106 protein-coding genes and 1 tRNA gene (2 of these 107 cut by a window edge) are annotated in these 113,420 nt (G+C 62.8%); 53 read left to right on the forward strand and 54 right to left on the reverse strand.

Annotated elements, in window-relative coordinates:
* The 9 genes from NKI22_RS12415 to NKI22_RS12455 form a co-directional block, all read left to right on the forward strand.
* On the forward strand, window positions 1-311 hold the 3' portion of the coding sequence (locus NKI22_RS12415) for an AbrB/MazE/SpoVT family DNA-binding domain-containing protein (protein WP_023718356.1). The gene continues 82 nt to the left of window position 1, outside the view; 311 of the gene's 393 nt are visible here — the last part of the coding sequence; its start codon lies off the left edge, out of view; it ends in the stop codon at window positions 309-311.
* Window positions 308-691 (forward strand): type II toxin-antitoxin system VapC family toxin, encoded by a 384-nt coding sequence (locus NKI22_RS12420; protein WP_352814788.1) that lies wholly within the window; start codon window positions 308-310, stop codon window positions 689-691. The genes NKI22_RS12415 and NKI22_RS12420 overlap by 4 nt, the downstream gene beginning before the upstream one ends.
* Before the next feature lie 4 nt (window positions 692-695).
* Window positions 696-2,303, forward strand: a complete 1,608-nt coding sequence (locus NKI22_RS12425; RefSeq protein WP_352814786.1) for a carboxyl transferase domain-containing protein — start codon at window positions 696-698, stop codon at window positions 2,301-2,303.
* A 1-nt stretch (window position 2,304) separates the two neighbouring features.
* Entirely contained in the window at window positions 2,305-2,835 is a 531-nt protein-coding gene (locus NKI22_RS12430; RefSeq protein ID WP_352814784.1) for an O-acetyl-ADP-ribose deacetylase, read from the forward strand.
* A gap of 81 nt (window positions 2,836-2,916) precedes the next feature.
* Window positions 2,917-3,327, forward strand: coding sequence for a hypothetical protein (locus tag NKI22_RS12435; protein WP_352814782.1), 411 nt, complete (start codon window positions 2,917-2,919; stop codon window positions 3,325-3,327).
* Window positions 3,328-3,372: 45 nt separating this feature from the next.
* The gene (locus NKI22_RS12440; protein ID WP_023718361.1) at window positions 3,373-3,741 is read left to right on the forward strand and encodes a hypothetical protein; all 369 of its coding nucleotides are present in this window, start codon (window positions 3,373-3,375) and stop codon (window positions 3,739-3,741) included.
* A 36-nt stretch (window positions 3,742-3,777) separates the two neighbouring features.
* Complete coding sequence (locus NKI22_RS12445; RefSeq protein WP_023718362.1) at window positions 3,778-4,152, forward strand: hypothetical protein; 375 nt, start codon at window positions 3,778-3,780, stop codon at window positions 4,150-4,152.
* Between the two features lie 42 nt (window positions 4,153-4,194).
* Window positions 4,195-4,566, forward strand: coding sequence for a hypothetical protein (locus NKI22_RS12450; RefSeq protein ID WP_023718363.1), 372 nt, complete (start codon window positions 4,195-4,197; stop codon window positions 4,564-4,566).
* 112 nt (window positions 4,567-4,678) lie between these two features.
* Window positions 4,679-6,667 carry an acetyl/propionyl/methylcrotonyl-CoA carboxylase subunit alpha gene (locus NKI22_RS12455; protein ID WP_352814780.1) on the forward strand — a complete coding sequence of 663 codons (1,989 nt, stop codon included), beginning with the start codon at window positions 4,679-4,681 and terminating at the stop codon, window positions 6,665-6,667.
* Window positions 6,668-6,765: 98 nt separating this feature from the next.
* Here the strand turns inward: NKI22_RS12455 and NKI22_RS12460 are convergent, their stop codons facing one another.
* The gene (locus tag NKI22_RS12460; protein ID WP_352814779.1) at window positions 6,766-7,887 is read right to left on the reverse strand and encodes a branched-chain amino acid ABC transporter substrate-binding protein; all 1,122 of its coding nucleotides are present in this window, start codon (window positions 7,885-7,887) and stop codon (window positions 6,766-6,768) included.
* A gap of 377 nt (window positions 7,888-8,264) precedes the next feature.
* Window positions 8,265-8,531 (reverse strand): SEL1-like repeat protein, encoded by a 267-nt coding sequence (locus NKI22_RS12465; protein ID WP_010915070.1) that lies wholly within the window; start codon window positions 8,529-8,531, stop codon window positions 8,265-8,267.
* Between the two features lie 457 nt (window positions 8,532-8,988).
* Between NKI22_RS12465 and NKI22_RS12470 the strand changes: the two genes are divergently transcribed.
* The 5 genes from NKI22_RS12470 to NKI22_RS12490 all read left to right on the forward strand — a co-directional run bounded on the left by NKI22_RS12470 (window position 8,989) and on the right by NKI22_RS12490 (window position 12,623).
* Window positions 8,989-9,333, forward strand: coding sequence for a DUF2147 domain-containing protein (locus NKI22_RS12470; protein WP_352814777.1), 345 nt, complete (start codon window positions 8,989-8,991; stop codon window positions 9,331-9,333).
* A gap of 208 nt (window positions 9,334-9,541) precedes the next feature.
* A complete protein-coding gene (locus NKI22_RS12475) occupies window positions 9,542-9,694 on the forward strand; it encodes a hypothetical protein (RefSeq protein WP_023718367.1) in 153 nt (50 codons plus the stop codon).
* 31 nt (window positions 9,695-9,725) lie between these two features.
* Window positions 9,726-9,920, forward strand: a complete 195-nt coding sequence (locus NKI22_RS12480; protein ID WP_352814776.1) for a hypothetical protein — start codon at window positions 9,726-9,728, stop codon at window positions 9,918-9,920.
* Window positions 9,921-10,003: 83 nt separating this feature from the next.
* Entirely contained in the window at window positions 10,004-11,506 is a 1,503-nt protein-coding gene (locus NKI22_RS12485) for an AMP nucleosidase (RefSeq protein ID WP_352494832.1), read from the forward strand.
* A gap of 79 nt (window positions 11,507-11,585) precedes the next feature.
* Window positions 11,586-12,623 carry an endonuclease/exonuclease/phosphatase family protein gene (locus tag NKI22_RS12490; RefSeq protein ID WP_352814774.1) on the forward strand — a complete coding sequence of 346 codons (1,038 nt, stop codon included), beginning with the start codon at window positions 11,586-11,588 and terminating at the stop codon, window positions 12,621-12,623.
* Window positions 12,624-12,654: 31 nt separating this feature from the next.
* Here the strand turns inward: NKI22_RS12490 and NKI22_RS12495 are convergent, their stop codons facing one another.
* Window positions 12,655-13,251 carry a DUF922 domain-containing protein gene (locus tag NKI22_RS12495; protein WP_352588719.1) on the reverse strand — a complete coding sequence of 199 codons (597 nt, stop codon included), beginning with the start codon at window positions 13,249-13,251 and terminating at the stop codon, window positions 12,655-12,657.
* A 110-nt stretch (window positions 13,252-13,361) separates the two neighbouring features.
* The gene (locus NKI22_RS12500; protein ID WP_352958470.1) at window positions 13,362-15,041 is read right to left on the reverse strand and encodes an electron transfer flavoprotein-ubiquinone oxidoreductase; all 1,680 of its coding nucleotides are present in this window, start codon (window positions 15,039-15,041) and stop codon (window positions 13,362-13,364) included.
* A gap of 239 nt (window positions 15,042-15,280) precedes the next feature.
* Between NKI22_RS12500 and NKI22_RS12505 the strand changes: the two genes are divergently transcribed.
* The 3 genes from NKI22_RS12505 to NKI22_RS12515 all read left to right on the forward strand — a co-directional run bounded on the left by NKI22_RS12505 (window position 15,281) and on the right by NKI22_RS12515 (window position 17,768).
* On the forward strand, window positions 15,281-15,925 hold the full coding sequence (locus NKI22_RS12505) for a hypothetical protein (protein WP_023718372.1): 645 nt from the start codon (window positions 15,281-15,283) through the stop codon (window positions 15,923-15,925).
* 37 nt (window positions 15,926-15,962) lie between these two features.
* Entirely contained in the window at window positions 15,963-16,844 is an 882-nt protein-coding gene (locus NKI22_RS12510; protein ID WP_352850251.1) for a uracil-DNA glycosylase, read from the forward strand.
* A 105-nt stretch (window positions 16,845-16,949) separates the two neighbouring features.
* The gene (locus NKI22_RS12515; RefSeq protein ID WP_352481886.1) at window positions 16,950-17,768 is read left to right on the forward strand and encodes a helix-turn-helix domain-containing protein; all 819 of its coding nucleotides are present in this window, start codon (window positions 16,950-16,952) and stop codon (window positions 17,766-17,768) included.
* On the opposite strand, the gene NKI22_RS12520 is transcribed toward NKI22_RS12515, so the two are convergent.
* Both NKI22_RS12520 and NKI22_RS12525 read right to left on the reverse strand, forming a co-directional pair.
* Window positions 17,769-18,746, reverse strand: coding sequence for a DMT family transporter (locus tag NKI22_RS12520; RefSeq protein WP_502897693.1), 978 nt, complete (start codon window positions 18,744-18,746; stop codon window positions 17,769-17,771).
* Window positions 18,743-18,958, reverse strand: coding sequence for a hypothetical protein (locus tag NKI22_RS12525; RefSeq protein ID WP_352848267.1), 216 nt, complete (start codon window positions 18,956-18,958; stop codon window positions 18,743-18,745). The genes NKI22_RS12520 and NKI22_RS12525 overlap by 4 nt, the downstream gene beginning before the upstream one ends.
* 154 nt (window positions 18,959-19,112) lie before the next feature.
* On the opposite strand from NKI22_RS12525, the gene pepN reads away from it, so the two are divergent.
* Both pepN and NKI22_RS12535 read left to right on the forward strand, forming a co-directional pair.
* Complete coding sequence (gene pepN / locus NKI22_RS12530) at window positions 19,113-21,758, forward strand: aminopeptidase N (RefSeq protein ID WP_352850248.1); 2,646 nt, start codon at window positions 19,113-19,115, stop codon at window positions 21,756-21,758.
* A 181-nt stretch (window positions 21,759-21,939) separates the two neighbouring features.
* The gene (locus NKI22_RS12535) at window positions 21,940-24,267 is read left to right on the forward strand and encodes a PAS domain-containing sensor histidine kinase (RefSeq protein ID WP_352850246.1); all 2,328 of its coding nucleotides are present in this window, start codon (window positions 21,940-21,942) and stop codon (window positions 24,265-24,267) included.
* 52 nt (window positions 24,268-24,319) lie between these two features.
* Here the strand turns inward: NKI22_RS12535 and NKI22_RS12540 are convergent, their stop codons facing one another.
* The 14 genes from NKI22_RS12540 to NKI22_RS12605 form a co-directional block, all read right to left on the reverse strand.
* On the reverse strand, window positions 24,320-24,790 hold the full coding sequence (locus tag NKI22_RS12540) for an EF-hand domain-containing protein (RefSeq protein WP_352481890.1): 471 nt from the start codon (window positions 24,788-24,790) through the stop codon (window positions 24,320-24,322).
* 151 nt (window positions 24,791-24,941) lie between these two features.
* Window positions 24,942-27,902, reverse strand: a complete 2,961-nt coding sequence (locus NKI22_RS12545) for a bifunctional [glutamine synthetase] adenylyltransferase/[glutamine synthetase]-adenylyl-L-tyrosine phosphorylase (protein ID WP_352937513.1) — start codon at window positions 27,900-27,902, stop codon at window positions 24,942-24,944.
* Window positions 27,902-29,371 (reverse strand): sensor histidine kinase, encoded by a 1,470-nt coding sequence (locus NKI22_RS12550; protein ID WP_352788993.1) that lies wholly within the window; start codon window positions 29,369-29,371, stop codon window positions 27,902-27,904. Before NKI22_RS12550 ends, NKI22_RS12545 begins: the two co-directional genes overlap by 1 nt.
* Before the next feature lie 6 nt (window positions 29,372-29,377).
* Window positions 29,378-30,052 (reverse strand): response regulator transcription factor, encoded by a 675-nt coding sequence (locus NKI22_RS12555; RefSeq protein ID WP_254819962.1) that lies wholly within the window; start codon window positions 30,050-30,052, stop codon window positions 29,378-29,380.
* Window positions 30,053-30,351: 299 nt separating this feature from the next.
* Window positions 30,352-31,908: a Do family serine endopeptidase gene (locus NKI22_RS12560; protein WP_352481893.1), complete on the reverse strand. Its 1,557-nt coding sequence runs from the start codon at window positions 31,906-31,908 to the stop codon at window positions 30,352-30,354.
* A 116-nt stretch (window positions 31,909-32,024) separates the two neighbouring features.
* Window positions 32,025-32,492 carry a cytochrome c-type biogenesis protein gene (locus NKI22_RS12565; RefSeq protein WP_352588740.1) on the reverse strand — a complete coding sequence of 156 codons (468 nt, stop codon included), beginning with the start codon at window positions 32,490-32,492 and terminating at the stop codon, window positions 32,025-32,027.
* The gene (locus NKI22_RS12570; RefSeq protein WP_352937508.1) at window positions 32,489-34,477 is read right to left on the reverse strand and encodes a heme lyase CcmF/NrfE family subunit; all 1,989 of its coding nucleotides are present in this window, start codon (window positions 34,475-34,477) and stop codon (window positions 32,489-32,491) included. Before NKI22_RS12570 ends, NKI22_RS12565 begins: the two co-directional genes overlap by 4 nt.
* A 71-nt stretch (window positions 34,478-34,548) precedes the next feature.
* Window positions 34,549-34,992 carry a cytochrome c maturation protein CcmE gene (gene ccmE, locus NKI22_RS12575; protein WP_023718386.1) on the reverse strand — a complete coding sequence of 148 codons (444 nt, stop codon included), beginning with the start codon at window positions 34,990-34,992 and terminating at the stop codon, window positions 34,549-34,551.
* A gap of 3 nt (window positions 34,993-34,995) precedes the next feature.
* Window positions 34,996-36,126, reverse strand: coding sequence for a c-type cytochrome biogenesis protein CcmI (ccmI, locus tag NKI22_RS12580; protein WP_023718387.1), 1,131 nt, complete (start codon window positions 36,124-36,126; stop codon window positions 34,996-34,998).
* 117 nt (window positions 36,127-36,243) lie between these two features.
* A complete protein-coding gene (locus tag NKI22_RS12585) occupies window positions 36,244-36,678 on the reverse strand; it encodes an RT0821/Lpp0805 family surface protein (protein ID WP_023718388.1) in 435 nt (144 codons plus the stop codon).
* Window positions 36,679-36,787: 109 nt separating this feature from the next.
* Complete coding sequence (locus tag NKI22_RS12590) at window positions 36,788-38,200, reverse strand: ATP-binding protein (RefSeq protein ID WP_352814927.1); 1,413 nt, start codon at window positions 38,198-38,200, stop codon at window positions 36,788-36,790.
* Window positions 38,201-38,210: 10 nt separating this feature from the next.
* A complete protein-coding gene (locus tag NKI22_RS12595) occupies window positions 38,211-38,876 on the reverse strand; it encodes a response regulator transcription factor (protein ID WP_352814768.1) in 666 nt (221 codons plus the stop codon).
* Window positions 38,877-38,940: 64 nt separating this feature from the next.
* Entirely contained in the window at window positions 38,941-39,240 is a 300-nt protein-coding gene (locus tag NKI22_RS12600) for a hypothetical protein (RefSeq protein ID WP_023718391.1), read from the reverse strand.
* A gap of 399 nt (window positions 39,241-39,639) precedes the next feature.
* A complete protein-coding gene (locus NKI22_RS12605) occupies window positions 39,640-40,050 on the reverse strand; it encodes a DUF3168 domain-containing protein (RefSeq protein ID WP_023718393.1) in 411 nt (136 codons plus the stop codon).
* A gap of 266 nt (window positions 40,051-40,316) precedes the next feature.
* Here NKI22_RS12605 and NKI22_RS12610 point away from each other — a divergent pair, with 266 nt between their 5' ends.
* Together NKI22_RS12610 and NKI22_RS12615 are read left to right on the forward strand one after the other, a co-directional pair.
* Complete coding sequence (locus tag NKI22_RS12610) at window positions 40,317-40,532, forward strand: hypothetical protein (protein ID WP_352588751.1); 216 nt, start codon at window positions 40,317-40,319, stop codon at window positions 40,530-40,532.
* Window positions 40,533-40,576: 44 nt separating this feature from the next.
* The gene (locus NKI22_RS12615; RefSeq protein ID WP_031193831.1) at window positions 40,577-40,801 is read left to right on the forward strand and encodes a hypothetical protein; all 225 of its coding nucleotides are present in this window, start codon (window positions 40,577-40,579) and stop codon (window positions 40,799-40,801) included.
* Here NKI22_RS12615 and NKI22_RS12620 read toward each other — a convergent pair.
* Window positions 40,798-41,064, reverse strand: coding sequence for a DUF1488 family protein (locus tag NKI22_RS12620; RefSeq protein WP_023718394.1), 267 nt, complete (start codon window positions 41,062-41,064; stop codon window positions 40,798-40,800). The genes NKI22_RS12615 and NKI22_RS12620 overlap by 4 nt on opposite strands.
* A complete protein-coding gene (locus NKI22_RS12625; protein WP_023718395.1) occupies window positions 41,061-41,333 on the reverse strand; it encodes a hypothetical protein in 273 nt (90 codons plus the stop codon). Before NKI22_RS12625 ends, NKI22_RS12620 begins: the two co-directional genes overlap by 4 nt.
* A gap of 268 nt (window positions 41,334-41,601) precedes the next feature.
* Here NKI22_RS12625 and NKI22_RS12630 point away from each other — a divergent pair, with 268 nt between their 5' ends.
* From NKI22_RS12630 to NKI22_RS12655, 6 genes are all read left to right on the forward strand, one after another.
* The gene (locus tag NKI22_RS12630) at window positions 41,602-41,940 is read left to right on the forward strand and encodes a co-chaperone GroES (protein ID WP_352588754.1); all 339 of its coding nucleotides are present in this window, start codon (window positions 41,602-41,604) and stop codon (window positions 41,938-41,940) included.
* Window positions 41,941-42,042: 102 nt separating this feature from the next.
* Window positions 42,043-43,662 (forward strand): chaperonin GroEL, encoded by a 1,620-nt coding sequence (gene groL, locus NKI22_RS12635; protein ID WP_352788997.1) that lies wholly within the window; start codon window positions 42,043-42,045, stop codon window positions 43,660-43,662.
* A gap of 247 nt (window positions 43,663-43,909) precedes the next feature.
* On the forward strand, window positions 43,910-44,206 hold the full coding sequence (locus NKI22_RS12640; RefSeq protein WP_352814766.1) for a hypothetical protein: 297 nt from the start codon (window positions 43,910-43,912) through the stop codon (window positions 44,204-44,206).
* 323 nt (window positions 44,207-44,529) lie between these two features.
* Window positions 44,530-46,689: a transglycosylase domain-containing protein gene (locus NKI22_RS12645; protein WP_352814764.1), complete on the forward strand. Its 2,160-nt coding sequence runs from the start codon at window positions 44,530-44,532 to the stop codon at window positions 46,687-46,689.
* Window positions 46,690-46,786: 97 nt separating this feature from the next.
* Complete coding sequence (locus tag NKI22_RS12650; RefSeq protein WP_023718400.1) at window positions 46,787-47,371, forward strand: DUF1214 domain-containing protein; 585 nt, start codon at window positions 46,787-46,789, stop codon at window positions 47,369-47,371.
* Entirely contained in the window at window positions 47,364-47,912 is a 549-nt protein-coding gene (locus NKI22_RS12655) for a DUF1254 domain-containing protein (RefSeq protein WP_352814763.1), read from the forward strand. Before NKI22_RS12650 ends, NKI22_RS12655 begins: the two co-directional genes overlap by 8 nt.
* A 14-nt stretch (window positions 47,913-47,926) precedes the next feature.
* On the opposite strand, the gene NKI22_RS12660 is transcribed toward NKI22_RS12655, so the two are convergent.
* Entirely contained in the window at window positions 47,927-48,118 is a 192-nt protein-coding gene (locus NKI22_RS12660; RefSeq protein ID WP_031193791.1) for a hypothetical protein, read from the reverse strand.
* Window positions 48,119-48,305: 187 nt separating this feature from the next.
* On the opposite strand from NKI22_RS12660, the gene NKI22_RS12665 reads away from it, so the two are divergent.
* Window positions 48,306-49,316, forward strand: a complete 1,011-nt coding sequence (locus NKI22_RS12665; protein WP_023718402.1) for a DUF2336 domain-containing protein — start codon at window positions 48,306-48,308, stop codon at window positions 49,314-49,316.
* A gap of 4 nt (window positions 49,317-49,320) precedes the next feature.
* Here the strand turns inward: NKI22_RS12665 and NKI22_RS12670 are convergent, their stop codons facing one another.
* The 3 genes from NKI22_RS12670 to NKI22_RS12680 all read right to left on the reverse strand — a co-directional run bounded on the left by NKI22_RS12670 (window position 49,321) and on the right by NKI22_RS12680 (window position 52,250).
* On the reverse strand, window positions 49,321-49,668 hold the full coding sequence (locus NKI22_RS12670; RefSeq protein WP_023718403.1) for a DUF1491 family protein: 348 nt from the start codon (window positions 49,666-49,668) through the stop codon (window positions 49,321-49,323).
* Window positions 49,669-49,762: 94 nt separating this feature from the next.
* Window positions 49,763-50,530: a peptidoglycan-binding domain-containing protein gene (locus NKI22_RS12675; protein WP_023718404.1), complete on the reverse strand. Its 768-nt coding sequence runs from the start codon at window positions 50,528-50,530 to the stop codon at window positions 49,763-49,765.
* Complete coding sequence (locus tag NKI22_RS12680; RefSeq protein ID WP_023718405.1) at window positions 50,505-52,250, reverse strand: ATP-binding protein; 1,746 nt, start codon at window positions 52,248-52,250, stop codon at window positions 50,505-50,507. The genes NKI22_RS12675 and NKI22_RS12680 overlap by 26 nt, the downstream gene beginning before the upstream one ends.
* Window positions 52,251-52,770: 520 nt before the next feature.
* Between NKI22_RS12680 and NKI22_RS12685 the strand changes: the two genes are divergently transcribed.
* Window positions 52,771-53,139: a DUF5330 domain-containing protein gene (locus NKI22_RS12685; protein ID WP_023718406.1), complete on the forward strand. Its 369-nt coding sequence runs from the start codon at window positions 52,771-52,773 to the stop codon at window positions 53,137-53,139.
* Between the two features lie 113 nt (window positions 53,140-53,252).
* On the forward strand, window positions 53,253-53,681 hold the full coding sequence (locus NKI22_RS12690; protein ID WP_023718407.1) for a SufE family protein: 429 nt from the start codon (window positions 53,253-53,255) through the stop codon (window positions 53,679-53,681).
* A 113-nt stretch (window positions 53,682-53,794) separates the two neighbouring features.
* On the opposite strand, the gene NKI22_RS12695 is transcribed toward NKI22_RS12690, so the two are convergent.
* Together NKI22_RS12695 and NKI22_RS12700 are read right to left on the reverse strand one after the other, a co-directional pair.
* Entirely contained in the window at window positions 53,795-54,220 is a 426-nt protein-coding gene (locus NKI22_RS12695; protein ID WP_023677844.1) for a Ros/MucR family transcriptional regulator, read from the reverse strand.
* 413 nt (window positions 54,221-54,633) lie between these two features.
* Window positions 54,634-55,005 (reverse strand): SH3 domain-containing protein, encoded by a 372-nt coding sequence (locus NKI22_RS12700; protein ID WP_023718408.1) that lies wholly within the window; start codon window positions 55,003-55,005, stop codon window positions 54,634-54,636.
* Window positions 55,006-55,120: 115 nt separating this feature from the next.
* Here NKI22_RS12700 and NKI22_RS12705 point away from each other — a divergent pair, with 115 nt between their 5' ends.
* The 3 genes from NKI22_RS12705 (at window position 55,121) to NKI22_RS12715 (ending at window position 58,464) form a co-directional block, all read left to right on the forward strand.
* A complete protein-coding gene (locus NKI22_RS12705; protein ID WP_352483643.1) occupies window positions 55,121-57,232 on the forward strand; it encodes a S9 family peptidase in 2,112 nt (703 codons plus the stop codon).
* 79 nt (window positions 57,233-57,311) lie between these two features.
* Complete coding sequence (locus NKI22_RS12710) at window positions 57,312-57,938, forward strand: LysE family translocator (protein WP_352483644.1); 627 nt, start codon at window positions 57,312-57,314, stop codon at window positions 57,936-57,938.
* Between the two features lie 142 nt (window positions 57,939-58,080).
* Window positions 58,081-58,464: an SET domain-containing protein gene (locus tag NKI22_RS12715; protein WP_023718410.1), complete on the forward strand. Its 384-nt coding sequence runs from the start codon at window positions 58,081-58,083 to the stop codon at window positions 58,462-58,464.
* Between the two features lie 12 nt (window positions 58,465-58,476).
* On the opposite strand, the gene NKI22_RS12720 is transcribed toward NKI22_RS12715, so the two are convergent.
* The 4 genes from NKI22_RS12720 to NKI22_RS12735 form a co-directional block, all read right to left on the reverse strand.
* A complete protein-coding gene (locus NKI22_RS12720) occupies window positions 58,477-59,427 on the reverse strand; it encodes a cytochrome c (RefSeq protein WP_023718411.1) in 951 nt (316 codons plus the stop codon).
* Window positions 59,428-59,436: 9 nt separating this feature from the next.
* Window positions 59,437-59,880, reverse strand: a complete 444-nt coding sequence (locus tag NKI22_RS12725) for a c-type cytochrome (RefSeq protein WP_023718412.1) — start codon at window positions 59,878-59,880, stop codon at window positions 59,437-59,439.
* A gap of 174 nt (window positions 59,881-60,054) precedes the next feature.
* On the reverse strand, window positions 60,055-60,651 hold the full coding sequence (locus NKI22_RS12730; RefSeq protein ID WP_023718413.1) for a superoxide dismutase: 597 nt from the start codon (window positions 60,649-60,651) through the stop codon (window positions 60,055-60,057).
* A gap of 107 nt (window positions 60,652-60,758) precedes the next feature.
* Window positions 60,759-61,637 carry a branched-chain amino acid aminotransferase gene (locus tag NKI22_RS12735; RefSeq protein WP_352850239.1) on the reverse strand — a complete coding sequence of 293 codons (879 nt, stop codon included), beginning with the start codon at window positions 61,635-61,637 and terminating at the stop codon, window positions 60,759-60,761.
* 151 nt (window positions 61,638-61,788) lie between these two features.
* Between NKI22_RS12735 and NKI22_RS12740 the strand changes: the two genes are divergently transcribed.
* Together NKI22_RS12740 and NKI22_RS12745 are read left to right on the forward strand one after the other, a co-directional pair.
* Entirely contained in the window at window positions 61,789-62,451 is a 663-nt protein-coding gene (locus NKI22_RS12740; RefSeq protein WP_352588766.1) for a haloacid dehalogenase type II, read from the forward strand.
* Between the two features lie 175 nt (window positions 62,452-62,626).
* A complete protein-coding gene (locus NKI22_RS12745; protein WP_352483646.1) occupies window positions 62,627-63,451 on the forward strand; it encodes a L,D-transpeptidase in 825 nt (274 codons plus the stop codon).
* Between the two features lie 342 nt (window positions 63,452-63,793).
* On the opposite strand, the gene NKI22_RS12750 is transcribed toward NKI22_RS12745, so the two are convergent.
* From NKI22_RS12750 to NKI22_RS12760, 3 genes are all read right to left on the reverse strand, one after another.
* Window positions 63,794-64,276, reverse strand: a complete 483-nt coding sequence (locus NKI22_RS12750) for a gamma-glutamylcyclotransferase family protein (protein ID WP_352937505.1) — start codon at window positions 64,274-64,276, stop codon at window positions 63,794-63,796.
* A gap of 250 nt (window positions 64,277-64,526) precedes the next feature.
* Window positions 64,527-65,285, reverse strand: coding sequence for a hypothetical protein (locus NKI22_RS12755; RefSeq protein ID WP_352850235.1), 759 nt, complete (start codon window positions 65,283-65,285; stop codon window positions 64,527-64,529).
* A gap of 347 nt (window positions 65,286-65,632) precedes the next feature.
* Entirely contained in the window at window positions 65,633-67,171 is a 1,539-nt protein-coding gene (locus NKI22_RS12760) for a helicase HerA-like C-terminal domain-containing protein (protein ID WP_352850233.1), read from the reverse strand.
* Between the two features lie 275 nt (window positions 67,172-67,446).
* Here NKI22_RS12760 and NKI22_RS12765 point away from each other — a divergent pair, with 275 nt between their 5' ends.
* The 4 genes from NKI22_RS12765 (at window position 67,447) to NKI22_RS12780 (ending at window position 71,690) form a co-directional block, all read left to right on the forward strand.
* Entirely contained in the window at window positions 67,447-68,889 is a 1,443-nt protein-coding gene (locus NKI22_RS12765) for a methylmalonyl-CoA mutase subunit beta (protein WP_352850231.1), read from the forward strand.
* Window positions 68,886-71,009: a methylmalonyl-CoA mutase gene (scpA, locus tag NKI22_RS12770; RefSeq protein WP_352850229.1), complete on the forward strand. Its 2,124-nt coding sequence runs from the start codon at window positions 68,886-68,888 to the stop codon at window positions 71,007-71,009. Before NKI22_RS12765 ends, scpA begins: the two co-directional genes overlap by 4 nt.
* Before the next feature lie 73 nt (window positions 71,010-71,082).
* Window positions 71,083-71,304 (forward strand): AbrB/MazE/SpoVT family DNA-binding domain-containing protein, encoded by a 222-nt coding sequence (locus NKI22_RS12775; protein WP_095496758.1) that lies wholly within the window; start codon window positions 71,083-71,085, stop codon window positions 71,302-71,304.
* Window positions 71,301-71,690 carry a type II toxin-antitoxin system death-on-curing family toxin gene (locus NKI22_RS12780; RefSeq protein ID WP_023718426.1) on the forward strand — a complete coding sequence of 130 codons (390 nt, stop codon included), beginning with the start codon at window positions 71,301-71,303 and terminating at the stop codon, window positions 71,688-71,690. Before NKI22_RS12775 ends, NKI22_RS12780 begins: the two co-directional genes overlap by 4 nt.
* Here NKI22_RS12780 and NKI22_RS12785 read toward each other — a convergent pair.
* Window positions 71,687-72,160, reverse strand: coding sequence for a GreA/GreB family elongation factor (locus NKI22_RS12785; protein WP_352639557.1), 474 nt, complete (start codon window positions 72,158-72,160; stop codon window positions 71,687-71,689). The two genes, NKI22_RS12780 and NKI22_RS12785, sit on opposite strands and share 4 nt — an antisense overlap.
* Before the next feature lie 122 nt (window positions 72,161-72,282).
* Between NKI22_RS12785 and NKI22_RS12790 the strand changes: the two genes are divergently transcribed.
* Window positions 72,283-73,659: a TIGR03808 family TAT-translocated repetitive protein gene (locus NKI22_RS12790; RefSeq protein WP_352850226.1), complete on the forward strand. Its 1,377-nt coding sequence runs from the start codon at window positions 72,283-72,285 to the stop codon at window positions 73,657-73,659.
* Here the strand turns inward: NKI22_RS12790 and NKI22_RS12795 are convergent.
* Both NKI22_RS12795 and NKI22_RS12800 read right to left on the reverse strand, forming a co-directional pair.
* Entirely contained in the window at window positions 73,652-74,656 is a 1,005-nt protein-coding gene (locus NKI22_RS12795; RefSeq protein WP_023718429.1) for an asparaginase, read from the reverse strand. The genes NKI22_RS12790 and NKI22_RS12795 overlap by 8 nt on opposite strands.
* A gap of 130 nt (window positions 74,657-74,786) precedes the next feature.
* Window positions 74,787-75,953, reverse strand: coding sequence for an acetyl-CoA acetyltransferase (locus NKI22_RS12800; protein ID WP_023718430.1), 1,167 nt, complete (start codon window positions 75,951-75,953; stop codon window positions 74,787-74,789).
* Between NKI22_RS12800 and NKI22_RS12805 the strand changes: the two genes are divergently transcribed.
* From NKI22_RS12805 to betB, 6 genes are read left to right on the forward strand one after another with little or no spacing between them, the layout of a single operon-like run.
* Window positions 75,952-76,131 carry a hypothetical protein gene (locus NKI22_RS12805; protein WP_156948046.1) on the forward strand — a complete coding sequence of 60 codons (180 nt, stop codon included), beginning with the start codon at window positions 75,952-75,954 and terminating at the stop codon, window positions 76,129-76,131. The two genes, NKI22_RS12800 and NKI22_RS12805, sit on opposite strands and share 2 nt — an antisense overlap.
* Window positions 76,132-76,174: 43 nt before the next feature.
* A complete protein-coding gene (betI, locus tag NKI22_RS12810; RefSeq protein WP_023718431.1) occupies window positions 76,175-76,765 on the forward strand; it encodes a choline-binding transcriptional repressor BetI in 591 nt (196 codons plus the stop codon).
* The gene (betC, locus tag NKI22_RS12815; RefSeq protein ID WP_352937502.1) at window positions 76,762-78,291 is read left to right on the forward strand and encodes a choline-sulfatase; all 1,530 of its coding nucleotides are present in this window, start codon (window positions 76,762-76,764) and stop codon (window positions 78,289-78,291) included. Before betI ends, betC begins: the two co-directional genes overlap by 4 nt.
* The gene (locus tag NKI22_RS12820) at window positions 78,291-79,298 is read left to right on the forward strand and encodes a threonine/serine dehydratase family protein (RefSeq protein ID WP_502897694.1); all 1,008 of its coding nucleotides are present in this window, start codon (window positions 78,291-78,293) and stop codon (window positions 79,296-79,298) included. The genes betC and NKI22_RS12820 overlap by 1 nt, the downstream gene beginning before the upstream one ends.
* A gap of 3 nt (window positions 79,299-79,301) precedes the next feature.
* Window positions 79,302-80,954, forward strand: a complete 1,653-nt coding sequence (gene betA / locus NKI22_RS12825) for a choline dehydrogenase (RefSeq protein ID WP_352850219.1) — start codon at window positions 79,302-79,304, stop codon at window positions 80,952-80,954.
* Between the two features lie 57 nt (window positions 80,955-81,011).
* The gene (gene betB / locus NKI22_RS12830) at window positions 81,012-82,475 is read left to right on the forward strand and encodes a betaine-aldehyde dehydrogenase (RefSeq protein ID WP_352850218.1); all 1,464 of its coding nucleotides are present in this window, start codon (window positions 81,012-81,014) and stop codon (window positions 82,473-82,475) included.
* Here the strand turns inward: betB and NKI22_RS12835 are convergent.
* On the reverse strand, window positions 82,439-84,709 hold the full coding sequence (locus NKI22_RS12835; RefSeq protein WP_023718436.1) for an AGE family epimerase/isomerase: 2,271 nt from the start codon (window positions 84,707-84,709) through the stop codon (window positions 82,439-82,441). The genes betB and NKI22_RS12835 overlap by 37 nt on opposite strands.
* Before the next feature lie 15 nt (window positions 84,710-84,724).
* A complete protein-coding gene (locus NKI22_RS12840; protein ID WP_502897695.1) occupies window positions 84,725-86,239 on the reverse strand; it encodes a phosphomannomutase/phosphoglucomutase in 1,515 nt (504 codons plus the stop codon).
* A gap of 205 nt (window positions 86,240-86,444) precedes the next feature.
* On the opposite strand from NKI22_RS12840, the gene NKI22_RS12845 reads away from it, so the two are divergent.
* Window positions 86,445-86,521: transfer RNA gene (locus NKI22_RS12845), tRNA-Pro, on the forward strand.
* Between the two features lie 70 nt (window positions 86,522-86,591).
* On the opposite strand, the gene NKI22_RS12850 is transcribed toward NKI22_RS12845, so the two are convergent.
* The 4 genes from NKI22_RS12850 to NKI22_RS12865 all read right to left on the reverse strand — a co-directional run bounded on the left by NKI22_RS12850 (window position 86,592) and on the right by NKI22_RS12865 (window position 92,006).
* Complete coding sequence (locus NKI22_RS12850) at window positions 86,592-88,211, reverse strand: ABC transporter ATP-binding protein (RefSeq protein WP_023718438.1); 1,620 nt, start codon at window positions 88,209-88,211, stop codon at window positions 86,592-86,594.
* 1 nt (window position 88,212) lies between these two features.
* Window positions 88,213-89,331: an ABC transporter permease gene (locus tag NKI22_RS12855; protein ID WP_352958475.1), complete on the reverse strand. Its 1,119-nt coding sequence runs from the start codon at window positions 89,329-89,331 to the stop codon at window positions 88,213-88,215.
* Window positions 89,324-90,247 (reverse strand): ABC transporter permease subunit, encoded by a 924-nt coding sequence (locus tag NKI22_RS12860; protein ID WP_023718440.1) that lies wholly within the window; start codon window positions 90,245-90,247, stop codon window positions 89,324-89,326. Before NKI22_RS12860 ends, NKI22_RS12855 begins: the two co-directional genes overlap by 8 nt.
* 166 nt (window positions 90,248-90,413) lie before the next feature.
* Window positions 90,414-92,006, reverse strand: coding sequence for a peptide ABC transporter substrate-binding protein (locus NKI22_RS12865; protein ID WP_352937497.1), 1,593 nt, complete (start codon window positions 92,004-92,006; stop codon window positions 90,414-90,416).
* 373 nt (window positions 92,007-92,379) lie between these two features.
* Here NKI22_RS12865 and NKI22_RS12870 point away from each other — a divergent pair, with 373 nt between their 5' ends.
* From NKI22_RS12870 to NKI22_RS12880, 3 genes are read left to right on the forward strand one after another with little or no spacing between them, the layout of a single operon-like run.
* The gene (locus tag NKI22_RS12870; RefSeq protein WP_084642568.1) at window positions 92,380-92,859 is read left to right on the forward strand and encodes a TadE family protein; all 480 of its coding nucleotides are present in this window, start codon (window positions 92,380-92,382) and stop codon (window positions 92,857-92,859) included.
* A 1-nt stretch (window position 92,860) separates the two neighbouring features.
* Window positions 92,861-93,352 (forward strand): pilus assembly protein TadG-related protein, encoded by a 492-nt coding sequence (locus NKI22_RS12875; RefSeq protein ID WP_352958477.1) that lies wholly within the window; start codon window positions 92,861-92,863, stop codon window positions 93,350-93,352.
* Window positions 93,349-94,638 (forward strand): Tad domain-containing protein, encoded by a 1,290-nt coding sequence (locus NKI22_RS12880; RefSeq protein ID WP_352958479.1) that lies wholly within the window; start codon window positions 93,349-93,351, stop codon window positions 94,636-94,638. The genes NKI22_RS12875 and NKI22_RS12880 overlap by 4 nt, the downstream gene beginning before the upstream one ends.
* 13 nt (window positions 94,639-94,651) lie before the next feature.
* Here the strand turns inward: NKI22_RS12880 and bglA are convergent, their stop codons facing one another.
* The 10 genes from bglA to NKI22_RS12930 all read right to left on the reverse strand — a co-directional run bounded on the left by bglA (window position 94,652) and on the right by NKI22_RS12930 (window position 110,876).
* Window positions 94,652-96,280, reverse strand: a complete 1,629-nt coding sequence (gene bglA / locus NKI22_RS12885; RefSeq protein ID WP_352937493.1) for a beta-galactosidase BglA — start codon at window positions 96,278-96,280, stop codon at window positions 94,652-94,654.
* The gene (gene glgX, locus NKI22_RS12890; protein ID WP_352937491.1) at window positions 96,270-98,273 is read right to left on the reverse strand and encodes a glycogen debranching protein GlgX; all 2,004 of its coding nucleotides are present in this window, start codon (window positions 98,271-98,273) and stop codon (window positions 96,270-96,272) included. The genes bglA and glgX overlap by 11 nt, the downstream gene beginning before the upstream one ends.
* A gap of 253 nt (window positions 98,274-98,526) precedes the next feature.
* Window positions 98,527-100,155 carry an alpha-D-glucose phosphate-specific phosphoglucomutase gene (locus tag NKI22_RS12895; RefSeq protein WP_352937489.1) on the reverse strand — a complete coding sequence of 543 codons (1,629 nt, stop codon included), beginning with the start codon at window positions 100,153-100,155 and terminating at the stop codon, window positions 98,527-98,529.
* 3 nt (window positions 100,156-100,158) lie between these two features.
* A complete protein-coding gene (gene glgA / locus NKI22_RS12900; RefSeq protein WP_352549172.1) occupies window positions 100,159-101,604 on the reverse strand; it encodes a glycogen synthase GlgA in 1,446 nt (481 codons plus the stop codon).
* A gap of 3 nt (window positions 101,605-101,607) precedes the next feature.
* Window positions 101,608-102,873 (reverse strand): glucose-1-phosphate adenylyltransferase, encoded by a 1,266-nt coding sequence (gene glgC / locus NKI22_RS12905; RefSeq protein WP_352937487.1) that lies wholly within the window; start codon window positions 102,871-102,873, stop codon window positions 101,608-101,610.
* Window positions 102,874-102,908: 35 nt separating this feature from the next.
* Window positions 102,909-105,122: a 1,4-alpha-glucan branching protein GlgB gene (gene glgB, locus NKI22_RS12910; RefSeq protein WP_352483653.1), complete on the reverse strand. Its 2,214-nt coding sequence runs from the start codon at window positions 105,120-105,122 to the stop codon at window positions 102,909-102,911.
* 145 nt (window positions 105,123-105,267) lie between these two features.
* Window positions 105,268-107,736, reverse strand: a complete 2,469-nt coding sequence (locus tag NKI22_RS12915) for a glycogen/starch/alpha-glucan phosphorylase (protein WP_023718450.1) — start codon at window positions 107,734-107,736, stop codon at window positions 105,268-105,270.
* Window positions 107,737-107,902: 166 nt separating this feature from the next.
* The gene (locus NKI22_RS12920) at window positions 107,903-108,691 is read right to left on the reverse strand and encodes an ATP-binding cassette domain-containing protein (RefSeq protein WP_023718451.1); all 789 of its coding nucleotides are present in this window, start codon (window positions 108,689-108,691) and stop codon (window positions 107,903-107,905) included.
* A complete protein-coding gene (locus NKI22_RS12925) occupies window positions 108,688-109,770 on the reverse strand; it encodes an ABC transporter permease (RefSeq protein WP_023718452.1) in 1,083 nt (360 codons plus the stop codon). The genes NKI22_RS12920 and NKI22_RS12925 overlap by 4 nt, the downstream gene beginning before the upstream one ends.
* 89 nt (window positions 109,771-109,859) lie before the next feature.
* Window positions 109,860-110,876, reverse strand: a complete 1,017-nt coding sequence (locus NKI22_RS12930) for a sugar ABC transporter substrate-binding protein (protein WP_023718453.1) — start codon at window positions 110,874-110,876, stop codon at window positions 109,860-109,862.
* A gap of 229 nt (window positions 110,877-111,105) precedes the next feature.
* Here NKI22_RS12930 and NKI22_RS12935 point away from each other — a divergent pair, with 229 nt between their 5' ends.
* The 3 genes in view from NKI22_RS12935 to NKI22_RS12945 are tightly spaced (at most 2 nt apart) and all read left to right on the forward strand, a layout consistent with a single transcriptional unit that may run on beyond the window.
* A complete protein-coding gene (locus NKI22_RS12935) occupies window positions 111,106-112,335 on the forward strand; it encodes an ROK family transcriptional regulator (protein ID WP_352937485.1) in 1,230 nt (409 codons plus the stop codon).
* Between the two features lie 2 nt (window positions 112,336-112,337).
* Window positions 112,338-112,784, forward strand: coding sequence for an RbsD/FucU family protein (locus NKI22_RS12940; protein WP_023718455.1), 447 nt, complete (start codon window positions 112,338-112,340; stop codon window positions 112,782-112,784).
* Window positions 112,781-113,420, forward strand: the 5' portion of a protein-coding gene (locus NKI22_RS12945) for a carbohydrate kinase family protein (RefSeq protein WP_352483656.1). Its footprint extends 284 nt past the window's final position; only the first 640 of its 924 coding nucleotides appear in the window; the start codon lies at window positions 112,781-112,783; its stop codon lies off the right edge, out of view. The genes NKI22_RS12940 and NKI22_RS12945 overlap by 4 nt, the downstream gene beginning before the upstream one ends.

A 113,420-nucleotide genomic window follows, 5' to 3' on the forward strand; every position in this document is an offset into this window, starting at 1 on the left:
GGGTTCCGGCGAAACGCGAGCGCGTCAAGCTTGGCGAGGGCGGGCGCTTCGTCATCCCTGCTGCGATGCGCGAGGAGATGGGCGTGAAGCCTGGCGAGGATATGATCCTTCATGTCGAAAACGGCGAACTGCGGGTAAGATCGTGGCTGCAGAATCTGCGACGCGTTCAGGCCGAATTGTCGGCGCTGAAACAGCCCGGTGAAAGCGTCGTCGACGAATTTCTGAAGGAGCGGCGGGAAGAGCAGCGTCGAAGCGACAAGCGTCTCGACCGGCTTCACGCCGAAGGGACGACGGGAAAGCGGGTGAAATGAAGCCATACGTCATGGACAGCTCGGCGGCGCTCGCAATCCTGCTCAACGAGCAAGGCACCGAGAGTGCTTTGGGGTTCGCGCCGGATGCACAATGCAGCTCGGTCAATGCGGCCGAGATCATTGCCAAGCTGATCGACAAGGGACGCAGCTTGGAACAGGCTGCCGACGACCTCGGCAGTCTCGGCATGCCGATCGCCGTTTTCGACGAAGCGATGGGCATCGCCGCCGGGCAGCTTCGCCAACTGACGCGGCATCGCGGCTTGTCGCTGGGCGATCGGGCCTGCCTGGCGCTGGCGATTCGCGAGAACGCCATTGCCGTCACCGCCGATCGCGACTGGAGCGACCTGGATGTCGGCTGCAAGATCGAGCTGATCCGGTAGCGCCATGGCCCCCCTCACCTCGCAGATCTCGCCCGTCTCTGATATCTTCCGCGCTAATGCCGAGCGCATGCGGGCGCTGGTCGCCGATATTGCGGAAAAGGCTGCCACGGTCGAACGCGGCGGCTCGGAGGAAGCGCGTGAGCGGCATGTTTCGCGCGGCAAGCTCCTGCCGCGGCAACGTCTTGCCCAATTGCTCGATACCGGCTCGCCCTTCCTCGAGATCGGCCAGTTCGCGGCGTGGTCGATGTATGGCGAGGACATCTCCTCGGCCGGCCTCATCGCCGGCGTCGGCCGCGTCGAAGGCACCGAAGTCATGGTCGTCGTCAATGACGCCACGGTGAAGGGCGGCACCTATTATCCACTGACGGTGAAGAAGCATCTGCGTGCACAGGAGATCGCGCTACAGAACAATCTGCCTTGCGTCTACCTCGTCGACAGCGGCGGCGCCAATCTGCCCAATCAGGACGAGGTGTTTCCCGACCGCGATCATTTCGGCCGCATCTTCTACAACCAGGCCAACATGTCGGCCGCCGGCATTCCGCAGATCGCCTGCGTCATGGGTTCATGCACGGCCGGCGGCGCCTATGTGCCCGCGATGTCGGACGAGACAATCATGGTGCGCAACCAGGCGACCATCTTTCTCGGCGGGCCGCCGCTGGTGAAGGCGGCCACCGGCGAGGACGTCACCGCCGAGGACCTCGGTGGTGCCGACGTGCACACAAGGCTTTCCGGCGTTGCCGATCACTATGCGCTCGACGACGAACATGCGCTGGCAATATGCCGGCGTATCGTCAAAAACCTGAATCGGAACAAGACTGTAAGCCTGGCCCTGAAGAAATCGATTCCGCCGCTTCACGATCCACATGAACTCTACGGCATCGTACCGACGGATTTGCGCCAGCCTTACGACGTGCGCGAGGTGATCGCCCGCATCGTCGACGGCTCCGAGTTCGATGAGTTCAAGCAGAATTACGGCACCACGCTGATCACCGGCTTCGCCCACCTCAGCGGCATGCCGGTCGGCATCGTCGCCAACAATGGCGTGCTGTTTTCGGAAAGCGCGCTGAAGGGCGCGCACTTCATCGAGCTGTGCTGCCAGCGCAAGATCCCGCTGGTCTTCCTGCAAAACATCACCGGTTTCATGGTCGGGCGAAAGTACGAGGCCGGCGGCATCGCCAAGGATGGCGCCAAGCTGGTCATGGCGGTCGCAACGGCCAAGGTGCCGAAGGTGACCGTGATCATCGGCGGCTCGTTCGGCGCCGGCAATTACGGTATGTGCGGACGCGCCTATTCGCCACGCTTCCTGTGGATGTGGCCGAATGCCCGCATCTCGGTGATGGGCGGCGAACAGGCAGCAACGGTGCTGGCCGTCGTCAAGCGCGAAGGCATCGAGCGCAAGGGTGGCGAGTGGAGCGTCGAAGAGGAAGCCAAATTCAAGAAGCCGATCCTGATGAAGTACGAGCATGAAGGGCACCCGCTCTATTCGTCGGCAAGGCTCTGGGACGACGGCATCATCGATCCGGCGAAGACCCGCGAGGTGCTGGCGCTTAGCCTGTCGGCCGCGCTGAACGCCGGGATCGAGGAGACCCGGTTCGGCGTGTTCAGGATGTGAGATGAGCGCAGTCGGCCAGAGGATTCGCGTTCACACCGGCGACATCACGAAGCTGGCGGTCGATGCCATCGTCAATGCCGCCAACACCTCGCTTCTCGGCGGCGGTGGCGTGGACGGCGCCATTCACCGCGCGGCCGGCCCCGAGCTTGAGTTCGAATGCCGGATGCTGAATGGCTGCAAGGTTGGCGAGGCAAAGCTCACCAAGGGCTACAGGCTGCCGGCACGCTACATCATCCACACGGTCGGACCGGTCTGGCAAGGCGGCGGCAAAGGAGAAGCCGAGCTGCTCGCCTCCTGCTATCGCCGGTCACTCGAAATCGCCGCCGCAAAGGACTGCCGGACGGTGGCGTTTCCAGCGATCTCGACCGGTGTCTACCGCTATCCTAAGGATCAGGCGACGCAAATTGCTGTCGGTACCGTGAGTGCCTTCATCGGCCAGAATATCGTTCCGGAAACCGTCATTTTCTGCTGCTTCGACGAGCCGACGGCCGAACTGTATCAGCGGATCGTTGCTGCACTCGGCAGGGTGTGACCCTGCGCGGGCGACGAACCCGTCCACACCTCCAGACCTTTTTTTGCTTCTTCATCTGGCCAGCCGAAAGAATCACGGCTATTGGTCATCGCAAATACCAATGGGGATTGGGCGAAGATGAAACGGCGGCTTTTCAAGGAAAGAACTGCGTCTATACTTGCGGGGTTGCTTATATTAGCGACGCCTGGCGCCAGTGCAGCGGCGTCGCTGGCTGGGAAAGTCGGCGACAAGCGTTCCTTCGTGTATCTCCCTCAGCAAGGCTCGGAAGGCAATTGCAGGCAGGCCTACAACGCCTATGTGGCTGCGGCCGGTCATTCCGCCTACGCATCGACCATCACCGGAGCAAGGGTCCTGTATTTCGTCTGCGGCGTGCACATTAACGCACCGTCCCAGAAGGCTGCCGAAGCGCTCGCGCTTAAGTCATGCGAATCCGGTCGCAAGAAGTTCAAAGTGGACATGGTCGGCGGCTGCGGCGTAGTCGCTTCCAAGTAGCTTTCGGCATCAAAGCGCCAGATAGCAATGGGGGATAGGGCGAAGATGAGACTTCAGCTTTTTCAGAAAACAACTGTATCCATATTTGCAGGGTTGCTCGTGTTGGGGGCGCCCGGTATCGGAGCAGCGGAGTCGCTGGCGGGAAGCAAGGGCGACAGCCGCTATCCCGTCTATTTCGCACCTGGCTCGACGGGAGGCTGTCAGAAGGCATACAGGGCCTATGTGGCGACCGGCAGCCATTCCGCTTATGCGTCGACTCCATTCAATTGGGCGACCGAGTTCATGATTTGCGCGCGTGCAAATGCAACGTCGCAAAAGGCTGCAGAGGCGCAGGCGCTGAAATCCTGCCAGTCAGCCAAGAGGAGCTACAAGGTCACAACCGCGGGAGCTTGCAGCATCGCTGCCTCCAAGTAGGAGATGCTGTTGGCGTTCGCTCTTCCAGGGGGAAAAATGACACCGAGACACGTCAAAAGTACAATCGCTTCGATACTTGCCGGCTTTCTTGTATTCACGGCACCTGGCATAGGAACGGCGGAATCGCTGGCGGGAAGCAAGGGCGAGACCCGTTTCTACCCCTATTTGCCGAAGAATCCGAAGGATCCATGCACCATGGCTTACAAGGCCTATGTAGCGGCCGGTGGCCATTCGGCCTATGCAAGCACTCCGTATTCCCGGGTGCGTTCGCTGTACATCATATGCGGCTCGCGCTTGAATGCACCATCACAGCAAGCTGCCGAAGAGTTGGCGTTAAAATCCTGTCAGGCCACCCGCAACAGTTATAAGGTTACGACAGGCGGAGGCTGCGAAATAGCCGCCTCCAAATAGCTGAATATCTGCCAGTCTTTGGTTTTTCAAATGGGTTGGGCAATGAAATCTTTATCCATCAGGCGAGCAACCATATTGGTACTTGCACTGTTCGTGGCCTCTGCACCGAATATTGGCGCCGCCGAATCGCTAGCTGGAAGCAAGGGCGACGTCCGTTTCTACCCGTATTTGCCGGCAACCGCGGATCGGCCGTGTACCAAGGCATATAAGGCGTATGTGGCGGCCAGCGGCCATTCAGCCTATGCGACCACTCCGTATTCCAGAGTGCGTTCGTTGTACATCATGTGCGGCTCGCGCTTGAATGCGCCCTCGCAAAAGGCTGCCGAGGATATGGCTATGAAATCCTGCCAGGCCACCCGCAGCCATTACAAGGTCACGACCGGTGGAGCTTGCGAAATCGCGGCCTCCAAGTAGGCAGGCCTCGCTTGCCTATCCTTTGACGGCCAGATTACAAAGCGGGGTATTGCCGCAGCTCGCGTGAAGAGAATTCGCGCCGTTGGCGGCGAGCTCTGCCTGTGGAGGCCCGATGTTCGCCAAGATCCTGATCGCCAACCGTGGCGAGATCGCCTGCCGGGTGATCCGCACGGCACGCAGGATGGGTGTGCGCAGCGTCGCCGTCTATTCTGACGCCGACGCTCGCGCCTTGCATGTCGAGACGGCGGACGAGGCGGTGCATATCGGTCCCTCGCCTGCCGGCGAAAGCTATCTGCGGGGTAACAAGATCATCGCGGCGGCCTTGGCCACGGGTGCCGAGGCCATTCATCCGGGCTACGGCTTTCTCTCGGAAAATCCCGACTTCGTCGACCAGGTGGTCGCGGCGGGGCTGATCTTCATCGGGCCGTCGGCGGCCTCGATCCGCGCCATGGGATTGAAGGACGCGGCTAAGCGGCTGATGGAAAAGGCCGGCGTGCCGGTGGTGCCGGGCTATCATGGCGAGGCGCAGGAGATCGTGTTGCTCGCCTCCAAGGCGCGCGAGATCGGCTACCCCGTATTGATCAAGGCGCGCGCCGGTGGCGGCGGCAAGGGCATGCGGCGCGTCGAGCATCCCGATGATTTTTCGGAAGCACTGTCTGGCGCGCGGCGCGAGGCGAAGGCGGCCTTCGGTGACGACCGCGTTTTGGTGGAAAAATATGTCGACAAGCCGCGCCACATCGAAGTGCAGATATTCGGCGACAGTTTCGGCAATGTCGTGCACCTCTACGAGCGCGACTGCTCGGCGCAACGCCGCCACCAGAAGGTGATCGAGGAGGCGCCTGCCCCCGGCATGACGCCGGCGTTGCGCAAGGCGATGACCGAGGCGGCGGTGAAGGCCGCCAAGGCAATCCACTATTCCGGCGCCGGCACCATCGAGTTCATCGTCGATGCCTCGCAAGGTCTGAAGGCCGACCGTTTCTGGTTCATGGAAATGAACACCCGCCTGCAGGTCGAGCACCCGGTCACCGAAATGGTCACCGGCATCGACCTGGTCGAGTGGCAGTTGCGGGTGGCCTCCGGCGAAAAACTGCCGAAGACGCAGAGCGAGGTCGCGCTCTCCGGCCACGCCTTCGAGGCGCGCATCTATGCCGAGGACGCAGCAAGAGGGTTTTTGCCGGCGACCGGCACCTTGCACCATTTAAAATTTCCGCAACCGGCGCCCGAAGGTGCGAGCATGCGCATCGAAACCGGTGTGCGCGCCGGCGATGCGATCTCGCCGTTTTACGATCCGATGATCGCCAAGCTGGTCATCCATGGCAAGGACAGGCGGACGGCGCTCACGGCACTCGGCGCGGCGCTGTCGCAGACCGAAATCGCCGGCTCGACGGTCAACACCGCCTTTCTTGCCGCGCTGGCCGCTGATGCGGATTTTGCGGCGGGCGATGTCGATACCGACCTGATCGCCAGGCATCAGCAGGCGCTGACGGCGGTTCCGCCGCCGAGCGGTGAGACGATTGCCGCTGCGGCACTTGCCGCGTCTGGTGCGGGCGACTTGCCGTCCTCCGACGATCCCTGGTCGTCACTGGCCGGCTATGCGCATTTCCACGCGGCGGCGCGGCGCACGCTGCTGAGATTTGGCGAGCAGGGGATCGTCGCGCGCGTATCGGTGCGGCCGGACGGGCGGTTCGAGGTGGCGCTGGATGCCCCCTATGACAGCGCCAATTCGCATGATCTCCGCGCCGCGCCTCGCCTCGCCCGCTGGCCGGGCCACGTCACGGTCTTCGAAGGCGCCATCGGCTACGGTTTTGCCGTGCCGGATCCGCTGGCGCGGGCCGACGAAGCCGCAGCCGCTTCCGGCAGCCTGCGCGCGCCAATGCCGGGACTGGTCAAATTGGTTCGTGCTGGCAAAGGCGAGGCCGTAATCAAGGGGCAGCCGCTGCTGATCCTGGAGGCGATGAAGATGGAGCACACCATTGCCGCCCCCCATGACGGGGTAATCGCCGAAATCGCTGCCGAAGGCGCGCAGGTCACCGACGGAACCGTGCTGGTTCGCTTTGCCGAGGAACCACAGCTGACTGCTGTTTCCCTATCCACGAAGTGATCTCGAACGCGTCACAAAGGCATCGCCAAGAACAACATGGCCGGGTTTGACCCCGGCCATGTTCGATTACACCAGCGCAGCTTGCGGCGCCGCGGCCATTACGGCTGGATCGGGGCGTATTTGCCGTCGTGCCACTGGTTGATGTCGTAGCTGGCGTTCTTGAGGTCGCCTTTCTCGTCGAAGGTGACCGGACCGACAACCGTGCTGATCGGCTGGCCGTTCTTCAACGCTTCAGCGACCTTGGCCGGGTCGTCGCTGCCGGCGCGCTTGATGCCTTCGGCGAAGGCCTGGATCACCGCATAGGAAAACAGCGTGAAGCCCTCCGGCACGAAGCCGCCGGCCTTGATTTTGGCGATGGCTTCCCTGGCTTCGGGCTTCGCCTGCGGATCCGATGGGAAGACGAACATGGTGCCTTCACCGGCCGGACCGGCAACCTGCCAGAATTCCGGCGAAGCGATCGAGTCCGGCATGATCAGCTGGAACTTGAGGTTCTGCTCCGCCGACTGGCGCAGGATGAGGCCCGCTTCGGGATGATAGCCGCCGAAATAGACGACATCAGCTTTCAGCTCCTTGAGCTTGGTAACAAGCGCGGAGTAGTCCTTCTCGCCAGCGTTGATGCCCTCGTAGAGGATCTCCTTGAGACCGTTCTGGTTCATCGTTGCCTTGACGGCATCGGCCACACCCTGCCCATAGGCGCTCTTGTCGTGCATGATGACGACGTTCTTGCCGGCATATTTCTTGGCGATCCATGGACCGATGAAAGCGCCCTGCGCATCGTCGCGCGTATAGAGGCGCATGATCGTCGGCCAGCCGGCCTTCGCCGCTGCGTCGGTCAGCACCGGGTTCGAGGAAGCCGGACTCATCATCAGCGCACCGGCTTCGGCGTAGACAGCGGAGGCCGGGATGCTGGAGCCCGAGCAGGCATGGCCATCGATGAACTTGACACCATTGGCGATGATGCGGTTCGCGACCGAAACTGCCTGCTTCGGATCGCACTGGTCGTCCTCGATGTCGAGCTTGATCTGGCGGCCGTCGACGCCGCCCGCCGCGTTGATCGCGTCGGAGGCGGCTTGCGCGCCCTGCTTGAACTGGTCGCCGATGGTGGCAAGCTGACCGGTCATCGGTCCGACCACCGAAAAGGTGATGTCGTCGGCGAAGGCGACCGGCGCGGTCATCATCAGGCCAAATATGGCGGCGCTCAAAATACTGAATTTCTTCATGGTGACACAACTCCTCCACTCTCGCGCGACCGTCCCGGCCGCGCCTCTTCCAGAGTGGCGGGAGAATTTCATCCTTCACCGGAGCTGTCTAGGCGCATCGTCGGCACTCGATTGGGCCTGCAACACGCGGTCCCAAAGACAAAGCCGCGCCAGCCTTGTTCCGGCCGGTCGCGGCTTTTGTCATGAGCTTCCCAACGCAGCCGCGCCAGGACCCGCTCGCCTTCCCTGTCTATTGCTCAGCCGCTGCCGTGTTCTTGATCTTCTTGGCCCAGCCGTCTTGCGCGGCCTTGATTTTTCGGGCCCCGCCATCTGCGCGGCTTTGACCCGAAGCGTCCCTGTCGTGAACTCAGTACCCCGTGAAGTCGACGTTGACGAATTCAGTGCATCGTCATCCATTCGCGGGCTTCGCGGAGCGCCTTGGCGATCTCAACCTTCGACATGGCGGCCGACAATTCAGAGCGCAGTTCCGCTGCGCGCGCCGAACCCTTGATCGCGGCGATATTGAACCATTTGTGGGCGGCGACGACATCGGTCTCGCAATCGCGGCCGGTCGCATACATCATGCCCAACTCGAAAAGAATATCGGCCTGGGCAGTTGCCCCCATGGCGCCGAAGCCGGCTTCAAGCATTTCAAAACGTGCCATTTCAATCCCCTGTTCTGGCTCCCGAGAGCTGTCTCCGTCTGTCCCTCGGTGTCCTTGACTACCTTCGGGGGCGGCCGCTCTTTCGATGCTTTCGAGAATGCCGCGGAGGCTTGAATCCGTCGTTAAATGGCGTGCTTAATTTGAGGAAAACAAAGCTAAAACAAGAGGTAAACGCGAAAATTCGTTAAGGATACAAAGCCAGCAATCGCGCCGGTTCGCACAAAATTTGAAGAAAACTTGCGAGGCACGGATCAAGACTCCGCTAACCACGGAAGATAAAGACGTGTGCGGCCCGTTTCATTTTCACCGGCGCGGCCGTTCGGGAGCGGGCAAAAACCCGCAACCCTTCCCTCGCGGCACCGCTTTTGTTTTTCCGGGAGCTGGACTAGCTTACGTTTGCGTAAGGGGCAGACAGCCGGGACGGAGCCCGATTGGACTTGCCTGAGGGAGGAGAGACATGTTTCGACAAGTGAGCCTGGCCCTCGCGGCCGCAATAATGATGACCGGCGCGGCATGGGCCGATCCGATCGAAGGCAATTGGAAAACGCAAGCCGGATCGACTGCCGCCATTTCGGGTGGCGGCGGGGCATTTTCGATTACGCTCAAATCCGGCAAATTTGCCGGCAAGAACATCGGTTCACTGAGGGTGGCCGGCGACAACAAATATGCCGGCACGATAACCGACCCGAAAACCGACAAGACCTATTCGGGCAAGGCGTCGCTTTCCGGCAGTTCGCTCAAGATGAGCGGCTGCGTGCTCGGCGGGCTGATCTGCAAGAGCCAGACCTGGCATAAGCTCTGATCGAGCCATTCCTGCCGGGATGAGCGGGGCCAGTTGGCCCCGTTTTCATGTTATCGGTCTCGCAGCCACGGCGTCGCCATCGGTCGCTGCTTTCAAGGCGGCCCGTCCAGAGATCATCAACCATTTTGAACCCCAGATGAACGCCGGCATCAGAGCTGGTTCAGCCGGGGCAAGGCATTGTCATGCGTGTTGAAGGAGACACCGCGCAATGCTTGCCCGCCGCTTCACCATCGTCTGCCTGCTGATGAGCCTGTTCGGCATGTTGTTCGCTGTCCTTGTCGCCGAAGCCGGCCGTCCGGCCCGCGCCTGGGACGTCGCCATTTCCTGCCGGCTCGGTTGCCCGAACCAGCTTCGCCACTGAACCCGACAGCGAGAATCTAGAAAACCACGCCATGACCCACCTCACCGCCAACGTCCTCAAGACCCTTCGGCTTCTGCCGCGGACGGCGCTCATCCTAATGCTTCTGGCGACCCCGGTTCTGGCCGTACCGACGATGCGCGCCGATGCCGGTTCGACCATCGAGGCGCCTGCGCTGAGGAAGTCCGGTCTCGGCTTTGTGCTGCTGGTCAGCCTGCGGCGCGGTTGAATCGCAGGAAAGAAAACGCCCAACAGCGTTCTGAGACCGCCTTACCCCCTCCCAACCGCGCGCCCAACTCTCTATATTGGGTCATGGAAAAGCGAATCTATCCCCAAGCCATTGAATCGGTCGTCACGCCGGAGCCGTTTGGCCGACAGAGCTTCAACGACGCCAAGAAGGCGGTCGCCGCCCTGCAGGTGCTTTACGACCGCAATACCAAGTTCCTGCGCGATTCATTTGCCGCGCTCGCCGCGGGCGGCGACAACAACAAACGCTACCGGGCCTTCTATCCGGAGATCGGCGTCACCACGAGTTCGTTCACCCAGATCGACTCGCGGCAGGCCTATGGCCACATGCCGACGCCGGGGCATTTCTCGACCACCGTCACCCAGCCTGCCCTTTTCGAAAGCTATCTCACCGAACAGCTTCGGCTGATCATGCGCAACCACGGCGTTCCGGTCACGGTTTCGGAATCGACCACTCCCATCCCGCTGCATTTCGCCTTTCTCGAAGGCACGCATGTCGACGGCACTGCTGCCGAGCGCATTAAACGGCCGATCCGTGACCTGTTCGACGTGCCGGATCTCGACGGCACCGACGACCAGATCGCCAACGGCACGTTCGAAGTGGCATTGGGCGAGGCACGGCCGCTGGCACCGTTCACCGCGCAACGGATCGACTATTCGCTGCATCGGATGTCGCATTACACCGCGACCAGTCCCCAGCATTTCCAGAACTTCGTGCTGTTCACCAATTACCAGTTCTATATCGACGAATTCGTCGCCCGTGCACGCGATTTGATGGCCAATGGCGGTGACGGATACGTCGAGTTCGTCGAGCCGGGCAATATTGTGACCAAAGTCGGGGACAGCGCGCCCGGTGAGGGTGCCGCGCCGCCTCGCCTGCCGCAGATGCCGGCCTATCATCTGAAGAAGCCGAACCATGGCGGCATCACCATGGTCAATATTGGCGTTGGCCCTTCCAACGCCAAGACGATCACCGACCATATCGCGGTGCTCCGGCCGCATGCCTGGGTGATGCTCGGCCATTGCGCCGGTCTGCGCAACACGCAGGCGCTGGGGGATTATGTGCTGGCGCATGCGTATGTACGGGAAGACCATGTCCTCGACGACGACCTTCCGGTCTGGGTGCCGATTCCGCCGTTGGCTGAAATCCAGGTGGCGCTGCAGGAAGCGGTCGCCGAGGTCACCGGGCTTTCCGGCTACGACCTCAAGCGCATCATGCGCACCGGCACCGTCGCCACCATCGACAACCGCAATTGGGAGCTGCGCGACCAGCGCGGGCCGGTGCAGCGGCTGTCGCAGTCGCGGGCGATCGCGCTCGATATGGAATCGGCGACGATCGCCGCCAACGGCTTTCGCTTCCGGGTACCCTATGGCACGCTGCTTTGCGTCTCCGACAAGCCCCTGCATGGCGAATTGAAGCTGCCTGGCATGGCGACCGAATTCTACAAGCGGCAAGTGGCGCAGCATTTGACCATCGGCATCAGGGCGATGGAGAAGCTGGCCGAAATGCCGATGGAGCGGCTGCATTCGCGCAAGCTCAGGAGCTTTTCGGAAACTGCCTTCCAGTAAGTGCCGATCGCATTTGTCGGTCCAGGTCAGGACATTTCGTCATCTTGATTGAACCGCATTTCTGCCGATAGACAAAGCGATGGCACGTGTTCGAGACATGACGGTTGCGCTGGCGTTCGTCGCAATGCTTGCACTCTCGGTCGCGCTGGTGGCCGGGTTCTTCGGATCGCTGCATCCGGCCTTCGATTCTTTTGCTCATTTCCGCGTTCATTTTGCCTTCTTGATGGCGCTTTGCGCGCTGCCGCTGCTCGCCACCTCGTTTCGCCTGCAGGCCGCCGCCGGATTGCTGTTTGCGGTGGCCGCCTTTGCCACCACGTCGAATGCCTTGCCGCTTTCGCGGCTATGGCAGGTGCAGGCCGCCTACGACGCCAGGCCCGGCGGCGAGGCGGTCTACCGCCTGCTGCAGATGAACCTCAGGTTCAACAATCCAACGCCTGAGAAGGTGCTGTCGCTGATCGGTCGGACCCAGCCTGATGTGATCACCCTCGATGAGGTGTCCGAAATGTGGAAGGCAAAGCTTGGGCTGCTGTCCGGCGCTTATCCCTACCGGATCCTCTGCCCGTATCCCAATGGCGTATTCGGCGTTGCGCTGCTGTCCAGACGACCGTTTGCCGTGGGCACAGAGCCGCACTGCGACAGCCGCGGCGCGATGGCGATCGCCACGGTCGATTTCGGCGGAACCGACGTCGATGTCGCCGCCATCCACCTCACCTGGCCATGGCCGCACAACCAATCACGGCAGATTGGAGGGTTGTCTGACGAAATCGCCTCGCTTGGCGAGACGTCGATCCTGGCGGGGGACTGCAACGCAGCGCCATGGAGCGCCGCCGTCCGGCGCGTCGCATCGCTTGGCAAGCTGACTGTAATGCCGTCGGTCGGGCCGACCTGGCTCTACAGAAAGCTGCCGGATTTCCTGCGCTTCGCCGGACTGCCGATCGACCAGGTTTTCAGCAAAGGTGCAATTGTCATCCGTTCGGCGTCGACCCTTGAGGACACCGGCTCAGATCATCTGCCGGTGCTGGTGGAATTTTCGCTACGCTCGGATGAACAAAAGCCGCTCGACGAGCACCAGACGGCGACCGCGCTTGCGGCGCTGCCTGGCGGGGCCCGAAGCTGAAAATCCGCAGTCCAATCTCTACCTTGGCTTATTATTGGCCCACAAAAGCGCGGATGAGGTGCTCGACGGGGCCGCCGTCGCGATGCTCGCGCGCATCGAAGGCCTTCTGCTTTGCTTCATATTCGGCATAGATGGCATTGATCCGGCGCTTTGCCTCGCGACGTGCCTCGAAACAGTGCGGGTCATCACCGACTGTCAACCCTCGAACCGACTTTTCGGTGGCCCGCATCATCTGTCTGGCGATGCGGCCATGGGTCTCTTCATGGGCGCGGACGCCAGCGAAGAACCGCTTCCACCGCTTCTGCAGTGCCGGCGACGTGGCTGAGGCTAGTTTGGGATAGGTATAGAAGAGATTGAGCGTCCCGTTGGCCTGGTGCAGGCGGCAGACGCCGTTTTCCGTATGGGCGTCGAAGGTCCAATCATCGACGCTGTAGCCGGTCTGCGCGATGGCGTGGGTCATGAAGCCGTGCTTCGGCCCACTGCGATCCATGGCCTCGATCAGGGCCGCGCCGGTGGTTCCGGCAATGTTATAAGTTCGTGTCTTGACCAATACTTTAGTGTCGGCCAAGGCTAAAGGGGTGCACAACGCCCCGATCGCCACAGCGCTCGTCAGAACTGCCAGACGCATTTTCCTTCCTCCCTGTCGTCACAGAAAGGAAACACAGGCAGGCGGTCTATTCAACAATCCTACGGTTGCGCTGCTCCTCATCTTGTTTGGTCCGGAGCAAACCTTGTGACTTACATGTTCTGGTAGACCGGGCCCTCGCCGCCCTGTGGCGGCACCCAATTTATGTTCTGGTTCGGGTCCTTGATATCGCAAGTCTTGCAGTGCACACAGTTCTGCGCGTTGATGACGAAGCGCACATCCTTGGCCGCAGGATCGGCGGCGGCATTGCCGTCCTTGTCGACCCATTCGTAGATGCTAGCCGGGCAGTAACGCGTCGAGGGCCCGGCATAGACGTCATGTTCGGAGCGCTTCTGCAGGTCCATGTCGGCGACGAGCAGATGGACCGGCTCGTTTTCCTCGTGGTTGGTGTTGGACAGGAACACCGACGACAGCCGGTCGAAGGTCAGCACCCCGTCCGGCTTCGGATAGGCGATCTTCTGGTGCGCGGCGGCCGGTTCCAGCGTCGCGTAGTCGGCCTTGCCGTGCTTCATCGTGCCGAAGGGCGAGAAGCCGAACAGCGTGTTCAGCCACATGTCGAGCCCGCCAAGGCCGACGCCGACAATGGTGCCGAAGCGCGACCATAGCGGCTTGACGTTGCGCACTTTCTTCAGGTCCTTGCCGATATCGGTGGCGCGCCAGGCGGCCTCATAGGAGGCCAGTTCGTCATTGGCGCGGCCGGCGGCTATCGCATCACAGACATGCTCGGCCGCCAGCATTCCGGAGAGCACGGCATTGTGCGAGCCCTTGATGCGCGGCACGTTGACGAAGCCGGCCGCGCAGCCGATCAGCGCACCGCCGGGGAAGGACAGTTTCGGCACCGACTGCCAGCCACCTTCGGTGATGGCGCGGGCACCATAGCCCAGCCGCTTGGCGCCCTCGAAGGTGCCGCGGATCGCCGGATGGGTCTTGAAGCGTTGGAACTCGTCAAAGGGCGACAGATAGGGGTTCTTGTAGTTCAGGTGAACGACGAAGCCGACTGCCACCTGATTGTCCTCGAGATGGTAGAGAAAGGAGCCGCCGCCGGTCTTCATATCGAGCGGCCAGCCGAAGGAATGCTGGACAAGGCCCGGCCGGTGGTTTTCCGGTTTGACCTGCCAGAGTTCCTTGAGGCCGATGCCGTATTTTCCGGGCTCACGACCGTCGGAAAGGTGATATTTGGCGATCAGTTGCTTGGCCAGCGAGCCGCGCGCGCCCTCGCCGATCAAGACATATTTGCCCATCAGCGCCATGCCCGGCGCAAAGCCCGGGCCGTGCGTGCCGTCCTTCTCGACGCCCATGTCGCCGGTGACGACGCCGGTGACCGCACCGGCCTCGTTGTAGAGCAGGCCGACCGCGGCAAAGCCCGGATAGATCTCGACGCCCAGCGCCTCGGCCTTTGTCGCCAGCCAGCGGCAGACATTGCCGAGCGAGACGACATAGTTGCCGTGATTGTTCATCAGCGGCGGCATCAGGATATTGGGCAGACGGAACGAACCGGCGGCGCCGAGAACCAAGAAATGGTCGTCGGTGACCGGTGTCCTGAAGGGATGACCCTCCTCTTCGCGCCAGCCGGGCAACAGCCGGTCGATGCCGATCGGATCGACGACGGCGCCGGACAGGATGTGCGCGCCGACTTCGCCGCCCTTTTCCAGCACGACGACGGAAAGCTCGGGATTGACCTGCTTGAGACGGATCGCGGCGGCGAGGCCGGCCGGGCCGGCGCCGACGATGACCACGTCGAATTCCATGCTTTCGCGTTCGATATCGCTCATCGACCCCTCACTGGCTCGCTATTCCCGGCATCTTGCTGGCTCACGCGCTGCATAGCGCATCAAATAGCGACGGGAAACCGGCGCGGACGTGACAATACCGATTTCGTCAAAAAGTCGCGTCCTGCCGCACAGATTCGCGGTGGCGAGCACCAATCTTAAATCCTATTCCGTTTGTAGAGATATGTCGCACTGATGTTTTTAATTGTTCGACGGCTTGCTTATCGGCCATACTTCCCGCCATGCGCATATTCGGGCCGGCTGGCTTTTCATCGACGCGCTTTTTTTTCACGCCCGGCCGGATTTGCCGTGCGGCGTTCTTGGCGCTTCTGCCGCTGGCGGCCGTCGATGCCCGCGCCGACCCGCGACTGGTCTGGGCGACCGGCGCCTACTCCTTTTCCGACGAGCGCGGCGGCTTCCGCATCACCGGGGCTTCGGGCGTCGGCACGAAGGAGGATCCGCTCGTCATCACCGAAGAGCTGAATTCAGCGACGCCGGTTACGCTGGCCATTCGCACGACGAAGCCGATCCAGCCGTTCGGCAAGGCTGGAGACTTCGCCAATGGGCTGATGTACATGCGCATCGACGTGCTCAACAATAGCGGCCAGGCCTGGGTCGAGTTCCAGTTCGAACTCCAGGAGATCCTCGACCAGCCGAGCGTGTTCGGCGACGGCCTGTCGTTCGACCAGCGCAACAAAACGCCCGAAAATATCTGGTCGAGCAGCTACGCCGATTTCGACCGCAATTTCGAACCGTATGACCGCCTGCTGTTCAAGAACGGCAAGATCGACCCGCTGAAGACCGCCAGCTTCTATTTCCTGATCACCGACTACACGCCGCGCTGGACGTTCTATCTGGTGCAGGATCCGCGCATACCGTCGAGCTGAACTTGCAAATTCAAGCTCCGCGGCCGAATGTGAAACCATGACTGCCGCCCCCCACAATAACCGAGCCGATCTCGCCGAGCTGCTGGCCTTCTACGCCAGCGCTGGCGTCGATGAGGCACTTGAAGAACAGCCGGTAAACAGGTTTGCAGAAGCCAGGCCGCCGGAGCGGGTACCCGCGGCGGCCGCTCTGCCGGCCGGTGAAAATGCGGCGCCGCAACGCTCGACGAGCGTGTCGCGCGCCGAAATGGGCGAGAGACCGAATACGGCCCCGGTTGTGCGAATGCCCCCGGCCACCGCAACGGTGCCCGACGAGGCGCAGGCAGCGTTAGCGCGGCAACTGGCGAGGTCGGCGGCAAACCTCGACGAGCTTCGCCAGCACATGGCGGCATTCGACGGCTGCAATCTCAAATTCACGGCCAAGAACCTGGTGTTCGCCGACGGCAATCCGACTGCCGAGGTGATGCTGGTCGGCGAAGCGCCGGGCCGCGACGAGGACATAGAGGGCCTGCCGTTCGTCGGCCGCTCTGGCCGGCTGCTCGACCACATCCTGGCCGCGATCGGTCTTGATCGAAATTCAGTCTACATCGCCAATGTCATTCCCTGGCGGCCACCGGGCAATCGCACGCCGACGCCGCACGAGACCGAGATATGCCGGCCGTTCATCGAACGGCAGATCGAGTTGGTTGCTCCGAAAGTGCTGGTCAATCTCGGCGGCCCGTCGGCAAAGACCCTGCTCAACACCTCCGAAGGCATATTGCGGCTGCGCGGCAACTGGCGCGTCCACACGACCCCATCCGGCGTCGCAATTCCCGCCATGCCGACCCTGCATCCGGCCTATCTCCTGAGGACGCCGGCGCACAAGAAGCTGGCGTGGCGGGATTTCCTCGAAGTGAAGGCGAAGTTGCGGGCGCTGAGTTGAGGTTCGCGCGCCTCTTCCTTCTCTCTGTGGTGGAGAAGGGAAAGACAGTGCCGATGACTTCCCAGGTAATTGAAATCCCTCTCCCACCGGCCTAGTCATCTCGTCATGACAGCAGTCCAGATTTCCGCCGGCAGTCTCATTCGCGAATGGCGTACACGCCGGCGCATGAGCCAGCTCGACCTCGCCATGGAGGCCGAGATCTCGCAGCGGCATCTGAGCTTCGTCGAAAGCGGCCGCGCCGCACCCTCGCGCGATATGGTGCTGCATCTGGCCGAGCAGCTTTCGATCCCGCTCAGGCAGCGCAACCAGCTGCTGCTGGCCGCCGGCTTTGCCCCGAGCTTCAGTGAGCGGCCGCTTGACGATGCCTCGATGGCGCCGGCGATGGCGGCGGTCGAGACCGTGCTCAAGGCGCACGAGCCGTTCCCGGCGCTTGCCGTCGACCGGCACTGGAACCTGGTGTCGGCGAACGCCGCCATAGGCCCGTTCCTCGCCAATGTCGCCGATGCCTCATTGCTGACGCCGCCGGTCAACGTGCTGCGCCTCAGCCTGCATCCCGGCGGCATCGCGCCGCGCATCGTCAACCTTGCGGAATGGCGGACGCATCTTCTGGAGCGGCTGAAGCAGCAGAACGATGCTACCGCCGATCCGGTGCTGGTCGAGCTCGAGCGCGAGCTTCGGGCCTATCCGTCCGGCCTCAAAGGCAGCCGGCCGGCGCCGGTCGAACCGAATGCGATTGTCCATCCGCTCAAGCTTGCCCATGGCGACGCGATGCTGTCGTTCATCAGCACCATCACCGTATTCGGCACGCCGCTCGACGTGACGTTGTCGGAGCTGGCGATCGAATCCTTTTTCCCGGCCGACGAGCAGACGCGGGCGGTGCTGGTGCGGCTGGCGAAAGGGCGGGCCGACGCGGCGAAAGGCTGATCACCCCTGTGGCGCGATCGCCTTGCGCGTGCGGGTGCGTTCGAGGCCGAGCTGGCGCTCACGCCAGATGATGGAAATGCCCGCTGCGACGACGATAATGCCGCCGACCAGCATGTTGATCGTGGCGACGTCGCCAAAGACCAGATAGCCGACCACGACGCCGAGGATCATCGAGGTGTATTCGAACGGTGCCACGACCGAAGCTTCGGCATGGCGATAGGCCGAGGTCATCAGGATCTGGCCGAGCCCGCCGCAAAAACCCGCGGCAATCAGAAGCCCCGCCTGCACTGGCGTCAGCGCCTGCCAGCCGAATGGCAGCGAAAGCAGCGCCATGACGCTCGCCGTCACAGAGAACCACAGCACGATGGTCGCCGTCCGCTCGCTCTGGACGAGGTTGCGCACCAGGAGCATGGCGATGGCCGAGATCGCCGCGGCTATGAGGGCGGCGATGACGCCGAGCACCTCCTGGTCGCCAAGGGCAGCGCCCGAGCCCAGCAGCGTCAGTTCCGGCCACGAGATGATCAGCACCCCGACCAGGCCGACGGCAACCGCGCTCCAGCGATAGATGCGGATGGCTTCGCCGAGGAAGATCGAACTGAACACCACGACCAGCAGCGGCTGCGCGTAGTTCAGCGTAATCGCCTCGGGCAGCGGCAGCCGCGTCAGCGCGAAGAAGCCGAGCCCCATGGCGCAAACCCCGACAACACCGCGCGCAATGTGGTTGAGCGGGCGCTTTGTCGAAAAGGCGGTGCCGAGTTTCCCCTGGAAGGCGAGGAAGGCGATGATCGGAAAGATGGCAAAGAAGGAGCGGAAAAAGACGATCTGGCCCGCCGGCACCGTGCCTGCCGCCTTGATGCAGGACGACATGCCGACGAAGACCGCCACCGATACGATCTTGAGCACGATCCCGGTTAGCGTGCTGTGTTCGCCGGCGTGGTCGCCGGCAGCAAGCACTGGCAAGTCCGGTTCGGCTGTCACGCCCCTTTTGCTTCCTGGATCGCCGCCCAGATGCGCGCCGGCGTTGCGGGCATGTCGATATGTCTGATGCCGTAGGCGCTGTAGAGAGCGTCGGTCACCTCATTGAGCGCGGCACGCGTCGACCCGATCGTACTCGCCTCCCCGGCGCCCTTGAAGGCCTCGCGACGCAGCACCGAGGCGCCCATCCCGAATTTCGGCGTGACGACGGTCATGGAAGCCTCGCGATGATGCTTGGGAAATGATCGCCTGAAATAGACGTCGCTGCAGTTTTGTCGAGGGAGTGTTTCGTGTAAAGAGCGCAGACTTCAATTTATTTGGACCAGCGGACCCGCCCGCCACTCCCGGATCGACAGGAAAAATCAAGGAATGCGCACCGATACCGGCCAGGTCTTCAAGCTCGAAGACTATCGCCCCAGCGATTATCTCATTCCGGAAACCAGCCTGACTTTCCGCCTTTCACCTGAAGCAACGCATGTCACCGCCGTGCTGGCGGTCGAACGCCGCGACGGGATTGCGGCATCAATGCCGCTGGTGCTCGATGGCGACGGGCTGACGCTCAGCAGCATCGCCATCGACGGCCAGGAAACGAGCCCTGCGGATTTTCTCGCCACGCCCGATCAACTGACAATCGTCAGCCCCCCTGCGGCAAGGCGCTTCCAACTGAGAATCGAAACCGTGCTGGCGCCGGCGCGGAACGAAGCGCTTATGGGCCTCTATCGCTCCAGCGACGTCTATTGCACGCAGTGCGAGGCCGAAGGCTTTCGCCGCATCACTTATTTCCTCGACCGCCCCGACATCCTGTCGGTCTATACGGTGCGCATCGAAGCTCAGCGCCGTGAGGCGCCGCTGCTTTTGTCCAACGGCAACCCGGCCGGCAGCGGCGAACTTGCCGGCGGCTGGCACTATGCGGTCTGGCACGACCCGTTCCCCAAGCCGTCCTATTTGTTTGCGCTGGTGGCGGGCGACCTCGGCAGGATCTCGGACAGTTTCGTTACCCTGTCTGGCCGCAACGTCGAGCTCGGAATCTATGTCGAACCGGGCAAGGAGAGGCTCGCCGGCTACGCCATGGATGCCTTGAAACGCTCGATGAAATGGGACGAGGAGGCGTTCGGCCGCGAATACGACCTCGATGTCTTCAACATCGTCGCCGTGTCCGACTTCAATATGGGCGCGATGGAGAACAAGGGTCTCAACATCTTCAACGACAAGTACGTGCTGGCCGACCAGGAAACCGCGACGGACGCCGATTTCGCCAATATCGAAGCCATCATCGCGCATGAGTATTTCCACAATTGGACAGGTAACAGAATCACTTGCCGCGACTGGTTCCAGCTTTGCCTGAAGGAAGGCCTGACCGTTTTCCGCGACCACGAATTCTCCGCCGATCAGCGCTCGCGCGCCGTCAAGCGCATCGCCGAGGTGCGTACGCTGCGCGCCCATCAGTTTCCCGAGGACCAGGGGCCGCTGGCGCATCCCGTGCGGCCGCGCCGCTACCGCGAGATCAACAATTTCTACACGGCGACGGTCTACGAAAAGGGCTCGGAAGTCGTGCGCATGATCCATACCATCCTCGGCGCCGAGACGTTCCGCGCCGGCATGGACCTGTACTTCGAACGTCACGACGGCCAGGCGGCGACGATCGAAGACTTCATCAAGGTGTTCGAAGACGTCTCCGGTCGCGACCTGTCGCAGTTTTCGCTGTGGTACCATCAGGCCGGTACGCCGAACCTGACCGTCAGTTCGGCATATAATCCGGCGGCGCGAGAATTCACGCTCGAAATCGAGCAGTCGGTGCCGCCAACACCGGCGGAAAGCCGCAAGCGGCTGATGCACATTCCGCTTGCCTTCGGCCTGGTTGGCGCCGGTGGCGAGGCGATAGCGCATACCGGCGTCGAAGGGGCGAACGTCGAGGACAGTGTCATCCATATCCGCAAACGTCGCCATGTCGTCAGGTTTTCCGGGATTGCCGAGCGTCCGGCCATGTCGCTCAACCGTGGCTTTTCGGCGCCGGTGACGCTTTCGGTCGAGCAACGGCCCGACGACCAGTTTTTTCTGGCTGGCCATGACAGCGACGCCTTCTCGCGCTGGCAGGCGTTCAACACGCTTTTGACCGATGCCCTGATTGCAGCCTTCCGTCAGATCCTGGACCACAGGCAACCCGAGTTCAGCGCCCGGCTGACCGAGCTTGCCGGCAAGATAGCCGGCGACGAAGCACTCGAACCCGCCTATCGGGCATTGGCGCTGGCGCTGCCCGGCGAGGCCGATATCGCCCGCGACATCGGCAAGAACATCGACCCCGACGCCATTTTCGCGGCGCGCGAGGCGCTAGTGGTTGCGATCGCCGAGACCAACAGCGAGATATTCTCCAAACTTTACGATCGGCTCGCCGACAATGGTCCGTTCAGCCCGGATGCGACCAGTGCCGGGCGGCGTGCACTGCGCAATGTCCTGCTGGATTATCTCTGCTTGCTGCCGGGAGGCGCGGAACTCGCTGCCCGGCACTTCCAGTCGGCGACCAACATGACCGACCGGGCCGCGGCGTTGACCGTGCTTGCGCACCGTCACCACGGCTCACCGGAGGCGACCAAGGCGCTGGCCGATTTCGAGGCGAGATATGCAACCGATGCGCTGGTCATGGACAAATGGTTCCAGATCCAGGCCAGTGTGCCCGGCCCGCAAACCGTCGATGCGGTGCGCGCTTTGACCGGCCACCCGACGTTCTCGATGGCCAACCCGAACCGGGTGCGCTCACTCATCGGTACGTTTTCCAGCGCCAACCAGACCGGCTTCCATAGCGCCGACGGCGAGGGCTACCGGCTTTTCGTCGAAACGGTGCTGCAGGTGGAAAAGCGCAACCCGCAGGTGGCCGCCAGGCTGGCGACGGCGCTCAGGTCTTGGCGGTCGCTCGAACCGGTGCGGCAGGCCAAGGCAAGGGAGGCGCTGCTTTCGATCGCCAATGCAGAGAAGCTGTCGGCCGATTTGCGAGACATCGTCGAGCGCACGCTGGCCTGACAACGCGCCGACTCACCACCACAATGGCGTCTCGCCCGAAAACCGCATTATTTTAGTCGATTTTTAATCTTTTTTCGCCGCGCCTCTGGACAAGGCGAATCACTTTTGATTCTTTACAGACGATTCGGAAGTGCGGCGTTGCCGGATCGTCAAGCAGATTGAAAATCGGGGAGTGCCATTTATGGCGAAGGCGGACGCGTGGGGCGCGCCCGGTGGGACGGCTTTTGAGCGACGCGAGGCGCGAAGCGACGGTCTCGCCGGCAATACGCGGCTCATCGCCGAACCTGCCTACCGACGGCTGCTGGCAGCCGAGCCGCTGTTGCGGCGATCGATACCGGCCCTCATCATCATCTTTCTGTTGATCATTGCAGTATTGCGCTTTCTGTCGCTGATGAACGAGCGCGACGAGATCGAGCGCGACGCCAAGGCGATCCTTGCGCTGGCCGCGGGCCAACTGGCCAGTTCGATCGCTGCCGACGCGACCATGGTTTCGACGCCCGGCGCGATCCAGGACCTGCTGGAGGGAACCGGCCGTCAGGGCGCGATGGGCCGAAGCCACGTACTGGCGATCACCGACAGCGCCTTCAAGATCATTGCCGTATCGCCGCAGTCGACGCACTGGGAGGGGCGATCGCTCGATGGCGTCGTGCAGGGCGGGCAGCCGCTGTTCATGTTCGGCGACCGCGCCGGGGTGATGGAGGTCAGCATCGGCGGACAGGACTGGTACGCGGCGGTGAGCCTGGCGAATGGCCGAAGGCGTGCCGCGGCGGCCTTTGTGCCGCAGGAGGCAGTTTTTGACACCTGGCGCAAGACGGTCTCGCTCAACGTCACGCTGTTTGTGCTGACGGCCGGCGTGCTGATCATCATCCTCTACGCCTATTTCGGCCAGGCGGCGCGCGCCCAGGCCGCCGACCGCATCTATCTCGAAGCCCACCAGCGCATCGACATGGCGCTGGTGCGCGGCCGCTGCGGCCTGTGGGACTGGGACATGGTGCGCGGCAAGATGTACTGGTCGCGCTCGATGTACGACATGCTGGGCTACGAGCCTTGCGACACGATGCTGTCGTTCGGCGAAGTCGACGAAATCATCCATCCCGAGGACGGCGATTTGTTTGAACTCGCCAACAGGATCGTCGGGCGCGAGATCGACCACATCGACCAGGTGTTCCGGATGCGTCATGCCGACGGGCAATGGGTCTGGATGCGGGCAAGAGCACAGGTTATCGACCCGGAAGCCCCGGAGATCCAGCTGATCGGCATCGCCGTCGACGTCACCGAGCAGCGGCACCTGGCGCTGCGCTCCGAAGCCGCGGACCTGCGCCTGAGGACAGCCATCGAAAACATCAACGAATCCTTCGTGCTGTGGGATTCGTCCGAGCGCCTGATCATGTGCAATTCCAAATACCAGCAGGATAACGGCCTGTCGGATCGCGACGTGATGCCGGGCGCCCCGCGCGCCGTGCTGGATGAACGCATGTTGGCGTTCGCCTCGGAGCGGCGGCTTGCCAATACCAACGGACCGCAGGGGGGCGTGACCTTCGAGCGCCAGCTTGCCGACGGCCGCTGGCTTCAGGTGAACGAATTGCGGACAAGGGACGGCGGCACCGTCTCGGTCGGCTCCGACATCACCCAGATCAAGCTGCACCAGGAGAAGCTGGTCGACAGCGAGCGCCGTTTGATGGCAACGATCCACGACCTCAGCCTTGCCCGTCGGGCGGAAGAAGAACGGGCCCGCGAACTCGTCGAGCTCAATCGCAAATACATGAAGGAAACCGAGCGGGCGGAAGCGGCGAACCGGGCCAAATCTGAATTCCTGGCCAATATGTCGCACGAGTTGCGCACGCCGCTCAACGCGATCATCGGCTTTTCGGAACTGATGGAACGGGGCCTGTTCGGGCCGCTGGGTTCGCCGCGCTACGAAGAGTATGCCACCGACATCAACGGCAGCGGCAAATATCTTCTCGGCGTCATCAACGATATCCTCGACATGTCGAAGATCGAGGCCGGCCAGTTCGCGCTGGATCAGGAACAAATCGATCTCTGCCCGCTGATCAGGGAAACGGTTCGCGTCGTTTCGCTGCAGGCGGCGGAAAAATCGATCACCGTCGAAACCCGCATCGCCGATTCGCTGACGCTGTTCGCCGACCGCAGGGCGATCAAGCAGATCCTCATCAATTTGTTATCGAATGCCGTGAAGTTCACCGGGCAAGGCGGCCACATCTCGGTCAGGGCCCGCAGCATTTCCAGCGCGCTGATCCTGACGATCGAGGACAATGGCTGCGGCATCCCGAAGGCGGCGCTGAGCAAGCTCGGGCGGCCGTTCGAACAGGTGCAAAACCAGTTCTCCAAGAGCCATGCCGGCTCCGGCCTCGGCCTCGCCATCTCGCGCTCGCTGGCCGAGCTTCAGGGTGGCGCGTTGAAGATCCGCTCGACCGAAAGCGTCGGCACGATCGTCTCGGTACGCATCCCGATCAAGAAAGCCACGCAGGCGGTCAAGGCCGCTGCCTGAAACGACAAAATAAGTCTCCGGCGGCTCGCGCCGCCGGAGAGGTTATTAATTCTCACTGCATGCCGTCATTGCCGTCGCCGCCCCATTGGTGGTGACGGCCGGGACCCTTCGGCAGTTCGTTCTTCTCGATCTTGCCGTCATTGTCGCGGTCGAGCATGGCGAACACCTTCTTCTGGCGGCTGGTGATGTCGTCGGCGGTCAGCGTGCCGTCGCCCTTGGTGTCGTAGCGGGCGATGATGCGCCTGGCCATCTGCTCGAAGCGTGCCTTCTCCAGCGCGTCGGCGAGCTGTGCCACGGTCAGCTTGCCGCCATTGTCGGCGACCATCTTCTTCAGCCGCGCGTTCATGGCGTCGGAGAACTGGTCGAAGGTGATGGTGCCGTCATTGTCCTTCATGACCTTACCGAGGCGCATCATCATGCCCTCGCGCGGCCCGGCGCCGGAGTGCTCGTCTGCATAGGCAGCGGTGCCGACGGCGCCGGCCAGGGCTGCGAAAACGAGTGCAAGTCTGGTCGTCTTTCTCATGGTCTTCTCCTGTTGCATCGTCACCCCCGATGCTAGAGCGGCAGATCTTCAATCCCCGCTCTATCTCCTTGTTTGAGCATCGGAAGCTCCCAAAGCAGGTCGCCACTTTTGGCTCCGATGCTCTCGCCCGTTCGGCCGATTGCCGTCACGGTTATTTCGCACGAAGCAAAAGGTCAAAATCCTTTCTGACCTTCTGCGACGTCTCCTTGAGGTGCGCTTCAAGCACACCGAAATCCGGCAGGTCGGTGACCGCCAGAAGCAGATCCGAAAGCCCTGGCGGAACGTCGTCGCGTTCGAACGCGCCGGTAAGGCAAAGCCGTATTATCTGGGTCAGCGCCAGATAGAGCGAATAGGCATCCACCAGTTCCTGCCTGACCTGGGCGCTGGCGAAATCCGGCGCCAGGCGCGACAGGATGTCAGCCGTGCCGGTGGCCCTGCGGCCTGCCTCGATCTTTCCGGTAATCACCGCAACCTGGGCGATGAATTCGAGATCGATGAGGCCGCCCGGGATCAGCTTGATGTCCCAGGTATCGCGCGGCGGCTTCTCCTTGTCGACCATGGCGCGCATCTCGGATGCCTCGGCCATCACCTTGACTGGATCACGCGGCAGAGCGAGCACTGCGGCAACTTCCCCTTCGACCTCGCGGCAGAGCTCGGCATCGCCGCCGATCGCGCGGGCTCGCGCCAGCGCCATGTGCTCCCATGTCCAGGCGTCCTGGCGCTGATACTTCTTGAAGGCGTCGACATGGGTGGCCACCGGCCCCTTGTTGCCGGACGGCCGCAGGCGAAGGTCGAGTTCATAGAGCACGCCCTCGGCCGTCGGCGCGGAAACGGCGGCGATCAGCCGCTGCGTCAGTCGGCTGTAGTAATGCGACGGGGCAAGCGGCTTGTCGCCGTCGGACTCCTCGGCATCGGCGTCGTGATCGTAGAGCAGGATGAGGTCGACGTCGGAACCTGCCGTCAGTTCGCGGCTGCCGAGCTTCCCCATGCCGAGCAGTGCGACCCTGCCGCCGGCAATACGGCCATGACGCAGCACAAATTCCGCCGTCACCGTCTGCAATGCCGCCTCGATGGTCAGATCGGCGAGGTCGGAAAAAGCGCGGCCGGCGCGCGGTGGATCGATCGACCCGGCAAGCAGTCTGACGCCGATCAGGAACTTTTGCTCCGAAGCAAAGATGCGCAGTCGGTCGAGCACGTCCTCATAGGCCCTGTCGCCTTCGAGGAAGGCGGCAAGACGCGCCGACAGATAGGCGCGGTTGGGCAGTTCACTCAGCAGCGCCGGATCGAGCAGGCCGTCGAAGACATGTGGCCGGCGCGTGATGATGGCGGCCAGCCGCGGTGCCGCGCCCATGATCGTCGCCATCAGCTTCAGCAAAGCCGGGTTCGAATGCAGCAGCGAAAACAGCTGGATGCCGGCAGGCAGGCCGGCAAGGAATTCGTCGAAGCGGATCACTGCCTCGTCCGCCCGCCGCGTCTGGCCGAAGGCTTGCAGCAGCGCCGGCGTCAGTTCGGTCAGCCGCTCGCGCGCTTCCGCCGACCGGGTGACGCGATACCGGCCGAAGTGCCAGCCGCGGATAACCCGGCAGATGTCGCTCCGCCGCTGGAAGCCGAGCCGCTTCAGGGTCTGCAAGGTGTCGGGATCGTCGACGTCGCCGGTAAAGACCAGATTGCCGATGCCTGCCGAAAGCTCCGGCGCGGTTTCAAACAGCGCTGCATAGTGGCGCTCGACCTGGTGCAGCGCCGCGCGAAACGCTTCGGCAAAGCCTGCCGCATCGGCAAAGCCCAGCATGCGGGCGACGCGCTCCAGCCCCTCTTCGTCCTCCGGCAGGATGTGCGTCTGCTGGTCGGCAACCATCTGGATGGCGTGCTCGACGCCGCGCAGGAACCAGTATTGCCTGGTGAGGGCATCGCGCGCATCGGCAGTGATCCAGCCACGCGCGGAGAGTTCGCCAAGCATCGGCACGGTCTCGCGGCCGCGCAGTTCGGGAAAGCGACCGCCGGCGATGAGTTGCTGGGTCTGGACGAAGAACTCGATCTCGCGGATGCCGCCGCGGCCGAGCTTGACGTTGTGACCTTTGACCGCGACCTCGCCATGGCCCTTGTGGGCGTGGATCTGGCGCTTTATCGAATGGACGTCGGCGATCGCCGCATAGTCCATGTATTTGCGCCAGATATAGGGCTGCAGTTCCTTCAGGAACGCGGCGCCGGCGGCAAGATCGCCAGCCACCGGGCGCGCCTTGATCATGGCGGCGCGCTCCCAGTTCTGGCCGCGCGCCTCATAGTAGCGCAGCGCCGCCTCGACCGGGATCGCCAGCGGCGTCGAGCCGGGGTCGGGACGAAGCCTGAGATCGGTGCGGAAGACGTAACCGTGCTCGGTGCGGTCCTGGAGAATGCGGACCAGCCGGCGGGTCAGGCGCGAAAACAGCTCGGTGGCATCGAGCGAATCGACGACGGCAGGCGCATCGGGGTCGAAGAAGACGACGAGGTCGATGTCGGAGGAGAAGTTCAGCTCATGCGCACCGAGCTTGCCCATGCCAAGCAAGATCCAGCCCGAGCGTTGCGCCGGATTTTTCGGATCCGGCAAACTGAGCTTGCCTTGCTCATGCGCGTCGCGGAGCAGGAAATCGACGGCTGCACGCGTGCAGGCGTCGGCAAGGTCGCTCAGTCGCCGCACCGTCAGCGAAGTCTCGGCCTCGCCGGCGAGATCGGCCAAGGCGATCAGGAAATGCGCCTCCGCCTTGCATCGGCGCAGCTCCATCATCAGGCTGCCTTCGGAGACGGCCTCTGCGCGCGCTGCCTTGTCGACCGCGGCGCCGATCGATGACAGCCGCGCCTCGATGGTCTCGTCAAAAAGCGCATCGAGGATTCGCGGCCGGCGGCGCGCGGTATCGCGCAGGAACGGCGACAGGTCGAAAACGGCGGCGAGGAAATCCTGGACGACCCCCTTGCCGGCGAGAAATTTCGCCAGTCGCGGCAGTTCTTCCTGCCGCGCGGCGTCGGCGATCTCCGCCAATTCCTGCCTGGCGCGGCTTGCATCCAGCGGAACGAGCTTTACCGCCGGCTTCAAAAGCCAGTCCGTCTCGCGGCGTCGCGCTGCCATCCTCGCCACCATCAGCGATCCTCCCGCCCGGGAAAACTCATGACGACGGACAATCCGGGATTGCCGGGTAGAAGCTCAAGCCGTCCATTGTGGAACGTCATGATCGCCTTGGCGAGGCTCAAGCCAAGGCCGGAACCCGGCTGCGAGCGGCTCTTTTCCAGCCGCACGAAACGCTCGGTCACCCTGGCGCGGTCGACATCGTCGGGAATGCCCTGGCCGTTGTCGGAAACAGCAAGCCTGATCTCGCCATCGATACGCTCCAGCGTCACGCGAACCGTAGGCCTGGAGGTCGAGTCGGTCGAATATTTGATCGCGTTGTCGACGATATTGGACAGCGCCTGGCCGATCAGCTCGCGATTGCCGTTGACGGCGAAGGCACCCTGTACCGAGGTTTCGAGCGTCACACCCGCCTCTTCCGCCACAGGCTCGTAGAGTTCGACGACGTCGTGCACGGCAGCGGCTAGGTCGACCCTGGTGGTGCTTTCGGAGGAATAGCCGGCCTCCAGCCGTGAGATCATCAGGATGGCGTTGAAGGTCTTTATCAGCTGATCGGATTCGGCGATCGTTCCTTCCAGCGCCTGTCGGTAGTCGCTGGTGTTGTGCTTGCCGGAAAGCGTCGCTTCGGCGCGATTGCGCAGCCTGGTCAGCGGCGTTTTCAGGTCGTGGGCGATGTTGTCGGAGACCTGCTTCAGTCCCTCGTTCAGCGTGGCGATCCTGGCCAGCATGGAATTGAGGTTTTCCGACAGCCGGTCGAACTCGTCGCCGGCGCCGGTGACCGGCAGCCGGCCGGAAAGATCGCCGCCCATGATGCGGCGGCTCGCCTCCGACACACTGTCGATGCGCTTCAGCGCAGCGCGCCCGACGAAGAACCAGATCAGCAGCCCGCCGACGCCCATCATGCCGAGCGCCAGCATCAAGGCGCGGCGAATGACGGCGCGGAAGCGCTCCGGCTCGCCGAGGTCGCGGCCAACCAGCATGATCATCTGGTTGGGCAGGCGCAGCACCAGGGCGATGGCGTTGTGGCCTTTCTCGCCTTCGGCCTGGACCTCGTTCTGCGCGGGCTCGTTCGGGTCGGAGACCGGGTTGCGCTGCCGCTCGAGCTCGCCCTCGCCGAAGCGGCGGTAGGAGAACGGTTCGGTGGTCCAGCCCTCGGCCTCAATCACGCCCGGCTCCAGGCTCTGCACGTTGCCGGTCAGGATCTGGCCGTTGGCATCGGCGATCAGATAGAGATTGGCGCCGGGCTGGCGGGAGCGCTGCTCGACGACGCGGACCAGCACCGGCAGGCCGCCGCGCTGATAGGCGCGGGCAAGGCCGAGTACCTCGTCGTTGATCGTCTCCTGCGTCTGGGCAGTCAGCATGCGCGCCGAGAGCGAGGTCATGTACAAGACCAGCAGCACAGCGCACAGCGCAAAAAGCAGAAGATAAAGCGCTGAAAGCCGCGCTGCCGTCGTCCTCATGATGGCCGGCACGGAAAGGGCCATGAGGTTCTAGCCGCTTTTCAGCATATAGCCGGCGCCGCGAACCGTGTGCAGGATCGGCTTGTCGAAGCCCTTCTCAATCTTGCCGCGCAGCCGCGAGATATGAACGTCGATGACGTTGGTCTGCGGATCGAAATGGTAGTCCCAGACGTTCTCGAGCAGCATGGTGCGCGTCACTACCTGGCCGGCATGGCGCATCAAATATTCGAGCAGGCGGAACTCGCGCGGCTGCAGCGTTATCTCGCGCCCGGCGCGCCGCACCGAATGCGACAGCCGGTCGAGTTCGAGATCACCGACCCGGTAGACGGTTTCTGCCTCCCTGGCGCTGGCGCGGCGGTTCAGCACCTCGACGCGGGCGAGCAGTTCGGAAAAGGCGTAGGGCTTGGTCAGATAGTCGTCGCCGCCGGCACGCAGACCGGTGACCCGGTCGTCGACTTCGCCGAGCGCCGACAGGATCAGCACGGGCGTCGTATTGCCTCTGGACCTGAGCCCGGCAATGACGGACAGGCCGTCGCGGCGCGGCATCATGCGGTCGACGACCATGACGTCATAGTCGCCGGAATCAGCGAGTGCGAAGCCGGTTTCGCCGTCTCCGGCGACATGGGCGGTATGGCCGGCCTCGGCGAACGCCTTCTGCAGGTAGTCGGCCGCCTCGCGATCGTCTTCTATGACGAGAATCTTCATAGAACCGTTATACGCGATTTCGCTGGAAGATTGAGTGGCCGGCATATGCATCGTGGCCGTCTCCATGGCGTATCGCGAACAAGGTGATTCAGGGATACGCGGTAAGTCTTTGTTTTAGCATGCCGTAGCCTAAACCGCTTCACGCTTTGAGCGGCATGTTCGAGCGGCAGCGGGCGATCGGAAGCCCGCTGCCGCTGGGGCGGAACACGATGACTGACTAACGTATTCAGGCCCCGTGCTTTCCCGTGCGGCGGCTCGGGGGTGTGAAAACCGCCGCACCGGAAAAGTCGAGCCGGTCGTCAGCCCTTGGCGACAGGCAGCGCGACGAAGCGGTTGCTGTCGTCGCGGGTGATCTGCATCAGCACCGCCTTGCGTCCGGACTTCACCGCGTCGGCCATCGCCTTGTCGATGTCGCCGGTGCCGGTCACTTCCGTCGAATTGACGGAGGTGATGACGTCACCGGGCTGGATGCCGCGATCGGCGGCATCGCTGTCGGGGTCGACATCGGTCACCACAAGACCCTTGCCATTGTCGGACTTGGTGACGGTCAGGCCGAGATCGGCCAGCGTGTCGGTCTTCGGCGCGGGTGCAGGCTGCTGGTCGGCCGAGGCCTGCTTGTCGCTCGACGGCAGCTTGCCGAGATCGACCTTGACCGCCTCGCTCTTACCGTTGCGCCACACCGTGACATCGACCGATTTGCCGGGCGGGTAAGCGCCGATCAGACGGGCGAGTTCCTTCGGCGAAGCAACGTCCTTGCCGTCCACCTGAGTGATCACGTCACCGGCAGTGATGCCGGCCTTCTTGCCGGGACTGTTGTCCTGCGCGCTGGCAACGAGCGCGCCCTTGCCGGACCCAAGGCCAAGCGACTCGGCGATTTCGGGCGTGACCGGCTGGATTTCGACGCCGAGCCAGCCGCGCTGGACTGTGCCGTTCTTCATCAGATCCTGCACGACCTGCTTGGCGGTCGAAGCGGGAATATCGAAGGCAATGCCGACGCTGCCGCCTGACGGCGAGAAAATCGCGGTGTTGATGCCGACGACCTGGCCGTTGAGATTGAAGGTCGGGCCGCCCGAATTGCCGCGGTTCACCGAGGCGTCGATCTGGATGAAGTCGTCATAGGGACCGGCGCCGATATCGCGGCCGCGGGCCGAAACTATGCCTGCGGTAACCGTGCCGCCGAGGCCGAACGGATTGCCTACCGCCACCACCCAGTCGCCGACGCGAACCTTGGAATCATCGGCGAAGTCGACATAGGTGAACTTGCTGCCATCATTGACCTTGAGCACGGCAAGGTCGGTGCGCGGATCGGTGCCGATCAGCTTGGCGTCGAGTTCCTTGCCGTCATTGGTCACCACGGTGAAGGCGGTGCCTTCCTCGACGACATGGTTGTTGGTGACGAGATAGCCGTCATCGGAGATGAAGAAGCCCGACCCTTGCGCCACCGGCCGCGGCTGGTCGTTGTTGCGGTCACGGTGCCCAAAACGGCGCATTCCGTTCGGACCCTGGTCGCCGCCTTGGTCGCCAAAGCCGCGGAATTCGCGGAAGAACCGGCGCAGCTGCGGATTGTCGGGAAGATTGCCTAGGCCGTCCTCGTCGTCCATCTGGCCGGAACCGTCATCGGCCGTCGACTGGATCTTGGCCTTGACGCGCACGCTGACGACCGCCGGCGAAACGCGCTCGACCACATCGGCGAAGCTCGGGACCTGCGGTGCCTCGACACGCACGGCGTCGGCCAGAACCGGGGCTGTCCCGGTAGCAACAGCACCAAAGCCGATCGCGCCGGCAATGGCCAGGGATGCGGCTGCGGCCAGCAGGCGTTTGCGGGTGCGAAGATATGAATTGGGGGCAACATTCATGGTTCTCGTATCCTCTTTTCAAGGGACGCCCCTTGATTGGCATCCTCGACAAAGGAAATAGAGAACCGCACATTACGGCGCCATTTCCGGTACATGAAACTTTCGTAATGTTAGGATCAATCGCGGCGGAGTATCGCGTCCAGCGCCGCCTTCTCGTCCGCGGTCAGGGCATTGGTCGCCGTCGAGCGGCGCGAGCGGGCGGCCAGCAGGATGAACGTCCCGCCAACGAGCAGCAGAAGAACTGGCGTCCCCCAGAGCAAGGCGTTGCGCAGATTGAAGCGTGGCTTCAGCAGCACGAATTCGCCGTAGCGCGAAACGACATAGTCCATCACCTGCCGGTCGGTATCGCCGGCGACCAGGCGCTGGCGCACAAGGATGCGCAGGTCACGGGCAAGGTCGGCATCGGACTCGTCGATCGACTGATTCTGGCAGACCATGCAGCGCAAGCCTTCCGACAAAGCGCGCGCCCTCGCCTCGAGCGCCGGGTCGGCGAGCACCTCGTCGGGCTTGACCGCCTGCGCGGCGCCGGCGAACAACAGCGCCAGCAAGAGGACCAGCGAGGCCAGCGTGACCCTTTGGCTCATGGCGGGCTCGCCGATGGCACGGCGCCCGCCGGCTTGCGGGACGACGGCGCGCCGACACGCAGGCGGCGGTCGAGCAGCGACATCGCCGCACCCGCCATCATCACCAGGCCGCCACCCCAGATCAGCGTCACCAGCGGCTTCCACCACAGACGAACGACTACAGAGCCGTCGCTGGCCTCGTCGCCAAGCGAGAGATAGAGCTGGCTGAAGCCGATCGTGCTGATGCCGGATTCGGTCGTTGTCATCTGGCGCACCGGGTATGAGCGCTTGGCTGAGGTGATCTCGCCAGCGATGCTGCCGTCAGCGCCAAGCAGGGCGAAGCGGCCGCGATCCTCGCTGTAGTTAGGCCCCTGGGCCGGGTAGAGCCCCTCGAAGCGCAGGGTGTGGCCGGACAGTTCGACTGTATCGCCGGCATGCATCGACAGGATTTTTTCGGTGCCGAAGCAAAGCGTGCCGACAATGCCGAGCGTCGTCAGGCCGAGGCCGAGATGCGCAAGCGCTGTGCCGAAGACCGAGCGCGGCAGGCCGGCGAAGCGCCTGAGCACGGTGGCGGGCGCGACGGTGCCGAAGCCGGATTTGACGGCGAGATCGGTGAACGCGCCGCAGATCAGCCAGAAGGCAAGGCCGACACCGAGTGCCGCCAACACCGAAGCGCCATCGATGAACAGGGCGGTCACCAGCACGGCGAGCAGCGCCGCCGCGAAAGCCGCCATCAGGCGTTGGGCGACCGCGAAAATGTCGCCGCGCTTCCAGGCGAGCAGTGGCCCGAACGGCACGACGACCAGCAGCGGCACCATCAGCGGGCCGAATGTCAGGTTGAAGAACGGCGCGCCGACAGAAATCTTGTCGGCCGAAAGCGCTTCGACTACGAGCGGGTAGAGCGTGCCGACCAGCACGGTGGCGGTGGCGGTGGTCAGGAACAGATTGTTGAGGACCAGCGCGCCTTCGCGCGAGATCGGGTGAAACAGGCCGCCGGCCGTCAGCCGGGAGGCGCGCAAGGCAAACAGCGCCAGCGAGCCGCCAATGAACAGCGTCAGGATGCAGAGGATGAAAACGCCGCGCGTCGGATCGGTGGCGAAGGCATGGACTGAGGTCAGCACGCCGGAGCGCACCAGGAAGGTGCCGAGCAGCGACAGCGAGAAGGTCAGGATCGCCAGCAGCAGCGTCCAGATCTTCAGCGCCGAGCGCCTTTCCATGACAATCGCCGAATGCAGCAGCGCCGTGCCCGCCAGCCACGGCATGAAGGACGCGTTCTCGACCGGATCCCAGAACCAGAAGCCGCCCCAGCCGAGCTCGTAGTAGGCCCAGTAGGAGCCCATGGCGATGCCGCCGGTGAGGAACATCCAGGCGACCAGCGTCCACGGCCGCACCCAGCGCGCCCACGATGCGTCGATGCGGCCCTCGATGAGGGCGGCGACCGAGAAGGAAAAGCATATCGAAAAGCCGACATAGCCGAGATAGAGCAGCGGCGGATGGATGGCGAGGCCGAGATCCTGCAGGATCGGATTGAGATCGCGGCCCTCGATGGGCGCCGGATTGAGCCTGACGAACGGGTTCGACGTCGTCAGGATGAACAGCAAGAAAGTAGCGCCGATCGCTCCCTGCACCGCAAGCACATTGGCCCGGAGCGTCGCCGGAAGATTGCCGCCGAAGACGGCGACAAGCGCGCCGAAGAAGGTCAGGATCAGCACCCAGAGCAGCATCGAACCTTCGTGATTGCCCCAAGTGCCGGTGATCTTGTAGATCAGCGGCTGCAGCGAATGCGAGTTCTCCCAGACGCTCTCCACCGAAAAGTCGGAGCCTGCATACGCGGTCGCCAGCGCCACGAAGGACAGCGCTGTCAAGGCAAAGCCGGTCAGCGCGGCGGGTGCGCCGACGGCCATCATCTTGTGGTTGCCGGTGCGCGCACCGAACAGCGGCACCACCGTCTGCACCAGGGCCAGCGCAAACGCCAGGACCAGGGCGAAATGTCCGGTTTCAACCATTGTCGCCGCGCTCGCCAGGTTTTGCCGCAGGTTCTTGCCGCAAAACCGTGGAACACTTTTGCGGAACCTCTCTAGTCACTCTTGCTCTCCTGCCAGACGCCCTTGGCCTTGAGGCCGTCGGCCACTTCCTTGGGCATATAGGTCTCATCATGCTTGGCGAGCACGCTGTCGGCGACAAAGATTCCGTCAGGGCCGAACGAGCCTTCGGTGATCACGCCCTGCCCTTCCCGGAAAAGGTCGGGAAGAATGCCGGTATAGGTAACCTTGACGTCCTTCTGGTTGTCGGTCACCGAAAAGGCGACGGTGGCGCCCTGGCTACGCTCTACTGTGCCTTTTTCGACGAGGCCGCCGAGCCTGATACGCTGGCCCGGCTGAAGGCTGGCGGTGGCCAGATCGGCCGGCATGTAGAAGTAGGAGGCCTTCTGGCCGAGCGCATAGAAGGTCAGCCCGGTGGCAACCCCGAGGAAGGCCAGCCCCGCAGCGATCACCGACAGTCGTTTCTGCTTGCGCGTCATCGTCTACTCCGTCGCCGTCACGCCGAGCGAGGCGGCAAAGGCGGTGAATTTCCTGGCCTGGTCGCTGTCCGCGCCAAAGACGGCGATACCGCGATTGAGTGCGTCACGCGCCTGATCTGTCTTGCCCAGCACGGCATAGGAACGAACGAGCTGCATCCACCCTTCCTCGTCGCGCGGATTTTGCCGAAGCTTTTCGTCGAGGCCGGCAACCATGGTGCTGATCATGGCTTGCCGGTCCTGCGGCGACATCGAGGAGGCAGCATCGATATCGTCGGCGCTCGGCCCTTTCGCGGGCGCCTCCGAAGCGACGTTGCGGGCGGCGGATTCAGCGAGCGCCTGCTCGACGGCACCGCGCCACGGCGAGCCCTGCGGCAAGGCGGCAAGCATCTTTTGCCAAGCCGCCGTCGCTTCAGCTGTGCGGCCTTCCTGTGCCAAGCCCATGGCGAGATAGAACGAGGCCTTCGGGTTTGCCGGATCGAGCTTCAGCGCCGCCTCGAAAGCAGCCTGGGCGTCGGCTGAAACGATGCCGCCGGCCGCATTGGCGATCGCCTCGCCGAGGCCGGCTTGACGGGCGGCACTGTCGCCGTCAAGGCGAATGGCATTGCGGTAGGCGGTTACCGCATCGGCGTATCGCTGCATGCGCAGATAGACCGGCGCCAGCACGTCCCAGCCGCGGCCATCGGACGGGTTGGCCGCAAGGTGCGCTTCGGCGCGTGCCACCAGCTCGTCCACCGAGCTGTCGGCGGGGTTCTTGGCCAGGCGTTCGCTGAGCGGCTGCGACGGCAGGTCGGGTGAGCCGAGCTGGCCGTAAAGGCCCCAGCTAACCAGCGGAACCACCAGCACGGCAGCGGTCGCCACCAGCCTTGTCGACCGCTGTGTCGCCGTCGTGCCGGCCGGGCCGGCATTGCTCAGGCGAAGGATGCGGCGGGCGATCTCGGCGCGCGCCTCTTCGGCCTCCATTGGCCGGATCAGGCCACGCGCCACGTCGCGGTCAAGCTCGGCCAATTGGTCGCGATAGACTTCAAGGTCGTGATCGCCGGCAGCGGACGTGTTCTTTGTTTCGCCCGCCAACGGCAGCAGCACCGCCAGGCTTGCGCCCAGCGTCAGGATTGCGGCTATGACCCAGAACAGCATGGCTCTTCCAATAGAACGAGACCCTTGCCCTGCCAACACAAGCGTGCTGCGACGCTTTGACGGGACCGCTCCGATCGATAGTGCCGGACCGGGATCGGTGTATCAACGGCCGGCGAGCTACGTCAGCGGGGTCCAGCTGCCGTCGGCATTGCGACAGGCGGTTCCGCGCGCGGTGGCGCCGGCAGCGCCGGTAAACACCGTATGGGTGTATTGCCGGCAGTCCTGCGAGCCGACGCGATAGGGCTGGGCGGCGACAACTTCGCCGCGATGGGCCGAACTGTCGCTCTTCCAGGCCACTTTCTGGCCGCTCGCCGTATATTCGAGCGCCTTGTATTCCGCCTCGAGCGCGCTGCGCTTCTCGGTCTCGCTCAAGCCGGTGCCGATCGAGCCACCGACGAGGCCGCCGCCCATGGCGGCGATGATCGTCGTCGCGACCTTGGCGCCACTGGGAGGCGTGGCGGCCGGTGTCACCGTAACGGCTGGGCCCTTGCCGAGCGTCGTACAGCCGGAGACGGCGAGCAGGGCGGAAACGAGCGCGACGCGAATCTTCATGCCAATACCGGCTTTCTTGAGCTGGACCGCCGCGCTGTCAGCAGGCTGGCGCGGCCATAATGTCGATGTTTATCGGAAATTTGGCCGCAGCCAACCGCCCGGAAAAGCATTACTGAAGGCTCCGCAATCGAACCACCGCCTTCAATCCACCCATGACGGATCGTTCCAGCGCCAGAACGCCTCCATACTCGTTGATAAGGTCGGCGACAATGGCAAGTCCGAGCCCGCTGCCGGGTTTTGTCTCGTCGAGACGCCGTCCGCGCTGCAATGCCTCGCGCGCCTTGTCTTCGGGAATGCCGGGGCCGTCATCCTCGATGGCTATCTCGAACAGATTGGCCGCCCCTTCCCTGCCGGCGATGGGCTTGACGGAAACGGCGACCGCGCTCCTTGCCCATTTCATCGCATTGTCGAGCAGATTGCCGAGCAGCTCCTCAAGGTCCTCACGTTCGCCGGCAAAGACGATGTCGGTGGCCGGCAGCGAGAGCGAGAGCGCGGTCCGCGGGTTGAGCTTCTGCAGCACGCGCACCATGCGCTGGACCAGCGGCGCCACCGGCGTGCGGTAAACGACGCTGTCGCGCTGCGCGGCAACGCGGGCACGTTGCAGATAGTGGTCGACCTGCTTCTGCATGGAAGCGGCCTGCTCGGCGATGAGCTGGCCCTTGGCGCCACCCAGCGCCCGCCCCTCGTTGAGCAGCACGGCCAGCGGCGTCTTCAGCGAGTGCGCGAGGTTGCCGACCTGCGTGCGCGACCGCTCGACGATACGCCTGTTGTTCTCGATCAGCGCATTCGTCTCGTTGGCGAGCGGCTCGATCTCAGCCGGGAAGCGGCCGTCGAGCCGTTGCGCAGTTCCTTCGCGCACCATGGCAAGGGCATTCCTGACCCGGCGCAGCGGCTGCAGGCCGAGCAGGATGGCGATTGCATTGATGGCGATCATGCCGACGCCGAACAGCGACAGATAGGTCAAAAGGCGCTGCTGGAAGGTGGCGATTTCCTGCTCGAGCTCGGTCTGGTTGCCCATGACACGGAAGCGCGCGGCGCGGTTTTTCGCATCGAGGACGAACTCGCTCTCGAACACCTCCAGTTGCTCGCCGTCGATGCCGTCCGCCGAATAGCTGCGCTGGAAGCTGGCATTGAAGGGCACCTCGGCAACGCTTGGCGACGGGATCGCCTTGGTCATCGACGACGAATGGAGATCGCCGTGCACGCCTTCCGAGGCAGGCTCGACCGACCAGTACCAGCCGGAATTCGGCTCCGAGAACCTCAGATCGCCAAGGTCGGGAGCGCCGGTCAACTGGCCGCTTTCGGAAACGCCGACCGAGCCGATCAGGTTGAACAGATGCGCCGAGAGCAGGCTGTCGAAACCGCGCTCGCTGGCCTGGCGATAGAGCGTGGTGATCAAGGTGAAGATGACGACCAGAGTGAGGATCGCCCAGACCGTGGAAAAGGCGATGACGCGAAACGCCAGCGAACGCGGCCATGACCGCAGCGACGGCGTGTTCGAGACGGCGGGTTTTGTAGGCAGCGGTTCCGCGTTACGCCTCCGGCTTACGCATGCGGTAGCCCATGCCGCGAACGGTTTCGATCATGTCGATGCCCATCTTCTTGCGAAGCCGTCCGACAAAGACCTCGATCGTGTTTGAATCGCGGTCGAAATCCTGGTCGTAGAGATGCTCGACCAGCTCGGTCCGGGACACCACCTCGCCCATATGGTGCATCAAATAGGCAAGCAGGCGGAATTCATGCGAGGTCAGCTTCAGCGGAACACCATCGACGTCGGCCTTGGAGGCCTTGGTGTCGAGGCGCAGCGGTCCGCAGGTCAGCTCCGACGAGGCATGCCCGGCGGCACGCCGGATCAAGGCCCGCACCCTGGCCAGGATTTCCTCGATGTGGAAAGGTTTGGTGACGTAGTCGTCGGCGCCTGCGTCGATACCGGCAACCTTGTCGCTCCAGCGGTCGCGTGCCGTCAGGATCAGCACCGGCATCTTGCGGCCGCCACGGCGCCAGCGCTCGACCACGCTGATGCCGTCTATCTGCGGCAGGCCGATGTCGAGCACGACGGCATCGTAGGGCTCGGTGTCGCCGAGAAAGTGCCCTTCCTCGCCGTCGAAAGCGCGATCGACGACATAGCCGGCATCGACCAGCGCGTCGCCGATCTGCCGGTTGAGATCCTTGTCATCTTCGACGACGAGTACGCGCATGCGGGAGGCCTGTTGAAGCTGTTCAGATATAGGCCGATTCCGGCAGACTGGGAAACGGCACGGTTCAGTTCAGCGGAACGACGATCTCCGAGCGACGCGGACGCTGCCCTTCTTTGCCCGGAACCAGCACGACGATGACGCAGACCGGCTGGCCGCCGCGTGTCGACTGCGAGGCCTTGGCCAGGGTGCCGCCATTCTGCTCGGCCACCTGCTGGCCGATCGCATAGCAGTCCGAGGCGGCGAGGACGACCGGTTGGGGCTGCTCGGGCACGACAACGGGGATCGCCATCGCCTGCGACGCAAGCAGACCGGCGGCTGAGAGCGCCAGTGCCGCGGTCCGGAAGTGGGAGCAAAGGATGTTCATGGTCAGCGTTCTAACGCGCTGGTGCTGAACGTGATATGAACGGTGAACGCTCGAATGCATGCCCGCCACACCCCTGAAGCGCGAGATTACCGGATTGCCATCTCGCCGCCCGTCTCGCGAAATCGCCAAAGTTTAACCTAGCCCTCCGATCCTTCGCCGACAACCGGCATCATTTGGCGGAGAAGGCAATCGCTTCAGGTGTGCGCCGACTTCGACAATCGATCCGGGACAATCGATCCGGCAACCGAAGGCAGGTTCAGGCGAACCGACCTGAAACAAAAAAAACCCGCTCGGCGGCGGGTCGTTGGCGCCAATCAGCACCATAGTGAAATTAGTAGCATAGCTGCCGGCACAAAGCAAGAACAAAATTGCCCGATTCTTACGGAAAGTGCCCGGCGGTCAGCCCTCATCCTCGATCATGGCGCGGAAACGCAGCAGCCCGTGATGGGCCGAAAGGTCCTCGTCGTAGCGGGCTTCGGCGAATTCGAGCTTGAGATAGGCGCGGCGATGTTCGCCAAGCGAGAGTGCCGCATCTCGCAAGCGGGCGCTGACCAGGTCCATGATGTCGAGCGTTTCCTTGCTGGCCTCGGACTTCGACCAGACATGCAGCGTCAGCAACTGCTCGGCGTTGTTCTCCGTGCCCGTAGCCCAGTCGTAAACGCTGGTGCGGCCGAAGGTCATGTGGGGAAACGCAACATTTTCCGGCGCACGGTCGAACAATCTTGCGTCGCCCAGTGCCGCCGATAAATCGGGATCGCCATTCACTGCCTCGAATATGGCCTTCTGCAATTCGACGGGTGGCGCGGTCATTGTCTTTCCCCTCGCCCGTCGCGTCGACCTCCCTGCTGCGTAGCTGCGTTGCATGGCGGCATCCCGGCAAAGCGCGAATCAGCGCGTCTCATACGGATTATGAACCTTCATGATCTCGGGAATAAGCCCTGCTACTGGAACCCGCGACGCCGCGGCCTTTCGCGTCACGGACGCCCTTGAGGGTGACGCGAATTCATTTGGCGTGCAGGGCGTTCGAAGAACGATGCTATGAAGATTCTGGTTTCCAAACATTCGAGGTCGTTTTCGTGCGCGAGCCATCGCTGCTGCCTGTTTTCGGAAAGCTTGGGGTCAGGGCGCGGCCGGTCGCGATTGCGGCGCCGACCATGTCGATGACCATCAAGAATTTGGTCAACCGCACTCGGGAGCTGCTCTCGGCGCACGGTAGCCTGGCCCTGAAGCTGTTCGTCGTTTTGTGGACGGTGCTTATCCTGGCGGCAATATTCTTCGTCGCCCAAGCCTGACCGAGCGACATTCATCGATCGGGCGGAAACTAAAGGATGCCAAGATGGCAAACCGCTACGCGCTGCGTATGGAACGTCCTCACAGCTGGACCGTCTTCTACGTCTTCACCGGCCAGCCTGTCGAGCTCAAGCAGCAATCCATGGTCGGCATGAACACGTGCGATGCGCACGCGATGGTCGATCGGCTGAACAGTCGTGACATCGCGGCGGATGCAGGCGGACCGGAAGCCCCGAGAAAGCGTCTTGTGGACGGATCGCGACGGATCTAGCGAAAATCGGCCGCAGTCAGCACATATATGCTCCTGCGGGTGCGGGCATAGGCATTCCTGGCGACATCGTGGATCGAGCTGGAAGCCGTGTCGAAGGCCGCCAGATAGGTAGCTTCCGAGGCCGCCGTTCCCGGCTGCACTTTGGAGATGGCATCGGTTGCGACAGAGAAGGAAATCTGGAACATGCCGTCATGGCCGACGAAGCGGATGCGTTTGCTTGCCTCGTCGTAGCTGCGGCTGGGATTGGGAAATGTCAGGCTCATGATTTGGCCTCCGTCGATGCGGATACGGCCTGCTTGACTGTCCGCGCCGCCCGCTTCTTCTTTGGGGCGACCGGATTCAGAGCTGCCGCCGCGCGATCCGCCTCTTCCTTGGCCAGTCGCAATTCCCTCAGTCTTGCCGTTTTGATCGCCCTGGCCTTGGCCTCCGAGAGATATTCGGCAGTTGCCTTGTTCCGCTCCGCCGTTTTCTTTTGATTTTCCATGAAGCGAGCCTGAGCTTTTTCCATGATGTTCTGATTGCCTTCGGCCATCGGTAAAATCTCCCTTGCAGCGAAAGTCGTGAGTGTGAACTTCACCATAAAATAGGTGTTCAAAGACAGAAATTCAATTTCATTAATATTCGGCAATGCCCGAACACCAAGGGATAGCCAGGCAAAATAATTCATTCAATATTTGACATACCCAATTCATTCAATATTTGACATACCCCATGAATATTTTTTGGCACTCCTATCAATCGAGTGCCAAGGCGCCTATAGAGAGGGGCGGCCGCCTAAGCCGGCCCCAGAAAGAGTCCCCATGAAATTCCGGCCACTCCACGATCGCGTCGTCATTCGGCGCGCCGAAAGCGACACCAAATCCAAGGGCGGCATCATCATCCCCGACAATGCCAAGGAAAAACCGCAGGAAGGCGAAGTGATCGCCGTCGGGCCGGGCGCGCGGGACGAAAGCGGCGCGCTGATGGCGCTCGACGTCAAGGCCGGCGACCTCATCCTGTTCGGCAAATGGTCCGGCACCGAGGTCAAGATAGACGGCGAGGACCTTCTGATCATGAAGGAGGCCGACATCATGGGCATCATCGAGAAGAGCGAGATGGGCATCATCGACAAAACCGTGGCTGCCAAGAAGGCCGCCTGACTGGAATGCCGCGCGCCCTGCCGGGCGCGCAAAGGATGCTCCAAGCTTTGATTCAGGCGCGCTGCAAGCGTCTTGCCACAACCAACCGAACTGGAAAAAATCATGTCTGCCAAAGAAATCAAATTTTCCACCGACGCGCGTGACCGCATGCTGCGCGGTGTCGAAATCCTCAACAACGCCGTCAAGGTGACGCTCGGCCCTAAGGGCCGCAACGTCATCATCGACAAGGCCTATGGCGCGCCGCGCATCACCAAGGACGGGGTGACTGTGGCCAAGGAAATCGAACTTTCCGACAAGTTCGAGAACATGGGCGCACAGATGGTGCGCGAAGTGGCCTCGAAGACCAACGACCTCGCCGGCGACGGCACCACCACCGCCACGGTGCTTGCCGCTTCCATCCTGCGCGAGGGCGCCAAATTCGTTGCCGCCGGCATGAACCCGATGGACCTCAAGCGCGGCATCGACCTTGCCGTCACCGCCGTCGTCAAGGAAATCCAGGCTCGAGCCAAGAAGGTCAAGTCCTCAGGCGAGATCGCGCAGGTTGGCACCATTGCCGCCAATGGCGACACCAGCGTCGGTGCCATGATCGCCAAGGCGATGGACAAGGTCGGCAATGACGGCGTCATCACCGTTGAGGAGGCCAAGACCGCCGAAACCGAACTCGACGTCGTCGAAGGCATGCAGTTCGACCGCGGCTATCTCTCGCCCTATTTCGTCACCAATGCCGAGAAGATGCGCGCCGAGCTGGAAGACCCTTACGTGCTCATCCACGAAAAGAAGCTCGGCAATCTGCAGGCGCTGCTGCCCATCCTCGAAGCCGTGGTGCAAAGCGGCAGGCCGCTGTTGATCATCTCCGAGGACGTCGAGGGCGAAGCGCTGGCGACGCTGGTCGTCAACAAGCTGCGCGGCGGCCTCAAGGTCGCGGCCGTCAAGGCGCCTGGCTTCGGTGACCGCCGCAAGGCGATGCTGGAAGACATCGCCGTGCTCACCGCCGGACAGATGATTTCCGAGGATCTCGGCATCAAGCTGGAGAACATCACCATAGACATGCTCGGCCGCGCCAAGCGCGTGCTGATCGAGAAGGACACCACCACGATCATCGACGGCGCCGGCGAGAAGGCCACCATCCAGGCGCGCGTCCAGCAGATCAAGGGGCAGATCGAGGAAACCACTTCCGACTACGACAAGGAGAAGCTGCAGGAACGTCTCGCCAAGCTGGCGGGCGGCGTTGCCGTCATCCGCGTCGGCGGCGCCACCGAATCCGAGGTCAAGGAAAAGAAGGACCGCATCGACGATGCGCTGAACGCCACCCGCGCGGCCGTCGAGGAAGGCATCGTTCCCGGCGGCGGCGTCGCGTTGCTGCGCGCCAAGGCTGTGCTGAACGGGCTGACCGGAGCCAATGCCGATGTAACGGCGGGCATTTCGATCGTGTCGAGAGCGCTCGAAGCGCCGATCCGGCAGATCGCCGAGAATTCCGGCGTCGAAGGTTCGATTGTCGTCGGCAAACTCGCCGACAGCAAGGACCACAATCAGGGCTTCGATGCCCAGAACGAGGTCTATGTCGACATGATCAAGGCCGGCATCGTCGACCCCGCGAAGGTGGTGCGGACGGCGCTGCAGGACGCGGGCTCGATTGCGGCGCTACTGATCACTGCTGAGGCCATGATCACAGACGTTTCAGCCAAGGAAGCCGCTGCTTCGCCCGGCGGCATGGGCTATTGACCAGCCGCTGCCGGAAACAAGCCTGAAAGACAGCCGCCGGGGGATATTCCCCGGCGCGCGCCATCGGCAAGGAGATCGATCCATAATCGCATTCGTCCCGAAGCCAAATGCAGCCACGAAGACCAAAGTGGCAGAGGAAAGCCGCTTCGATCGCATTCGCAGGCTTGCCGACAAGCACAGGAAAGCCGACGCCGGCACGATAGGCCGCGACCCGAAAAAGATCGCGGACAAGCGTCCCATGTGACGATTGCCAATCCTCGGCACCCCGCGCAAGCGCGGCACCAGACCCTTATCGCGTCTCGTCGCTGATCAGCGCCAGCTGAATGCGATTCTTGCCCGAACGCACAAGCGCCGTCAGTGCCTGCATGGTGCGGTCAAGCTTATCTCCGAGCGGCGGCAACTGGGGCCGCTACTTGGCGGCGTCATCGTACCGTTGGTTCTGCGCCATGAGGTGGCGGACCACGAGGTGAAGGAAAGCCTGATCGTTCAATCCAGGCTCGACTGGACCATCGTGGAGCCGCCCAGGTTGAGCCGCCCAAGTTGAGCAATGGAGCGGCAACGGGTGAATTCCGCACGGCAAACGGCATCCGGTCGGCGTCGCTGCTGCCGACGCTGGCGCGTGCCGACCTTCATGCTAGCCCAACTCGACGGCACCACCTACTCGCGCAGGGCAGCCAACATCCTGCGCTGACGCCTCGCGGAGCCGTCTTCCCCTCGACGAACCGCCCGCTATATCTTCATCGCCCTTACCTTCATCGCCCTTGTCGGCAGCACCAAAATGGACGAATAGTCTTGCAAGGCGCGCCGCCCTGAAATTGCCGGCATGCGGTTTCTCAGTTGGCGGCATCGCCGCAGCCGGATCCTGGAATGGCCAGTCCTTTGGAACCACGCAAGAGAAGAGGTCCGATCGCGGCAAGGCTGCTGGTGGTGGATGCGTGGATCGATTCCTCGGTCTACGAAATCGGCTTCAGGGCGCGTCAGTTCTGGGAAGCGGCGACCATCTTCTCGCGGCGTTTCCGCGTCGGCGGCTGGCGCCGCGGCATGATTGAACTGTTGAGTGAAGGATTTACGCTCGGTGCGGGCGGCATCGTTGTGCTTTTGGCGCTGGCCTTGCCGGCCTTTCAGATAACCGCCGGCGACTGGCGCACGCAGGGCGACTTCGCCGTCACCTTCCTCGACCGCTACGGCAACGAGATCGGCCAGCGCGGCATTATCCAGCGCGATTCGGTGCCGGTCGACGAGATGCCCGACCATGTCATCAAGGCGGTGCTGGCCACCGAGGACCGGCGCTTCTTCGACCATTACGGCATCGACGTGCTCGGCCTGTCGCGGGCCATATTCGAGAACGTACGGGCGAATTCTGTCGTCCAGGGCGGCTCGAGCATCACCCAGCAGCTGGCCAAGAACCTGTTCCTGACCAATGAGCGGACATTCGAGCGCAAGATCAAGGAAGCCTTCCTGTCGCTATGGCTCGAAGCCAATCTGTCGAAGAAGGAAATCCTGCAGCTTTACCTCGACCGCGCCTATATGGGCGGCGGCACCTTCGGCATCGAGGCGGCGGCAGATTTCTATTTCGGCAAGAGCGTCAAGGACCTGAACCTTGCCGAGGCGGCGATGCTGGCCGGCCTGTTCAAGGCACCGACCAAATATGCGCCGCACATAAACCTGCCCGCCGCCCGGGCGCGCGCCAATGTCGTGCTGTCCAACCTGGTCGATTCCGGCTTCATGACCGAAGGCCAGGTGCTGCAGGCAAGATTACACCCGGCCGAAATCGTTGATCGCGGCGAGCAGAAAAGCCCCGACTATTATCTCGATTGGGCCTTCGAAGAGGTCAAGAAAATCGCCGCCAAAAGCGGCCAGCACTCGCTCGTCGCCCACACCACCTTCGACGCCAACATCCAGAAGGCGGCCGAAGAATCGATGGAATTCCACCTCCGCCAGTTCGGCAAGGAATACAACGTCACCGAGGGCGCGATCGTCGTCATCGAGACCAACGGCGCGGTCAGGGCGATCGTCGGCGGCCGCGACTACGGCGCCAGCCAGTTCAACCGCGCCACCAAGGCGCTTCGCCAGACCGGCTCCTCTTTCAAACCTTATGTCTATGCAACGGCGATGGAGCATGGCTTCACGCCGGATTCGGTGGTTTCCGGCGGACCGATCTCCTGGGGCAGCTGGTCGCCCCACAATTACAATGGCGGGTCGGCCGGCAACGTCACGCTGATCACAGCGATGGCCAAATCGATCAACACCGTGCCCGTGCGGCTTGCCAAGGATTATCTCGGTATCAAGCCGATCAAGGCGATGGCCGAGGCGATGGGCGTCGAGTCGCCGCTGGAATCACACAAGACCATGGTGCTCGGCACATCGGGCATGACCGTGATGGACCAGGCGACGGGCTACAGCGTGTTCGCCCAGAACGGCTTTGCCGGAACCCGGCATGGCGTCAGCCAACTCTTCACCCGCACCGGCGAGGTTGTCTACGACTTCGCCAAGGATGCGCCGCCGCCGCATCGGGTGCTGTCGGAGCAGGCGCTCAAATACATGAACACCATGCTGGCAGCGGTTCCGGTGATCGGCACGGCGCGGCGCGCGGCCCTTCCAAACATCGTTATCGCCGGCAAGACCGGCACGACCCAGTCCTATCGTGATGCGTGGTTTGTCGGCTTTACCGGCAACTACACGGCTGCCGTCTGGCTCGGCAATGACGACTTCACCGCGACCAACAAGATGACCGGCGGCACGCTGCCGGCCATGGTGTGGCAGCGCCTGATGCTCTATGCGCACCAGAATATCGACCTCAGACCGATCCCTGGCCTCGATCACCCCTTCGTCGATGCCGAAATCGCTGCCAAGGCCGAGGAAGCGGAAAAGAAGAGCGCCGAACAGGCAGCAGCCGATGCCGCCGCCGAGCGTCCGCCGGTGCTGTCCAGCCGGACCACCCAGACCCTGAAGGAACTCACCAAGCTGTTCCAGGCGGCACCCGTGCTCGACGCGCCCGCTGCACCGGAGACCCTCTCGGCGCTCTGAGCGGTCAATTCCACAGGGCCGCTTGCCACAAGCCCCCGCACCGCGATATCCCGAGCGACAGTCTTTCAGTCCCCGGCCTTCGGTTCCCCGGCTCCTCATGCTCAAGAATGCCTTCCTGACACTGCTTTCGCTTGCCATCGCCGTCGTCGGCGGTGGCGGCAGCGTCTGGTATGCACTGAAGCTGCAGGACGGCGTCGGCGCCATCAGGATCGGCCAATGGACCGCCTTCCCCGATATCGGCACGCCGACGGCGGATCCTTATTCGAAGGCCCGCGTGGCGCGCGAAGGCGTGCTGGCGCTCGGACAGGCGGAAGGACTGTCCTTCATCGCCGAGCGCGATTCCGGCGGCGAGCAACTCAAGCGGCAATGTGCCTACAAGATTGCGGGCGGCTTTCCCACGGCCCGGTTCTGGACCCTCTATGCCGCAGATCGGTCGCTTGGCGTGATCGAGACCGGCAAGCCGAGGCTGGCTGCGCTGCAGTCCTATCAAGTGCTGCGCGAGGCCGACAATTCGGTGATCATTTCCGTCGGCAGCCGCCCGGCGCCCGACAACTGGCTGCTGACCAGCGGCGCCGGCGGGATGTACTTCGTGCTCACGTTCTATGACACGCCGATCGCCAGCAGCACCGGCCTCTCGGACGTCACGCTGCCGCAGATCCAGAAGGTCGGCTGCAATGCGTAGCCTGCTGCATGCCGTGCTGCTCGGCCTGCTTGGCGGCGGCATCGTGCACATCATCGTGCTGCTGCTCGTCCCCGAGTTTTCCGAACGCGACGCCTGGTCGCGATTGGCCATGGCTTCGGATCTCTACAAGATGACCAGGCTCGACGCGGAAGCCGGCGGCGCGCCGGTGGTGAAATCGGTCGATCCGCTGTTTTATGCGGCGGCTTGCCGCTTCGACCTTGCCGAGGGGATGGTGCGGGTCAAGGCGCCGAGAAAGGTGCCGTTCTGGTCGATATCGGTCTATGACCGCGGCGGCCACAACATCTACTCGTTCAACGACCGCAGCGCGACCGCAGGCGTGCTCGACACCGTGGTGCTGACGCCGGCGCAGATGATCGAGGTCCGCAAGAATCTTCCCGCGGAACTGCAAGGGGCGATCTTCGTCGAAGCGCCGATAGCGGAAGGCATGTTCGTCATCCGCTCGTTCGTGCCCGACGACAGCTGGAAGCCGATCGTCTCGCGGTTTCTCGAACAGAGTTCCTGCGAACTGCAGGATTTTTAACCCACTTCCGATGCTCAGTGATGCGGTACCGGCAATGTCCCCGAAGGTCCCGGCTTATCGGGGCCGACCGGCCGCGTCTCGCCGGTCAGCGGCCGCTGCTCGTAGCGGACCCCGGGAAAGATGATCACCGCCGCCGGCGTTCCCGCGGTTTGTTGTGCTCGATTGGTTGCCGCCGTTCGCGGCACGAAAGACAGTACCATGCCCATGGTTCGCGTATTCCTCTCGGTTGCCCCGGAGCACAACGCAACGCCTCCATAGTCGATTAAGGAGGCAGTAGGTTAACGGAGCGCTAACGGATCGCCGCTAAATTGATCTTTGTTCTTGGGAAACGCGAAACCGGTACAGCCCGGCAGAGCGCAGTCCAGATCGTGTCGAGTGTCGGGCGTATCCTTCGTGTCAGCTTCGGATTTCAGGCAAATCGCAGCAGGAGCTGAATCGGGAAAGGCCGAGAGGCTGTTCCGCGCCGCGGTGTCGGCGTTCTGTTCGCTCACCCGACCTTCACGCCGCGAGATCGCGCAGCTCGAAGACCTGACGCTGCCGCTTTTCGACAATGTCTCGGTCGAATCGCGCCGCTACGTCGCGGCAGCCCTTTCCGAATGCGAATATGCACCCGCCGCGCTGGTGCGGCGGCTTTGCCAGGAGCGGGTCGATATCGCCGCTCCGCTGCTCATCCGCTCGCGTGCCCTCAGCGACGTCGACCTCATCGCGCTGATCGGGCGCCACGGGCTGCCGCATGCCCGTGCCATTGCCCGCCGCAAGGATCTCAATCAAACGATCGCGGATCTCATCAAAGTGCTCGAAAGGCCGACGCTGGTGCGGTCGCAACAGCAGCCGGAAACAACCGCCAAAGCCGCGTCCGAAAACGCCGAAGTGGTTGCGAGCGATGCCAACAGGCAAGAGGCTTCCGATGCCGCCGAAACAGTACGCCGCCGGTTGCGATCCATGATGCGCGCCGAGAGCGGCACCGCTATCGGTCCGTTCGTCGAGCCGCAAACCTATGTCAAGCTGCGCGAGACCGCGCTGACCGGCAATGCGGCATTCTTCCAGACAGCGCTCGCCGATGCGCTCGAAGTCGATTTTTCAACGGCGCGGACGCTCACCACGAGCCAAAATTACACACCGCTGCTGGCCGCCTTGCGCGCGCTCGACCTCAGCGAAGACAAGGCGTTCCTGATCACGGCCACCATCTATCCGACCGAGTTTCCGCACCCGCAGGCGATCCGCATCTTCCTCGACCGCTACCGCCTGCTGCACCGCGACGCGGCGTTGGACAGGCTCCGCGGCTGGAAGGCCGACACCGTGTCGAAAATCGTTCGCAAGCCCGGGCGCGTCGCCGCAAACGCCGACCTGCGCAAGCCGAACAGCGCCGATGTTGCCGCTGTCCCAAAGGCGCGTCGCGTCTGAAAAGTTACGGCAACTTGACCGAGATAAGCTCCTCAACGGGAATGGCGCCCGCCTCGACCTCGACCACCCAGATATCGGGATCGAATTTCTTCTCGCGCTCCAGCCGCGCGTCGAAGATGGCGGCATCGTCGCCCTCGCCGAGAAGGCTGAAGAAACGGTCGTCCGGCCTGGCCGAATCGTAGCTCGTCTGCGGCGCCGGCCCGAACAGCGCCATCTCCCCCAGCCTGCCCCGCGCCAGCACGAAAACCGCGCCGGCTTCCGTGGCGCCGCGCTTGACCACGGCGGCAAAGCCGCCGGCGCTGAAAACCCGACGCAACAGCGCCGATACCCACAGGTCGGTGGTTACCCGCATGGAGAATTCCTGGCCATGCGGCGGTCCTTACAGCATTGGCCGGAAGACTGTAACCGGTCTTTGCCGAGCGACCGGCGTGCGGCCGTCACGACCCTCAGTTGGTCAGGCCGATCTCGCGCATCTTGACGTAGACGATCTCGTCGGGCTCGCCGGTCTCGGGCAGGCCGAAAAGCGCCTGGAATTCCTTGATCGCGGCCTTGGTGCGTGCGCCGACGACGCCGTCCAGTTGCATGTCGTCATTGCCGAAAGCTTTCAGTCCGGCCTGGATCTTGACGATGCGGGGATCAGGTGCCGCCGCATTTGCCGGTGCGGACGCTGGAATGGCGGCTGGAACAGCGGCCGTTTCGACCGGCCGCGGCACGGGATGCGGCACCACGGCCGCGGTCGTCGGCGTGGCACCCAGTTGATCCAGCAGAATGCTGTCGATCTCGCCGGAGGCATTCAATCCGACCTTCTGCTGATAGGCCTGGATGGCCTTGCGCGTATTCGGTCCGGGAATGCCGTCGACGGTGCCGGAATAGAAATCGAGATCCTTCAATATGCCCTGGACCTGCTCGACGACCGGGTCGCTCTTGATCGGCGCAGCCGCCGGACGCACGATGTTGATGGTGGTTTCGGGCTCGTCGCTGTCCGCCCGGGGAAAGCGCTCGATGCTCCTGGTGACGAAAAACGCGCCGGCGTGCGGAAAGGGCTGGTACCAAAGAGCGTTCGCCGAGACGTAGAACAGCGTCACCAGGAATGCGGTGGAGCCGCCGACCACAACTGGGTTGCGCGAGATCAGGCTGCCCAGAGCCATCGCTCCGTGCTCGAAGGCATTGCCGCGGCGTTTGACCGCCTTAGGCTGTTTTGCGGAGCGACCCATTGCTCTCCCCTTTGCCACCGTCCGCTCTGGCTTTGGCCGCGGACATCGGCACCACGCCGGTCTTCTCCGCCGAGTGGCCCGTCGGGCCGTTCACGGGAAGGCTGATCGTTACCGTGGTGCCCTCGCCCGGCATGCTTTCGATCGACATGGTGCCGTCGTGCAGCGCCACCAGCCCCTTCACCAGCGAAAGCCCAAGCCCGGTGCCTTCGAACCGACGGGTATAGTCGTTCTGTATCTGCATGAACGGCTTGCCGAGATTGGCAAAATCTTCCTCGGCGATGCCAATGCCGGTGTCCCGGACCCAGAAATGCAGCCGCGAGCCGATCCGCTTGGCGCCGATGACGACGTTGCCGCCTTCGGGCGTGAACTTGATCGCGTTGGAGACGAGATTGATCAGGATCTGCTGCACGGCGCGACGGTCGGCATTTATTTCACCTGCGTCCGGCGCGATCTGGGCCTGCAGATCAATGGCTTTTGCCTCGGCTTGCAGGCGCATCATCGACTGGCACATCTCGACCGCTTCGCGGAAGCGGAACGGTTCCGGTTCGGTCGCATAGGCGCCCGATTCGATCCGCGATACGTCGAGTATCGAGGTGACGACGGCAAGCAGGTGCTGGCCCGAATCCCGTACCAAGCCGACATATTCCTTCTGGCGCGGATCCTTGAAGGTGCCGAACATCTCGTGCAGCAGCATGTCCGAAAAACCGATGATGGCATTGAGCGGGGTGCGCAGCTCGTGGCTGACGACGGCAAGGAAGCGTCCTTTCGCCACCTCGGCCGAGGCAGCCGCTTCATTGGCGGCGGCAAGCTCCTGGCGCAGTCCGGCCAGTTCATCATTCTCGCGCAGAACGAGCGTGAAGACAGTCTCCTGCCCCGGCGCGCGCATCATCTCGAGCGAGAACGGCCGGTAATTGTCGGCCGTCACGCCGCTGTTCTGCGGCAGCCGGACGCGAAGGTCGAGCCGGCGCGACAGAGCGCCATCGCGCATATCGGCCAGCGCGCTGAGATACGGGACGCGGTCGGACAGATGGATGCGATCGAAAAGCCCGGCGCCGAAAAGCAACTCCGGCGGCAGCCTCAGCATCGTGCGCGCCTTGGTCGAGGCGTCCAGAACCTCGCCATGCGCCGCTATTCGCAGCACGACAGCGTCGATCAGGTCTTCGAGCCGGTCGCTGCCGGCAGGATCGAGCTGTGCGTTGGCGGCGCCACGAAGTGGAGCGACACGCGGAAAGAGCGTGAGCGCCCAGGCCAGTGGTACCAGCCAGTGCCATGCGGCGATTTCGGTCTGGCCGAGCGGCAAGACGGAACCGGCGAAAGGCTGCAGCAAGACTGCGACAAGGGCCGATATGGCGCCCCAGATCACGGCACGGCGCGACTGGCCGATCCACCAGGCTTCAAACGGCAGCGCCACCGCAAGCACGGCAACCGGCGAGGCCACACCGCCGGCGGCAGCGACAAGGGCACCCAGGGCAACACTGCTCACGACCAAGGCTAGTTGGCCGGCCAGGGTGATCTTACCCGATGCAGCCACCAGCAGGGCGGCGAACCAGCAAAGGCCGAACGCGGCAAAGATCGCAGCCACAGTCACGGCCGCGCCCATGCCCGACGTGACCAGCGTCACCGCTGCACCTGCGCTGAAGAACGGAGCCGCCAGCATGACGCCAATGAACCGGCTGTGGCGGCGGCGGTCGTCCTGGCCGAGGACGGACGGATGAACCATCCGTTCGCAACCGGCGGCTATCGCGCCCGGCAACTCGGCGTATCTGGCCTTGATCGCACTCAACTCAACGCACCCGGTCGTGAACGGCCCTGCTTTGCAGGTGGCTTTTGTCGATCCGAAACTCGCATCCAGCGTTTAAGGAATGGATAAGGCTGGGCCGATCGTCCCCCCGGCCGGCTGCAAATATCGGGATACCGGCGGCGAAAAACCGGGGCAATTGCCGCCATAGTAAACGGAGCGTTATCCGGACCGCCCGCGCCTGGACCTGCGGCCGAGGCCGCCAAACTGTCGCCGGTTCAAAAAATGAGCAGGAAAAACAACAGGTTGGATGGTTACCCTTTGCTGAATAAAATCTAAGTCGTTCGAGGCAAATGAATTTCAAAACGCTTCGTTTCGAATCTGCCTAAAATTTGAGGAAAACTGTTGCTTTCGGGACAAGCCGTCCTTTGCGCGTCCGTGCCAATATCGCCGTACAGGGGTCGTGCGGTTCGGATGCATGACCGTCATAAAGGACAGACAGATGGGCTTTCTGATAAGAGCTGCTTTCTGGTTTTCGCTGGTGCTTCTGGCGCTGCCGCTGGGTGTCGGCTCCGATGATGCGGGCCGTGAAAGCGTCGGACCGCTCCAGGCGCTGTTTGCCGCGCGCGAAGCCGTCGGCGACATCGCCGGCATCTGCGAGCGCAAGCCGGACGTGTGCGAGACCGGCAAATCGGCAATGCACACCATCACCGCCCGCGCAAAGGAGACCGCCAAGATCGCGGCCGCCATGCTGGACGACAAGGCCGCTGAACCCGATACGGTGACGACCACCGGCAGCGTGCCCGAGGAAATCGTCTTGCCGGCGAAAGTCGATTTGCCGGCGAAAGTGCACTTGCCGGCAAAGAACTGAGACTGTTTCGGCCGAATCCATCGCTAAACCGCAGGGCGCCCCGCTCTCGGCGCCTGCGGCGTTTCTCCTCTTTTTCCGTGACGCGGCCGCGCCGGATGACTATATCCGGGGAAATGACCACGACGATCCAGACCATCCGCGACGACTTTTCCCTGCTCGACGAGTGGGAAGACCGCTATCGCTATGTGATTGAACTGGGTGAAGCGCTGCCGCCATTTCCCGACGAGCAACGCATACAAGCCAACAAGGTGCCCGGCTGCGTCAGCCAGGTCTGGCTGACCACCGAGCAAGGCGAGGGTGCCAATCCCGTTATTACCTTCAAGGGCGATTCCGACGCCCATATCGTGCGCGGCCTGGTTGCCATCATGCTGGCGCTGTTTTCGGGACGGCCCGCCAGCGAAATCCAGAGGACCGACGCAGAGGCAACGCTAAAGGCACTCGGACTTGACGAGCACCTGTCGCCGCAGCGCGCCAATGGTCTTCGCTCGATGGTCAAGCGTATCAAGCGTGACGCCGAGGCAGCGCTGAAGCAGACCGCCTGACCGGACGGCAATTACCAGCAGTATGAAGAACTGGCGGCCCGAGCTTGGTCTCCCCCCAATACAAAACGGCGCCCGAAGGCGCCGCTTGAGTGTCAAACCGGAAGAGCCGCTTGTCAGCGTCCCTTGCGCTTGCGACCGAGACCCATCTTCTTGGCGAGCTGCGAACGGGCGGCCGCATAATTGGGCGCAACCATCGGATAGCTCGGGTCCAGGTTCCACTTTTCGCGATACTGGTCGGGCGTCAGATCATAGTGGGTCATCAAGTGACGCTTGAGCGACTTGAACTTCTTGCCGTCTTCGAGACAGATGATGTAGTCGTCATGCACCGAACGCTTCGGATTTACCGCCGGCTTCTGCTTGTCGGCAGGCGGCTGCTCGGCGGCCCCGCCGACGCGCCCGAGAGCGGCATGGACATCGGCGATGAGGTTCGGCAATTCGCCGACCGGCACGGGATTGTTGCTGACATAGGCGGCCACCACATCGGCGGTGAGCTCGATCAGCGCGTCACTGTTTCTGGAAGGTGTTTCGGTAATATCCATGGCGTTCAGGCCCCAACGAGAATTGTTTCTGTTTGCGCCCGTTTCGATAGTTGGGCATCGCGCGAACTTGTGCAGGAAAAAGCCTCCGCGATTCGCGTCGCGCCATCTTAATGGGCCTGAGCGTCAAGTAAGTCAATTCGCTTCTTGCGCTCTATTCAGCGATACAAGTCAAATCTTTCATATTCAGCTTCACTCTTTCGTGCAGAGTGTAACTTTGCCGTTTTTTCTGGTCAGACCAGCATCGACTGACGCCGCGGCAAGCAGCCATTACACAGACGGCAGCAGGTAAATAGAGCTCAATGCTTGATCCTGCCCGCAGCATTACAGCCTGGCCGATCGGCGGATTCAGTAAAATCATAGGTTGCGAAGCGTTACTGTTGCTCGTGAGCCGTCGGCCGGAGCGGCGTGCTGCGTCACTGAAACGGGGTGATGTATTTTCCGTAGACCCAGCCGGTGACGAACTGGCCGCTCTGTGCCGGATCGTGCCAGACTTCGCACCAGCGATGGCGGATCTTCTGTTTCTGCTGCCAGTAGGTTTGGCTGGTCATGTCGAGCAGGTTTATCCCACCGGTGCATTTGCCGGTCATCTGCAGAACCGTCCCGTTGGGATAGGCGGCCTGCTTCTGCGAAGTTCCTGAAGGATATTTGCGCACATTGAGCGTGTCGCCGAACGGCACATTGGCCACTTGCCAAGCCGCAAAGGCAGTTGCATGAGATTGACCGGCATTGGCCAGGGTCATCGCAGCGACGGCGAGGGCCGCGGCAGTCCGAGAAAAAATATTCATTGTCCTCTCCTCCAGCCCGTCCTCTAGAGCCACCACGACAATAGATCGTAGCCCTTGAACCCGCGCTGATCGGCGTGTTCATTCGCCATTCAAGTAACTTCCACAGCGAGACGCAATGACCAGAACTCCAGTGTTTCCGACCGCCACCCCGCCGCAGCCGGAGAAGCGGCCGATCTTCGACACGCATCACGGCATGACGCGGACGGACGACTATGCCTGGCTGAGGGCCGTGAATTGGCAAGAGATGTTCAGGGACCCGTCGCTGCTCGACGGCCAGATCCGCGCCCACCTCGAAGCCGAGAATGCTTACCAGGCGGCGCTGATGGCCGATACGGTCCAACTGCAGAAACAGCTTTTCGCGGAAATGAAGGGACGCATCAAGGAAGACGATTCTTCCGTGCCGATGAAGGACGGGCCTTACGCCTACGGCTCCTCCTTCAAGCTTGGCGGCCAGCAGCCGCGTTATTTCCGCACGGCGCGCGACGGCGGCGACAAGCAGATCTTGCTCGACGGCGATGCCGAGGCCGAGGGCAAGCCCTATTTCCGCCTGGGCGGCGTCGATCATTCGGACGACCACCGCAAGCTGCTCTGGGCCTTCGACGACAAGGGTTCCGAATTCTACACGCTGCGCGTCCGCGATTTCGCCGGCGGCAACGATCTGACGGACAGGGTCCCCGACACCGGCGGCGGCGGTGTGTGGGATGCCGGCAATGACGGTTTTTTCTACACCCGCCTCGACCCCAACCACCGTCCTTCCAAAGTGCTGTTCCATGCGCTTGGCGATAGTCCTGAAAACGACCGGCTGATCTACGAGGAAACCGATCCGGGCTTCTTCATGGATGTCGGCGGCACACGCTCCAACGAGTGGATCATGATCGGCATCAACGACCATGAGACCTCGGAATATCGCATCATGAACGCCAACGAACCGTCCGCAGAGCCGAAGCTGGTTGCGGCACGCCAGACCGGCTTGCAGTACGACCTTGAGGAAGGCGGCGACATCTTCTTCATCCTCACAAATGCCGACGGCGCCAAGGACTTCAAGATCATGACGGCGCCGGCCCATGATCCGGTGCGCGCCAACTGGCAGGAACTGGTGCCGCACGAAGCGGGCCGGCTGATCCTTTCGGTAATCGGCTTCAAGGACCACATGGTCCGGCTGGAGCGCAAGGAAGGCCTGCCACGCATCGTCGTGCGCGATCGCAAGAGCGGCGAAGAGCACCTGATCTCCTTCGACGAGGAAGCCTTCTCGCTCGGCCTGTCCGGCTCCTACGAATACGACACCGAAATCATGCGCTTTTCCTATTCGTCGATGACGACGCCGGCGCAGGTCTTCGATTACAACATGCGCACCCGCGAGCGCGTGCTGCTCAAGACCCAGGAAGTGCCGTCCGGCCATGACCCGGAGCACTATGTCACGCGCCGGCTGATGGCGCCTGCCGCCGACGGCGAACTGGTGCCGATCTCGCTCCTCCACCACCGCGACACGCCGCTCGACGGATCGGCGCCTTGCCTGCTTTACGGCTACGGATCTTACGGCATAGCCGTACCCGCCGCGTTCAACACCAATTTGTTTTCGCTGGTCGACCGCGGCTTTGTCTACGCGATTGCCCATGTCCGCGGCGGCAAGGACAAGGGCTATGGCTGGTACGACGACGGCAAGCGGGCGAACAAGATGAATACGTTCACCGATTTTGTCGCTGCCGCCCACCACCTCGTCGCCGAACGCTATACGCAGCATGACCGCATCGTCGCGCAAGGCGGCTCGGCCGGCGGCATGCTGATGGGCGCGGTCGCCAACATGGCGCCGCAATGCTTCGGCGGCATCGTCGCCGAGGTTCCCTTCGTCGACGTACTCACCACCATGCTCGACGCAAGCTTGCCGCTGACGCCGCCGGAATGGCCGGAATGGGGCAACCCGATCGCTTCGGCGGAGGATTACCGGACCATCGCCGCCTACTCGCCCTACGACAATGTCGCCGCACTCGACTATCCACCGATCCTGGCGCTGGCCGGCCTGACCGACCCGCGCGTCACCTATTGGGAGCCGGCCAAATGGGTGGCGCGGTTGCGCGACCGCAAGACAGGGGGGAATCCGGTTCTGTTCAAGATCAACATGGATTCAGGCCACGCCGGCGCCTCCGGCCGGTTTTCCAGGCTGGAGGAAATCGCGTTCACCTATGCCTTCGCGCTCAAGGTAACAGGCAAGGCCGAACCAGCCGCGTGAAGTCGGGGGAGAGCGGTCATTGCCTTCCGTTCCGAGACGTGGCTTTCATTCGCGGTAAGAGTTGCGGAGACGCCCACCAATGATCGATCTCGCCACATTGATTGCGTATGTCGCGGTTGTGCTTGGCTTTGTCTTCATCCCCGGTCCGGCCACCCTTCTGACCGTGGCGCGGGCCACCAGTTCCGGAACCAGGGTTGGCATCGCGACCGGCGCGGGGATCGCGGCCGGCGACGTGGTTCACACCTTCATGGCGATCGTCGGCATTTCGGCGATCATTGCCACGTCGGCGGCGCTTTTCAGCATCGTGAAGTACATCGGCGCAGCCTACCTCATTTATCTCGGCATTCGCGCGATCATCGAGAAAACGCCTGCCTATCCGGCCGCCGGCGCACTTGCGATCCCCGCTACCAAAGCATTTCGGCAGGCTGTTTTGACCGAGGTTCTCAACCCCAAGACCGCGCTTTTCTTCCTTGCATTTCTTCCGCAGTTCGTGCGGCCTGAAAACGGATCGGTGATGCTTCAACTGGCGACATTGGGCGTGATCTTTGTTCTGTTGGGCCTCATCAGCACGCTGGTTTTCGCCGTGGGTGCGGGCGGCCTCGGTGCATTCCTGCGCCGAAACCCGACGGTGCTGAGATGGCAAGGCAAGGCTGTCGGCGGCATCTATTGCGCCTTGGGCATCCGGCCGGCGCTGCAACAGCGCTAGGACCTCGACAGGCGACGCCGTATGAGGCTTCGGATAATGGGCAGGCACAGCTGATTTTCCGCTCGCAATTGCAAAGGCCGCGCGCTACCCAGTGCGCGGCTTTTCACAGCCGCGCCAACACACAATCACCCAGGGATCTGCCATGTTGCTCGTCGATGTCTATCTCGACAAATCGCCCATCCAGGGCATCGGCGTCTTTGCCAAAAACCACATTGCCCGCGGCACGCTGGTCTGGAAGCTCGACCCGAAATACGACCGGCGCATCGAGGTGGAGACCTACGAGCGGGAAACCGGGCCGGTCAAAACCTATCTCGACCGCTACGCCTATCCGGACCGGCGCGACCCGAATTACATCGTCTTCGAAGCCGACGATGCGCGCTACATGAACCATGCCGACAGCCCGAATTGCGACGTCTCGCAGCCGGAGGAGACCTATGCCTTGCGCGACATTGCGCCCGGCGAGGAAATGACCTGCGACTACAATCACTTCTTCGAAACCGGCTTCGACTTCCTCGGCGACCGCTGACCCAACGGCCCGTCAGCTCGCCGGCTTCTTGCGCGCCGGATAGCCGTTGGGATGCGGCGGCACGGCTTTCAGATAGGCGGCGATCGCCGCGCGGTCCTCCCGGGTCAGCACGGCCATGTTCCGTTGCACGTCGACCATCGCGCCGCCGACCGTATCGAAGTCCGGCGTGAAGCCGGTTTCGAGATAGTTGGCGATGTCGGCTTCCGACCAGTCGGCGATGCCGCCCTCGCCCGACGTGATGTTGGGCACGATGCCGCTGCCTTCCGCGGCCGCGGCGCCTGCCAGCCACTGGCTCTTCCTGGTACCGCCGGTAAGGTCCCGCGGCGTGTGGCATTCGCCGCAATGGCCGGGGCCTTCGACCAAATAGCGGCCGGCCTGCACCGGCTGTGGCGTGCCTTCGGGAAAGGAAACGACCGGCTTGTCGCTCAGATAGAGCAATTTCCACAGACCAAGGCCGCGTCGGACGTTGAAGGGAAACCCCAGCGAATTGGCGGGTGCCTTGCCGGCGACCGCGGGCAAGGTCTTCAGGAACGCATAGAGATCGGCAATGTCGGCCGGCTTCATGCGCGCGTATGAAATATAGGGAAATGCTGGATAAAGATGCTCGCCCGACGGCGACACGCCCTTCAGCATGGCGTTGGCAAAGTCTTCGACCGACCAGGCGCCGATGCCGTCCTTGGTATCCTGCGAGATATTCGGCGGCACGAAGGTGCCGAATGGCGTCTTGAGCTCGAGGCCGCCGACCAGCTGAAGGCGAGCGTCGCCTTGCGAGCCAGGCTTGGCATGACAGGATGTGCAGCCGCCAGCGTAGAAGATGCGCTTGCCCCTGTCAGCGTCACCGGGGCCAAGCTGCGCCAGCGTGGCGGCACCGAGCCTGACCGGAGCCGACAGGAACCAGCCGGCAATCGCGGCGACGCCGCCCAGAACGAGGGCGGCGCCGACGAGTTTCTTCAGCAAGGGCATTGCCCGCTATCAGCCTTTTTTCACCCTGTAGCTTTGATGACAGTTGCCGCAGCCGCCGCCGATGGTGTTGAACTGTGCCTTCAACGCGTCGGCATCCGCAGGTGCCGCGGCGACCGCCGCCTTGACGTCGGCGAGGTACTTGCCTTCAGCCGTCTTGAAGCCGGCCATGTCCTGCCAGATCTTGGGAGACGCCGTGGTGTCGCCGATGTCGCTGCCCGCCGGGAACAGCGCGTCGACGCCGGCATGGAATTTCTCGGCATTGGCCTGCAGTGCCTGCAACGCCGTCAGCACCGAAGCTGCGTCGTAGGGCGTCTCGCCCTTGACCACTTTCGACAAGCCGGCGGCGATCTTGCCACGTTCCTTCATCAGGGCCTGCCGGTCAGCGACCGGGTCGGCAAATGCCGCCGAACCGGCGAAGGCGAGCATCGAGATGGCGAGGATAAGCTTTCTCATTCACTTGGCTCCATGTTGAAGGCAATTCAGGGTGCGGTCCCACCCCGATGACAAACGGCAAGGATGGCTTAAAAATTCCGACGCTTCGCCTCACGCTTGCGTGAAATTTTTGCAACTGTCGTTCTGATGCTGAAAAAGAAAAGCCCCGGTTCTGCCGGGGCTTTCTGAAACGGATCAGGCCTTTTCGTAGAGTTCGAGCACATAGTCCCAGTTGATGAGACTGTCGACGAAGGCTTCGAGATATTTCGGCCGGGCGTTGCGATAATCGATGTAGTAGGAATGTTCCCAGACATCGACGCCAAGGATCGGCGTCGCGCCATGGACGAGCGGGTTCTCGCCATTCGGCGTCTTCGAGATCGCCAGCTTGCCGTCCTTGACCGAGACCCAGGCCCAGCCCGAACCGAACTGGGTGGTGCCGGCGGCGATGAAGTCGGCCTTGAACTTGTCGTAGCCGCCAAGATCGCTGTCGACCGCTTTTTGCAAGGCGCCCGGCAGCTTGTTGCCGCCGCCGCCCTTCTTCATCCATTTCCAGAAATGGATATGATTGTAGTGCTGGGCGGCATTGTTGAAGAGCCCCGCATTCTTGCCGAAGGACTGTTTGACGGCCTCTTCGACCGACAAATCGCCCAGGCCCGCCTCGGCGGCCAGCTTGTTGCCGTTGTCGACGTAGGCCTTGTGGTGCTTGTCGTGATGATATTCCAGCGTTTCCTTGGACATATAAGGCTGCAAAGCCTCGTAATCATAGGGCAAGGCGGGCAATTCAAAAGCCATTGGTCGTACTCCCTCGTGGAAAAATCCGGTGTCGATACCGGACTAACATAGGACTGGATTGGTCTGGAACAACTCCGGAAACGAAGCGCCGGCCGCTTTTTAGCGGGTCAGCCGGGCGAAGTCGAATGCGCCCATTCCCAATAGAGTTCGCGCGCCTTCTTGGCCACCGGCCCGGGCTGCAGATTGCGATCCTCGATACGGGTGACCGGCACGACTTTCGAGTGGTTTCCGGTCGAGAAGATTTCGTCTGCCTCCAGGAAATCGCGGATCGACAGCGTCTTTTCCGTCGTCGTGAAACCGTATTCGCCAAGCAGGGCCATGGTGCGCGCGCGGGTGATGCCGGACAGGAAGGTCCCGTTCGGCGCCGGCGTCAGGACATGGCCGTCCTTGACCAGGAAAATATTCGAGGTCCCGGTCTCGGCGACATTGCCCAGCATGTCGAGCACGAGCGCATTGTCGAAGCCGCGCATCGTGGCTTCGAGGATGGCCCGGCCGTTGTTGGGATAAAGGCAGCCGGCCTTGGCGTTGGTCGGCATGGTTTCGATGGTCGGGCGCCGGAACGGCGACACCGTCACCGAAAAACCCGCCGGCGAGATCATCGGCGATTCATAGAGGCAAAGGCAGAAACGCGTCGAGGCCGGGTCTGCCGGCACGCCCATATAGCCGCCATGCTCGGCCCAATACATCGGCCTGATATAGACCGCCGTCTTACCGTCGAACTTCTTCAGCCCGTCCCAGGTCAGCCCGACGATCCTGTCGGTGCTCATCGTCGGCTTCAGGCCGAGCGCGATCGCCGAGGCGTTCACCCTTGCTGCATGGCGATCGAGGTCGGGAGCGACACCCTCGAACCAGCGGGCTCCGTCGAACACGCTGGTGCCGAGCCACATGGCGTGGCTGCGCGGCCCGAGGATGGCAACGTTGCCCTCGTACCAGTCGCCGTCGACGAAGGTCCATGTCGCGGATTGCGCCGCAGTCGCCAGTGTCATTGCCAGGTTCCGTTCGATGCTTGTTGCGGCGCATTGGAAGATGCTTTGGCGGCCGCCGTCAACCGGTTTGGCTGAGATTTGTTGAGGCCAGCGGGCTGGCGGACTGCAATCAGCGCTTGCGCCTTGCCTTGCGCAGCCTCAAAACTGTCGCATGCACCATGCAGCTTACGTTTTCGACGCCTATGGCACGCTGTTCGACGTGCACGCGGCCGTGCGCCGTCACGCCGACCAGATCGGGCCGGACGGCCAGTTGCTGTCCGAGATCTGGCGCGCAAAGCAGCTGGAATATTCCTGGGTGCGGACGCTGATGGGGGCCTATGCCGATTTCTGGCAGCTCACCGAGCAGGCACTCGATTTCGCCCTGCGCAAGGTTCCGTCCGCCGATGCCGGGCTGAAGGCGAAGTTGCTCGAGGCCTATTGGCGGCTGGACTGCTATCCGGAGGTGCCGGCCGTGCTCAAGGCGCTCAAGGCATCGGGGGCAAGGCTGGCGATCCTGTCCAACGGTTCGCCTGAAATGCTGGAGGCGGCCGTCAAGTCCGCCGCGCTCGACCAGGTCCTGGACGACGTCTTTTCCGTCGACAGCGTCAGGCGCTTCAAGACCGACCCGTCGGTCTACGACATAGTCACCACGGGCTGGCGCCTCTATCCAGGCGCTGTCTCTTTCCAGTCCTCCAACCGCTGGGACGTCGCCGGCGCCACCAAATTCGGCTTCCGGACGGTGTGGATCAACCGCGCCAATCACCCAGAGGAATACCGGGATTTCCCACCGGCCCTGATCCTGCCATCCCTCGATGGTCTGATCTCCGGGGTTTGACGCCGGACATGTTGCCTGGGCGCAACAGTGACGATCCAGTCACAGCTTTGCCTTTGTTTGTCCACCCTGCGGCCAGAATTGGAACCGCCTATCGCGCCGGGCATTGCTCGGGCAACCGCGCGCAACCGGGCGCATTCATGCTTTGTTGCGATTTGAGACTTAAAAAAAGGCAATCATGTTCACACCCCCATCGTCCTCTCTGCGCCTTAGCCGTCGCGGTTTCCTCAACGCCGCAGCCCTTGGCGCCGCCTCGGTCGCGGTCTCCAGTTGCACCACGCTGTCGCAACAACCGGTCGAGCCACCGCCGCCGACCTATGTCGAGCCGGCGCTCGGCGACTATGTGACGATGTATGGGCCGATGTCGGATGGCGGCTTCGAGCTGCCGGCCATACCGGTCGACAAGATCGACCCGCAGTTCCTGCGCCAGATCGTTGACGATCCGACCGGGCAGCAGCCAGGCACCATCGTCGTCGACACCACCAATCACTTCCTCTATCTGGTGCGCCCGGGCGGCCAGGCTATCCGCTACGGTGTCGGCCTCGGCCGCGCCGGTTTCGAATGGTCGGGCGATGCCGTGGTCCAATGGAAGCAGAAATGGCCGAAATGGACGCCGCCGGACGAAATGATCTCCCGGCAGCCGGAGTTGAAACCCTACAGCGCCGAGAATGGCGGCATGCCCGGCGGGCTCAAGAACCCGCTTGGCGCGCGGGCGCTCTATCTCTTCCAGGGCAACCAGGACACGCTCTACCGCTTGCACGGTTCGCCGGAATGGCGGTCGATCGGCAAGTCGGTGTCGTCAGGCTGCGTGCGCCTGATGAACCAGGATATCATCGATCTCTACGACCGTGTGCCGAACAAGACGCCGGTCGTGGTGACGGCCGATATCGGCCAGCCGATGGTGGCGACCGCAAACCGCAAAGCCATTCCGATCGACGCCGGCGTGCCGGAAGGATCGATCCTGCTCGGCCCGATAAAAGCGGTGACGAACTCGATCTTCTGAGCTGACGGAAGCACGGGGGCGCGATTGGCTCACGGCTCCTGCTGGTTTTGCCGAGCCTCGGCTTGCCCGTGCCGGTGCCCGCCTTCAGGTCCGATGTTTACGCCGAGCAGCGGATTTTGCCGCGCTCTGTGCAGACGCCGCCGGTGGACAGCTCATGACCCAAATACGTCTTCCGCAGGCCAGGTCGGATGACCGCTTTGCGCCGCGATGCCGGCAGCAACGACGTTGATTGCGGTTGCCCAAAAGCAGACATCTGAATGCGGCGTCGCGTTGGACGCGTTGCGCTATAAGCGGACATCGGGTCCGCAGTCTGGACCGGGAACTCGCACCGACACCACAGTCTCACCGACCGAGACTTCCGAGCGTGGCCCGCTGCTTATTGTCCCGTGTCTTGTCGGGATCTTCGATCGCCTCAACCGACTGGATGTATTCGGCAATATACTCCGGCGACAGGGCGTGTTCCCTGCCACCTGCAAGGACAAAGTCCTTATACCAGCTATAGGGTTTGAGACTGTCGTCGATGTAGTCGGGGGTGGCGAGATAGGTAAGGACCTTTCGCCTGCGACCTTTGGCGTTAATGACCGTGACCGTCGCACGCTCGTAGCCGCTTCCGACGCCTTCGGCCTTATCTAGCTCGGCACGTTCGGCAGGATCGAAGCTGAACAGGACTCCGATCACGCTATTCTCATTGCCAGTGGCCAATGCGTTGCACTTCCCGGACTTGTCCACGCTACGTTTATGAAAACGGAGCGCATGACCCGGCAAGGTAGCGATGCCGAGTGGCTTGCAGCTCGGCATGCGTTCGCGCAGCCGGGCGGTCGACATGTTGGACCCCTAGGCAAAATAGACGACGTGCTCTGGGGGGCCGGTCTCTGTGTTCTTCAGCGCCTCGATGGTGGGATTTCCCGGCCTCAGGATCGTGCGTAGCGGTACCGTCATTATGCTGCACTCTTCGGTTTCTTCGCCTTCGCGTGTGATGATGGGCTGTCCATCCTGGAGGTCGAGGATTGGAACCGGCCTGCCGGCCCATCCGCAGTCGGCGCAGCGCGGTCGTTCCCAGAGTATACCGGGTGCCTCAGTTATTCTCGCCATGTTCGGGTTCGAGATGCGGCGAGCCGCAGTTCGGGCATTCCCGAGGCACCCCGCGTAATTCGCGAATGATCAATGATGTCGCCATGCCGATGGCGTGTTGGATCAACGAGTGCGCCATCTCGGCATCAATCCAGGTGGCCGACTTTGAATGCGTCAGCCAGTTTGAAAACGTCCATGCGGACTCAAGCGCACTCTTGAGGGCCCCGCGACGCTCTTTGTTGGTGTCGCCCGGCAGAAGATCGTTGCAGATGATCTCCGTCCACGCGCGGAAGTTCGCACGTTGTGGCGGTGTATCTGTCCATATTGCCGAGTCCTGCGCGACGCCGATCAGTTCGAGAAGCGCCTCACGGCAGCGGACGCCTACGGCCTGATAGTCCGCGAGATTATGCGCCTGTGTCACGGCGGTGCCGGCTTCTTCCATCTTCTCGAATACGGGACCGAACGGGAGTATGCGTAGATCGTCTTCCTGTTGTTTTGCCGTACGCGGGATGCGAAGCATCAGGCCAATATGGAAGGTCAGAGCAAGGTCCATATTTGGGAACTGCTCCTGAGAGTAGAGGTTTGTGCCGCCGGTTATGACCCACCAGCGATCCTTGTTGGTGTGAATGTCCCACACGTCGTGACGGGTATTCAGGACGACTTCCGAGTAGACCTTCTGCATAAAGGTCACTTCGAGGTCGGGCGCCTGCCATTCAAAGTATTCTCGGACTTCCTCGACCTCCTCTTCGGTAACTTTCAACATGATCGTCTCCCGCGAAGGCTCGTCGCGCCGCGCTGCAAAGGATTGCGAAAGCCTCAACAATAGCCCGATGTCGCTAACTTTCAAAATCCGGCACGGCTACGCGGGATGTCCGCTTTGGGCTAATTCTGAGACGTTGTTCCGACCGGATTCAGCGTCCGTTGCCCCTTGCGGAGGTGCTGGAACCTGCCGGTCCGCTTCCGGCCCCGATCAAGACCTTCGGCGCATCGCCGCCAAGCGGCCGCTCTTTCCGCATAGCCCCTGTCCGCTGTCCTCCAGATCTGGCTACTGGCGCTTGATGCCAAGACAGAAGTTGCCAACACTGATCCCGCCCTTCGGTCCGATGCCCCTCACCGCCCCCTGGACAGGCTCCCCAAAATCCCGCGGACGATCGCCCGTCCGACCGACGAACCGACCGAGCGCACCACCGACTTGATTGCCGCCTCCGCCACCGTCTGGCGGTTGGATGGCCGCGGCGCCCGCCGGCCACCGCTGGGCTGAGGAGCGGGATCGTCATTGCCGAAGCCGGGAATGGTCCAGCGCGAACGGCCGCTCTCCTGCTGCTGCGCTTGTGCCTCCTGGGCGTCCTTGGCCTTTTTTTGCAGCATCTCGAAAGCCGATTCGCGATCGACGGTCTGGTCGTACTGTCCCGAAACCGGGCTCTCAGTGATCAGCTTGCGGCGCTCTTCGGGCGTGATCGGGCCAAGCCGCGAGGATGGCGGGCGGATCAGCGTGCGCTGTACCATGGACGGCACGCCCTTGGCTTCCAGCGTGGAGACGAGTGCCTCGCCGGTGCCGAGTTGCGTGATCACGGTTGCACAGTCGAAATCGGGATTGGGCCTGAACGTCTCGGCCGCCGTCTTGACGGCCTTCTGTTCGCGCGGCGTATAGGCACGCAGTGCGTGCTGCACGCGGTTGCCCAACTGCGCCAGCACCGTTTCAGGGATATCCAGCGGATTTTGCGTGACGAAATAAACGCCGACGCCCTTCGAACGGATCAGCCGGACCACCTGTTCGACGCGGTCGATCAGCACCTTCGGCGCGTCGTCGAACAGAAGATGCGCCTCGTCGAAGAAGAAGACCAGCTTCGGCTTGTCCGGGTCGCCGACCTCGGGCAGTTCCTCGAACAGTTCCGACATCAGCCACAGAAGGAACGTCGCATAGAGCCGCGGATTCATCATCAGTTTGTCGGCGGCGAGCACGCTGATGGCGCCGCGTCCATCGCGCGTGGTGCGCATGATGTCGGCGATCCGCAATGCCGGCTCGCCGAAGAAATTGGCAGCGCCCTGCTGCTCCAGGACCAGCAGCGTGCGCTGGATCGCGCCGACCGAAGGTTTCGTCACATTGCCGTAGCGGGCGCCGATCTCTTCGGCGCGGTCGGCGATGTTGGCAAGCAGTGACTGCAGGTCCTTCAAGTCGAGCAGCAAAAGGCCTTCCTCGTCGGCGATGCGGAAGGCGATGTTCATAATGCCTTCCTGCGCCTCGGAGAGGTTCATCAGCCGCGACAGAAGCAGCGGCCCCATCTCCGAGATGGTGGCGCGGATCGGGTGACCCTGCTCGCCGAACAGATCCCAGAAGATGACCGGAAATTCCTGGAACTCATAGGGATCGAGCTTGACCTGCTCGGCCCGCTTGACCAGAAAATCCTGCGCTGTGCCCATCATGGCGATACCCGACAGATCGCCCTTGATGTCGGCGCAGAATACCGGCACGCCGGCATTGGAGAAACCCTCGGCCAATATCTGCAGGGTCACCGTCTTGCCGGTGCCGGTCGCGCCGGTGACCAGGCCGTGACGATTGCCATATTGCAGCAAAAGCCGTTCCGGCCGCTGATAGCTGTCGTCCGGCTTGCGGCTGGCTCCCATGAAGATACTGGTGTCGTCGGCCATGTGTCCGGTCTCCGCAAACCTATAGGTTGAATGCCCTGATCCCCTTGAAGAAAAGGGAGGCCCGCCGCAGGTATAGTGAGGCCATTGCGCAGCGACAATGGGCATCGTCGAAAATGGCTTTTGGAGCTTGCGGAACCTGCCCATGTTTGGCAATCGGTTGACGGTCACCGTCACGGAAGGCGAGTTGCACGGCATGTGTGCTGCATTGTGATATGGGACCGGGGACCGTAGACTGACATAGTAGGCTGACACGGCCACTAGAACGAGGAGAACGGATGGGCGCCGGTGCCTTGACCCAGGATGCCGAACTTCCGAACGCCGACCGGCAACGATGGCTGGCGCTGGCGGAGAAGGCGCTGGCCGGCGGGTCCTTCGAGGAAAAGCTCGTCTCGCATACGGACGACGCCATCCGCATCGAGCCGCTCTACGAGCGTTCGGTAACCGCCGAGCCTGTCGTGCGCGCCAACCCGGGATCACCGTGGATCGTCAGCCAGCGCATCGACGATCCGGACATAGGCCGCGCCAGTGCGCAGGCGCTGGAAGACGTCGCGCAGGGTGCCACCGGACTGTCGCTTGTCTTCGAGGGTGCGCCGAACGCCTTCGGCTATGGCTTGCCGAGGACGGCGGAGGCGCTGGAGGGCGTGCTCGACGGCGTGCCGCTCAACCGCATCCAGATCCGCATCGACGCCCATCCCTGGAGCCGTGCCGTGGCCGATTGGCTGGTGGCGTTCTTGACCAAGCGCCGCTCCGACCCGGCAAAGCTCAACCTCTCCTTCGGCATCGATCCGGCGGCGATATTTGCCGGGACCGGCAGGCTGCGCATGTCGATCGAAGCTTTGCAGGCTTCGATGCCGCAGTCGCTGGCGCATTTCTTTTCGATGGGGGTGCCCGGCGTGCTGCTGGAGGCCGACGGGCGGGTATTCCACAATGCCGGCGCCACCGAGGCGCAGGAGCTTGGCACTATGCTCGCCTCGGCCGTCTCCTATTTGAGGCTGTTCGAGAAGGCGCGCCAGCCGCTCGTCTACGCGGCGCCGCATATCGGTTTTGCGCTCAGCGTCGACCAGGACCAGTTCGTTTCGACGGCCAAGGTCAGGGCGTTGCGCAGGCTGTGGGCGCGTGTCCAGGAGGCCTGCTCGATACCGCCCTCCACCGCCAGCATCCATGCCGAAACCTCCTTCCGGATGATGACGGCGGCCGACCCGGAAACCAACATCCTGCGCACCACCATCGCCGCTTTCGCGGCTGCCGCCGGCGGCGCGGATTCGATCGCCATCCTGCCGCACACGATAGCGCACGGCCTGCCTGCGGGTTTTGCCCGCCGCGTTGCCCGCAACGCGCAACTGATCATGGCCAATGAAAGCCACATCGACCACGTCGCCGATCCGGTTTGCGGTTCGGGTGCGGTCGAAGCGCTGACTGCGGAGCTCTGCGCCGCGGCCTGGCAGGAGTTCCAGCAGATCGAGGCGGAAGGCGGCGTGCTGACCAGCCTTGAGCAAGGCCACATCCAGAGGCGCGTCCAGGCAGCTTCCGCCCGCCGCAACGCAGCCTACCAGGCGGACGAACGGGCGATCGTCGGCACGACGCTGCACCCGTCGAAGACCGAGCGTCCGGTCGAGACGCTGGCGGCGGAGCGGCGGCCTGCCTTCACCGAAGGCGTTGCGGTGTGCGAGCCGCTGTTTCCGATCCGCATCGATCAGTCGATCGGAGCCGTGCCATGATCCCGGATTTCAGCCAGATCGCCTGGTCGCCGCCACGGCGGGCGCCGGTCGAGGTCAAAGGCCAGCGGATGACGCCGGAAGGCATCGCCGTCAAGCATCTCTACAACCAGGGCGATCTCAAGGGCTTGCCGCATCTCGATACCTATCCGGGCCTGCCGCCCTTCGTGCGCGGCCCCTATCCGACGATGTATGTCCAGCAACCCTGGACGATCCGGCAATATGCCGGCTTCTCGACGGCCGAAGAGTCCAACGCCTTCTACCGGCGCAACCTTGCCGCCGGCCAGAAAGGCCTGTCGGTCGCCTTCGATCTCGCCACGCATCGCGGCTACGACAGCGACCATCCGCGCGTCGCCGGCGATGTCGGAATGGCCGGCGTCGCCATCGATTCCATTCTCGACATGCGCCAGCTGTTCGAGGGCATCCCGCTTAACGAGATGACGGTATCGATGACGATGAACGGCGCGGTGCTGCCGATCATGGCGCTCTATATCGTGGCGGCGGAGGAACAGGGCGTCGCGCAGAAAGACCTCACTGGGACCATTCAGAACGACATCCTGAAAGAGTTCATGGTGCGCAACACCTACATCTATCCGCCCAAACCTTCGATGCGGATCGTGTCGGACATTTTTTCCTACACGTCGACGCATATGCCGAAGTTCAATTCGATCTCGATCTCCGGCTACCACATGCAGGAGGCGGGAGCGACGGCGGACCTCGAGCTCGCCTACACGATTGCCGACGGTATCGAATATGCCCGCGCCGGCGTCGCGGCCGGCCTCGACATCGACCGTTTCGCGCCGCGCCTCTCGTTTTTCTGGGCGATCGGCATGAATTTCTTCATGGAAGTCGCGAAGCTGAGAGCAGCGCGCCTTTTGTGGGCCAGCCTGATGCTGAAGAACTTTTCGCCGAAGGACGAGCGCTCGCTGTCGCTGCGCACCCATTGCCAGACTTCGGGCTGGTCGCTGACGGCGCAGGACCCCTACAACAACATCATCCGCACCATGATAGAGGCGATGGCGGCGACTCAAGGCCACACGCAGTCGCTGCACACCAATTCCTTCGACGAGGCAATGGCGCTGCCGACCGATCATTCGGCCCGCATCGCCCGCAACACACAGCTCATCCTGCAGAAGGAATCCGGCACGACCCGGAGCATCGACCCGTGGGGCGGCTCGGCCTATGTCGAGCGGCTGACGCATGATCTGGCGGCGCGCGCGCTCGCCCATATCGAGGAGGTCGAGAGCCTCGGGGGCATGGCCGCGGCGATCGAAAAGGGCCTACCGAAGCTGCGCATCGAAGAGGCTGCCGCGCGCACCCAGGCGCGCATCGATTCCGGCGAACAGATCGTGGTCGGCGTCAATGCCCACCGTCCCGGCACGGACATCGAAGTCGACGTGCTGAGGATCGACAACGCGGAAGTCAGGGCGCGGCAATTGTCGAAGCTGCAGCGGCTGAAAGGCACGCGTGACGTCGCCGCCGTCGAGAGCGCGCTCGATGCGCTGACCCGTGCTGCCGGGAGTAACGAAAACCTGCTGGAATTCGCCATCCGGGCGGCGCGCGCCAATGCCACGGTCGGCGAGATTTCGCTGGCGCTGGAAAAGGTCTTCGGCCGCCATGTCGCCTCGGTGCAGACGATCTCCGGCGTCTATCGCAACGCGCTTGGCGACAATCCGGTGGTCGACCGGTTGCAGGACAAGGTCGTAGCGTTCGAGGAGAAGTCCGGCGGCAAGCCGCGTATTCTGGTCGCCAAGATGGGGCAAGACGGCCATGATCGCGGCCAGAAAGTGATCGCCACCGCCTTTGCCGATCTCGGCTTCGACGTCACCGTTGGGCCGATGTTCCAGACGCCGGACGAGATCGCCAAGCTGGCGGTCGAGCATGACGTGCACATGGTCGGCGCCTCGTCGTTGGCGGCAGGCCATTTGACGCTCATTCCCGAACTCAAACAGGCGCTGAAGAAGCTCGGCCGCGACGACATGCTGATCGTCGCCGGCGGCGTCATTCCACCGAAGGATTACGATGCAGTCCGGCAGGCAGGCGCAGCGGAGATCTTCCCGCCCGGCACGGTCATCCCGGAAGCGGCGGAGCGGCTGATGGACCGGCTGCTGCAGGCGGGCTGACGCTTTGTTATAATGCCCGTTGCAACGACCGACACGCTGAGTTATAATCAGCGTTGCAACAGGATGTCTCACCATGAACACGACCATTCGCAAGATCGGCAATTCCGAAGGCGTGATCCTACCGAGGGAGCTTCTCGATCGTCTGAACCTGAAGGCCGGCGACCAGCTTCAAATCGTTGAAACAGGTGACGGTCTTGCGCTGAAGCCGGTGGACGACAGCTTCGAGCGGCAAATGAAAGCTGCCCGCGAGGTCATGGACAAATACAAGGTCGCGCTTCAGAAGCTCGCCGAATGAGCTGGGAGTTTCTGACGCGGCGTGCAGTCGAAGCGATGCACGCCGAGCAGTTGCGCCGACACGGCGGAGCACAAGGCTTGAGGGATGAAAATGCCATTGAATCGGCGCTCGCCCGTGCGGAGAACAAAGCCAACTACGGAGACCCGTCGGTTGAAGAACTCGCCGCCGTCTATGTCTTCGGCATCGCCCGAAATCATGCCTTTGTCGACGGCAACAAACGCACCGCCATTGTCGCTGCCGGCGCATTTCTGATTGTGAATGGTTATGCCCTGTCGGCCAATGACGGCATGCTTTACGAATTCGTCATGGGCGTCGCCGCCGGCGAAATCGACGAGGCCGGTGCCGCGGCGTTCTTCCGCGACCATGTCGTCAAGCTCGAAGACTAACTATCGGAGAGCTTGACGATCTCCCATTCCTTGCCGTTAACCACGGCAATTTCGCCGACCTTCTTGCCGAACAGTGCCATCGCCATCGGCGACATATGGGAAATTGTCCCTTTGGCCGGGTTGGCCTCATCCTCGCCGACGATCTTCCAGTGCACCTTCTTGCCGTCGTCGCTCTCCAGTGTGACGCCCATACCGAAGCGAACCATGTCGCTGCCCGGTTCCGGCACCGAAAGCTCGGCGCTTTCACGCCGCGCCGTCCAATAGCGGAGATCACGCGACACCAGCGCGATGCGCTCGCGGTCGGCCCTCTTTTCGGCTCTGCCCAGTTCGTCGCGCAGAGCGGCCACCTCCGCATCGATCAGCGCCAGGCCGTGTTCCGTCACCAGATTGCGGTGATGGCTGATCGGCCGCTCGCCGATGCCGGCAATGGCGTTTTCGCTGTCTTCCTCGCGGGTGAAGGCCCTGCTCATCCGATGAACTTAGGCCCGGCGCGACGACTCCACAAGCCATAGCCGGCAAACCCGACCTCGGGGCCGATCCCGTCTGGCACGAATCCTGCCGCGTGAGTGTTGGACGCAAGGGATCTGTGCCGATGTTGAACAGAAGAACGCTGCTTACGCAGACCGCCGGCTTTGCCGTCATGGGGCTTTCGCTCGGCAAGGCAGCGGCAGAAAACCTGCCCGGCATCGACAAAGCCGCGATGCGCGGGGCGATCAATGCGACCGATCTCGGCGTCCGGCCCGGCGCGCTTGAGGACCAGAGCAAGGCTTTCACCAAGCTGCTGCGCGAAGCGCACGTTCGCGACATGCCGGTGTTCCTGCCGCCGGGGACCTATATCGTTTCCAACCTGTCGCTGCCCGGCCGCGTGCGCCTGTCCGGCGTGGCGGGCGCATCGCGGATCGTCTATGGCGGCAACGGCCATCTCATCATGGCGGAACAGGCCGAGCATATCGTACTCAGTGGACTGGTGTTCGACGGCAGCAAGCACTCGATGGGCGATTATACGCAAGGCCTGCTCGATCTGCGCCGCATCGCCCATCTGGTCGTCGACAATTGCCAGCTTAACGGCAGCGGCAAGAATGGTCTGGCACTCGAACACGCCTCGGGTCGTATCCAGCGCTCGGAGATATCCGGTGCGGCCGATGCCGGCATCTATTCGGTCGAGGCCGATGGCCTGGAAATATCAGGCAATAGCGTCTCCGACTGCGCCAATGGCGGCATTCTCGTGCACCGCTGGCAGGCGGCTGAAGACGGAACCATCGTCAGCGGCAACCGGATCGAACGCATCCAGGCGCGCGGCGGCGGAACCGGCCAGAACGGCAATGGCATCAATGCCTTCCGCGCCGGCAATGTCATCATCTCCGGCAATATTGTTTCGGATTGCGCGTTTTCGGCTATCCGCGCCAACAGTGCCAGCAATTTGCAGATCACCGGCAACACCTGCTCGCGCTCGGGCGAAACGGCCGTGTATTCCGAATTCTCATTCGAAGGCGCCATCATCAGCAACAACATCGTCGATAGTGCTGCGAACGGTATTTCGATCGTCAATTTCAACGAAGGCGGCCGCATGGGGGTCTGCTCCGGCAACATCGTCCGCAACCTGTCGACCAGCGGCCCCTACCCTGCCGATGCGCCCGGCTTCGGCGTCGGCATCAGCGTCGAGGCAGACACCACCGTTTCCGGCAATGTCGTTGAGAATGCGCCGCTCTACGGCATGCAGATCGGCTGGGGACCGTTCATGCGCAATGTGGTCGCCACGGGAAACGTCATCCGCAAGGCGGGGACCGGTATCGTCGTCACCGTGGTCGAAGGTGCCGGGACGGCAATCATCTCCGACAATGTCATCGACGGAGTCCAGAACGGCGCGATCGTCGGCCAGCGCTGGGCCGAGCCGGTGACCGGCGACCTCGCCGCGTCAGGCAATGCCGGCTATGCGCATTTGACCGTCGAGCGCAATCACGTCAGTTGAGGGCGGCGGTGGGCCGGAGCGCGCCGACTTTGGCGCCGATCCGGCTTTCGATAGGCGGATTTGCCTGTTCGATCAGCTTTGCCGCCAGCGGCTGGTCTGCGTGCAAAAGCTTTAACAGCACGGCCGCGAGCATGACTTCAGTTGCGCGGCCGGCGCCGTCGTCGCATTTCAGCGCGATGCCAAGGCCAAGCTCTGGAAGGGCGGCACAATGGACGCCCTCGGCGCCCCCCTTGGCAAAGATCCGGCCAGGCGCGGCCTCCATCATCGCGACGTCGGACCTGCCAGTGCCGGCGACGAAAAACGGCTCGGCCATGCAGGCGGAAAGCAGCCGCTTCGCCGCCCGGGCGCGCACCGGCTCGAAGCTGGCGCCTGTCGCCATGCGGGCAAAGCCAAGCGCAAAGCTGCGCAGCGGCACGGCATAGGTCGGAATCGAGCAACCGTCAGTGCCACGGTGATCGGCGTCATGGGCAGCACCGGTCACCGCCTGCATCGCTTCGCGCACCATCTCCTGCGAAGCATGGCCAGCCTTGACGTAACCGCGATGGGCGATGCCGCTGTGAACGCAGGTGCATAGGAAGCCTGAGTGCTTGCCGGAACAATTGTTGTGCAGCGCGTTCGGCACGCTGCCGGCGCGGGCAAGCGCCAGCGTCGCCCCATGGCTCGACGGCCAATGCGCGCCGCATTCGAGTGCCGTCTCGTCCAGGCCGGCCTTCGCCAGCATAGCCCTCGCGAGCTCGACATGTGGCGGCTCGCCGGAATGCGAGGCGCAGGCCAGTGCCAGCTCCCGGTCACCGAAGCCGTACCCATCGGCAGCGCCGCTCTCGACCAGCGGCAACGCCTGGATCGCCTTGACCGCCGAACGCGGGAACACCGGTTGTGCCGTGTCGCCGATCTCCCAGACAGGCTTGCCGTCGGCGTCGAAGACGGCAACAGCGCCGCGATGCGCGCTCTCGACGATAGCGCCGCGCAAAACTTCGACCAGAACCGGATTTGTCATGAATTCCCCGCTAGCGCATGATCTCGAAACTCGGAATCAATTTTCGAAAAGGATCATGCGCAAAATCAAAGCGATATAGCGCCCTTTTGCGCGCGCGAAGCGGCGCGCGCGCTGTAATGCGGGGCCGCTTTTATCTGATCCGGTCGAGAATGGAAACGTAGTTGGCGACCGCCGCGCCGCCCATGTTGAAGATGCCGCCGAGCTTTGCTCCCGGCACCTGGATGCCGCCCGCCTCGCCGACGAGTTGCATGGCGGTAAGCACATGCATCGATACGCCGGTGGCACCGATCGGGTGGCCCTTGGCCTTCAGCCCGCCGGACGGATTGACCGGCAGCCTTCCGCCTTTCGCCGTATCGCCATCCAAGGCCAGCTTGGCGCCCTCGCCCGGCTTGGCCAGGCCCATCGCCTCATACTCGATCAGCTCGGCGATGGTGAAACAGTCATGCGTCTCGACGAAGGACAGGTCGCCGAGCGTCACGCCGGCCTGCTTCAGCGCCTGATTCCAGGCCTGCTCGCAACCTTCGAACGCGAGGATGTCGCGCTTCGACATCGGCAGGAAATCCTGCACATGCTCATTGGCGCGGAAGGCGACGGCGCGGCGCATCTTCAGCGCCGTCGCCGTGTCGGCGAGGACAAGGGCGGCGGCGCCGTCCGAAACCAGCGAGCAGTCTGTGCGCTTCAGCGGACCGGCGACGAAGGGGTTTTTTTCGCTTTCCTGCCGGCAGAACTCGTAGCCGAAATCCTTGCGCATCTGCGCGTAGGGATTGTCGACGCCGTTCTTATGGTTCTTGGCGGCGATCATCGCCAGCGCATCCGACTGGTCGCCGTAGCGCTGGAAATAGGCTTGAGCGATCTTGCCGAAGACGCCAGCGAAGCCTGCCGGCGTGTCACCATCCTCCGGCAGATACGAGGCCTTGAGCAGGTTCTTGCCGATCTCAGGACCGGGCGTCGTCGTCATCTGCTCGGCGCCGACCACCAGCACGATACGGGCGGCATTTGCGTCGATGGCGCGGATGCCTTGCCTGACCGCCGCCGAGCCGGTGGCGCAGGCGTTCTCGACGCGGGTCGCCGGCTTGAAGCGCAGCCGGTCGTCTGCCTGGAGGACCAGGCTCGCGGTGAAATCCTGGGCGGAAAACCCGGCGTTGAAGTGGCCGAGCACGATCTCGTCGACGTCATCTGGACCGATGCCGGCATGATCGAGCGCCTCGACCGCCACCTTGGTGATCAGGCCCTCCAGCGTCTCGCCTTCGAGCTTGCCGAAGCGCGAATGCGCCCAACCGACGATGCATGCTGTCATGGCGATCCCCATCCTGCAGGCCCGGCTGCGCGATGTCGCGGCCGCTCGGCATTGTTCAAGGATGAACCGTTCCGCCGGTTTCGTAAAGGGGCCAGAACCGCACAATCGCTTGATCTTGATATCTGGTCATAACGCCTGGCATTTGCCAGCAAATCAGGCTGAATTTTTTGTTGATTGATGCGTCAATAAAAAATAAACTTACCCAACAGGCCGGAGCAAGAATGCCGAAACTCGGAATGGAGCCGTTGCGCCGCAAGGCGCTCATCGACGCAACGATCTCGGCGATCGGCGAGCGCGGTTCGCTTGATGTCACGATGTCGGAAATCGCCGGGCGCGCCGGCGTGTCCTCGGCGCTTGCCCACCATTATTTCGGCGCCAAGGACGAATTGCTGTTGGCGACGATGCGGCACATCCTGAGCGGGCTCACCGCCGATACGCGGCGCGCGCTTCGCACGGCCGGCACGGCGCGCCAGCGCGTCTCGGCAGTGGTCGCGGTCAATTTCTCCGACGTCCAGTTCCAGCCGGAAACGATCGCCGCCTGGCTCGCCTTCTATGTCGAGGCGCAGAAATCGGCAGCACTTCGCCGGCTGCTCAAGGTCTATGCACGGCGGCTGCATTCCAATCTGCTCAGCGGGCTGACCGGCATCCTGCCGAGAAGCGAGGCCGACCGGGTTGCCGAAGCGACGGCGGCGCTGATCGACGGGCTCTATATCAGGCGCGCGCTGAAGGACGGCGTGCCCGATGCCGCGACCGCGATCGCACTGGTTGAGGACTATCTCGAAATGAAGCTTAGCGGACGGCAGAAGCAGTGACATCCAAGCGACCCAACATCCTGATCGTTATGGTCGATCAGCTCAAGGGAACGCTGTTTCCAGACGGGCCGGCAGACTTCCTGCACGCGCCGCATCTGAAGGCGCTCGCCGCGCGTTCGGCGCGTTTTTGCAACAACTACACGGCCTCGCCGCTCTGCGCGCCGGGCCGCGCCGCATTCATGAGCGGCCAATTGCCGTCACGCACCGGGGTCTATGACAACGCCGCCGAATTCACCTCGTCGATCCCGACCTTTGCCCATCATCTGCGCGCCGCCGGCTATCACACCTGCCTCTCCGGCAAGATGCATTTCGTCGGGCCGGACCAGTTGCACGGCTTCGAGGAACGGCTGACTACCGACATCTATCCGGCCGATTTCGGCTGGACGCCGGACTATCGCAAGCCCGGCGAGCGGATCGACTGGTGGTATCACAATCTGGGCTCAGTGAGCGGTGCCGGAACTGCCGAAATCACCAACCAGCTGGAATATGACGACGAGGTCGCCTTCCATGCGGTGCAGAAGCTCTACGATCTTGCCCGCGTCTCCGACGACGTCGCACATCGGCCCTGGTGCTTGACGGTTTCCTTCACCCATCCGCACGATCCCTACGTCGCACGGCGGCGCTACTGGGACCTCTACGAGGATTGCCCGGCGCTCGAGCCCGAGATCGGCTTCATTCCCTACGACAGGCAGGACCCGCATTCGCAGCGGCTCTACCGCGCCAGCGACTATGATAGTTTTGACATCACCGCGGAGCAGATCCGCCGCGCGCGGCGCGGCTATTTCGCCAATATCTCCTATCTCGACGACAAGCTCGGCGAGTTGCTGTCGGTGCTCGAGCGCACGCACATGCTCGACGGCACGGTCATCCTGTTCTGCTCGGACCACGGCGACATGCTCGGCGAGCGCGGCCTGTGGTTCAAGATGTGCTTCTTCGAAGGTTCGGCGCGGGTGCCGCTGATGATCGCCGGCAAGAGCATACACACCGGGCTGATCGACACGCCGGTCTCCAACCTCGACGTGACGCCGACGCTTTGCGATCTCGCCGGCATCGACATCAGCGCGATTGCGCCGTGGACCGACGGCCAGTCGCTACTGCCGCTGCTGAACGGAAGGAAACGCTCCGCGCCGGTGCTGATGGAATATGCAGCCGAAGGCTCGAACGCGCCGATGGTGGCGATGCGCGAGGGCCGCTACAAATTCATCCATTGCGAGATCGATCCGCCGCAACTGTTTGATCTTGAATCGGATCCGCTGGAATTGACCAACCTCGCCGCCGATCCGGCCAATGCGGCTTTGGTGGCGGCTTTCACCGGCAAGGTGCGGGAGCGCTGGGACGTGGCGGCGTTCGATGCCGCGGTGCGTGCCAGCCAGGCACGCCGCTGGGTGGTCTACCCGGCGCTGCGCAACGGCACCCACTACCCTTGGGAATTCCAGCCGCTGCAGAAAGCATCGGAGCGCTACATGCGCAATCACATGAACCTCGACCTGCTCGAAGAGCAGAAGCGCTTTCCGCGAGGCAAATGATGGCAGACAGTCTCGTCCCCTCGCTCGACCATCTCAGGCAGGCCTATGCCGCCACCTCCAAGGCGACGCAGATCACGCCGCTGCTGGAATCGGCGGCACTCGCCCGCGAGACCGGCGCCGCCCGCGTCTTCGTCAAGGCCGAGTCGCTGCAATGGGCCGGATCGTTCAAGGTGCGCGGCGCCTATTGGCGGCTGAAGCGGCTATCGCCCGATGAAGCCAAAAAGGGCGTCGTCGCCTATTCCTCCGGCAATTTTGCGCAAGGGCTAGCGGCGGCTGGCCAAGCGCTTGGCATTCCCGTCACCATCGTCATGCCGATCGACGCGCCGGCCGCCAAGCGCGACGCCACATCGGGCTACGGCGCGCGCGTCGTGCTGACCGACCATGGCGAGCGCGCGCGTGAGGAGGTTGCCGCTGCCAAGGCTCGCGAGATCGCCGCGAGCAACGGCCTGGCGCTGCTGCACCCGTTCGACGATCCGGAGATCGTCGCCGGCCAGGCCGGAGCCGGACTGGAGGCACTCGACCAGCTCGCCGCCAGGCAAGTGGAGGCCGATCTCTTGTTATGCTCGGTCGGCGGTGGCGGGCTGATCGGTGGCGTTTCGCTGGCCTTCCACTATCTGTCGCCCGCCACCGAGATCATTGGCGTCGAGCCCGAAGGTTTTGACGGCATGGGCTCGTCGCTGGCGCATGGCGCCATCGAAACCATGCCGATCGGGCCGAAATCGATCTGCGACGGGCTGATGTCGCGGCGGCCTGGCGACGCGCCGTTCGCAGCGGTGAAGACCGCCGGCGTTCGCGGCGTCACCGTCGACGATGCTTCGGTGCGGCGCGCTATGCGGATCGCCTTCGAGCGGCTGAAGCTGGTGCTCGAGCCTTCGGGCGCTGCTTCACTCGCGGCGTTGCTCGGCGGCAAGGTCGACGTGACCGGCAAGACCGTTCTCGTAGTGGCAACCGGCGGCAACGTCTCGCTGGCCGATTTCATTGCGCATATGAACCATGGGCGCGCATGAACCATGCTTGAAGCGGATTTCGTCATCATCGGCTCCGGCTCGGCCGGCTCGGCCATGGCCTACCGGCTGTCGGAGGACGGCAAGCATTCGGTGATCGTCATCGAATATGGCGGCAGCGATATCGGGCCGCTGATCCAGATGCCGTCGGCGCTGTCGATCCCGCTCAACATGAGCCTCTACGACTGGGGCTTTGCCAGCGAGCCGGAGCCGCATCTCGGCGGCCGCGTGCTGGCAACGCCTCGCGGCAAGGTCATCGGCGGCTCATCCTCGATCAACGGCATGGTCTATGTGCGCGGCCATGCCCGCGACTTCGACCATTGGGCCGAACAGGGCGCGGCCGGCTGGGGCTTCGCAGACGTGCTCCCGTACTTCAAGCGAATGGAGGACAGCAATGGCGGCGAGAATGGCTGGCGCGGCCATGGCGGCCCGCTGACTGTGCAGCGCGGCTCGCGGACCAATCCACTCTACGGCGCCTTTGTCGAGGCAGGCCGTCAGGCCGGTTTCGAGCTAACCGATGATTACAATGGCGCGAAGCAGGAAGGTTTTGGGCCGATGGAGCAGACCATTCGTGGCGGTCGCCGCTGGTCGGCGGCGAGCGCCTATCTCAGGCCGGCACTCAGGCGGAAAAATGTCAGCTTGGTCAAGGGGTTCGCCCGACGGGTAATCATCGAGAATCAACGCGCCACCGGAGTCGAGATCGAAGCGCGCAAGCGGATTCAGGTGATCAGAGCGCGGCGTGAGGTGATCGTTGCCGCGTCCTCGATCAACTCGCCCAAGATCCTGATGCTGTCCGGCATCGGCCCCGGCCATCACCTCAAAGAGAACGGCATTCCGGTGATTGTCGACCGGCCCGGCGTCGGCCGCAATCTGCAGGACCACATGGAACTCTACATCCAGCAGGAATCGACAAAGCCGATCACGCTGAACTCCATCTTGAACCCGTTCTCGAAGGCATTGATCGGCGCGCAGTGGCTGTTCTTCAAGTCCGGCCTCGGCGCCACCAATCATTTCGAGGCGGCCGCCTTTGTGCGCTCGCGCGCCGGCGTCGATTATCCCGATATCCAGTATCACTTCATACCGGCAGCAGTCCGCTATGACGGCAAGGCGGCGGCGAAGGCGCATGGCTTCCAGGCGCATGTCGGGCCGATGCGGTCGAAGTCGCGCGGTTCGGTCACGCTGCGCTCGCCCGATCCCAAATCGAAGCCGGTGATCCGCTTCAACTACATGTCGCATCCGGACGACTGGACGGAGTTCCGCCACTGCATCCGGCTGACCCGTGAGATCTTCGGGCAAGCGGCCTTCGATCCTTACCGCGGCAAGGAACTGTCGCCGGGTTCGCACGTACAATCGGACGACGAGCTCGACGCCTTCATCCGCGACCACGCCGAAAGCGCCTATCACCCTTGCGGCACCTGCAAGATGGGCCGTGCCGACGATGCGATGAGCGTCGTCGATCCGGAATGCCGCGTCATCGGCGTCGAAGGGCTGCGGGTCGCCGATTCCTCGATCTTCCCGCGCGTCACCAATGGCAATCTCAACGCGCCGTCGATCATGACTGGCGAGAAGGCCGCCGACCACGTTCTCGGGCGCTCGCCGCTGGCGCCGTCCAACCAGGAACCATGGATCAATCCGCGCTGGCAGGCGTCGGACAGATAGGCCATGATCCGGCGGACGCACATTCCGCCTGCCGCGAAAGACGATTGGAGAACAGTCATGCGCGCCCAGCCAACGGCATCGCATTATGTCAACGGCCGCTATATCGACGACGAGCGCGGCGCGCCGCTGCCGGTCATCTATCCGGCGACCGGCGAGACCATTGCCATGCTGCGCTCGGCGACGCCGAACGTGCTTGAACTCGCGATCGAAGCCGCGCGTGCGGCACAGCCGGCCTGGGCACGGCTGAAGCCGGTCGAGCGCGGCCGCATACTGCGCCGTGCCGCCGACATTTTGCGCGCCCGCAATGCCGATTTGGCGCGTATCGAGACGCTCGACACCGGCAAGCCAATCCAGGAGACGCTGGTTGCGGACGCCCCTTCGGCGGCGGATTGCCTCGAATATTTCGGCGGCACGGTCGCCGCCTTTAATGGCGAGGCCGTCGATCTCGGCGGTCCCTTTGCCTATACCAGGCGCGAGGCGCTCGGCGTCTGCGTCGGCATCGGCGCGTGGAACTACCCGATCCAGATCGCCGGCTGGAAATCCGCACCCGCCCTCGCCATGGGCAATGCGATGGTGTTCAAACCGTCGGAAAACACGCCGCTTTCAGCGCTGGCGCTCGCCGAAATCTACACCGAGGCCGGGCTGCCCGACGGGCTGTTCAATGTCGTGCAAGGTTTTGGCGATGTCGGCGCCGGCCTTGTCGGCCATGAGGTCGTCGCCAAAGTCTCGGTGACCGGCTCAGTGCCGACCGGCCGCAAGGTGCTGTCGCTCGCCGGCTCGAAGATGAAGCACGCGACGATGGAGCTCGGCGGCAAGTCGCCGCTGATCGTCTTCGAAGACGCCAACCTCGAAAACGCCATCGGCGGCGCGATGCTCGGCAATTTCTATTCGACCGGTCAGATCTGCTCCAACGGCACACGGGTCTTCGTGCAGCGCAGCATCCACGACCGTTTCGTCGAAAGGCTGACCGAGCGGACCAAGAAAATCCGCATCGGCGACCCGCTCGACCAGGACACGCAGATGGGGCCGCTGGTCTCGAAGGCGCAGCACGACAAGGTCGTCTCATACATCGAGGCCGGCAAGCAGGATGGTGCGGTGCTCGCCTGCGGCGGCAATGTGCCTTCGCTGCAGGGTTTTCAGGGCGGCTTCTTCGTCGAGCCGACGGTGTTCACCGGTGTCACCGACACGATGCGCATCGCCCGCGAGGAGATTTTCGGGCCTGTCATGAGCGTGCTGAAGTTCGACAGCGAGGACGAGGTGATCGAGCGCGCCAACGACACCGAATTCGGCCTCGCTGCAGGCGTGTTCACGCGCGACCTGGCGCGCGCCCACCGTGTCATCGCCGAATTGCAGGCCGGCACCTGCTGGATCAACGCCTACAATCTGACGCCGGTCGAAATCCCGTTCGGCGGCTTCAAGCAGTCTGGCATCGGCCGCGAGAATTCGCTCGCGGCATTGGCACTCTATTCGCAGCTAAAGTCGGTCTACGTCGAGACCGGTGATGTCGCCAGCCCGTACTGATCCTTGCGGGCCGTACCGTCCAGATACTGCGTCAGCGCACAGACCAGATGGTAGAAGATGCTGGCCGGCACCTCGCTTGCCAGCGAGCGGCCACGCTCGTCGATGCGGTCGATCCACAGGCCGAGCGGTGCCGGATTGATGTGCCAGCGGAACAGCCGGCCGACACGCGCCTCGATTTCCGGCTTCAGGTCGGGACCGCCCGAGCCGTCCAGCGCGATCGCTGCCTTGATTGCTTCGGCCTGCGGCCAACTGCGCGAGACGCGGTCGAGCGGCAGCCCTTGCCGCGAGACGGCGCCGTAGGCGAGGCCTGTGGCGCGGTTCAGGCCATTGGCAATCGCCGACGCGTAGAGTTTCCTGGCGAGGCCGGTCAAGCCGCTTTGGCCGCTGCGGCCCGCGAAGTCGACCAGCAGCGAGGCCCATTCGAAATGATGGCCCGGTTCGGTCCACGTGCCTTTCTCGCCAGGGGCTGGCCGCCATTCATTGTCGAAATACTCACCCAGCGTCCAGCTTTCCGGGTCGAAGAAATGGCTGCGGAACAGATCGACGATGCGCGCGGCGCGGCGAAGATAGGCGCGCTCGCCGGTCGCCTGATGCCAGGCCAAAAACGCCTCGAGCAGATGCATGTGCGGGTTGGAGCGGCGTTCGCCCTCGCCGCTCGAGGTCTCGCGGAAGCCGGTCAGGCGTTCGTCCTCGAGATGCGCGTCGATGAACGCAAAGGTCTCCTCGCCAAGCCGCAATGCATCCGGATTGCCGCACATATGGGCATGCGCCAGCGCCAGAAGCACGCAGGAATGGTCATAGGCATCCTCGGCGGCATCGGCGACGGTGCCGTCGACGTTGAGCGTGCGCACCCAGCCGCCATTATCGGTGCGGCCGTTCCTGGCCATGAATTCGAGGCCGTGGCTAATCAGCCGATCGGCCGGGCCGTTCCAGCCGCGCGCCTTGGCGACGGCGAAGGCATAGATCTGCCTGGCCTGCGTGCGCATGCGCTTGGGTTTCATCAGCGGGGTGGCGTCGAAACCGAGCGCCTCATGGAACCCGCCATGGCGCTCATCGACGCCGATCGTCGACCACAGCGGCACCGTCTCCTCGAACAGCCAATGGTGTACGCGGCGTTGCCAGGCGCCGCTTTCGATGACGCGATCGTCGGCGGGCGTGAACCTGGTCTCCAGGCGGCCGCTCTTTTCGAGCTGCTCGACGATCTTCTTGACGTTCTGGCTGTGGCTGACCGGCGCGACGAAAGTGGCGTCGGCGGTCGAGACGATGGCGACGTCCTTCAGGCCAATGGCCGACAGCAGGCGGCCGTCGCTGCGGATATAGGAGTTCTCGCAATCGATGGCGACGACGTCGCCGACAATGACGTTGCCCTGCTTGTCGGACGGCCCGACATCGAGCAGCGATTGCCAGGAACCGAGATCGTTCCAGCGAAAGCCGGCCGGCACCATGGCGATGCCGCTGGCGCGCTCCATGATCGCATAGTCGATCGATGTCGAAGGGATGGCGGCATAGAGCTCCAGAGGCATGTAGAGGCCGGAAAGATCCGATGTCGCAGCCTGGTAGGCAGCCTCTGTGGCGCTCCAGATGTCTGGCTGGAAAGCCATGAACGCGTCGCGCATGGCACTGGCGCGAAACAGGAAGATGCCGGTGTTCCAGTAGAAATTGCCGGCCTCAAGATAGCTCTGCGCGGTGGCGAGATCGGGTTTTTCGACGAAACGCGAGACATCGCAGATGCCATCGCGCTCGCCGGCCACCTCGATGTAGCCATACCCGGTCTCCGGTTGGGTGGGCTTGATGCCGAACACCACCAGCCTGCCTTCGCGCGCCGCCGCCGTGCCGGCCTCGACGCTCCGCCAGAATTGCTGCGCGGTCGCGATCTCATGGTCGGACGGCACCACCAGCACCAGGCTGTCGCCGAATTCGGACAAAGTGCGCAGGCTTGCCAAAGCGACGGCCGCGGCAGTGTTGCGTCCGGTCGGCTCGAACAGCGGGCCGCCGCCGGAAAGCTCGTGGCCGGCAATGTCGGCATGAACGCGGTCGGCGTGCCTTTCCGAGGCAATCAGGAAAACCGGCGTTTCGCCTTCCGGCCGCGCAGTCAGCCGGCGTAGCGTCTTGGCCAGCATCGAGCCGTCGCCGGAGAAATCATGGAACTGCTTGGGATTGTCCTCGCGCGACAGCGGCCACAGCCGCGAGCCGATGCCGCCGCTCATCACAAAACTGACGATCCGTTCGGTCATGAAAATAAGTCCCGCTCAAAAGGTCTGATTGTAGGCGCCGACTTCCGGGCTGCGGCGCAGCACCGCGTCGACGGCTTCGAACATCTGGCGACGCCGCTCGGACGATACCGGGCTTTCGACCACCACCACAAGCTCCGGCTTGTTCGATGATGCCCGCACCAGCCCCCAAGTACCATCCTCCGCCACGACCCTGACGCCGTTGACGGTGATCAGCTCGGCGATCTTCTGGCCGGCGAAGACTGCGCCCTCGTCCTTCATCTTGCGAACATCGCCTACGACCCGCTCGACGACGCCGTATTTGAGCTCGTCGGCGCAGTGTGGCGACATGGTCGGCGTGCCGAACGTCAGCGGCAGATCGCGGTAGAGGTCGGCCATGCTGCTTTGCGGGCTGCGATCCAGCATCTGGCATATAGCAATGGCCGTGACCAGGCCATCGTCATAACCGCGGCCAATCGGCGGATTGAAGAAGAAGTGGCCCGATTTCTCAAAACCGGCGACAGCGCCGAGTTCGGCGACGCGCCGTTTGATGTAGGAATGACCGGTTTTCCAATAGTCGGTGACCGCGCCATTTTCCCGCAACACCTTGTCGGTCATGAACAATCCGGTCGACTTGACGTCGACGACGAAAGTCGAGCCGGGATAGAGGTGTGAGATGTCGCGCGCAAGCATGACGCCGACCTTGTCGGCGAAGATCTCGTTGCCTTCATTGTCGACCACGCCGCAGCGGTCGCCGTCGCCGTCGAAGCCGAGCCCAACATCGGCGCCAGTTTCCAGCACCTTGTCGCGAATGGCGTGCAGCATCTTCATGTCTTCGGGGTTGGGATTGTAATTCGGAAACGTATGATCGAGCGCGACGTCGAGCGGAATCACCTCGCAGCCGATCCTTTTCAGTGCCTCGGGAGCGAAAGCCCCGGCGGTGCCGTTGCCGCAGGCGGCCACCACCTTGAGCTTCCTCGAGATACGCTTTCCCGCTGTCAGATCGTCGAGGTAGGTTTTGCGGAAATCCGCAACGAAGTCATAGGAGCCGCCACCGACAACGTCGAAATCGCCTGAGAGCACGATCGCCTTCAGCGCGCTCATCTCCTCCGTACCAAAAGTCAGCGGGCGCGCCGCGCCCATCTTGACGCCGGTCCAGCCATTCTCGTTATGCGAGGCGGTGACCATGGCGACGGACGGCGTGTCGAGCGCGAATTGGGCGAAATAGGCCATCGGCGACAAGGCCAGCCCGACATCCTTGACCCGCGCGCCGGCGGCCATCAGCCCGGAAACCAGCGCCAGCTTGATGGCAAGCGAATAAGAGCGGAAATCGTGACCGGTGACGATGTCGGGTCCGGCACCCAGACGGCGGATCAGCGTGCCGAGCCCCATGCCGAGCGCCTGGACGCCGATCAGATTGAGCTCCGGCGGCTCGTTCGAACCGGGATGGCCAAACCACCAGCGCGCATCATATTCGCGAAACCCGGATGGCTTGATCAACGCCGAGGTTTCGAACTCAAAAGTGTTTGGTTTGACATCGCTAACGATCTTCATCGACAAGGCTGCAACTCCAGGCGGCTGAATCAGATGCTTCGAGGCAAGTGGACGGTTACCTAGAAGCCCCTTTAAGCCGTGTTTGTGCGACAGGAAACTGAAACCTGTATGACGTAGCGGCTAAAGCGAAAGAAATGCGACGGAAGCGCTGCCATTGGCGCTTGCAGTAACCAAATGCGGCGGCTATAAGCCCGCGGTCTGGTCACGGAGTGTAGCGCAGCCTGGTAGCGCACATCGTTCGGGACGATGGGGTCGCAGGTTCAAATCCTGCCACTCCGACCAGAAAAAACAGCGGCTTAGCTGTTCTTGTTCCCGAAACAACCACCTTCCGCCGCAGTTCTGACCAATCGCGCTATGCGCTCAGGCGAAATCGCGTCACATCGATGGCCGCGGCCATCAGTGTCTGCGTATAGGTTGCCTGCGGATTGCTGAAGATCGCCTCGGACGGCCCCTCCTCGACGATCTTGCCCTGCTTCATGACGATGATGTAGTCGGCCATGGCGCGCACGACCGCGAGATCGTGGCTGATGAACAGATAGGACAGTTCGTGGTCGGCCTGCAGCTTGCGCAGCAATTCGACGATCTGCTTCTGCACGGAGCGGTCCAGCGCCGAGGTCGGCTCGTCCAGCACCACCACTTTCGGCTTCAGTATCATGGCGCGCGCAATGGCGATGCGCTGCCGCTGACCACCGGAGAATTCGTGCGGATAGCGGTTGCGCGTGTTCGGGTCGAGCCCGACTTCGAGCAAGGCATCGACGGCGCGGAGATCGCGCTGCCTGCCCGACAGATTGGGCTCGTGGACCAGGAGCCCTTCGGTGATGATCTGGCCGACGGTCATGCGCGGCGACAGCGAGCCGAACGGGTCCTGGAAGACCAGCTGCAATTCGCGCCGCAGCGGCCGCATCGCCTGGCGGTCGGCGTGGGAGATGTCGCGGTCGCCAAGCCGGATGATGCCGTCGCTGGGCAGGAGCCGCAGCAAGGCGCGGCCGAGCGTCGACTTTCCCGAACCGGATTCGCCGACGATGCCGATGGTCTGGTTGCGCTTCAGCCGGATCGAAATGCTATCGACAGCGCGCAATATCAGCGGTTCTCCACCAAGAAAGCCGCCGCCGATCTTGAAGGTCACTTCGACGTTCCTGCCTTCGAGCAGGACGGGGGCATTCGGAGGCGGCGGGGCCTTGGTGCCGGTCGGCTCGGCGGCAAGCAACATCTTGGTGTAGGCGTGCTGCGGGTTGACGAAGATTGCTTCCGCCTCGCCCTCCTCGACGACCTCGCCATAGCGCATCACATAGACCCGGTCGGCAAAGCGCCTGACGATTCCGAGATCGTGGGTGATGAAGACGATCGCCATGCCGAGCTTGCGCTGCAGTTCGGCGAGCAGCATGAGGATCTGCGCCTGGATGGTCACGTCGAGCGCCGTCGTCGGCTCGTCGGCGATCAATATGTCGGGGTCATTGGCCAGCGCCATGGCAATCATGACGCGCTGGCGCTGACCGCCCGACATCTCGTGCGGATAGGATTTCATCCGCCGCTCCGGATCTGGAATATGGACCAGCCGCAGCAGCTTGAGCGCCTCTTCGCGCGCCTCGGCGGCGCCAAGCCCGCGATGCTTGCGGATCGGTTCGATCAACTGGCTACCGATCGAATAGAGCGGGTCGAGCGAAGTCATCGGCTCCTGGAAGATCATGCTGATCTTGCGGCCGCGGATCTTGTTGAGCTCGGGCTTGCTCAGGGTCAAAAGATTGCGGCCGCGGTAGTCGACGCTCCCGGTGGCTTCGCCGTTCGAGGCCAGCAGGCTCATCGCCGCCATCATCGTCTGGCTCTTGCCGGAGCCGGATTCGCCGACGACGGCTACCGTCTCGCCTGATTTAACATGGATATTGATGCCCTTCACCGCCTCCACCACGCCGTCGAGCGTGCGGAAGCGGACGCGAAGATCCTTGACGCTGAGAATGGTTTCGGAAGCAGCCATCTCAACGATCCCTCGGGTCGAGCGCGTCGCGCAGCCCATCGCCGACGAAATTCAGCGCGAACAATGTCGAGACGAGAAAGAAGGCCGGGAACAAAAGCAGCCAGTTGGCCGAGCCGATATTCTGGGCGCCGACCGAAATCAGCACGCCCCAGCTGGTCATCGGCTCCTGGACGCCGAGCCCGAGGAACGACAAAAAACTCTCCAGGATGATGACCTGCGGCACCAGCAGCGTCATGTAGATCACCACCGGCCCGAGCAAATTGGGGATCACATGGCGCAGCAGAATGCCGCGCTGCCCGACGCCCATCGCCTCCGCCGCCTGGACATATTCCTGCCGGCGGATCGATAGCGCCTGTCCGCGCACGATGCGCGCCATGTCGAGCCACAGCACGGCGCCGACGGCCAGGAACATCAGCACGAAGTTCCTGCCGAAGAACACCACCAGCATGATGACGAAGAAGATGAACGGCAAAGAATAAAGCACGTCGACGATACGCATCATCACCTCGTCGACCCTGCCGCCGGCAAAGCCGGCGGTGGCGCCATAGAGCACGCCGATCACCACCGCCACAATGCCGGCAAGCAGGCCGATGGCCAGCGATATGCGCCCGGCCATCAGCGTTCGCGACAGGAGATCGCGGCCGGTATTGTCGGTGCCGAACAGGAAATATTGCTGCTTGATCGATGCACTCATCACCATTTCGAGACCGTCCGGCGATTTGCTCTCGATCTTTGTGTCATCGAAGGTATCGGAACGATCAAGGTAGCGAATGTTGCGGTCGTCGATCGGCTTGGACGATCTGACGGTAACGAACACACGGCTGCCCTCCTGCCGCCACTCCTTGATGTCGACGCGCATACGCCTGATCGCCTCGTCGAGAGCGCCTTCGATCATGTCGGCCTTTGGATAGGCGGAGAAGCTCGGCGGCGTGCGGACATAGTCGCCATAGATGGTGGTGTATTGGTGCGGCACGAAAGAGGGTCCAAACACGCTGATGACGGCGATGAAGGCAACATAATAGAGGCTGAACATGGCCGCGCGGTTGGCCTTGAGGCGCGCCCACGCATCCCCCCACAGGGATCGGCCGACGACCGGTGCTGCAACTGCGATATCAGTCATAGCGCACCCTCGGATCAACGACACCATAGAGGACGTCGACGATCAGGTTGAAGACAATGGTGAAGAGCGCGATGACCACCACCGTCCCCATCACCAGTGTGTAGTCGCGATTGAGTGCGGCAACGACAAAATGGCGGCCGATGCCCGGGATAGAGAAGATGGTCTCGACGATGATCGAGCCGGTGAGAAGGGCTGCGGCCGCCGGACCGGTGAAGGAGACGATCGGCAGGATGGCGCCGCGCAGCGCATGCTTGACGACGACCGACCAGTTCGACAACCCAAGCGCGCGGGCGGTGCGGATGTGATGCGAGTGCAGCGATTCGATCATCGAGCCGCGCATCAATCGAGCGACGATGGCGATCTGCGGCAGAGCGAGCGTCAGCACCGGGCCGACCTTATTGATGACGGCTCCATCGCCCCAGCCGCCGATCGGCAGCAGCTTCCAGGTCAATCCGAATACAAGCTGGATCACCGGAGCGATGACGAAGGTCGGAATGGTGCTGCCGGCGGTCGCCAACGCGATCACCGAATAGTCGGCAAGCTTGTTCTGGTTGAGCGCGGCAACAGTGCCGAGCACGCTGCCGAGAAGCAGCGCCAGAACGAGCGCCGAAGCGCCGAGTTGGATCGAGATAGGCAGGCCTTCCCTGAACAACTCGCCGACGGTGAAATCCGGCATGTTGTAGCTGGGGCCGAAATTGCCGCGCAGAAGATTGCCTAAATAATGGAGGTACTGCAGCCAGAGCGGGTCGTTGAGCCCGAACTGGGCTTCGAGATTGGCCCTGATCTCGGGGCTCAGGCCCCGCTCCTGGTTGAACGGGCCGCCCGGCGCGACGCGTATCAGGAAGAACGCTATGGTCACGATGACGAACAGCGTCGGGATGGCGGTCAGCAGCCGCCGAAATACGTAACGCAGCATCGGTGCCCCGCTTGATCCAGAGCAGCGCGCGTCCAACTGGACGATTGCGCTCTAGCCTTCAAATCTTCGCACCGACATTGTCGAAAATCGAATCCGGTTCCCGGGCCGATGCGATGGCAAACCAGCGCCGCCGCGCATCGAGTTGCGCGGCGGCCTGGCTAAGGGATCAGTCCTTGCTGATGAAGCGGGACGGATGGATGTCCATCACATTGTCGTCGAAGCCGTGCAGCTTCGAGGAAACGATGTCGTGGTAGCTGTAGTAGAGAAGCGGGATGTTACCGACATCGTCGACGAGGATGCGCTCGGCCTTGGCGAGTTCCTTCATGCGCTCTTCGGGCTTGCCGCCGGCGGCGGCGGCCTTGTCCATGGCCTCTTCGTATTTCGGGCTGACGTAGCTCGAATAGTTGTTGCCGCTGGCCTTGCGGGTGATGCCAAGGAAGGTTTCCGGATCCTTGTAGTCGGCGATCCACGCGGCACGCGCCACATCATAGTCGCCCTTCTGCTCAAGGAAGGAGTAGTGGGTCTTGGTATCGGTGTTGAGCAGCGTGACCTCGACGCCAAGCGGCTTCAGCTGTTCCTGGATGGCGACAGCGGTGTTCTTGTGGTTTTCCGAGGTGTTGTAGCGGATCTGCATCTTCAACGGATGCTCGGGCGTATAGCCGAGCTTCTCCAGGATTTTCTTGGCTTCATCCTCGCGGTCGATCTGCGGCATGTCAGCGTATTTGGCCAGTGCCGGCGTGTAGCCCTCGATGCCCGGAGGCACCATCGAATAGCCGGGCAGCATCGAATTCTGCCAGACTTTTTCGGCGAGAAAGTCGCGATCGATCGCCATCGAGATGGCGTTGCGCAGTTCGACATTGTCCCACGGCGCCTTGTCGGTCTTGATCGCATAATAGTAGGTGCCGAGATATGGCCCGACACGGACCTGGTCGCCGAATTTGGACTTGAGATCGGCGAGCTGTTCCGTCGGCAGGTCACCGTAACTGTCGAATTCGCCGGCCTCGAAGCGCTTCATCGCAGACGAGCGATCCTCGGTCGGGATGTAGTTGACCACGTCTAACTTGACGCTGGCGGCGTCCCAGAATTTCGGATTCTTCACCAGCTTGAGATGGTCGTTGGGAATCCACTCCGCCGCTGTAAAGGCCCCGTTGGAGACCAGCTTGCCTGCCTTGATCCAGTCGGCGCCAAGCTTTTCGATGGACGCCTTGTTAACCGGAAAGGTCGCCTGATGGGTCAGCATCTCCAGGAAGTAAGGCGTTGGCGCCTCGAGGGTGACTTCGAGGGTATTTGCGTCAATCGCCTTGACGCCCATATCCTCCGGCTTGCCCTTCTTGGTGTTGACTTCCTCGGCACCCTTCACCGGATAGAGCATGGAAGCGTATTCGGCAGCGGTGGCCGGATCTTCCAGCCGACGGAACGAATAAACGAAGTCGTCCGCCGTCACCGGGCTGCCATCCGACCAGAGGCCGTCCTTGCGCAGCTTGAAGGTGTAGACAGTGCCGTCGTCGGACACCGTCCAGCTTTCGGCTGCGCCCGGAATGAGGTTCGTCTTCTGGTCATGCATGACGAGGCCCTGGAACAGGTCGCGTATGATATCGGCTTCGTAGACCGTCGAGGTCTTGTGCGGATCGAGCGTCTCCGCTTCGGCGGCGGCTCCGCGGTTGTAGACGGTTTCGGCGAAAGCCGGCGTGTAGAACGTACCGGCGGCCAAGACCATGGTCGTGGCGAGTACCGTCGCCTTCAGCACACGTTTCAGCATGGAGTTCTCCCTAATGACGTCGCCCTTCGGCTACGTCTCTAAGTGTTGACGCCCCGAAACCGATTGGCTGGTTCCTTTCGAGCGCGCAGCCGGTTCCCTTTCCGGCAGCTGGTGGCCAAACAGTAACGTGGAGATTTTTTATTTCAACAGACTCTCGGGGTCACCCAAAGTAAGGGGGCCGGGGCAGCCGCTTTGCGAACCGCCAATCAATGATCGAAACCATGAGTTTGGCTGGGTTTCCTGGCCAGAACGCCGATAATCTGGCTGATCATTTCAGTTTACCGGAATGTATTAATTGGTTCTTAGGCAACCAAGGGTTACAAATCCCGATGGGTTCGGCACATCGACCTTTATGGTCCAACGGGCAAGGGCAATGAACAAGATAGACAGTAATACTGTCACATTAAAGCGTAAAATATTGCGCCCAATAAGGGCAAATCTACGCAAAATTGGAGAAGAATCCGGAACTTCCGCGGTCGAATTCGCCCTGCTTTCCCCGATCTTTATCCTGCTCGTACTCGGAATGGTTGCATATGGTATCTATTTTGGTGCAAGCAACTCGTTGCAGCAAATCGCCGCCGATGCCGCCCGTACTGCAATTGCCGGATTGAACCAAACCGAGCGCCAGGCGCTAGTGGCAGGTTTCGTCAAAAACAACGCCAGTGGATACCCGTTCGTCGATTCCGGCAAGCTGACCTATCAGGCGACGGACAGTACGGCCGACGGAAATCAGTTCGTCGTGTCGATTCAATATGATGCCAGCAACCTGCCGATCTGGAACTTGTTGCCCAGCCTTGCGATGCCCCAAACCACGATCTCACGCAGGTCGACCATCAGGATTGGAGGCATTTGAAATGTCGCAGTTCTTGCTGAGCAGCATCGGCCGGATCGGGCGCGCGATGCTAGGCGACGAGAAGGCGAACTTTGCCGTCATGACGGCGCTGATAGCACCGTTCGCGCTGGGGCTGGCGGCCTTCGCTGTCGACGAAGGTTCGATCTACACGGAGCGCAGGGAAGCCCAGGCGATGACCGATCTGGCGGCGATCACCGCGGCGTCGAACATCAACAATATGGAAGCCGCGGCGGTAACCACGCTCAGTGACAACCGAATGCCCGGCATCATTGTTCAAAAGCCGGGTGAGACAATCGTTCCCACGGTTGGGAAAACCGTCGTGTCCGTCACCGGCGGCCGATACTCAGCGGCGTCCTCGGTCGGGGTCGACAAGCGCGCGGTAAAATGCCTTACAACGCCGTTCGCGTCACTCTACACAAAATCCCCGCCCGGTATTTCGCCAGTTCGCTCATCCCTACTCCGGTTGTCGGCACCGAAGCCATTGCCAGCATGACGCCGCAAGCGATGTTCTCGGTCGGATCCAGGCTTCTCAGCGTCAACGGCGGCATCCTCAACGCGCTTCTCAGTAAGCTGCTGGGCGGAAACATCTCGCTCAGCGTCATGGACTACAACGCGCTGATTTCGGCCGACGTCAACGTGCTTTCGTTCGTCGATGCCCTTGCGGTGCAGTTGCAACTGACCGGCGTCAGCTATTCCGAAGTGCTGGCCTCGAAAGCGACGGTAGGCCAGATCGCGACCGCCATGGCCAATGCTTCGGGGACGGGCAGCGCCAGCAAACTTGTCCTACAGACAATCGCGTCGAGGGCTACCAACACGGCCAAGATACCGCTCAATCATCTTGTCGACCTTGGTTCGATCGGCAAGCTCGGCCTCGGACAAAAGTCTCCAGGCTTTTCCGTCGACGCAAGCGCGATGGGCATGCTGGGTGCCGCCGCCTCGCTGGCCAATGGCTCAAACCAGGTCCAGGTCGATCTCGGCGCCACTATTCCGGGACTTACCTCCACCACGCTCGCCGTCGCCATCGGTGAACCGATGCAATATTCACCCTGGCTGGCCGTCGGGGAAAAAGGCACCGTGGTGCGCACTGCGCAGACACGAATCAAGCTGGTCACCACAGTCGGCATCGGCAATTCCAATCTCGGCGGCGGCATCAGTCTGCTGTCCGTCAACCTGCCTCTGCATGTCGAAGTCGCCTATGCGGAAGCCAAACTAACCGACATCAGCTGCCCGACGGGCCGGCCGGATAGCATCAAGGTCTCGATCGCCGCGCAGCCTGGCGTGGCCTCGCTGCACCTTGCCGCCAGCGACGCCGACAACAACCCATCGGCCTTCGCCGATTTCAGCAATCCGCAATCGTTCTCCGATGCCACGATTGCACAGGTAAGCGTGAAGCTCCTGCTGCTCACCCTCAATCTGCTCGATGTGAAGGGTTCTTCAGCACTTGCGATCACCAACAACGATCCGACCACATTGACGTTCGACAGCACCGATATCGCCAACAAGACGATAAAGACGGTTTCGACGAAGAACCTGACGCAATCGCTCACCACGTCACTGGTCAGCGGGCTGTCGCTCTCGGTCAATGCGCTGGGCCTCGGGCTGGACGTGACGGCTCTGCTCGGAACGGTGAAGCCGGCGGTGGTAACGGTTCTGAACGGCGTGACGGCGCCTGTCGACGCACTGGTTTATAACGTTCTTGCAGCGCTTGGCGTGCATGTCGGCGAGGCCGATGTCCGGGTTGTCGGCGCGACTTGCGGGCGCTCCGTACTCGTTCAATGAGATCAAATAGAGATCAGCCGATCCGGCCGAGAAAGCAGCCGAGCGGCGGCAGGGATAGAGCTCCTTCCTGCAAGACGCCGGTAGTACTGCCAAGATCTATCGGCTCTATCACATCCAGATCCGGCGGCGATTGCCAGCCGGCCGGCTCATCGGCAAAATTGAAGACGCAGAGCAGCTTTTCGTCACCGCCTTCGCGAATGAAGGCAAGGACGTCGCCCTCAGCATCGAGAAACCGGATCGAGCCTCGAACCAGCGCCGGATGCTGCTTGCGCAAGGCCAGCATCGCCCGGTAGCTCGCCAGGACGGAGGTTTGCTCGCCGTCCTGGACATCGACCGCGCGGGCGCGATGGTTTGCCGGGACCGGAAGCCACGGCTTGCCGGTTGAAAAGCCGGCATTATCGGCGCCAGCCTCCCAGACCATCGGCGTGCGGCACCCATCCCGCCCCTTGATCTCCGGCCAGAAGCGGATGCCGAAAGGATCGCGCAAATCCTCGAACGCCAGCTCGGCCTCCTCCAGCCCGAGCTCCTCGCCCTGATAGAGGCAGATCGACCCGCGCAGGCAAGAAAGCAGCACGATTGAGAATTTCGCCACCCTGTCCGGATCGCCGCCCGGCCTTGTCCAGCGGCTGACATGGCGCACGACATCGTGGTTGGAGAATGCCCAGCAAACCCAGCCGTCGAACACCGTACTCTCGAAGGCCTCGACACAACCGCGCACATGCGCCGCGGAGAATTGCGGGCCAAGCAGGTCGAACGTGTAGGACATTTGGAGCTTGTCGCCGCCGCCCGTGTAGGCGGCAAGCGTCTGCAACGAACGGCTTTCGTCACCAATCTCGCCGACCGCGGCGCGGCCTTCGTACTCGTCAAGCAACGCCCGGAAGCGCCTGAGAAAAGCAAGGTTTTCCGGCTGCGTCTTGTCGAACAGATGCTCCTGGTAAAAATAGGGGCTGGTTGCCGTATTGGTGCCGGCGACGCTTTCCGCCAAAGGCGGGTTGCTGCGGAGCCAGCGGTCGTGGACGTAATAGTTGACCGTATCCAGCCGGAAACCGTCGACGCCACGCTCGAGCCAGAACCGCACCGTTTCCAGCAAGGCGTCCTGCACCTGCGGATTGTGGAAATTCAGGTCCGGCTGCGAGGCGAGGAAATTATGCAGGTAATATTGCCTGCGCGTTGCGTCCCATTCCCAGGCGGGGCCGCCGAAAAGCGACAGCCAGTTGTTGGGCGCGGTGCCGTCGGGCTTCGCATCGGCCCAGACGTACCAGTCGGCCTTGGCGTTATCGCGGCTCGTTCGGCTTTCGACGAACCATTCGTGCCGATCCGACGAATGTGACAAGACCTGGTCGATGATCACTTTCAGGCCGAGCCGGTGCGCCTCTGCAATCAGCGCGTCGAAATCCTCTGATGTGCCGAACATCGGATCGACGGCGCAGTAATCCGATACGTCGTAGCCCATGTCGGCCATTGGCGACTTGAAGAAAGGCGACAGCCAAACGGCGTCGACACCGAGCGATGCGACATGGGCCAGCCTCGAGGTGATGCCGAGGAGATCGCCGCTACCGTCGCCTGTCGTGTCCTGGAAGGAGCGCGGGTAGATCTGGTAGATGACGCAGCCGCGCCACCATTGGGCATTGTCAGCCATCATGGCTCTCCCCTGCGCCCGCCTGCGCGGCCCTGCTTTCGATCATGAATATGACCGTTCGCCCCAAAACCGGCCGTGAGATATCGCCACTATCCGTTTCGATGGCTGGGCACCAATGAAAACCCGCCCGTTCCGGCAGCGTGAACATGCAGGCCCGACGGTCACCATTGATGATCACGGCAAGGCGACCGTCCTCATCGCCGAGAACCATGACCAGCCGATGCCGCCTAGGATCGTGCCAGGCTGCTTCGTCGAGCGGCACGCCGGTTTCGCTCAGCCAGACGACGTCAGCTATTTCCGAGCCGGCCGCAGGCTCGCCGGTGAGAAAGCTTGCGTCCAAAAGCGCCGGCGCGGCACGACGCATCTTGGCGAGCAGAGCCGTGTACCGCTCCAGCGCCCGGTCGCGCCCGGCCCAGTCGAGCCAGGTGATGTCATTGTCCTGCGCGTAGGCGTTGTTGTTGCCGCGCTGCGTGCGGCCGAATTCGTCGCCGGCCGTCAGCATGATCGTGCCGCGCGAGGCAAAGAGCGTCGCCAGCAGTGCGCGTTGGTCATCGAAACGGGCCGTAACGATTGACTGGTCGTCGGTCTGGCCCTCGACGCCATTGTTCCAGGACAGGTTGTCGTCGTGGCCGTCGCGGTTCTGTTCGCCATTGGCCTCGTTGTGCTTGTGTTCATAGGCAACGATGTCGGCCAGTGTCATCCCGTCATGTGCGGCGATGAAATTGATGCTGCGGACCGTTGCCTGGCCTGGTTTGGCAAAGACATCGGACGACCCCGCAAGCCGCGTCGCCAGCGCACCGATCATGCCGCCGTCGCCGCGCCAGAAGCGGCGGATATCATCACGGTATTTGTCGTTCCATTCGAGGAAGGGCGGCGGAAAATTGCCGAGCTGATAGCCATCCGGTCCGATGTCCCAGGGCTCAGCGACCAGCACCCGGTCGGCAAGAACTGGGTCGTTGCGAATGGCGTTCAGCAGCGGCGCATCGGCGTCGAAAACGCCGTCGACGCGGCCAAGGATCGGCGCCAGGTCAAAGCGGAACCCGTCGACACCGGCGTGCTGGACAAAGTGGCGAAGCGTGTCGAGGACCATTTCCCGGACGACCGGATGATCGCAGGCAACCATATTGCCGGTTCCGGTGTCATTGACCAGCCTGCCGTCGGCCTCGTGCCGGTAGTAGGCGCGGTTGTCGAGCCCGCGCAGCGACAATGTCGGGCCGAGCCGGTCGCTTTCGCCGGTGTGGTTGAACACCAGGTCGAGAATGGTACCGATGCCGGCCTCGCGCAGCGCGGCGACCGTTTCGCGCAGCTCAGCCAGACCGCCGGGCGCCAGTCGCGGATCCAGCGCCATGAAGGTCACGGGATTGTAGCCCCAGGCGTTGCCCAGCCCGAGCGGCGGCAAATGCCGTTCGTCGATCGATGCAGTCACCGGCATCAACTCCACGGCTGCAACGCCGAGTTTTTGCAGATGCTCGACAACAAGAGGATGAGCGAGGGCTGCAATGGTGCCGCGTTGCTTCTCGGGAATGTCGGGATGCAGCTTTGTGAAGGCGCGCACCTGCACCTCGTAGATGAGGCCGCCGGGCCGAAACAGCGGCGGCAAGGCGGGCAAGGGTTCCGGCAAGGCGCCGGCAATGGCCTTCGGCATCAGCGACGCCGTGTCGCCCCCCTCGCCCTGGCGTGCGGCGAGCCGGCCGTCATAGGCATAGGGTCTGTCGATCTCGACGGCATAGGGATCGGCCAGCAGCTTGTCGGGATCGAACCAGAGCCCCTGTTCCGGCGCGTAGTCGCCATCGGCGCGGAACCCGTATCGGGTGCCGGCGGCGAGACCGGCAACAAAAAGCGTATGCACGCCGTCGCCCTCGGGCTGCAGTTCAAGCCGGTCGATCTCGCGCCTTCCTCGCTCGTCGAAAATCGAGACCCAGATGCGCCGAGCCGACGAGGACCATACGGCGAAGCGAATGCCTTCTTTGGTGATGGTTGCGCCGAGTTGGCTCACGCGCGCTCACAGCAGCAGGTCGTAGACAGTTTGAGGCGTTGCCAGGTTAGCTCCCCCTTCTCCCCTTGTGGGAGAAGGGGGAGCCGAAGGCGACGGATGAGGGGTGCTCCAGCTTGGCGCGGACGGCATTTCTTCCAACACCCCTCATCCGTCTCGGCGCTTCGCGCCGATCCACCGCCCGGGGGCGAGCCACGGGTCTCGCCCCGTCCTTCGGACCCTACAAGGGGAGAAGGAAAGGCGCGCCGCTCCAAGCTCACGTAATCACGCTCGGCTTGGCGCGGCCGGTATGGCTGCGAATCCCGGCAATGTCGTCGGCCGCCGCAATCAGATCGGCAAGCGCCTCCTGGGTGTCGAGATCGTGGCGGCTCTTGTCTGGCTCGTAGCGCTCGACATAAAGGCGCAGCGTCGCGCCCGAGGTGCCGGTGCCGGACAGGCGGAAGACGACGCGCGAGCCGCCTTCGAACAATACTCTTATGCCCTGGTTCTTGCTGACCGAGCCGTCGACCGGATCGTGATAGGCGAAATCGTCGGCGCTGGCGATTGTCATGCCGCGCACGCTGGTGCCCGGCAGCGAGCCAAGTTTGCCGCGCAGTTCGTCGACAAGCGCGTTGGCGCGATCGGTCTCGACCTCCTCGTAATCGTGGCGCGAATAGTAGTTGCGCCCATAGGCCGCCCAATGCTCGGTGACGATCTGCCTGGCGCTTTCGCCGCGCGCGGCAAGGATGTTGAGCCACAAAAGCACGGCCCACAGGCCGTCCTTTTCGCGGACATGATTGGAGCCGGTCCCCGCACTCTCCTCGCCGCAGATCGTCGCCATGCCGGCATCGAGCAGATTGCCGAAAAACTTCCAGCCGGTTGGCGTTTCATAGATGCCGATGCCGAGCTTTTCGGCGACCCGGTCGGCAGCACCGCTGGTCGGCATCGAACGGGCGATGCCTTTCAGCCCGGCCTTGTAACCCGGAGCCAGATGGGCATTGGCGGCGAGCATCGCCACCGAATCCGACGGGGTGATGAAAATGCCCTTGCCGATGATCAGGTTGCGGTCGCCGTCGCCGTCGGAGGCCGCGCCAAAGTCGGGCGCATCCGGCCCCATCATCTCGTCGTAGAGGTGTTTTGCATGCACCAGATTGGGATCGGGATGGTGGCCGCCGAAATCCGGCAGCGGGATAAAATTACGAGCGGTGCCGTTCGGCGCGCCTAGCCGGTTTTCGAGGATCTCCTTGGCATAGGGGCCGGTCACCGCATGCATGGCGTCGAAGCGCATGCGGAAGCCTGATTTGAACAACGCCCGCAAGGCATTGAAATCGAACAGGCTTTCCATCAGTTCGGCATAGTCGGCGACCGGATCGATGATCTCGACGGTCATGTCTCCTGCCTCGACCGTGCCGATCGTGTCGATGTCGACCGGTCGGATATCGGCGATCTTGAAGCTCGAAATCACCTTGGTTTTTTCGAAGATCGCGTCGGTCAGCTTTTCCGGCGCCGGGCCGCCATTGCCGGCATTGTACTTGATGCCGAAATCCTCATGCGGGCCACCCGGATTGTGGCTGGCGGACAGGATGATGCCGCCGAAGGTCTTGTATTTGCGGATGACATGCGAAGCGGCCGGCGTGGATAAGATACCGCCCTGCCCGACCATCACCTTGCCGAAGCCGTTTGCCGCGGCCATGGCGATGGCCTTCTGGATGACCTCGCGGTTATAAAAGCGGCCGTCGCCGCCGATCACCAGGGTCTTGCCTTCGAACCCGTCCAGCGCGTCGAAGATCGACTGGATGAAGTTCTCGGCATAGTGCTCCTGCTGGAACACCGGGACCTTTTTACGCAGCCCGGAGGTGCCGGGCTTCTGGTCGGGATAGGGTTTGGTGGCGACAGTGCGGATCATCAGTCAGGCAGCCCTTTTCGAAAGCAACAAGCGATAGAGTTGGACATATTTTTCGGCGCTTTTGTCCCACGACACGTCGGCCTTCATGCCTTGCCGCTGCATCGACGCCCACACCGCGGGATTGGCATGCGCTTCGACAAGGCGGCGGATGGCGTGCAGCAGGGCGCCAGCAATGGGGGGCGCAAACTGGAAGCCGGTCGCCACGCCGGCAGAGATGGCGGCTTCGTTGGCATCGATAACCGTGTCGGCGAGGCCGCCGGTACGCGCGACGACCGGCACGCAGCCATAGCGCAGGCCGTAAAGCTGCGTCAGCCCGCAAGGTTCGAAGCGCGACGGGATAATGATGGCGTCGCAGCCGCCCTGCATGGTGTGGGAGAGCCCCTCGTCATAGCCGACGACGACGCCAATGCGACCACGATGGCGGGCTGCGGCGGCAAGCAACGCGCCTTCGAGCCCGGCGTCGCCAGACCCAAGGATTGCCAGCCGTGCACCTGCCGCGACGATACCGTCGACGGCGGCCGCCAATATGTCCATGCCCTTTTGCCAGGTCAGCCGGCTGACAACGCAGACGATCGGGCTGTCATCGCGATCGAGGCTGAAACGGTCCTCGACCGCGGCCTTGTTGGGCATTCGCGCCTTAAGCGTCTTTGCCGTGTAGTTGGAGACCAGATGCGTGTCGGTTTCCGGGTTCCAGATCTCGGTATCGATGCCGTTGACGATGCCATGGAGATCGACGGAGCGCATGTTGATCAGGCCGTCGAGGCCCATGCCGAATTCGGGCAAGCGGATTTCCTGCGCATAGGTCGGGCTGACCGTGGTGATCGCCCAGGCGGCCTGCAGGCCGGCCTTGAGGAAGCCGACGCCGCCATAATATTCGACGCCGTCGAGCGCCATCGCCGCCGCCGGCAGGCCAAGCTCGCCAAAGATGCCGGCGCCGAACTGGCCCTGGAAGGCGAGGTTATGGACGGTGATCATCGACGGCGTGCCGACCGCCTTGCCGTAGCGCATATAGGCGAGTGTCATTGCCGACTGCCAGTCATGGGCATGGACGATATCGGGCAGGTAGCCGGAGATGGCGCCGGCAGCAATATCACCGCCGACCTGGCTCAAGGCCGCGAACCGCCGCCAATTGTCCGGCCAGTCGGCGCCGGCCGCGTTGCCGTACGGGCCGCCGGGACGGTCGAAAAGATGCGGCGCGTCGAGCACAAACAGGTCGAGCCCGGCGATCTGGACGGCATGCACCGAAGCCTTCCCACCCTGCAGCAATGGATATTGCTGAACCGCCTTCTTTTTCCTGAAGGCGCCCATCACCTGAGGATAGCCGGGGACGAGCGTGCGCATGTTGACGCCGTTGCCGGCCAATGCCACGGGCAAGGCGCCAGTCACGTCGGCGAGCCCTCCGGTTTTGACCAGCGGAAAGATCTCGGGCGCCACCGACAGAACCTGCATGCACTACGATCCCAGCCTGTTGACCATGTCCTGCGTGACCAGGCAGATGCCTTTTTCCGAAACGCGGAAACGCTTGGCGTCGAGGACAGGATCCTCGCCGACCACCAGCCCCTCCGGGATCCTGACGCCGTGATCGATGACCACGCGCTTCAGCCTGGCGTTGCGGCCGACATGGACGTCGGGCAGCATGACGACCTCCTCCAGCGTCGAATAGGAATTGATGCGCGCCCCGGTGAAGATCAGGCTTCGCTTCAGCGAAGCGCCCGAAACGATGCAATCGCCCGACACGAGAGACGACACGGCCGACCCGCGGCGGCCATCTTCGTCATGCACGAACTTTGCCGGCGGCTTCAACTCGGCGTAGGTCCAGATCGGCCAGTCGCGGTCGTAGAGGTCGAGTTCCGGCGTGATGTCGGTCAGGTCGATATTGGCTTCCCAATAGGCGTCGACCGTGCCGACGTCGCGCCAATAGGCTTCGTTCTCGGCGGTCGAGCGCACGCATGATTTGGCGAAGCGATGCGCGATCGCCTTTCCGTGTTCGACGATGTAGGGGATGATGTCCTTGCCGAAGTCGCGGCTGGAGCCGGGCTCCGCCGCATCGCGACGCAATTGCTCCATCAGGAACTTGGTCTTGAACACATAGATGCCCATCGAGGCCAGCGCAAAATCCGGCTTGTCGGGAATGCCCGGCGGATCGGCGGGCTTTTCGATGAAGGAGATGATGGTGTCCTTGGTGTCGACATGCATGACGCCGAAGCCGGTGGCTTCCACGCGCGGCACTTCGAGGCAGCCGACGGTGACATCGGCGCCGGCCTCTACATGCTGGCGCAGCATCAATTCGTAATCCATCTTGTAGACGTGGTCGCCGGCCAGGATGACCATGTATTCCGGCCCATAGGCCTCGATGATGTCGATGTTCTGGTACACGGCGTCGGCGGTGCCCTCATACCACTGTGTTTCCGACACACGCTGGCTGGCCGGCAAGATGTCGAAACTCTCGTTGCGCTCGGGCCGCAGGAAGTTCCAGCCGCGCTGCAGGTGGCGGATCAGCGAATGCGCCTTGTACTGGGTGGCGACGCCGAGGCGGCGGATACCGGAATTGAGCGCATTGGACAGCGCGAAATCGATGATGCGGGTCTTGCCGCCGAAATAGACCGCCGGCTTGGCGCGGCGGTCGGTCAGTTCCTTGAGCCGGCTGCCACGGCCGCCGGCCAGCACATAAGCCATGGCGTCGCGTGCCAGCGGCTGTGTTCGTTTTGTTTCAGCCATTCCTATCCTCCCAGGTTAGATGCTCCAGACATAGCTCAGTCCGGGACGAATTCGAGCATGATCGTCGACAGCGGCGGCAAAAGCATCGTCGCCGAAATGCCTCCTCCTTCCGCCCGAGCCTCGACGAGGCCGCTGTTGCCCTTGCCGGAACCGCCATAGTCCGTGGCGTCGGTGTTGATGATCTCGCGCCATTTTCCGGTCTGCGGCAACGGCACGCGGTAATTGTCGCGCGGCACCGGCGTGAAGTTGGAAATGACGGCGACCGGGTTGCCGCCCGGCGCGCTGCGCAGCCAAGCGAACACCGAATTCGCGCTGTCATCGACGATCAGCCAGGAAAAGCCCTCCGGCTCGCAGTCGCGGGCATGCAGCGCCGGGCGCGAGCGGTAGAGATAGTTGAGATCGCGCACCGTCTGCCAGACACCACGGTGGAGCCGGAAATCGAGCAGGTTCCAGTCGAGCGCGCGCGCCTCGCTCCACTCGCGGCGTTGCGCGAACTCCTGGCCCATGAACAACAGCTTCTTGCCGGGATAGCCCCACATGAAGGCGTAATAGGCGCGCAGCGTCGCGAATTTCTGCCAGTCGTCGCCGGCCATCTTGTTAAGCAGCGTTCCCTTGCCGTGCACCACCTCGTCATGGGACAGCGGCAGCACGAAGTTCTCGCTGAAGGCGTAGACCAGGCCGAAGGTGATGTCGTTGTGGTGATGCTTGCGGAAGATCGGCTCCTTGGAGAAATACTCCAGAGTGTCGTGCATGAAGCCCATGTTCCACTTGAAACCGAAGCCCAGTCCGCCCTCGTGCACCGGCTGCGAGACTTTCGGCCACGAGGTCGATTCCTCGGCGATGGTCATCACACCCGGATGGTGGCCGTAGACCTCCTTGTTCATCCGTTGCAGGAAGCTGACCGCTTCCAGGTTCTCGCGCCCGCCCCTCTCGTTGGGAATCCATTCACCAGCCTTGCGCGAATAATCGAGATAAAGCATCGAGGCGACCGCATCGACGCGCAGACCGTCGACGTGATATTTCTCTGCCCAGAACAGCGCATTGTTGACAAGGAACGAGACCACCTCGCGACGACCAAAATTGTAGATCGCGGTGTTCCAGTCGGGATGGAAGCCCTTGCGCGGATCGGCATGTTCGTAGAGTGCGGTGCCGTCGAACTTTGCCAGACCGTGTTCGTCAACCGGGAAATGCGCCGGCACCCAGTCGAGGATGACGCCGATGCCGGCGCGGTGGGCACCGTCGACGAAGCGGGCAAAACCGTCCGGATCGCCAAAGCGGGCGCTCGGCGCATAGAGACCGGTCGTCTGGTAGCCCCAGGACGGGTCATAGGGGTGTTCGGAGATCGGCATGAATTCGATATGGGTGAAACCCGTCTCGACCACATAGGGGATCAGCCGGTCGGCGAGCTCGTCCCATGACAGGAAGCTGCCGTCGTCGTGAAGCCGCCATGAGCCGGCATGGACCTCGTAGATCGATACGGCTTCGCGCCTGTGGTCGGCATTGCGCCAGTAGTTCCGGTGCGCCTCGTCGCCCCATTCATGCACCGGCGGCAGCGCCGTCACCGAGGCGGTAGCCGGGCGCAGTTCGGATTTGAAGGCGAACGGATCTGCCTTGAGCGGCAATCTCACGCCATCCGGCCCGATGATCTCGTATTTATAAGGGCGGCCGGCGCCGATGTCGGGAATGAACAGCTCCCAGATACCGGTATCGCGGCGGTCGCGCATGGTGTGCCTGCGGCCGTCCCACTCGTTGAAGTCGCCGACCACCGAGACACGCCTTGCATTGGGCGCCCACACCGCAAAATGTACGCCCGATGCACCCTCATGGTCGATGAGATGAGCGCCGAGCTTGTCGAACAGCCTGAGATGCGATCCTTCGGCGATGTAATAATCGTCCAGCGGGCCGAGCACGGGGCCGAAGGAATATGGATCGGTCAGCCACCAGTCGCCGCCGGCGTTCCTGGCGTGATAGCGCAGCGGCTGGCGTTTGCGCAGCGACAGTTTGCCCTCGAAGAAGCCGCGATCGTCGCGTCTCGACAGCTCGCCGGCCTTCTTGCCGGTCAGCGTATAGGCGGTGACGGACTCGGCATGAGGGACGAAGCAGCGGCCGACAAAGCCCTTCCCCGCCTCATGCACGCCAAGCACGGAGAACGGGTCGCCATGCGTGCCGGCGACAATCGCCGCGACATCGCCGGCTGGCGCCAGTCCGTCCGGCCCGCTTGTCGCAACGGTCGCGCGCGGCTTGCTCATCAGGCAGTGTCCCTCCTCGGGCACCAAGTGCGTGTTTCTAGTGAAGTTTTGAATTCGACAGTCGCAGGCCGCCTGACCTTCCAAGGGATGCGAAGGTCAAATCACTCCACTAGGGCCACATTGTTCCTGGTCTCATGCAATCACATCAGGCGGGCACGTGCCAGATGTCTTTCGCATATTGGCGGATCGTGCGGTCGGACGAGAACCAGCCGACGCGGGCGACATTGCGGATGGCTCTGGCGTACCAGTCCGGGCTGTTGCGCCAGACGGCATCGACGTCGCGCTGGGTGGCGGCGTAGGCATCGAAATCCGCAGCGACCATGAACCAGTCGCTCTGGTAAAGGCCGTTGATCAGGTCGCGATAACGGTCCGGATCGTCAGGCGAAAAGACCCCGGACGAAACCGCGGCAAGCGCCTGCGCCAATTCAGGCGATCCCTCGATTACGGCGCGCGGATCGTAACCATTGTTGCGCCGCTCGGCGACCTCATCGGTGGTCAGGCCGAAGATGAAGATGTTGTCGTCGCCGACGCATTCCTTGATCTCGACATTGGCGCCGTCGAGCGTGCCGATGGTCAGCGCGCCGTTCAGCGCGAACTTCATGTTGCCGGTGCCGGACGCTTCCATGCCGGCGGTCGATATCTGCTCCGAAAGATCGGCGGCCGGCATCATGATCTCGGCTAGGCTGACATTGTAGTTCGGCACGAACACCACTTTCAGCAAGCCGCGCACCGCCGGGTCGCGGTTGATGACCCGGGCGACGTCGTTGGCAAGTTTGATGATCAGCTTGGCGTTGTGATAGCTGGGCGCCGCCTTGCCGCCGAAGAACTTGACGCGGGGCATCCAGTCGCGCTCCGGATGCGAGCGGATCTGGTCGTAAAGCGCGACCGCTTCGAGAATGTTCAAGAGCTGGCGCTTGTATTCGTGGATGCGCTTGACCTGGATGTCGAACAGCGCCGAGGGGTCCACCTTGATGCCGAGCCGGTCGGCAACGAGATTGGCAAGCCTCGTCTTGTTCGCCCGTTTGACAGCGGCGAACTTGTCGCGGAAGGCAGCGTCCTCGGCGAAAGGATCGAGCAGCTTTATCTCGTCGATGTCGTCGAGGAAGCCGTCGCCGATCGCCTCTCGGGTGAGTGCCGTGAGGCCGGGATTGCACTGTATCAGCCAGCGCCGCGGTGTGATCCCGTTGGTCTTGTTGTTGATGCGATCCGGGTAGAGCCTGTGGAGGTCGGCAAACACCGTCTCCTTCATCAATTCCGTATGCAGTGCCGAGACGCCGTTGATCGAGTGCGAGCCGACAAAGGCCAGATTGCCCATACGCACGCGGCGATCGCCATTTTCCTGGATCAGCGAGATGCGGCTGATCTGCTCGTCCGAGAACTGGTCGGAGACGCGCGCCTCGAGCAGCACCTCGGCGTTGATGGCGTAGACGATCTGCATGTGGCGCGGCAACAGCCGCTCGAATAGCGGCACGGGCCAGCTTTCCAGCGCTTCGGGCAGCAGCGTGTGGTTGGTGTAGCCGAAGGTGCGCTTGGTGATGCTCCACGCCTGGTCGAAATCCATGCCGTGGACATCCATCAACAGGCGCATCAGCTCGGGGACGGCGATGGCCGGATGGGTGTCGTTGAGATGGATCGCCGCCTTGTCGGGCAGCGATTGCAGGTCGCCATACTGGCTGAGATGACGCTGAAGGATGTCCTGCAGCGAGGCGGTGGAGAAGAAATACTCCTGCCTGAGCCGCAACTCCTGGCCTGCCTTGTGGGAATCGGCCGGGTAAAGGACGCGCGACAGCGCATCGGCCTTGTTGCTCTCGGCGAGCGCGCCGATGTGATCGCCGGCGTTGAACTTGTCGAGCAGGATCGGATCGACCGGCATGCCGGACCACAGACGCAGCGTGTTGACGCGGTTGGCCCGCCAGCCAACCACCGGGGTATCGTAAGCAACGGCCAGAACATGTTCGGTCGGCTTCCAGACATGGCGCTCGAGCCTGCCATCCTTCGAGGTGATCGATTCCACCGAGCCGCCGAAGCCGACCTCGAAGGAGCGTTCGCGGCGTTCGAACTCCCAAGGATTGCCGTGATCGAGCCATGTCTCGGGCAGTTCGACTTGCCAGCCGTCATGGATCTCCTGCCGAAACATGCCGTTGGCGTAGCGAATGCCATAGCCATGCGCGGGGATATCGACGGTAGCCATGCTTTCCATGAAGCAGGCGGCGAGCCGGCCAAGGCCGCCATTGCCAAGGGCAGCGTCCGGTTCGAGCGCAGCAATGATGTCGAGGTCGACGCCAAGTGACGACAGCGCCTCGCGCATATTGTCCATCAGGCCGAGATTGGAGAAGGCATCGCGCATCAAGCGGCCGATGAGGAATTCCAGTGACAGGTAATAGACGCGCTTTTCCTGCTGGGCGTAGGCCTCTTGGGTCGCCTGCATCCAATGATCGACGATGCGGTCGCGCACAACCTTGATCGAGGCGGTGAGCCAATCGTACTGGGTTGCAACGTTGGTGCCCTTGCCGACCCTGTATTTGAGGGCCTGCAAGACTTCGTCGGCGAGCGTCTTGGGATCCGGGTTTTCGAGGGTGGGCAGAGGAGCTTCGGTTGTCATCGCGCGCGTCATGCTGCCTCTCGTGACGTTGCCAGGATCATGCGGCTTTCACCATCTCCGCCAATGCTAATGCATCCCACCGGATGTTCAATGGATTCAGGCGACCGCAAGCCGGGTTGCCCTGCGGCAATTTGGCATTGAAACACCGCGCCCTCAGCGGCGGGCCTCAAGTTCTTGTTCAGGCCGCCAGCGCCGCCTCCGGCGGCACCTTGGCGCCGGTCATGAAGGCGACCGCGTCGGACATCGTATACTGCTTCGGATCGATGACGCACAGGCGACGGCCGAGCCGATGAATGTGAATGCGGTCCGCCACCTCGAAGACATGCGGCATATTGTGTGAAATCAGCACGATCGGCAGGCCTCGGCGTTTGACGTCGAGTATCAGTTCGAGCACGCGGCGGCTCTCCTTGACGCCGAGCGCGGCCGTCGGCTCATCCATGATGACCATCTTCGAGCCGAAGGCCGCGGCGCGCGCCACCGCCACGCCCTGGCGTTGACCGCCGGAGAGAGTTTCCACCGCCTGGCTGATGTTCTGGATGGTCATCAGGCCAAGTTCGGTCAGCTTGTCGCGGGCGCGCTTTTCCATCGCCGGACGGTCGAGCATGCGCAGCCAGCTGCCAAGAAAGCCCGGCTTGCGGATCTCGCGGCCGAGAAACATGTTGTCGGCGATGGACAGCGCCGGCGACAGCGCCAGGTTCTGGTAGACGGTCTCGATGCCGGCTTCGCGGGCCTCCATCGGCGATTTGAATGCAATAGGCTTGCCTTCAAGCCGGATCTCGCCTTCGTCGGGCACGACCGCGCCGGAAATCGCCTTGATAAGCGACGACTTGCCGGCGCCGTTGTCGCCGATGACAGCAAGGATTTCGCCCGGATAGAGATCGAAATCGGCATTGTCGAGGGCGGTGACGCGACCGTAGCGTTTGACCAGGCTGCGGGCGGTAAGGATCGGTTCCTGAGTCTGGTTCATGCCGAGATCTTCCTGATCCACTGGTCGATACCAACAGCGATGATGATAAGGGCGCCGACAGACAATTGCGTCCATTGGGGATCTGTCCCCCAAAGCCTGAGGCCGAGCGCGAACACCCCGACGATCAGCGCACCGAAGATGGTCCCGAGGATGGAACCTCGGCCGCCGAACAGTGATGTGCCGCCAATCACCACGGCGGTAATCGAATTGATGTTCTCGAACTGCCCGGCCTGCGGCGAGACCGATCCGATGCGTCCGATCAAGGCCCAGCCGGCGATGGCACAAATGATGCCGGTCAGGGTATAGACCGTGACCAGCATCCGGCTGACGCGCACCCCCGACAGTTCCGCGGCTTCCGGGTCGTCGCCGACTGCGTAGACATGCCGGCCCCATGCGGTGTGATTGAGCACGTACCAGGCAATTGCCCCCATGATCAGCACCAACAGCACGCCATAGGTGAAGACTGCGCCGCCGATCCTGAACGAGCCGCCGAAAAACTGCAGCAGCGGTGCCGTCGCCTCGAGATCCTGGCTGCGGATGGTCTCGTTGCCGGAATAGATGAAGTTGATGGCAGCGTAGATCGACCAGGTGCCGAGCGTCACGATGAAGGGCGGCAGTTTCACCCAGGCGATGAGAATGCCGTTGATCAAGCCGCAAATCGCGCCGACAAGCAGCCCGATGGCAACGGCGACCGGCGCTGGAACACCGTAATGCATGGCAAACTGGCCCATAACAACCGAGCTCAGCACCATGATGGCGCCGACTGACAGGTCGATGCCGGCGGTGAGCACCACCAGTGTCTGCGCGATGCCGACCATGCCGGTTATCGCCACCTGCTGGAGGATCAGGGTGAGGGTGAAGGGAGAAAAGAAGCGTCCGCCGACGACGACTGCGAACAGAACCACCGAGATGAGCAGGATGATCAGCGGCACCATGGCCGGGCTTTTATGCAAGCGGTGCTGGATGCTCTCCAACGTCGAGCGGGAATGCGTCTCGAATGATGCGACGCTGGCGTCGCTAGCGGCCAGGACCGTCTCGAATTCCTGCGGTCCCTTGCTCCTGGTTGTTTCGACGCTCAAGTCGGCCTCCCCGCCTGTGATGTGGAGCGGCCGAAACCGCTCCACATTCCCTATTGTTCTTTTGAAGTTGAGCCGATCAGGGGATCAAATCAACCCCAGCACTTGCTGAGGCCTTGCTTCGTGTCGATGGATTCGATGCCGGCGGCAGGCTTGTCGGTGATCAGCGTGACGCCGGTGTTGTAGAAGTTCAGACCGGGCGACGGCTCAGGCTTCTTGCCGGTGTCGGCAAAGGTCTTGATCGCCTCGATGCCGAGCGAGGCCATGAGCAATGGGTATTGCTGTGAAGTGGCGCCGATCACGCCCTCGGCAACGTTCTTGACACCGGGGCAGCCGCCATCGACCGAGACAATCAGGACGTCCTTCTCCTTGCCGACGGCTTTCAGCGCCTGGTAGGCGCCCGCGGCCGCAGGTTCGTTGATGGTGTAGACGACGTTGATATCCGGATCCTTCTGCAGGCAATTCTCCATGGCAGTATGCCCGCCATCCTCATTGCCGCTCGACAGATCGTGACAGACGTTGCGTGCGTCGGTTTCGTCGCCGATCTTCTTGGGATCGCCGAGGTCGATGCCGAAGCCCTTCATGAAGCCTTGATCACGCTGGACGTCGACGGAGGGCTGGCTGGCGATCAGATCCATGTAGGCAATGTGCGCATCCTTGGCCTTGTCGCCCAAGGTAGCCTTTGCCCAGGAGCCGATAAGCTCGCCGGCCTTGAAATTGTCGGTCGCAAACGTCGCATCCGCGGCATCGGCAGGCTCGAGCTGCGTGTCGAGAGCGATCACCAGCACCCCTGCATCGCGCGCCTTCTTCACCGCCGGCACGATGGCCGCAGTGTCGGTGGCGGTGATCAAAATGCCCTTGGCGCCGTCGGCGATGCAGGATTCGATCGCCGCAACCTGGCCCTCATTGTCACCTTCCGCCTTGCCGGCATAGGCTTTCAGATCGACACCGATTTCCTTGGCTTTCGCGGCGGCACCTTCCTTCATCTTCACGAAGAAGGGATTGGTGTCGGTCTTGGTGATCAAGCAGGCGCCGACCCCGGCGGCCGATGCCGTCGACGCAAACGCCATCAGGCTCAGTCCGGCCGCGGCAAACACGGTGGATTTCAACAGTTTTGACGTGGTCACGATTTTCCTCCCATTGAACCATTTAGGATGCCGGCCAACCGGCATCTGCAGCGCGTCCGACGAAATCTCCCAGTGTCGACGCCGATCTCAAGAGACACCAGTCCGCCAGCACTGTCAATAATTAAATCACTCTTATTTATTATTGACAACGCAGGATTGTTCACTCACTCTAGACCAAAAGCCTTGAGGGGAAACGACGGGAGGAACAGGGGTGGAGACCGGCATTACAAGGCACGGCTCGCCCGATGCGGCCGAAAGCCGCCTGCACCGCGGCACCAATCAAAGCGGCATGCGGGACCACAATGAGCGGCTGGTGCTGTCGCTGGTGCGCCAGCACGGCAGCCTGGCCAAATCCGACATCGCACGCATGACTGGCCTCTCGGCGCAGACAGTATCAGTCATCATGCGCGAGCTGGAGGAGGACGACCTGCTCGTTCGCCAGGCGCCGTTGCGCGGCAAGATTGGCCAGCCCTCGATACCCATGGCGCTCAATCCCGACGGCGCCTATTTCATCGGCCTGAAGATCGGCCGGCGCAGCGCCGAGCTCGTGCTGATCGATTTCCTCGGCAATGTGCGCTCGATGCTGCAGCATTCGTACCGCTATCCGGCGCCGCGCGAGACGGTGGAATTCGTTACGAGCGGCATGAAGAAGATGCGCGGCGAGCTCACTCCTGCGCAGGACAAGCGCATCGCCGGACTTGGCATCGCCATGCCGTTCGAATTGTGGAACTGGGCCGATACCGCCGGCGCGCCGCGTGAAATCATGGACGAATGGCGCCATCGCGACATCCGCGCCGACATCCAGGCACAATGCGAATTTCCGGTCTACCTGCAAAACGATGCCACCTCGGCCTGCGGCGCCGAGCTCGTGTTCGGCCAGGCGGCGGGTGCGGCACGCGATTTCGTCTATTTCTATATCGGCGCCTTTGCCGGCGGCGGCATCGTGCTGAACGGCCGGCTGTTTGGCGGCCCAACCGGCAATGCCGGCGCGCTGGGCTCGATGCCGGTGCCTGGGCCGGACGGCAAGCCGACGCAGTTGATCGACGTGGCGTCGATCGCCATGCTGGAAAAGGCGCTCAACGCGCGCGGCGTCGAAGCCTCGCATCTGTGGACATCACCGGGGGACTGGGGCGAGATCGGCGCCGAGCTTGACGAGTGGATCGCCAGCGCCTCGCACGCGCTCGCCTATGCCATCGTTGCGGCGTCGTCCGTCATCGATTTCGAAGCCGCGGTGATCGACGGATGGATGCCGCTCGCCGTGCGCAGGCGGCTTGTCGATGCCGTCATCCAGGCCATCGGCAGGATCGACGGCGAAGGCCTGAGGCTGCCGGCCGTCCGCGAGGGAACAGTCGGCATCCATGCGCGGGCGCTGGGTGGCGCCAGCCTGCCGCTGTCTGAGCGCTTCCTCATCGGCTCGACCACGATTTCCCGGAGCTTCTGAGCATGCTGATCGGTATCCCGGCGCTGCTCGGCCCGGAGCTTCTGGCGATGTTGCGCGCCATGGGCCATGGCGACGAGATCGCGCTGGTCGACGGCAACTACCCGGCCGAACAGCAGGCACAGCGGCTGATCCGCGCCGACGGTCATCATCTCGTCCCGGTGCTGGATGCCGTATTGAGCGTGTTGCCTGTCGACGACGCCGTGCCGCAGGCGCTGTTTCGCGCCTCGGCTAAAGGCGATCCCCTGCTCGCCGATCCGGTTCATCATGAGATTGAAGCGATCTGCGCCAGGCATGCGCCGGGCCGCAAGGTGGTTGCGCTTGCCGGCGCCGACTTCTATGCACGGGTCAAGGCCGCGCACGCGATCGTCGCGACGAGCGAGCCGCGGCTTTACGCCAACATCATCATTCGCAAGGGCGTGATCTATCCGCCGGAAAGCAAGACTTCATGATCCTCTGCTGCGGCGAAGCCCTGATCGACATGCTGCCGCGCACCACGACGGAGGGCGAAGCGGCCTTTGCCCCCTATGTCGGCGGTGCCGTCTTCAACTCGGCCATTGCGCTCGGCCGACTCGGCGCGCCGGCCGGCTTCTTCTCCGGCCTGTCGTCGGATCTGTTCGGCGGGCAGTTCAGGGAGGCGCTGGGGGCCAGCAAGGTCAGTTCCACCTATGCGCACACCTCACCGCGGCCGACCACGCTCGCCTTCGTGCGGCTCACCAACGGCCAGGCGACCTATACATTCTATGACGAGAACACCGCCGGGCGCATGCTGACCATCGAGGACCTGCCGGAGCTCGGCAGCGAGATCGAGGCCATGCTGTTCGGCGCCATCAGCCTGATCTCGGAACCGGCCGGATCGGCCTATGAGGAGTTCATGCGACGTGAGCATGAGCGCCGCGTGATGATGCTCGACCCCAACATCCGGCCAAACTTCATTCCCGACAAGGCCAGGCATCTCAGGCGCATCCGCAACATGATGGCGATGGCCGACATCGTGAAACTGTCGGACGAGGATTTGAACTGGTTCGACGAAGCCGGCTCGCATGAGGACGTCGTCCGCAACTGGCTGGACCGCGGCCCGAAGCTGA

Origin of the sequence: Mesorhizobium sp. M0778 (genome assembly GCF_040320105.1) — a bacterium.
GTDB lineage: Bacteria > Pseudomonadota > Alphaproteobacteria > Rhizobiales > Rhizobiaceae > Mesorhizobium.

Excerpts from the sequence above, each read along its gene's own strand:
- NKI22_RS12625 (WP_023718395.1), bottom strand. The coding sequence starts at position 41,333 with ATGGCCGAAGGCAATCAGAACATCATGGAAAAAGCTCAGGCTCGCTTC.
- NKI22_RS12920 (WP_023718451.1), bottom strand. The coding sequence starts at position 108,691 with ATGAACCAGACTCAGGAACCGATCCTTACCGCCCGCAGCCTGGTCAAA.
- NKI22_RS12850 (WP_023718438.1), bottom strand. The coding sequence starts at position 88,211 with ATGGCTGCTTCCGAAACCATTCTCAGCGTCAAGGATCTTCGCGTCCGC.
- NKI22_RS12790 (WP_352850226.1), top strand. The coding sequence starts at position 72,283 with ATGTTGAACAGAAGAACGCTGCTTACGCAGACCGCCGGCTTTGCCGTC.
- NKI22_RS12595 (WP_352814768.1), bottom strand. The coding sequence starts at position 38,876 with ATGCGCGTACTCGTCGTCGAAGATGACAAGGATCTCAACCGGCAGATC.
- NKI22_RS12485 (WP_352494832.1), top strand. The coding sequence starts at position 10,004 with ATGGAAAAGCGAATCTATCCCCAAGCCATTGAATCGGTCGTCACGCCG.
- groL (WP_352788997.1), top strand. The coding sequence starts at position 42,043 with ATGTCTGCCAAAGAAATCAAATTTTCCACCGACGCGCGTGACCGCATG.
- NKI22_RS12705 (WP_352483643.1), top strand. The coding sequence starts at position 55,121 with ATGACCAGAACTCCAGTGTTTCCGACCGCCACCCCGCCGCAGCCGGAG.
- NKI22_RS12630 (WP_352588754.1), top strand. The coding sequence starts at position 41,602 with ATGAAATTCCGGCCACTCCACGATCGCGTCGTCATTCGGCGCGCCGAA.
- NKI22_RS12450 (WP_023718363.1), top strand. The coding sequence starts at position 4,195 with ATGAAATCTTTATCCATCAGGCGAGCAACCATATTGGTACTTGCACTG.
- NKI22_RS12480 (WP_352814776.1), top strand. The coding sequence starts at position 9,726 with ATGACCCACCTCACCGCCAACGTCCTCAAGACCCTTCGGCTTCTGCCG.
- NKI22_RS12940 (WP_023718455.1), top strand. The coding sequence starts at position 112,338 with ATGCTGATCGGTATCCCGGCGCTGCTCGGCCCGGAGCTTCTGGCGATG.
- NKI22_RS12840 (WP_502897695.1), bottom strand. The coding sequence starts at position 86,239 with ATGAAGATCGTTAGCGATGTCAAACCAAACACTTTTGAGTTCGAAACC.
- NKI22_RS12800 (WP_023718430.1), bottom strand. The coding sequence starts at position 75,953 with ATGACAGCATGCATCGTCGGTTGGGCGCATTCGCGCTTCGGCAAGCTC.
- glgB (WP_352483653.1), bottom strand. The coding sequence starts at position 105,122 with ATGAGCAAGCCGCGCGCGACCGTTGCGACAAGCGGGCCGGACGGACTG.
- NKI22_RS12775 (WP_095496758.1), top strand. The coding sequence starts at position 71,083 with ATGAACACGACCATTCGCAAGATCGGCAATTCCGAAGGCGTGATCCTA.
- NKI22_RS12835 (WP_023718436.1), bottom strand. The coding sequence starts at position 84,709 with ATGACCGAACGGATCGTCAGTTTTGTGATGAGCGGCGGCATCGGCTCG.
- NKI22_RS12455 (WP_352814780.1), top strand. The coding sequence starts at position 4,679 with ATGTTCGCCAAGATCCTGATCGCCAACCGTGGCGAGATCGCCTGCCGG.
- NKI22_RS12755 (WP_352850235.1), bottom strand. The coding sequence starts at position 65,285 with ATGTTGAAAGTTACCGAAGAGGAGGTCGAGGAAGTCCGAGAATACTTT.
- betB (WP_352850218.1), top strand. The coding sequence starts at position 81,012 with ATGCGCGCCCAGCCAACGGCATCGCATTATGTCAACGGCCGCTATATC.
- NKI22_RS12525 (WP_352848267.1), bottom strand. The coding sequence starts at position 18,958 with ATGACCGTCGTCACGCCGAAATTCGGGATGGGCGCCTCGGTGCTGCGT.
- pepN (WP_352850248.1), top strand. The coding sequence starts at position 19,113 with ATGCGCACCGATACCGGCCAGGTCTTCAAGCTCGAAGACTATCGCCCC.
- NKI22_RS12605 (WP_023718393.1), bottom strand. The coding sequence starts at position 40,050 with ATGACCGCGCCACCCGTCGAATTGCAGAAGGCCATATTCGAGGCAGTG.
- NKI22_RS12860 (WP_023718440.1), bottom strand. The coding sequence starts at position 90,247 with ATGCTGCGTTACGTATTTCGGCGGCTGCTGACCGCCATCCCGACGCTG.
- NKI22_RS12570 (WP_352937508.1), bottom strand. The coding sequence starts at position 34,477 with ATGGTTGAAACCGGACATTTCGCCCTGGTCCTGGCGTTTGCGCTGGCC.
- NKI22_RS12710 (WP_352483644.1), top strand. The coding sequence starts at position 57,312 with ATGATCGATCTCGCCACATTGATTGCGTATGTCGCGGTTGTGCTTGGC.
- NKI22_RS12685 (WP_023718406.1), top strand. The coding sequence starts at position 52,771 with ATGGGCTTTCTGATAAGAGCTGCTTTCTGGTTTTCGCTGGTGCTTCTG.
- NKI22_RS12440 (WP_023718361.1), top strand. The coding sequence starts at position 3,373 with ATGAGACTTCAGCTTTTTCAGAAAACAACTGTATCCATATTTGCAGGG.
- NKI22_RS12880 (WP_352958479.1), top strand. The coding sequence starts at position 93,349 with ATGACGCCGCAAGCGATGTTCTCGGTCGGATCCAGGCTTCTCAGCGTC.
- NKI22_RS12655 (WP_352814763.1), top strand. The coding sequence starts at position 47,364 with ATGCGTAGCCTGCTGCATGCCGTGCTGCTCGGCCTGCTTGGCGGCGGC.
- NKI22_RS12720 (WP_023718411.1), bottom strand. The coding sequence starts at position 59,427 with ATGCCCTTGCTGAAGAAACTCGTCGGCGCCGCCCTCGTTCTGGGCGGC.
- glgA (WP_352549172.1), bottom strand. The coding sequence starts at position 101,604 with ATGCAGGTTCTGTCGGTGGCGCCCGAGATCTTTCCGCTGGTCAAAACC.
- NKI22_RS12620 (WP_023718394.1), bottom strand. The coding sequence starts at position 41,064 with ATGAGCCTGACATTTCCCAATCCCAGCCGCAGCTACGACGAGGCAAGC.
- NKI22_RS12515 (WP_352481886.1), top strand. The coding sequence starts at position 16,950 with ATGACAGCAGTCCAGATTTCCGCCGGCAGTCTCATTCGCGAATGGCGT.
- NKI22_RS12555 (WP_254819962.1), bottom strand. The coding sequence starts at position 30,052 with ATGAAGATTCTCGTCATAGAAGACGATCGCGAGGCGGCCGACTACCTG.
- NKI22_RS12430 (WP_352814784.1), top strand. The coding sequence starts at position 2,305 with ATGAGCGCAGTCGGCCAGAGGATTCGCGTTCACACCGGCGACATCACG.
- NKI22_RS12675 (WP_023718404.1), bottom strand. The coding sequence starts at position 50,530 with ATGGGTCGCTCCGCAAAACAGCCTAAGGCGGTCAAACGCCGCGGCAAT.
- NKI22_RS12650 (WP_023718400.1), top strand. The coding sequence starts at position 46,787 with ATGCTCAAGAATGCCTTCCTGACACTGCTTTCGCTTGCCATCGCCGTC.
- NKI22_RS12670 (WP_023718403.1), bottom strand. The coding sequence starts at position 49,668 with ATGCGGGTAACCACCGACCTGTGGGTATCGGCGCTGTTGCGTCGGGTT.
- NKI22_RS12535 (WP_352850246.1), top strand. The coding sequence starts at position 21,940 with ATGGCGAAGGCGGACGCGTGGGGCGCGCCCGGTGGGACGGCTTTTGAG.
- NKI22_RS12680 (WP_023718405.1), bottom strand. The coding sequence starts at position 52,250 with ATGGTTCATCCGTCCGTCCTCGGCCAGGACGACCGCCGCCGCCACAGC.
- NKI22_RS12750 (WP_352937505.1), bottom strand. The coding sequence starts at position 64,276 with ATGTCGACCGCCCGGCTGCGCGAACGCATGCCGAGCTGCAAGCCACTC.
- NKI22_RS12915 (WP_023718450.1), bottom strand. The coding sequence starts at position 107,736 with ATGACGCGCGCGATGACAACCGAAGCTCCTCTGCCCACCCTCGAAAAC.
- NKI22_RS12765 (WP_352850231.1), top strand. The coding sequence starts at position 67,447 with ATGGGCGCCGGTGCCTTGACCCAGGATGCCGAACTTCCGAACGCCGAC.
- NKI22_RS12505 (WP_023718372.1), top strand. The coding sequence starts at position 15,281 with ATGCGCATATTCGGGCCGGCTGGCTTTTCATCGACGCGCTTTTTTTTC.
- NKI22_RS12785 (WP_352639557.1), bottom strand. The coding sequence starts at position 72,160 with ATGAGCAGGGCCTTCACCCGCGAGGAAGACAGCGAAAACGCCATTGCC.
- NKI22_RS12600 (WP_023718391.1), bottom strand. The coding sequence starts at position 39,240 with ATGAACATCCTTTGCTCCCACTTCCGGACCGCGGCACTGGCGCTCTCA.
- NKI22_RS12615 (WP_031193831.1), top strand. The coding sequence starts at position 40,577 with ATGGCAAACCGCTACGCGCTGCGTATGGAACGTCCTCACAGCTGGACC.
- NKI22_RS12795 (WP_023718429.1), bottom strand. The coding sequence starts at position 74,656 with ATGACAAATCCGGTTCTGGTCGAAGTTTTGCGCGGCGCTATCGTCGAG.
- betI (WP_023718431.1), top strand. The coding sequence starts at position 76,175 with ATGCCGAAACTCGGAATGGAGCCGTTGCGCCGCAAGGCGCTCATCGAC.
- ccmI (WP_023718387.1), bottom strand. The coding sequence starts at position 36,126 with ATGCTGTTCTGGGTCATAGCCGCAATCCTGACGCTGGGCGCAAGCCTG.
- bglA (WP_352937493.1), bottom strand. The coding sequence starts at position 96,280 with ATGATGGCTGACAATGCCCAATGGTGGCGCGGCTGCGTCATCTACCAG.
- NKI22_RS12545 (WP_352937513.1), bottom strand. The coding sequence starts at position 27,902 with ATGGTGGCGAGGATGGCAGCGCGACGCCGCGAGACGGACTGGCTTTTG.
- NKI22_RS12805 (WP_156948046.1), top strand. The coding sequence starts at position 75,952 with ATGGCGATCCCCATCCTGCAGGCCCGGCTGCGCGATGTCGCGGCCGCT.
- NKI22_RS12875 (WP_352958477.1), top strand. The coding sequence starts at position 92,861 with ATGTCGCAGTTCTTGCTGAGCAGCATCGGCCGGATCGGGCGCGCGATG.
- scpA (WP_352850229.1), top strand. The coding sequence starts at position 68,886 with ATGATCCCGGATTTCAGCCAGATCGCCTGGTCGCCGCCACGGCGGGCG.
- NKI22_RS12695 (WP_023677844.1), bottom strand. The coding sequence starts at position 54,220 with ATGGATATTACCGAAACACCTTCCAGAAACAGTGACGCGCTGATCGAG.
- NKI22_RS12510 (WP_352850251.1), top strand. The coding sequence starts at position 15,963 with ATGACTGCCGCCCCCCACAATAACCGAGCCGATCTCGCCGAGCTGCTG.
- NKI22_RS12500 (WP_352958470.1), bottom strand. The coding sequence starts at position 15,041 with ATGAGCGATATCGAACGCGAAAGCATGGAATTCGACGTGGTCATCGTC.
- NKI22_RS12540 (WP_352481890.1), bottom strand. The coding sequence starts at position 24,790 with ATGAGAAAGACGACCAGACTTGCACTCGTTTTCGCAGCCCTGGCCGGC.
- NKI22_RS12495 (WP_352588719.1), bottom strand. The coding sequence starts at position 13,251 with ATGCGTCTGGCAGTTCTGACGAGCGCTGTGGCGATCGGGGCGTTGTGC.
- NKI22_RS12445 (WP_023718362.1), top strand. The coding sequence starts at position 3,778 with ATGACACCGAGACACGTCAAAAGTACAATCGCTTCGATACTTGCCGGC.
- NKI22_RS12820 (WP_502897694.1), top strand. The coding sequence starts at position 78,291 with ATGGCAGACAGTCTCGTCCCCTCGCTCGACCATCTCAGGCAGGCCTAT.
- NKI22_RS12490 (WP_352814774.1), top strand. The coding sequence starts at position 11,586 with ATGGCACGTGTTCGAGACATGACGGTTGCGCTGGCGTTCGTCGCAATG.
- NKI22_RS12780 (WP_023718426.1), top strand. The coding sequence starts at position 71,301 with ATGAGCTGGGAGTTTCTGACGCGGCGTGCAGTCGAAGCGATGCACGCC.
- NKI22_RS12760 (WP_352850233.1), bottom strand. The coding sequence starts at position 67,171 with ATGGCCGACGACACCAGTATCTTCATGGGAGCCAGCCGCAAGCCGGAC.
- glgC (WP_352937487.1), bottom strand. The coding sequence starts at position 102,873 with ATGGCTGAAACAAAACGAACACAGCCGCTGGCACGCGACGCCATGGCT.
- NKI22_RS12700 (WP_023718408.1), bottom strand. The coding sequence starts at position 55,005 with ATGAATATTTTTTCTCGGACTGCCGCGGCCCTCGCCGTCGCTGCGATG.
- NKI22_RS12585 (WP_023718388.1), bottom strand. The coding sequence starts at position 36,678 with ATGAAGATTCGCGTCGCGCTCGTTTCCGCCCTGCTCGCCGTCTCCGGC.
- NKI22_RS12475 (WP_023718367.1), top strand. The coding sequence starts at position 9,542 with ATGCTTGCCCGCCGCTTCACCATCGTCTGCCTGCTGATGAGCCTGTTC.
- NKI22_RS12690 (WP_023718407.1), top strand. The coding sequence starts at position 53,253 with ATGACCACGACGATCCAGACCATCCGCGACGACTTTTCCCTGCTCGAC.
- NKI22_RS12735 (WP_352850239.1), bottom strand. The coding sequence starts at position 61,637 with ATGACACTGGCGACTGCGGCGCAATCCGCGACATGGACCTTCGTCGAC.
- NKI22_RS12470 (WP_352814777.1), top strand. The coding sequence starts at position 8,989 with ATGTTTCGACAAGTGAGCCTGGCCCTCGCGGCCGCAATAATGATGACC.
- NKI22_RS12560 (WP_352481893.1), bottom strand. The coding sequence starts at position 31,908 with ATGAATGTTGCCCCCAATTCATATCTTCGCACCCGCAAACGCCTGCTG.
- NKI22_RS12865 (WP_352937497.1), bottom strand. The coding sequence starts at position 92,006 with ATGCTGAAACGTGTGCTGAAGGCGACGGTACTCGCCACGACCATGGTC.
- NKI22_RS12855 (WP_352958475.1), bottom strand. The coding sequence starts at position 89,331 with ATGACTGATATCGCAGTTGCAGCACCGGTCGTCGGCCGATCCCTGTGG.
- NKI22_RS12745 (WP_352483646.1), top strand. The coding sequence starts at position 62,627 with ATGTTCACACCCCCATCGTCCTCTCTGCGCCTTAGCCGTCGCGGTTTC.
- NKI22_RS12870 (WP_084642568.1), top strand. The coding sequence starts at position 92,380 with ATGAACAAGATAGACAGTAATACTGTCACATTAAAGCGTAAAATATTG.
- ccmE (WP_023718386.1), bottom strand. The coding sequence starts at position 34,992 with ATGACGCGCAAGCAGAAACGACTGTCGGTGATCGCTGCGGGGCTGGCC.
- betA (WP_352850219.1), top strand. The coding sequence starts at position 79,302 with ATGCTTGAAGCGGATTTCGTCATCATCGGCTCCGGCTCGGCCGGCTCG.
- NKI22_RS12460 (WP_352814779.1), bottom strand. The coding sequence starts at position 7,887 with ATGAAGAAATTCAGTATTTTGAGCGCCGCCATATTTGGCCTGATGATG.
- NKI22_RS12740 (WP_352588766.1), top strand. The coding sequence starts at position 61,789 with ATGCACCATGCAGCTTACGTTTTCGACGCCTATGGCACGCTGTTCGAC.
- NKI22_RS12645 (WP_352814764.1), top strand. The coding sequence starts at position 44,530 with ATGGCCAGTCCTTTGGAACCACGCAAGAGAAGAGGTCCGATCGCGGCA.
- NKI22_RS12420 (WP_352814788.1), top strand. The coding sequence starts at position 308 with ATGAAGCCATACGTCATGGACAGCTCGGCGGCGCTCGCAATCCTGCTC.
- NKI22_RS12660 (WP_031193791.1), bottom strand. The coding sequence starts at position 48,118 with ATGGGCATGGTACTGTCTTTCGTGCCGCGAACGGCGGCAACCAATCGA.
- NKI22_RS12730 (WP_023718413.1), bottom strand. The coding sequence starts at position 60,651 with ATGGCTTTTGAATTGCCCGCCTTGCCCTATGATTACGAGGCTTTGCAG.
- NKI22_RS12550 (WP_352788993.1), bottom strand. The coding sequence starts at position 29,371 with ATGGCCCTTTCCGTGCCGGCCATCATGAGGACGACGGCAGCGCGGCTT.
- NKI22_RS12725 (WP_023718412.1), bottom strand. The coding sequence starts at position 59,880 with ATGAGAAAGCTTATCCTCGCCATCTCGATGCTCGCCTTCGCCGGTTCG.
- NKI22_RS12715 (WP_023718410.1), top strand. The coding sequence starts at position 58,081 with ATGTTGCTCGTCGATGTCTATCTCGACAAATCGCCCATCCAGGGCATC.
- NKI22_RS12895 (WP_352937489.1), bottom strand. The coding sequence starts at position 100,155 with ATGATCCGCACTGTCGCCACCAAACCCTATCCCGACCAGAAGCCCGGC.
- NKI22_RS12565 (WP_352588740.1), bottom strand. The coding sequence starts at position 32,492 with ATGAGCCAAAGGGTCACGCTGGCCTCGCTGGTCCTCTTGCTGGCGCTG.
- NKI22_RS12425 (WP_352814786.1), top strand. The coding sequence starts at position 696 with ATGGCCCCCCTCACCTCGCAGATCTCGCCCGTCTCTGATATCTTCCGC.
- NKI22_RS12465 (WP_010915070.1), bottom strand. The coding sequence starts at position 8,531 with ATGGCACGTTTTGAAATGCTTGAAGCCGGCTTCGGCGCCATGGGGGCA.